At 73.0% G+C, this 88521-nt stretch carries 69 protein-coding genes and 5 tRNA genes; 56 read left to right on the top strand and 18 right to left on the bottom strand.

Annotated elements, in window-relative coordinates:
• Positions 1-269: 269 nt before the first annotated feature.
• The gene (helR, locus tag ACZ47G_RS13475) at positions 270-2429 is read left to right on the top strand and encodes an RNA polymerase recycling motor ATPase HelR (protein WP_465742027.1); all 2160 of its coding nucleotides are present in this window, start codon (positions 270-272) and stop codon (positions 2427-2429) included.
• A 172-nt stretch (positions 2430-2601) separates the two neighbouring features.
• On the opposite strand, the gene dapD is transcribed toward helR, so the two are convergent.
• Complete coding sequence (dapD, locus tag ACZ47G_RS13470; RefSeq protein WP_465742025.1) at positions 2602-3606, bottom strand: 2,3,4,5-tetrahydropyridine-2,6-dicarboxylate N-succinyltransferase; 1005 nt, start codon at positions 3604-3606, stop codon at positions 2602-2604.
• 141 nt (positions 3607-3747) lie between these two features.
• Between dapD and ACZ47G_RS13465 the strand changes: the two genes are divergently transcribed.
• The 3 genes from ACZ47G_RS13465 (at position 3748) to argF (ending at position 9317) form a co-directional block, all read left to right on the top strand.
• A complete protein-coding gene (locus tag ACZ47G_RS13465; RefSeq protein WP_465742023.1) occupies positions 3748-5466 on the top strand; it encodes a 3' terminal RNA ribose 2'-O-methyltransferase Hen1 in 1719 nt (572 codons plus the stop codon).
• Positions 5463-8081, top strand: coding sequence for a polynucleotide kinase-phosphatase (locus ACZ47G_RS13460; protein ID WP_465742021.1), 2619 nt, complete (start codon positions 5463-5465; stop codon positions 8079-8081). The genes ACZ47G_RS13465 and ACZ47G_RS13460 overlap by 4 nt, the downstream gene beginning before the upstream one ends.
• A gap of 234 nt (positions 8082-8315) precedes the next feature.
• On the top strand, positions 8316-9317 hold the full coding sequence (gene argF, locus ACZ47G_RS13455; RefSeq protein ID WP_465742019.1) for an ornithine carbamoyltransferase: 1002 nt from the start codon (positions 8316-8318) through the stop codon (positions 9315-9317).
• A 73-nt stretch (positions 9318-9390) separates the two neighbouring features.
• Here argF and ACZ47G_RS13450 read toward each other — a convergent pair whose 3' ends face one another.
• The 5 genes from ACZ47G_RS13450 to ACZ47G_RS13430 all read right to left on the bottom strand — a co-directional run bounded on the left by ACZ47G_RS13450 (position 9391) and on the right by ACZ47G_RS13430 (position 12584).
• Positions 9391-9924 carry a superoxide dismutase family protein gene (locus tag ACZ47G_RS13450; protein WP_465742017.1) on the bottom strand — a complete coding sequence of 178 codons (534 nt, stop codon included), beginning with the start codon at positions 9922-9924 and terminating at the stop codon, positions 9391-9393.
• Positions 9925-10052: 128 nt separating this feature from the next.
• Positions 10053-10454 carry a type II toxin-antitoxin system VapC family toxin gene (locus ACZ47G_RS13445; protein ID WP_380461370.1) on the bottom strand — a complete coding sequence of 134 codons (402 nt, stop codon included), beginning with the start codon at positions 10452-10454 and terminating at the stop codon, positions 10053-10055.
• 51 nt (positions 10455-10505) lie between these two features.
• Complete coding sequence (locus ACZ47G_RS13440; RefSeq protein WP_465742015.1) at positions 10506-11549, bottom strand: hypothetical protein; 1044 nt, start codon at positions 11547-11549, stop codon at positions 10506-10508.
• A gap of 24 nt (positions 11550-11573) precedes the next feature.
• Positions 11574-12092, bottom strand: coding sequence for a SigE family RNA polymerase sigma factor (locus ACZ47G_RS13435; RefSeq protein WP_465742013.1), 519 nt, complete (start codon positions 12090-12092; stop codon positions 11574-11576).
• A gap of 120 nt (positions 12093-12212) precedes the next feature.
• On the bottom strand, positions 12213-12584 hold the full coding sequence (locus ACZ47G_RS13430) for a hypothetical protein (protein WP_465742012.1): 372 nt from the start codon (positions 12582-12584) through the stop codon (positions 12213-12215).
• Positions 12585-12614: 30 nt separating this feature from the next.
• Between ACZ47G_RS13430 and ACZ47G_RS13425 the strand changes: the two genes are divergently transcribed.
• The 4 genes from ACZ47G_RS13425 (at position 12615) to ACZ47G_RS13410 (ending at position 18187) form a co-directional block, all read left to right on the top strand.
• Complete coding sequence (locus tag ACZ47G_RS13425; RefSeq protein ID WP_465742010.1) at positions 12615-13661, top strand: hypothetical protein; 1047 nt, start codon at positions 12615-12617, stop codon at positions 13659-13661.
• A complete protein-coding gene (locus ACZ47G_RS13420; RefSeq protein ID WP_465742008.1) occupies positions 13658-13816 on the top strand; it encodes a hypothetical protein in 159 nt (52 codons plus the stop codon). The genes ACZ47G_RS13425 and ACZ47G_RS13420 overlap by 4 nt, the downstream gene beginning before the upstream one ends.
• Positions 13817-14038: 222 nt before the next feature.
• A complete protein-coding gene (gene acnA, locus ACZ47G_RS13415; protein ID WP_465742006.1) occupies positions 14039-16699 on the top strand; it encodes an aconitate hydratase AcnA in 2661 nt (886 codons plus the stop codon).
• Between the two features lie 165 nt (positions 16700-16864).
• A complete protein-coding gene (locus ACZ47G_RS13410) occupies positions 16865-18187 on the top strand; it encodes a glycoside hydrolase family 18 protein (protein WP_465742004.1) in 1323 nt (440 codons plus the stop codon).
• Positions 18188-18290: 103 nt separating this feature from the next.
• On the opposite strand, the gene pepN is transcribed toward ACZ47G_RS13410, so the two are convergent.
• Positions 18291-20855, bottom strand: a complete 2565-nt coding sequence (gene pepN / locus ACZ47G_RS13405; protein ID WP_465742002.1) for an aminopeptidase N — start codon at positions 20853-20855, stop codon at positions 18291-18293.
• Between the two features lie 226 nt (positions 20856-21081).
• Here pepN and ACZ47G_RS13400 point away from each other — a divergent pair, with 226 nt between their 5' ends.
• Positions 21082-21714, top strand: coding sequence for a mycothiol-dependent nitroreductase Rv2466c family protein (locus ACZ47G_RS13400; protein ID WP_465742000.1), 633 nt, complete (start codon positions 21082-21084; stop codon positions 21712-21714).
• A 155-nt stretch (positions 21715-21869) separates the two neighbouring features.
• Here the strand turns inward: ACZ47G_RS13400 and ACZ47G_RS13395 are convergent, their stop codons facing one another.
• Entirely contained in the window at positions 21870-23285 is a 1416-nt protein-coding gene (locus ACZ47G_RS13395; RefSeq protein ID WP_465741998.1) for an amino acid permease, read from the bottom strand.
• Positions 23286-23551: 266 nt separating this feature from the next.
• Here ACZ47G_RS13395 and ACZ47G_RS13390 point away from each other — a divergent pair, with 266 nt between their 5' ends.
• The 4 genes from ACZ47G_RS13390 to ACZ47G_RS13375 all read left to right on the top strand — a co-directional run bounded on the left by ACZ47G_RS13390 (position 23552) and on the right by ACZ47G_RS13375 (position 26970).
• The gene (locus ACZ47G_RS13390; RefSeq protein WP_380461381.1) at positions 23552-24151 is read left to right on the top strand and encodes a biotin transporter BioY; all 600 of its coding nucleotides are present in this window, start codon (positions 23552-23554) and stop codon (positions 24149-24151) included.
• Between the two features lie 113 nt (positions 24152-24264).
• The gene (locus ACZ47G_RS13385) at positions 24265-24750 is read left to right on the top strand and encodes a ribose-5-phosphate isomerase (RefSeq protein WP_380461382.1); all 486 of its coding nucleotides are present in this window, start codon (positions 24265-24267) and stop codon (positions 24748-24750) included.
• Between the two features lie 320 nt (positions 24751-25070).
• On the top strand, positions 25071-26297 hold the full coding sequence (locus ACZ47G_RS13380) for a PP2C family protein-serine/threonine phosphatase (protein WP_380463675.1): 1227 nt from the start codon (positions 25071-25073) through the stop codon (positions 26295-26297).
• Between the two features lie 475 nt (positions 26298-26772).
• Positions 26773-26970 (top strand): hypothetical protein, encoded by a 198-nt coding sequence (locus ACZ47G_RS13375; protein WP_396537327.1) that lies wholly within the window; start codon positions 26773-26775, stop codon positions 26968-26970.
• A gap of 64 nt (positions 26971-27034) precedes the next feature.
• On the opposite strand, the gene ACZ47G_RS13370 is transcribed toward ACZ47G_RS13375, so the two are convergent.
• Positions 27035-27826 carry a DUF6348 family protein gene (locus ACZ47G_RS13370; RefSeq protein WP_465741995.1) on the bottom strand — a complete coding sequence of 264 codons (792 nt, stop codon included), beginning with the start codon at positions 27824-27826 and terminating at the stop codon, positions 27035-27037.
• A 189-nt stretch (positions 27827-28015) separates the two neighbouring features.
• Here ACZ47G_RS13370 and ACZ47G_RS13365 point away from each other — a divergent pair, with 189 nt between their 5' ends.
• The gene (locus ACZ47G_RS13365; protein ID WP_465741993.1) at positions 28016-28573 is read left to right on the top strand and encodes a DUF6197 family protein; all 558 of its coding nucleotides are present in this window, start codon (positions 28016-28018) and stop codon (positions 28571-28573) included.
• A 100-nt stretch (positions 28574-28673) separates the two neighbouring features.
• Here ACZ47G_RS13365 and ACZ47G_RS13360 read toward each other — a convergent pair.
• A tRNA-Gly gene (locus ACZ47G_RS13360) sits at positions 28674-28744 on the bottom strand.
• Positions 28745-28914: 170 nt separating this feature from the next.
• On the opposite strand from ACZ47G_RS13360, the gene ACZ47G_RS13355 reads away from it, so the two are divergent.
• The 5 genes from ACZ47G_RS13355 (at position 28915) to clpX (ending at position 33814) form a co-directional block, all read left to right on the top strand.
• Positions 28915-28988: transfer RNA gene (locus ACZ47G_RS13355), tRNA-Pro, on the top strand.
• Positions 28989-29282: 294 nt separating this feature from the next.
• On the top strand, positions 29283-30671 hold the full coding sequence (tig, locus tag ACZ47G_RS13350) for a trigger factor (RefSeq protein ID WP_380463681.1): 1389 nt from the start codon (positions 29283-29285) through the stop codon (positions 30669-30671).
• Between the two features lie 269 nt (positions 30672-30940).
• Positions 30941-31558: an ATP-dependent Clp protease proteolytic subunit gene (locus ACZ47G_RS13345; protein WP_046386806.1), complete on the top strand. Its 618-nt coding sequence runs from the start codon at positions 30941-30943 to the stop codon at positions 31556-31558.
• A 56-nt stretch (positions 31559-31614) separates the two neighbouring features.
• A complete protein-coding gene (locus ACZ47G_RS13340; protein ID WP_329931164.1) occupies positions 31615-32277 on the top strand; it encodes an ATP-dependent Clp protease proteolytic subunit in 663 nt (220 codons plus the stop codon).
• A 247-nt stretch (positions 32278-32524) separates the two neighbouring features.
• Positions 32525-33814: an ATP-dependent Clp protease ATP-binding subunit ClpX gene (clpX, locus tag ACZ47G_RS13335; RefSeq protein WP_063347569.1), complete on the top strand. Its 1290-nt coding sequence runs from the start codon at positions 32525-32527 to the stop codon at positions 33812-33814.
• Positions 33815-33898: 84 nt separating this feature from the next.
• Here clpX and ACZ47G_RS13330 read toward each other — a convergent pair whose 3' ends face one another.
• Entirely contained in the window at positions 33899-34681 is a 783-nt protein-coding gene (locus ACZ47G_RS13330) for a hypothetical protein (RefSeq protein WP_465741990.1), read from the bottom strand.
• A gap of 91 nt (positions 34682-34772) precedes the next feature.
• Positions 34773-35618: a hypothetical protein gene (locus tag ACZ47G_RS13325; protein ID WP_465741988.1), complete on the bottom strand. Its 846-nt coding sequence runs from the start codon at positions 35616-35618 to the stop codon at positions 34773-34775.
• Positions 35619-35809: 191 nt separating this feature from the next.
• Here ACZ47G_RS13325 and ACZ47G_RS13320 point away from each other — a divergent pair, with 191 nt between their 5' ends.
• Together ACZ47G_RS13320 and ACZ47G_RS13315 are read left to right on the top strand one after the other, a co-directional pair.
• The gene (locus ACZ47G_RS13320) at positions 35810-38449 is read left to right on the top strand and encodes a valine--tRNA ligase (protein WP_465741986.1); all 2640 of its coding nucleotides are present in this window, start codon (positions 35810-35812) and stop codon (positions 38447-38449) included.
• Positions 38450-38771: 322 nt separating this feature from the next.
• On the top strand, positions 38772-39296 hold the full coding sequence (locus ACZ47G_RS13315; protein WP_380461832.1) for a hypothetical protein: 525 nt from the start codon (positions 38772-38774) through the stop codon (positions 39294-39296).
• 51 nt (positions 39297-39347) lie between these two features.
• On the opposite strand, the gene wecB is transcribed toward ACZ47G_RS13315, so the two are convergent.
• A complete protein-coding gene (gene wecB, locus ACZ47G_RS13310) occupies positions 39348-40505 on the bottom strand; it encodes a non-hydrolyzing UDP-N-acetylglucosamine 2-epimerase (protein ID WP_465741983.1) in 1158 nt (385 codons plus the stop codon).
• Between the two features lie 66 nt (positions 40506-40571).
• Complete coding sequence (locus tag ACZ47G_RS13305) at positions 40572-42005, bottom strand: glycosyltransferase (RefSeq protein WP_465741981.1); 1434 nt, start codon at positions 42003-42005, stop codon at positions 40572-40574.
• A 232-nt stretch (positions 42006-42237) separates the two neighbouring features.
• Here ACZ47G_RS13305 and folC point away from each other — a divergent pair, with 232 nt between their 5' ends.
• The 8 genes from folC to rodA all read left to right on the top strand — a co-directional run bounded on the left by folC (position 42238) and on the right by rodA (position 51144).
• On the top strand, positions 42238-43629 hold the full coding sequence (folC, locus tag ACZ47G_RS13300) for a bifunctional tetrahydrofolate synthase/dihydrofolate synthase (protein ID WP_465741980.1): 1392 nt from the start codon (positions 42238-42240) through the stop codon (positions 43627-43629).
• 1 nt (position 43630) lies between these two features.
• Positions 43631-43975: a DUF4233 domain-containing protein gene (locus ACZ47G_RS13295; RefSeq protein WP_465741979.1), complete on the top strand. Its 345-nt coding sequence runs from the start codon at positions 43631-43633 to the stop codon at positions 43973-43975.
• An 89-nt stretch (positions 43976-44064) separates the two neighbouring features.
• The gene (gene ndk / locus ACZ47G_RS13290) at positions 44065-44478 is read left to right on the top strand and encodes a nucleoside-diphosphate kinase (RefSeq protein ID WP_380461834.1); all 414 of its coding nucleotides are present in this window, start codon (positions 44065-44067) and stop codon (positions 44476-44478) included.
• Positions 44479-44807: 329 nt separating this feature from the next.
• On the top strand, positions 44808-45833 hold the full coding sequence (locus ACZ47G_RS13285; protein WP_317621116.1) for a rod shape-determining protein: 1026 nt from the start codon (positions 44808-44810) through the stop codon (positions 45831-45833).
• 98 nt (positions 45834-45931) lie between these two features.
• On the top strand, positions 45932-46861 hold the full coding sequence (gene mreC, locus ACZ47G_RS13280; RefSeq protein WP_465741977.1) for a rod shape-determining protein MreC: 930 nt from the start codon (positions 45932-45934) through the stop codon (positions 46859-46861).
• Positions 46862-46864: 3 nt separating this feature from the next.
• Positions 46865-47506, top strand: coding sequence for a rod shape-determining protein MreD (mreD, locus tag ACZ47G_RS13275; protein WP_465741975.1), 642 nt, complete (start codon positions 46865-46867; stop codon positions 47504-47506).
• Between the two features lie 63 nt (positions 47507-47569).
• Positions 47570-49948, top strand: coding sequence for a penicillin-binding protein 2 (gene mrdA / locus ACZ47G_RS13270; RefSeq protein ID WP_465741973.1), 2379 nt, complete (start codon positions 47570-47572; stop codon positions 49946-49948).
• Positions 49945-51144 carry a rod shape-determining protein RodA gene (gene rodA / locus ACZ47G_RS13265; protein ID WP_380461838.1) on the top strand — a complete coding sequence of 400 codons (1200 nt, stop codon included), beginning with the start codon at positions 49945-49947 and terminating at the stop codon, positions 51142-51144. Before mrdA ends, rodA begins: the two co-directional genes overlap by 4 nt.
• 143 nt (positions 51145-51287) lie before the next feature.
• On the opposite strand, the gene ACZ47G_RS13260 is transcribed toward rodA, so the two are convergent.
• Positions 51288-52595 carry a M14 family zinc carboxypeptidase gene (locus ACZ47G_RS13260; RefSeq protein WP_465741971.1) on the bottom strand — a complete coding sequence of 436 codons (1308 nt, stop codon included), beginning with the start codon at positions 52593-52595 and terminating at the stop codon, positions 51288-51290.
• Between the two features lie 449 nt (positions 52596-53044).
• On the opposite strand from ACZ47G_RS13260, the gene ACZ47G_RS13255 reads away from it, so the two are divergent.
• The 6 genes from ACZ47G_RS13255 (at position 53045) to obgE (ending at position 62363) form a co-directional block, all read left to right on the top strand.
• Complete coding sequence (locus tag ACZ47G_RS13255; protein WP_465741969.1) at positions 53045-54973, top strand: TIGR03960 family B12-binding radical SAM protein; 1929 nt, start codon at positions 53045-53047, stop codon at positions 54971-54973.
• 221 nt (positions 54974-55194) lie between these two features.
• Positions 55195-55956 carry a TIGR03936 family radical SAM-associated protein gene (locus tag ACZ47G_RS13250; protein WP_465741967.1) on the top strand — a complete coding sequence of 254 codons (762 nt, stop codon included), beginning with the start codon at positions 55195-55197 and terminating at the stop codon, positions 55954-55956.
• Positions 55957-56391: 435 nt separating this feature from the next.
• Positions 56392-59946 carry an Rne/Rng family ribonuclease gene (locus ACZ47G_RS13245; RefSeq protein ID WP_465741965.1) on the top strand — a complete coding sequence of 1185 codons (3555 nt, stop codon included), beginning with the start codon at positions 56392-56394 and terminating at the stop codon, positions 59944-59946.
• A 231-nt stretch (positions 59947-60177) separates the two neighbouring features.
• Positions 60178-60495, top strand: coding sequence for a 50S ribosomal protein L21 (gene rplU / locus ACZ47G_RS13240; RefSeq protein ID WP_188307842.1), 318 nt, complete (start codon positions 60178-60180; stop codon positions 60493-60495).
• 14 nt (positions 60496-60509) lie between these two features.
• Positions 60510-60767, top strand: a complete 258-nt coding sequence (gene rpmA, locus ACZ47G_RS13235; RefSeq protein ID WP_030233756.1) for a 50S ribosomal protein L27 — start codon at positions 60510-60512, stop codon at positions 60765-60767.
• A 120-nt stretch (positions 60768-60887) separates the two neighbouring features.
• A complete protein-coding gene (gene obgE / locus ACZ47G_RS13230; RefSeq protein WP_380461843.1) occupies positions 60888-62363 on the top strand; it encodes a GTPase ObgE in 1476 nt (491 codons plus the stop codon).
• Positions 62364-62443: 80 nt separating this feature from the next.
• Here the strand turns inward: obgE and ACZ47G_RS13225 are convergent, their stop codons facing one another.
• A complete protein-coding gene (locus tag ACZ47G_RS13225; RefSeq protein ID WP_465741962.1) occupies positions 62444-63208 on the bottom strand; it encodes a hypothetical protein in 765 nt (254 codons plus the stop codon).
• A gap of 312 nt (positions 63209-63520) precedes the next feature.
• On the opposite strand from ACZ47G_RS13225, the gene proB reads away from it, so the two are divergent.
• From proB to ACZ47G_RS13200, 5 genes are all read left to right on the top strand, one after another.
• Positions 63521-64657, top strand: coding sequence for a glutamate 5-kinase (proB, locus tag ACZ47G_RS13220; RefSeq protein ID WP_380462045.1), 1137 nt, complete (start codon positions 63521-63523; stop codon positions 64655-64657).
• A gap of 163 nt (positions 64658-64820) precedes the next feature.
• On the top strand, positions 64821-65345 hold the full coding sequence (locus ACZ47G_RS13215; protein ID WP_465741960.1) for a hypothetical protein: 525 nt from the start codon (positions 64821-64823) through the stop codon (positions 65343-65345).
• Positions 65346-65419: 74 nt separating this feature from the next.
• Positions 65420-66703 (top strand): glutamate-5-semialdehyde dehydrogenase, encoded by a 1284-nt coding sequence (locus ACZ47G_RS13210; protein ID WP_465741958.1) that lies wholly within the window; start codon positions 65420-65422, stop codon positions 66701-66703.
• Positions 66704-66874: 171 nt separating this feature from the next.
• Positions 66875-67456 (top strand): SCO2584 family spore wall biosynthesis protein, encoded by a 582-nt coding sequence (locus ACZ47G_RS13205; RefSeq protein ID WP_380523435.1) that lies wholly within the window; start codon positions 66875-66877, stop codon positions 67454-67456.
• 98 nt (positions 67457-67554) lie between these two features.
• On the top strand, positions 67555-68616 hold the full coding sequence (locus ACZ47G_RS13200; protein WP_465741955.1) for an SCO2583 family membrane protein: 1062 nt from the start codon (positions 67555-67557) through the stop codon (positions 68614-68616).
• 191 nt (positions 68617-68807) lie between these two features.
• Here ACZ47G_RS13200 and ACZ47G_RS13195 read toward each other — a convergent pair whose 3' ends face one another.
• Positions 68808-69893 (bottom strand): M48 family metallopeptidase, encoded by a 1086-nt coding sequence (locus ACZ47G_RS13195; protein ID WP_465741953.1) that lies wholly within the window; start codon positions 69891-69893, stop codon positions 68808-68810.
• 299 nt (positions 69894-70192) lie between these two features.
• On the opposite strand from ACZ47G_RS13195, the gene ACZ47G_RS13190 reads away from it, so the two are divergent.
• From ACZ47G_RS13190 to ACZ47G_RS13155, 8 genes are all read left to right on the top strand, one after another.
• Positions 70193-70339: a hypothetical protein gene (locus tag ACZ47G_RS13190; RefSeq protein WP_157846575.1), complete on the top strand. Its 147-nt coding sequence runs from the start codon at positions 70193-70195 to the stop codon at positions 70337-70339.
• 153 nt (positions 70340-70492) lie between these two features.
• On the top strand, positions 70493-70648 hold the full coding sequence (locus tag ACZ47G_RS13185) for a hypothetical protein (protein ID WP_380462037.1): 156 nt from the start codon (positions 70493-70495) through the stop codon (positions 70646-70648).
• Between the two features lie 124 nt (positions 70649-70772).
• Positions 70773-71408: a nicotinate-nucleotide adenylyltransferase gene (gene nadD / locus ACZ47G_RS13180; protein ID WP_465741950.1), complete on the top strand. Its 636-nt coding sequence runs from the start codon at positions 70773-70775 to the stop codon at positions 71406-71408.
• A 13-nt stretch (positions 71409-71421) separates the two neighbouring features.
• Complete coding sequence (locus tag ACZ47G_RS13175) at positions 71422-73332, top strand: LCP family protein (RefSeq protein WP_465741948.1); 1911 nt, start codon at positions 71422-71424, stop codon at positions 73330-73332.
• 137 nt (positions 73333-73469) lie between these two features.
• On the top strand, positions 73470-73928 hold the full coding sequence (rsfS, locus tag ACZ47G_RS13170) for a ribosome silencing factor (RefSeq protein WP_188306799.1): 459 nt from the start codon (positions 73470-73472) through the stop codon (positions 73926-73928).
• Positions 73925-74572, top strand: a complete 648-nt coding sequence (locus ACZ47G_RS13165; RefSeq protein ID WP_380462046.1) for a histidine phosphatase family protein — start codon at positions 73925-73927, stop codon at positions 74570-74572. Before rsfS ends, ACZ47G_RS13165 begins: the two co-directional genes overlap by 4 nt.
• Before the next feature lie 169 nt (positions 74573-74741).
• A tRNA-Ala gene (locus ACZ47G_RS13160) sits at positions 74742-74814 on the top strand.
• 56 nt (positions 74815-74870) lie between these two features.
• Positions 74871-74943 (top strand) — tRNA-Ala (locus tag ACZ47G_RS13155).
• A 120-nt stretch (positions 74944-75063) separates the two neighbouring features.
• Here the strand turns inward: ACZ47G_RS13155 and ACZ47G_RS13150 are convergent.
• Entirely contained in the window at positions 75064-75963 is a 900-nt protein-coding gene (locus tag ACZ47G_RS13150) for a helix-turn-helix transcriptional regulator (protein WP_465741946.1), read from the bottom strand.
• Positions 75964-76066: 103 nt separating this feature from the next.
• Here ACZ47G_RS13150 and ACZ47G_RS13145 point away from each other — a divergent pair, with 103 nt between their 5' ends.
• The 8 genes from ACZ47G_RS13145 to ACZ47G_RS13110 all read left to right on the top strand — a co-directional run bounded on the left by ACZ47G_RS13145 (position 76067) and on the right by ACZ47G_RS13110 (position 88303).
• Complete coding sequence (locus ACZ47G_RS13145) at positions 76067-77506, top strand: MFS transporter (RefSeq protein ID WP_465741944.1); 1440 nt, start codon at positions 76067-76069, stop codon at positions 77504-77506.
• A 222-nt stretch (positions 77507-77728) separates the two neighbouring features.
• Positions 77729-77801 (top strand) — tRNA-Ala (locus ACZ47G_RS13140).
• A gap of 98 nt (positions 77802-77899) precedes the next feature.
• On the top strand, positions 77900-79195 hold the full coding sequence (locus ACZ47G_RS13135; protein ID WP_465741943.1) for a hypothetical protein: 1296 nt from the start codon (positions 77900-77902) through the stop codon (positions 79193-79195).
• A 415-nt stretch (positions 79196-79610) separates the two neighbouring features.
• Complete coding sequence (gene leuS / locus ACZ47G_RS13130) at positions 79611-82505, top strand: leucine--tRNA ligase (RefSeq protein WP_465741941.1); 2895 nt, start codon at positions 79611-79613, stop codon at positions 82503-82505.
• 300 nt (positions 82506-82805) lie between these two features.
• Positions 82806-83579 carry a hypothetical protein gene (locus ACZ47G_RS13125; protein ID WP_465741939.1) on the top strand — a complete coding sequence of 258 codons (774 nt, stop codon included), beginning with the start codon at positions 82806-82808 and terminating at the stop codon, positions 83577-83579.
• A 126-nt stretch (positions 83580-83705) separates the two neighbouring features.
• Positions 83706-84551, top strand: a complete 846-nt coding sequence (locus tag ACZ47G_RS13120; protein WP_465741937.1) for a DegV family protein — start codon at positions 83706-83708, stop codon at positions 84549-84551.
• A gap of 201 nt (positions 84552-84752) precedes the next feature.
• Positions 84753-85658, top strand: a complete 906-nt coding sequence (locus tag ACZ47G_RS13115) for a helix-hairpin-helix domain-containing protein (protein ID WP_465741935.1) — start codon at positions 84753-84755, stop codon at positions 85656-85658.
• Positions 85659-85705: 47 nt separating this feature from the next.
• Positions 85706-88303 carry a ComEC/Rec2 family competence protein gene (locus ACZ47G_RS13110; protein WP_465741933.1) on the top strand — a complete coding sequence of 866 codons (2598 nt, stop codon included), beginning with the start codon at positions 85706-85708 and terminating at the stop codon, positions 88301-88303.
• Positions 88304-88521: the final 218 nt, after the last annotated feature.

Raw genomic sequence — 88521 nt, 5'->3', positions numbered from 1 at the left:
CTTCCCCCCCCTTCACCCCCCCCTTCTTGCTCCTCCCTCTTCTCTGTTGTTTTCTTTCCCCCCCCCCCCCCCCCTTCTTTCCCCCCCCCCCCCCCCCCCCCCCCCCCCCCCGGGGCCCCAACGAGCAGAGCGAAGGCCCAGAGGGAGGGGGAGGGCGGAAGGGGGAGGAACCCACCCCTTGCCACTCTCAACGTATAACGCACCGGGGGCCTTGCGGCAAGGCCCCCATGGTGGCGCACAATCGCAGGCCTCAGATCGGAGCTGATGCCATGACCCCCCTGACCACCAGCGCTTTCGACCTCCCCGAGCGGCTGTCCGCCAAGGCCGACCCCGCGCTCGTCGCGGCCGACGAGCGGCACTTCGCGGCGATCGCGGAGAGCCTGGAGCGGGCGATCGCCGAACTCTCCGAGCAGCTCGACACCGTGCGCCGCGCCCCGGGCGGGGCCGGGCAGGCGGCGATGGACCGGGACATCGAGGTGCACCGGCTGAGCGGTCGGCTGCGCGCCCTGCGCCGTTACGGCCTGGACCTCTGCCTCGGGCGGATCGTGACCGCGGAGGACGGCGAGCCGCTGTACGTGGGCCGGCTCGGGCTGACCGACAGCGAGGGCCGGCGGCTGCTGGTCGACTGGCGTTCGCCCGCCGCCGAGCCGTTCTTCGCGGCGACCCACGGTGATCCGATGGGCCTGGCGAGCCGCCGTCGCTACCGCTGGACCCGCGGCCGGATCACCGACTACTGGGACGAGGTGTTCACCGCCGAGGGCCTGGCCGGGCACGCCGCGCTGGACGACCAGTCGGCGTTCATCGCCAGCCTGGGCGGCAACCGCTCGGCCCGGATGCGGGACGTGCTCGCCACCATCCAGGCCGACCAGGACGCGATCATCCGGGCCGGCTCGCGCGGTGCCCTGGTGGTCGACGGCGGTCCCGGCACCGGCAAGACCGTGGTCGCCCTGCACCGCTCCGCCTACCTGCTGTACTCCGATCCCCGGCTCGGCCACCGGCGCGGCGGTGTGCTGTTCGTGGGCCCGCACCAGCCGTACCTGAACTACGTCGCCGACGTTCTGCCCAGCCTCGGCGAGGAGGGGGTGCGCACCTGCACCCTGCGGGACTTGGTGCCCGAGGGTGCGGCGGCGGTGGAGGAGGCCGATCCGGAGGTGGCGCGGCTGAAGTCCTCGGTGGAGCTGGTGCGGGCGATCGAGAAGGCCGTCCGGTTCTACGAGGAGCCGCCGACCGAGGGGTTGCTGGTCAGCACCCCCTGGGCGGACCTCTGGGTGAGCGCCGGGGACTGGTCCGAGGCCTTCGACGCGCCGGACCCGGGCACCCCGCACAACGAGGCGCGCGAGCAGATCTGGGACGAGCTGGCCGCGATCCTGCTGGACAAGCTGGAGCAGGGCGAGGAGGAGGTCCCGCTCGAGCTGTTCCGGCGCTCGCTGCGGCAGGACCGCGAGCTGGTCGAGGCGCTGAACCGGGCCTGGCCGCTGCTGGAGCCGACCGACCTGGTCGGCGACCTCTGGTCGGTGCCCGCCTACCTGCGGATGTGCGCGCCGCACCTGGCCCCGGAGGAGGTCCGCACGCTCCAGCGCAAGCACGCCCCGCAGGCCTGGACGGTCTCCGACCTGCCGCTGCTGGACGCGGCCCGGCAGCGGCTGGGGGACCGCGGGGCGACGCTGCGCCGTCAGCGCCACCGGGCGTCGGTGGCCGCCGAGCGAGAGCGGATGGCGGAGGTGATCGGCGACCTGATCCAGGCCGACGACGACGGCGAGGGCGTGGTGACGATGCTGCGCGGCCGTGACCTCCAGGACACCCTGGTCGACGAGGACGCGCTGGACGGCGCCGACGCGGAGCCGCTGGCCGGCCCGTTCGCCCACATCGTGGTGGACGAGGCCCAGGAACTGACCGACGCGCAGTGGCAGATGCTGCTGCTGCGCTGTCCGTCCCGGAGCTTCACCATCGTCGGGGACCGCGCCCAGGCCAGGCACGGCTTCGCGGAGTCGTGGCAGGAGCGGCTCGACCGGGCCGGCTTCGACCGCACCGCCATGGCCTCGCTGAGCATCAACTACCGCACGCCGGAGGAGGTGATGGCGGAGGCCGAGCCGGCCATCCGGGCGGCGCTGCCGGACGCCAACGTGCCGACCTCGGTGCGCAGCAGCGGCATTCCGGTCCGGCACGGTTCGGTGGCGGAGCTGGCGTCGGTCGTGGACGGCTGGCTCGCCGAGCACGACGAGGGCGTCGCCTGCGTCATCGGCGATCCGGGCTTCCGGGAGCGGCCGCGGGTCCGTTCACTGACCCCGGAGCTGGCCAAGGGCCTGGAGTTCGACCTGGTCGTGCTGGTCGATCCGGAGGCGTTCGGCGAGGGCGTGGAGGGGGCGGTCGACCGCTATGTGGCGATGACCAGGGCGACCCGGCAGCTCGTCGTCCTGCGGAGCCGCTGAGGCACCGCCTGCCGACGGACGGGGGTCCGGCGCATGTGTGCGCCGGACCCCGTCGTCCCTGTGGCCCCTGTCGTCCTTGCGGTCTCGACCGGCTTCAACCGGCTTCGACCGGCTTCGACCGGCTTCAACCGGCCTCAGCTGGCCGCCAGGCCCAAGGGCCTTGGCCCGTACGTCAGTTGTGGGCGTGCAGGTCCGCGTTCAGGCCGCCCCAGGAGCCGGAGCGGGCGATGACCTCGACCGCGCCGGTCTGCGAGTTGCGGCGGAACAGCAGGTTGTCCTGGCCGGACAGCTCGACGGCCTTGGCCACGCTGCCGGCCGGGGTGGTGACCCGGGTGCCGGCGGTGACGTACAGGCCGGCCTCGACGACGCAGTCGTTGCCGAGCGAGATGCCGATGCCGGCGTTGGCGCCGAGCAGGCAGCGCTCGCCGACCGAGACGACCTGCTTGCCGCCGCCGGAGAGGGTGCCCATGATCGAGGCGCCGCCGCCGATGTCGCTGTGGTCGCCGACGACGACGCCCGCGCTGATCCGGCCCTCGACCATCGAGGTGCCGAGGGTGCCGGCGTTGAAGTTGACGAAGCCCTCGTGCATCACGGTGGTGCCGGCCGCGAGGTGAGCGCCGAGCCGGACGCGGTCGGCGTGGGCGATGCGCACGCCGGTCGGGGCGACGTAGTCGGTCATCCGCGGGAACTTGTCGATCCCGTAGACGGCCAGCTGGCCGCCCTGGGCGCGGACGGCGAGGCGGGCCTGCTCGACCTTGTCCACCGGGACGGGGCCGATGCTGGTCCACGCGACGTTGGCGAGCAGTCCGAAGATGCCGTCCAGGTTCTGGCCGTGCGGCTGGACCAGGCGGTGGCTGAGCAGGTGCAGGCGCAGGTACAGGTCGTGGGTGTCGAGCGGCTTCTCGTCCAGCGAGGCGATGGTGGTGCGCACGGCGACCACCTCGACGCCGCGGCGGGCGTCGGCGCGCCGGGCGTCGGCCGCGCCGGCGCCGAGCTCGGCCTCGGCCTGCTCGGCGGTCAGGCGCACGGTGCCGGCCGGGCCGGGCTCGGTGGCCAGCGCGGGGGCGGGGTACCAGGTGTCGAGGACGGTGCCGTCGGCGGCGATGGTGGCCAGACCGGCGGCCACGGCGCCGTTCGCCGGGGAGGTGGATTCGAGCGAGGTGGATTCAGCAGTCACACGGTGCACGTTAACCAATGCGGGGCCCCGCTGCCGAACACGCCCAGGGTCCGGACGCGGCGGACGGACCCGCGGGCCGGCCGCCCAGCGGGCCGGAAATTGCGGTGCTCGGACGCCTCTCGCTGGGCGATACTCGGCCGGGTGTTCATGTCGATTTCCACTACCGGCAGCGCCGAGAGCCCGGCGACGGATCTCGGGTTCCTGCTGCACAAGCACCCCGGCAAGGTCCAGCGGTTCACGACATCCCACGGCGAGGCTCACGTCTTCTACCCCGCGGCGGGGGACGAGGTCTGCACGGCGGCGCTGCTGCTGGACATCGACCCGATCGCCCTGGTCCGCAAGGGCCGGGGCAGCGGCCGGGGGCGGGGCGGTTCGCCCGACTTCGCGCTCTCGCAGTACGTCAACGACCGTCCGTACGCCGCGTCCTCGCTGCTCGCGGTGGCGCTGCGGACGGTGTTCCGGTCCGCGATGAAGGGCGACTGCCCGGCCCGCCCGGAACTGCCGGGGCTGCTCCGCCCGTTGCGGATCAAGCTGCCGGCGGTGCCCGCGAACGGTGCGGGCGAGGGTGGCGGCCCGGCCATGGTGGCCCGACTGTTCGAGCCGCTGGGCTGGCGGGTGGAGGCGTCGGCGGTCCCGCTGGACGAGGCGTTCCCGGAGTGGGGCGAGTCCCGTTACGTGCGGGTGGTGCTCGCCTCCGAGACGGTGCGGCTGGCCGACGCGCTGCAGCAGCTGTACGTCCTGCTGCCGGTGCTGGACGGTGCGAAGCACTACTGGGTGGCCCCGGACGAGGTGGACAAGCTGCTCGCCGCCGGTGAGGGCTGGCTGGCGGCCCACCCCGAGCGCGCCCTGATCGTCCGGCGCTACCTGTCCCGCCGCTGGTCGCTGACCCGGGCCGCGATGGAGCGTCTGGAGCTGGCCCGGCTGGCGGAGGCGGACGACCGCGAGGTGGAGGAGATCGACAACGCGGTCGACGACCGGCCGGACGAGGAGACCGTCGACACCGCCGAGCACACCGAGCCCCGCCCGCCGTCCCTCGCCGAGCAGCGCCGCGCCGCGATCCTCACCGCCCTGCGTGACACCGGCGCGGCCCGGGTCGCCGACCTCGGCTGCGGCCAGGGCGAGTTGATCGGCGAGCTGCTGAAGGACGCCCGGTTCACCGGCATCCTCGGCGTGGACGTGTCGGCACGGGCGCTCCAGGCGGCGAACCGCAAGCTGCGCCTGGAGCGGTTGCCCGAGCGGCAGGCGGCCCGGGTGACGCTGGCGCAGGGTGCGCTGACGTACACCGATGCCCGGCTGAAGGGCTACGACGCGGCGGTGCTGTGCGAGGTGATCGAGCACCTGGACCTGCCGCGGCTGCCCGCGCTGGAGTACGCGGTGTTCGGCGCGGCCCGGCCGAAGGCGGTGGTGGTCACCACACCCAACGTCGAGTACAACGTCCGCTGGGAGACCCTGCCGGCGGGCCGTGCCCGGCACGCCGACCACCGTTTCGAGTGGTCCCGCGCCGAGTTCGGCGCCTGGGCGGAGAAGGTCGCGGCGGGGTACGGCTACACGGTGGAGCTGCGCCCGGTCGGGCCGGAGGACCCGGAGGTCGGCCCGCCGACCCAGCTCGCCCTGTTCCGCATCGACCCCGGCACCAACCCCGACCCCGGCACCAACCCCGACCCCGGCACCAACCCCGGCACCAATCCCGACCCCGGCACCAACCCCGACCCCGGCACCAACCCCGACCCCGGCACCAACCCCGGCACCAATCCCGACCCCGGCACCAATCCCGACCCCGGCGCCACCACCGACCCCGGCACCACCACCGACACGACGCCCGAGACCACCACCACACCCGAGGGAGGCGCGACCCGATGACCGACGACGCGACCCGCGACCCCGCCCCGGCCCAGCCCGGGAGCCCGCCCGCCCCCCGCCGCCTCCCGGTCACCGACGTCTCCCTGGTCGTCCTGATCGGCACCAGCGGCGCGGGCAAGTCCACCTTCGCCCGCCGCCACTTCCTGCCCACCCAGGTGGTCTCCTCCGACTTCTGCCGCGGCTTGGTGGCCGACGACGAGAACGACCAGTCGGCGTCCGCCGAGGCCTTCGACCTCCTGCACTACATCGTCGGCAAGCGCCTCGCGGCCGGCCGCCTCACCGTGGTGGACGCCACCAACGTCCAGCCGGAGGCCCGCCGCCAGTTGGTGGCGATCGCCCGTGCCCACGACGTGCTGCCGATCGCGATCGTGCTGGACGTCCCGCCGGGCGTGTGCGCCGAGCGCAACCGCTCCCGCCCGGACCGCCAGCTGCCCGCCCACGTCGTGCCGCGCCAGCACCGCGAACTGCGCCGGTCGCTCAAGGGCCTGGAGCGCGAGGGCTTCCGCAAGGTGCACGTGCTGCGCGGCGAGGCGGAGGTGGCGGCGGCCGGGATCGAGCTGGAGAGGCGCTACAACGACCTGCGCCACCTCGCCGGCCCGTTCGACATCGTCGGTGACATCCACGGCTGCCGTTCCGAGCTGGAGACGCTGCTGACCCGGCTCGGCTACTCCCTCACCCGGGACGCCGAGGGCCGCCCGGTGGACGCCGTCCACCCCGCGGGCCGTACCGCCGTGTTCGTCGGCGACCTGGTCGACCGCGGCCCGGACACCCCGGGCGTGCTGCGCCTGGTGATGGGCATGGTGGCGGCCGGCCACGCGATCTGCGTGCCGGGCAACCACGAGAACAAGCTCGGCCGGGCGATGGACGGCAAGAAGGTCACCGTCTCGCACGGCCTCCAGGAGTCGCTGGACCAACTGGGCGGGGAGTCCGAGGAGTTCAGGGCCGAGGTGCGCGCCTTCATGCGCGGCCTGGTCAGCCACTACCTGCTGGACGGCGGGGCCCTGGTGGTCTGCCACGCCGGCCTGCCGGAGCGGTACCACGGCCGCAACTCCGGCCGGGTGCGCTCGCACGCGCTCTACGGGGAGACCACCGGCGAGACCGACGAGTACGGTCTGCCGGTGCGCTACCCGTGGGCGGAGGAGTACCGCGGCCGGGCGCTGGTGGTCTACGGCCACACGCCGGTGCCGAGCGCGAGCTTCGTCAACAACACCATCTGCGTGGACACCGGCTGCGTGTTCGGCGGCAGCTTGACCGCGCTGCGCTACCCGGAGCGCGAGCTGGTGAGCGTCGAGGCGGAGCGGGAGTGGTACGCCCCGGCGCGTCCGCTGATCACCGCCGCGCCGGGGGCCCGCGAGGGCCGTCCGCTGGACCTCGCGGACGTGGCCGGGCGCCGGACGGTGGAGACCGGTCTGCTCGGGCGGGTCACCGTCCGGGAGGAGAACGCGACGGCCGCGCTGGAGGTGATGAGCCGCTTCGCGCTGGACCCACGGCTGCTCGCCTACCTGCCGCCGACGATGGCGCCGAGCCCGACGTCCCGCCGGGAGGGGTATCTGGAGCATCCGGAGGAGGCCTTCTTCGCCTACCGCGCGGACGGCGTGCGGCACCTGGTGTGCGAGGAGAAGCACATGGGCTCGCGCGCGGTGCTGCTGGTGGCCCGGGACGGCACCGCGTTGGAGCGGCGCTTCGGGCTCGCGGGCCCGGGCGCGATCTGGACCCGGACCGGACGGGCCTTCCTGGACGACGAGGAGCTGACCGCCGCGGTGCTCGGCAGGGTCCGGTCCGCAGCCGAACGGGCGGGCCTGTTCGAGGAGTTGGGTACCGACTGGCTGCTGCTGGACGCCGAGTTCATGCCGTGGTCGCTGAAGGCGGTGGAGCTGCTGCGCCGCCAGTACGCCGCGGTCGGCGCGGCGGCCGGCGCCGCCCTGCCGGAGGTGCTGTCCGCACTGGAGCAGGCGGCCGCGCGCGGGCTGGAGCTCGGGGAGCTGACCTCCCGCCAGCGCCGCCGCGTCGCCGACGCGCGGGCGTTCACCGAGGCGTACCGGCGCTACTGCTGGCCGACGGAGGGGCTGTCGGGCATCCGGCTCGCGCCGTTCCAGCTGCTGGCCGCCGAGGGGGCGAACCTCGCGGTGCGCCCGCACGACGAGCACCTGGCCCGGATCGACCGCCTGGTGGAGGCCGACGACCCGGCGGCCCCCGTGCTGCACCGCACCGGCCGGGTCCTGGTGGACGTCGAGGACGAGGCCTCGTTGGCCGCCGCGACCGCCTGGTGGGAGGACCTGACGGCGGCGGGCGGCGAGGGCATGGTGGTCAAGCCGCTGGCCTCGGTGGTGCGGACGGCGCGCGGCGAGGGCCGTCCGGGCGGCCTGGTGCAGCCGGGGGTGAAGGTCCGCGGCCGGGAGTACCTGCGGATCGTCTACGGTCCGGACTACACCGAGCACCTGGAGCGGCTGCGGATGCGTTCGCTGGGCCACAAGCGTTCGCTGGCGCTGCGCGAGTACGCGCTGGGCTTGGAAGCGCTGGACCGGCTGGCGGCGGGGGAGCCGCTGTGGCGGGTGCACGAGCCGGTGTTCGCGGTGCTCGCGCTGGAGTCGGAGCCGGTCGACCCGCGCCTGTGACCGCCCGGCCCGCTTCGGCGGGCACGCGTCGCCAACGCCGCCGGGCACGGGTGCCGAGCGTCGCCGGGCACGGGTGACGAACGCCGCCGGGCACGGGTGATGAAGGGGGAGTCCCGCTCGGGGCTCCCCCTTCGTCATCACTATTCTGTATAGAAATTCCGGGCGTCGTATACACTTGCCGCTTTCCGGCAAGTACCGCACGTACCACCAGTACCGTCACCCCAGGAGCCCGGCATGGCCTTCAACCTCCGGAACAGGCACTTCCTCAAGGAGCTCGACTTCACGCCCCAGGAGTTCCGCTTCCTGGTGGACCTCGCGGCCGGGCTCAAGGCGGCCAAGTACGCGGGCACCGAGCAGCCCCGGCTGCGCGGCAAGAACATCGCGCTGATCTTCGAGAAGACCTCCACCCGGACCCGCTGCGCCTTCGAGGTCGCCGCCCACGACCAGGGCGCCCTCACCACCTACCTGGACCCGTCCGGCTCGCAGATCGGCCACAAGGAGTCGGTCAAGGACACCGCCCGGGTGCTCGGCCGGATGTTCGACGGCATCGAGTACCGCGGCCACGGCCAGGAGATCGTCGAGGAGCTGGCCGAGTACGCCGGCGTCCCGGTCTGGAACGGCCTGACCGACGAGTGGCACCCCACCCAGATGCTGGCGGACGTGCTCACGATGACCGAGCACACCACCAAGCCGCTGACCGACGTCGCCCTCGCCTACCTCGGCGACGCCCGCTCCAACATGGGCAACTCGCTGCTGGTCACCGGCGCGCTGCTCGGCATGGACATCCGGATCGTCGCCCCGCGGGCCCTCTGGCCGGCCGAGGAGGTGCGGAAGGCGGCGCAGGCGCTGGCCGAGAGCACCGGCGCCCGGATCACCCTCACTGAGGACGTGGCCCAGGGCGTGGCCGGCGCCGACTTCCTCTACACCGACGTCTGGGTCTCGATGGGCGAGCCCAAGGAGGTGTGGGCCGAGCGGATCGCGCTGCTCAAGCCGTACCAGGTGTCCATGGACACCGTCCGGGCCACCGGCAACCCGGACGTGAAGTTCCTGCACTGCCTGCCGGCCTTCCACGACCTCGGCACGGTGGTCGGACGGCAGATGCACGAGGCGACCGGCATGACCGAACTGGAGTGCACCGACGATCTGTTCGAGTCGGCGCACTCCATCGTGTTCGACCAGGCGGAGAACCGGCTGCACACCATCAAGGCGGTCCTGGTCGCCACCCTCGGTTCCTGACGCGGGCCACCGCGCCGCCTCCCGACGCGGACCACCGCGCCGCCTCCCGAGGACGACCGGACGACCGGACGGGCTACCGCGCCAGCTTGACGCAGCCCACCCGGTCGCCCGCCGCGTGCGGACCGGCCGGGGTGCCCGCGTGCAGCACCAGCGAGCGGGCCTCGCCGGGCCGCGGCTGCCAGTCGACGACGGCCGTGGCGGTGCCCCGGCCCTGCCCGTCGGTGCGCAGCACCAGCCGCAGTTCGTTGCGGTCGTTGGCGTAGGCCGGGTCGGTGGACGGCTGCACCGGGTCGACCACGTCCTGGTAGTGCGGCCCGGAGGCGGCCGGGTCGGCCCCGCAGTCGCCGGTGTGCAGGTGCGCCGGGAACTCGTGGTCGGGGGCGAGCCCGGCCACCGTCATGGTGAGCACCGTCCGCCCGGGCTCCGAGCGGTCGGTGACGATCCGGGCGTGCGAGCCGTACGGCACCAGGTCGTCGGCGTAGCTGATCGCGGTCGGCGGGACGAAGGCCGTCGCCGGGTCGAAGGCGGCCTCCTGCACGGAGACCGGCGAGGCGGCGGGGACGAGCAGGGCCAGCGGCAGCAGGGCGGCGGCGAACGGAGCGGGCATCGGTGCGGGCCTTCCACGGGCGGGGCGACGGTCACCCTGCTCAACGCCGCCGGCCGCCGGTGGACACTCAGACCGACCGGCACATGGTGGGCGGCGTCGTGCCGCCGCCCACCATGTGCCGGTCGGTCTCAGTCGCGCGGGATCCCGCGGATCTCGCAGCGCGGCCCGCTGGCCCGCATCAGCCGCAGGTCGCCGGTGACCAGCGGCGCCCCGTAGCGCTCGGCGACGGCGACGTACGCGGCGTCGTCCGGGGTCAGGTTGTCCTTGAGTTCCCAGATCCGGCCGAGCAGCGGTGCCACCTCGACCTTGCGGAAGGTCACCGCGGCCAGTTCGACGGTGAGTTCGGCGACCCGCTGGGCGGTCAGCTCCTTGGCCAGGTGGAGGCCGCGCAGCGACTGCATCACCTCGATCACCAGGTGCTCGGGCGCCGTCCAGTCGTCGTCGGCGGCGAGTTCGGCCCGGGCGCGGTCCCCGCGCGGGCCCCGGTCGGCGAGCGCCAGTACCAGCGCGGACGCGTCCACCACGATCATCGTCGGCCCCCTCTGCCCGTCACCACAGCGGCCACCGTACCCGGCCGGTCCTCACCTGGTGGAGCCGGGCTGCGGGGCGGCCAGGGTGGCTGGGGCGGCCGGGGTGGCCGTGGCGGACGGGGTGTTGCCCGGTGAGTCGTCGTGGAACGGCCGGATCGTCCGCTCGGCCTGTTCCGCCTCCTCGGGGGTGATCCACTCCTTCAGCTCGGGGGACATCGCGGCGGCCTTCAGCTGGTCGAGGCTGAGCGGCAGCCCGTCCCGGACCACCTGGACCTTGGCGTAGCCGGCGACCGGAGCCGTGTTGATGGCGCTGACCGTCACCCTGGCCTGGTCGGGGCGCAGCAGGCTGGCCTCGCGGGAGAGGACGTCTCCCACCGTCCGTTCGGTGAGCAGCAGTCGGCTGCCGTCCGGGAGGTCGGTGTCGGAGCAGTAGTGGTACTGGCCGCCCCGGTTGATCACGGCGCAGCCCATCAGGTCGTCCAGGTTGGGGTGGGCGGTGCGCCGGATGAGGTTGCCGAGGCCTCCCTCGATCATGATCCGGACGTCGGCCGGGCCGGCGCCGTCGTCGTACAGCGTGGTGGCCATGACCAGGGCGCTTCCGGGGTCCGCGGCGTTGGACTTGATCAGCGAGGAGTGGCCGGCGTAGCCCGAGGTCCGTCCGCCGGGGGGCAGTGCCCGGGTCAGGGCGGCCAGCGCGGCGCGGCCGGTCAGGACCACCTTGCCGGTGTGGGGGCCGCTGCCCGGCAGGGGCTTCTCGGTGGTCTCGTCCGAGTACTGGAGCGGCTGGGGGAAGCGCCCGCTCGGGGACGGTGCGGTGGGGGAGGCGGTCGGGCCCTGGGAAGCGGGGGAGGAGGCGGTGGCCGCCGCGGCCGCGGCCGGGGTGCCGTGGTCCGTCCGTAGTGCGACGGTGCCGCCGACGGCGAGTGCGGCCACCGTGGTGACGGCGCCGGCGATGGTCAGCCGGCGTCGGCGGCGGATCGAGCGGCCCTGCCGGGCACCGGCGGCGATCAGCGGGCCGAGGTCGGGGCCGAGGCCGCTGACCGCCCGTTCGAAGGCGTCGGACAGCTTTCCGCCGTCCGCGTCCGGTTCGTTCATGGTCGGGTTCCTTTCCGACTGGGGTCAGACGAGCTGTTCGGCGGCCTGCGGCCCGAGCACCGCGCGCAGCCGCTTGAGGGCGCGCAGCGACTGGGCGCGCACCGCGCCCGCGCTGACGCCCAGTTCGGCCGCGCTCTCCTCGACGCTGCGGTCCTCCCAGTAGCGCAGGACGAGCACCGCGCGGTCCCGGGGCGGCAGTTCGGCGAGCGCGTTGAGCAGGGTGATCCGCAGGGCCGGGTCGTCGCCGGGTGCGATGCCTTCGGGCAGGTCGCCGAGGGCGGGTCGTTCGCCGTTGCGGCGCAGCCGCCGGTGGGAGAGGTAGCTGCGCACCAGGGTGCTGCGGGCGTAGGCGTCCTGGTTGTCGGCCCGGCGGACCTTGGGCCAGGAGGCGTAGAGCTTGGCGAGCGTCACCTGGGTGAGGTCCTCGGCGAGGTGCCAGTCGCCGCACAGCAGCAGCGCGGTGCGGAAGAGCCGTTGCCCCCGGCTGTGCGCGAAGCCCTCGAACTCCGCCCTCTCCTCGGCCCGTCGGTTCTTCCCGATCACCGCTGTCCCCTCGTGCCCCGTGTGCCGGGCGTCCTCGCCCCTGTGCGGGCGTTCCCGCCCCCTGTGCCCGACTGGACGCGTGAGCCCGGCGTCCGCGTTACGGCGTCGCCGGTACGGGTTTCACCTTCCGAGCAACGGTCCGAGCAGCGTCCCGGCGAGCAGTCCGGCCAGGAGTGAGGTGGCGTTGGCGGTGCCGGAGGCGATCCAGGGCAGCGGGTCGCGCGGGCGCAGTCCGGCGGCCGGGCACAGCAGCAGTGCCTCGACGGCGCAGACCGCGGCCTCGCTGAGCGCGAAGCAGCTCCAGTACGCTGCGGCGGGCCCGTCGGTCCAGTGCCGGAGGGTCCACCAGAGCAGCGGGTGCGTCACCAGGTTGACGAGCACGCCGGCCGTGACGGCCCGGCCGGGGCGCACGTGTCCGATCCGGACGAGTGCGGCGGTGTAGACGGGTGTCTCGGTCAGCAGGGTGAGGGCGAGGGCCACCGGGTAGCGCACGGCGGGGATCGTGCCACGGGGAGGGGGAGCATGGCGAGCGCGGGGATCCGGGCTGGTGCCGGGGCGGGGCCGTGGCCGGCGCCCGGTCCGGGGGTCCGGCTGGGCGGGGTGCCGTTCGCGGGGTTCGCGTTGTCGGCGGTGCTGGCTCTGGTGCTGGCGCTGCGCGCGCCGACCGGTCTGGCGGTGCTGGGCCTGGCGGCCTTCGGGCTGCTGCACAACGTGCTGGAGCTGCGTTACGTGGCGGGGCGGTTCGCCGCGGTGCTGGCCGGTCCGCTGCTGCGGCTGCTGCTGGCGCTGGTGACCGGGATCGTGGTGTGCCGGCTGCTGCCGGCGTCGCGGTGGTCCCAGTCGGCGGAGATCCTGCTGGCGTACGGCCTGCTGGCGGCGGCCTGCTGGTACGGGCTGCGCGGCCGGCCGTGGCCGCTGGCGGCGGCCGGGGTGGGGCTGGTGGGTGCGGGTGCGGCGTCGCTGGCGTTCCCGGCGTACCACTTCGTGGTGCTGGCGCACCTGCACAACGTGGTGCCGCTGCTGTTCCTGGTGGAGTGGTCGCGCAGGCTGGCCCGGGGGCGCGCGGCGTTCCTGGTGCTCCAGTCCGTCTGGGTGCTGCTGGTGCCGGGACTGCTGTTGAGCGGGCTGCTGGACGGGTCGCTGTCCCAGCGCCCCGGGGGCTGGACGGACCGGCTGGCGGCGGTCTACACCCCGCCGGGCTGGCTGACGCCGCAGGTGGGGCTGCGCTTCCTGGCGGTGTTCGCGTTCCTGCAGACGATGCACTACGTGGTCTGGGTGTGGTTCCTGCCGCGGTACGCGCCGGAGGCGGCGGAGCGCTTCGAGGCCCGGGTGCCGGGTCTGCGGGGCGGGCGGGCCTGGGCGCTGGGGGCGGGTGCGGGGGCGCTGCTGGCCCTGTTGTTCGCCGTGGATTACGCCCAGGGCCGCTCGGTGTACGCGGCGCTGGCCAGTTACCACGCGTATCTGGAGTTCCCGGTGCTGCTGACGCTGGTGCTCGGTCTGGGCGCGGAGCGCGGCCCGGCGCCGGGGCCGGAGCAGGTGCGGAGCGGACGAAAGGAGGTGAAGGTATGAGGACGACGGCCCTGCTGGCCGACATCGCCCCGGCGCCGACCGGCGGTTCGGCCGGTGAGCTCGTGGTGGTGCTGTTGCTGGCCGCGGCGATCGTGGCGGGAGCGGTCTGGCTGATCCGGCTGGAGCGCAAGCGTCGCGGTCCGGACGGCCGCTGACCTGCGTCGCCGCCCGCCGGGGCATGCCTGCGGTGGTGCTGGCGGCCGCATGCACTATGGTTTATCTCGACATCGAGATAACTGCCCCTTACGATATATCTCGACATCAAGATACTTGCCGAGAGGCCTCGCCGGTGATGCGGCAAGGCAAGCCTAAGTAAGGCTGACCTTACCACCGCGTGGCTGCCGGATATAGCACGAAGCACCCAGAAGGAGTCAGTCGTGTCCGCGAACAGCTTCGACGCCCGCAGCTCGCTGCAGGTGGGCGACGAGTCGTACGAGATCTTCAAGCTCTCCGCCGTCGAGGGTTCCGAGCGGCTGCCCTACAGCCTCAAGGTGCTGCTGGAGAACCTGCTCCGCACGGAGGACGGCGCCAACATCACCGCCGACCACATCCGCGCCCTCGGCAACTGGGACGAGAACGCCCAGCCGAGCCAGGAGATCCAGTTCACGCCCGCGCGCGTGATCATGCAGGACTTCACCGGCGTGCCCTGCGTGGTCGACCTGGCCACCATGCGCGAGGCCGTCAAGGAGCTGGGCGGCGACCCGGCCAAGATCAACCCGCTGGCCCCGGCCGAGCTGGTCATCGACCACTCGGTCATCGCCGACAAGTTCGGCACCAAGGACGCGTTCACCCAGAACGTCGAGATCGAGTACGGCCGCAACAAGGAGCGCTACCAGTTCCTGCGCTGGGGCCAGACCGCCTTCGACGAGTTCAAGGTCGTCCCGCCGGGCACCGGCATCGTCCACCAGGTGAACATCGAGCACCTGGCCCGCACCGTCATGGTCCGGGGCGGCCAGGCCTACCCCGACACCTGCGTCGGCACCGACTCGCACACCACCATGGTCAACGGCCTGGGCGTGCTGGGCTGGGGCGTCGGCGGCATCGAGGCCGAGGCCGCGATGCTCGGCCAGCCGGTCTCCATGCTGATCCCGCGCGTCGTCGGCTTCAAGCTGACCGGCGAGCTGCCGGCCGGCACCACCGCCACCGACCTGGTGCTCACCATCACCGAGATGCTGCGCAAGCACGGTGTGGTCGGCAAGTTCGTCGAGTTCTACGGCGACGGCATCGGCTCCATCCCGCTGGCCAACCGCGCCACCATCGGCAACATGTCGCCGGAGTTCGGTTCGACCTGCGCGATCTTCCCGATCGACGCCGAGACCATCAACTACCTGCGTCTGACCGGCCGCGACGAGCAGCAGCTCGCCCTGGTCGAGGCCTACGCCAAGGAGCAGGGCCTCTGGCACGACCCGTCGGTCGAGCCGGTCTACTCCGAGTACCTGGAGCTGGACGTCTCCACCGTCGTCCCGTCGATCTCCGGCCCGAAGCGCCCGCAGGACCGCGTGATCCTGGCCGAGGCCGCCGAGCGGTTCGCCGAGGCGCTGCCGGCCTACTCCGCCGAGGCCTCGAAGCCGACCGCCGTCACCGCCCCCGACGGCTCGACCTACGAGATCGACAACGGCGCGGTCGTGATCGCCTCGATCACCTCCTGCACCAACACCTCCAACCCCTCCGTCATGCTGGGCGCCGCCCTGCTGGCGAAGAAGGCCGTGGAGAAGGGCCTGCACGTCAAGCCCTGGGTCAAGACCACCCTGGCGCCCGGCTCCAAGGTCGTCATGGACTACTACGAGAAGGCCGGCCTGCTCCCGTACATGGAGAAGCTGGGCTTCAACCTGGTCGGCTACGGCTGCGTCACCTGCATCGGCAACTCGGGCCCGCTGCCCGAGGAGGTCTCGGCCGCCGTCAACGAGTCCGACCTCGCGGTCGTCTCGGTGCTCTCCGGCAACCGCAACTTCGAGGGCCGGATCAACCCGGACGTCAAGATGAACTACCTGGCCTCCCCGCCGCTGGTGGTCGCCTACGCCCTCGCCGGCAACATGAACATCGACATCACCAGGGACGCCCTGGGCCAGGACGCCGACGGCAACGACGTCTTCCTCGCCGACATCTGGCCGACCGAGCAGGAGGTCGCCGACACCGTCGCCGGCTCCATCGACGAGGCGATGTTCGACAAGGGCTACCAGGACGTCTTCGCCGGTGACCACCGCTGGCAGTCGCTCCCGGTCCCGACCGGCAACACCTTCGAGTGGGACACCGAGTCCACCTACGTCCGCAAGCCCCCGTACTTCGAGGGCATGGCCAAGACCCCGAGCCCGGTGACCGACATCGCCGGCGCCCGCGTCCTGGCCAAGCTGGGCGACTCGGTCACCACCGACCACATCTCCCCGGCCGGCAACATCAAGCCGGGCACCCCGGCGGCGCAGTACCTGACCGCCAACGGCGTCGAGAAGCGTGACTTCAACTCCTACGGCTCGCGCCGTGGCAACCACGAGGTCATGATCCGCGGCACCTTCGCCAACATCCGCCTGCGCAACCAGATCGCGCCGGGCACCGAGGGCGGCTACACCCGCGACTTCACCCAGGCCGACGCCCCGGTGTCGTTCATCTACGACGCCTCGCAGAACTACCAGGCCGCCGGCGTCCCGCTGGTCGTCCTGGCGGGCAAGGAGTACGGCTCCGGCTCGTCCCGCGACTGGGCCGCCAAGGGCACCGCGCTGCTCGGCGTCAAGGCCGTCATCGCCGAGTCCTACGAGCGCATCCACCGCTCGAACCTGATCGGCATGGGCGTCCTGCCGCTGCAGTTCCCGGAGGGCGAGAACGCCGAGTCCCTCGGCCTGACCGGCGAGGAGACCTTCTCCTTCACCGGCGTGACCGAGCTCAACGAGGGCCGCACCCCCAAGACCGTCAAGGTCAAGGCCGTTGGCCCGAACGGGACCAGCATCGAGTTCGACGCGGTCGTCCGCATCGACACCCCCGGTGAGGCGGACTACTACCGCAACGGCGGCATCCTGCAGTACGTGCTGCGCTCGCTGATCGGCTGAGTCCCAGCGCCCTGAGAGGGGCCCGGACCGCACTGCGCGGTCCGGGCCCCTTTTGCATGCCGCGCCGGACCCGGACGTCCCCTTGTGCGCACCCGGGCCCATGGACTAAACCTCTGTGCCATCTGGTCCAGACCATTTGACGCCGCTTCAGAGAACAGGTCCGGTATGCCCACTCGCACCTCAGCCCTGCTCGCCGCCGCCACCGCCGCCGCGCTGCTCGCGGCCCCCGCCACCGCCCACGCCGCCGACGGCCGGCCCGGGCACGGGCCCCAGCTGAAGGGCCAACGGGTCGGCTACTTCACCCAGTGGGGCGCCGACAGCTCCGCCAAGCGGGTCCAGGACTCCGGCCAGGCCGCCAAGCTCACCGTGGTCGACTACGCCTTCGGCAACGTCTCCGCCGACGGCACCTGCTTCGCGAGCGACGACGCCGGCCAGGGCGACGCCCGCGACGACTACCAGCGCCCCTTCTCCGCCGCCGAGTCCGTCGACGGCGTGGCCGACACCCCGGACCAGCGGCTCAAGGGCCACTTCAACCAGCTGCGCAAGCTCAAGGCGAAGAACCCGCAGCTGCGCACCGTCATCTCGCTGGGCGGCTGGAGCTGGTCCAAGTACTTCTCGGACGCGGCCGCCACCGACGCCTCCCGCAAGAAGTTCGTCTCCTCCTGCCTCGACCTCTACCTCAAGGGCGACCTGCCGGTCCTGGCCGACTCCCCGGAGGGCGGCGCGGGCGCGGCCGCCGGCGTCTTCGACGGCATCGACATCGACTGGGAGTACCCGGGCGGCGGCGGGGACGCCGGCAACGTGGTCCGCCCCGAGGACGGGCACAACTACACCCTGCTGATGCGGGAGTTCCGCACCCAGCTGGACCGGCTGAGCGCGGCCGAGGGCAAGAACGGGCGGCACTACCTGCTCACCGCCGCCGTCGCCGCCAACGAGACCGTCGCCGACCGGCTCGAACTGCCCCAGCTGAGCCGGTCGGTGGACTGGCTCAACCTGATGGCCTACGACCTGCACGGCCCCTGGGAGGGCAAGGGCCCGGCGAACCACCAGGCCAACCTCTACTCCGACCCGGCCGACCCGGACCCGCGCCGCCGCAGCGCGGACAGCGCCGTCACCCACTACCAGGAGCGCGGCCTGCCCTCCGAGCAGCTCGTCCTCGGCGCCCCGCTCTACGGCCACGGCTGGACCGGCGTCGCCCCCGGGACGCGCGGCGGCCTCTACCGGAGCGCCACCGCCGCCGCGCCCGACCACTCCTACCAGGAGCTCAACGCGCTGCCCGGAAAGGTGTACCTGGACCGCGACCACGGCGCGTCCTGGAAGTACGACGGCACCGCCTTCTACAGCTACGACACCGCCGAGGTGCTCACCCAGAAGGCCCGCTACGCCCGCCGGAACGACCTGGCCGGGGTGATGGTCTGGTCGCTGGACGGCGACGACGCCCGGGGCAGTGCGATCGCCGCCCTGGACCGGGGCCTGCGCCGGGACTGAACCCCGCCCCCGCTCCCGGCCCCCGCTCCCGGCCCCCGCTCCCGGCCCCCGGGAACGCGCGAGGGCCCGCCGACACGCGGTCGGCGGGCCCTTCACGGAGGTGTCAGACCCGGTCGCAGGCCTGCGCCCGCAGCGCCCGGGCCAGGTCGTCCCGGCGCTCCAGCACCAGCCGGCGCAGCGCCGGCGCGGCCTGCGGGTGGCCGTCCAGCCAGGCGTCCGCCTCGGCCAGGGTGTGCCCGTCGGTCTGGGCGATCGGGAAGAACCCGCCGACGATCCGCATCGCGATCTCGATGGTCCGCTCGGCCCAGACCTTCTCCAGCAGCTTGAAGTACGGCGCCGCGTAGAGGGCGGTCAGATCGCGCTGGGCGGGGATGGCGAAGCCCGCGCTGTTGGCCTCGACCAGGGCGCTCGGCAGCTCGTCCGAGTCGATCACGGCCGACCAGGCGGCGGCCTTGGCCTCCGGGGTCGGCCGGGCGGCCAGGCACTGGGTGTACTGGTGCTTGCCGCCCGCGGTGTTGTCGGCGGCCAGCTCCCCGGCCAGTTCCTCGTCGCCGGCCTGTCCGGCGGCGGCCAGCGCCAGCCAGAGCGACCAGCGCAGCTCCTGGTCGACCTCCAGGCCGTCGATCCGGGCGCTGCCGGCCAGCAGGCCGCGGACCAGCCCGAGGTGCTCGGCGCCGCCCGCGGTCTGGGCCAGGAAGCGGGCCCAGGCGAGCTGGTGGTCGCTGCCGGGGACGGCGTCGCGCAGCTCGCGCAGGGCGCCGTCGGCGAGCTGCCGGGCGCCCTCGGCGCGCCACTCGGGGGCGGCGTACAGGTCGACGGCGGTCCTGGACTGGGCGTGCAGCGACTGCAGCACGCCGATGTTGCCCTCCTGGCCGGCGAAGCGCAGCACCAGGGCGACGTAGTCGCGGGCCGGCATCAGGCCGTCCCGGGTGAGGTTCCAGACCGCGGACCAGGCGAGCGCCCGGGCCAGCTCGTCGCGGATCTCGCCGAGGCCGGTGCGCAGGGTCTCCAGCGAGGCGTCGTCGAAGCGGATCTTGCAGTAGGTCAGGTCCTCGTCGTTGAGCAGCACCAGGGCCGGGCGCGGGCGGCCGACGGCCCCGGCGACGACGGTGCGGGCGCCGGTGACGTCCAGCTCGATCCGCTCGGTGCGCACCAGGGCGCCGTCGGCGTCCCGGTCGTACAGGCCGACCGCGATCCGGTGCGGGCGCAGTACCTCGCCGTCCTGGAGCACGGCCAGTTCGGTGATCCGGCCCTCGGCGTCGGTGGTGACCTGCGGGGTGAGCGCGTTGACCCCGGCGGTCTGCAGCCAGGCGGCGGCCCAGCTCTTCAGGTCGCGCCCGCTGGTCTCCTCCAGCACGCCCAGCAGGTCGCCCAGTTCGGTGTTGCCGAAGGCGTGCCGCTGGAAGTAGCGGCGGGCGCCCTGGAAGAAGGCCTCCGAACCGACGTACGCCACCAGCTGCTTGAGGACGGAGGCGCCCTTGGCGTAGGTGATCCCGTCGAAGTTGAGCTTGGCGTCCTCGAGGTCGCGGATGTCGGCGGTGATCGGGTGGGTGGTGGGGAACTGGTCCTGCCGGTAGGCCCAGGCCTTGCGCTGGTTGGCGAAGGTGACCCAGGCGGAGGAGTACCGGGTGCGGGCGCCGATCAGCGCGTAGGAGCCCATGAAGTCGGCGAAGGACTCCTTCAGCCACAGGTCGTCCCACCAGCGCGGGGTGACCAGGTCGCCGAACCACATGTGCGCCATCTCGTGCAGCACGACGTTCGCGCGGGCCTCGTAGGCGGCGTCGGTGACCTTCGAGCGGAAGACGAACTCCTCCTTGAAGGTCACGCAGCCCGGGTTCTCCATCGCGCCGATGTTGTACTCGGGGACGAAGGCCTGGTCGTACTTGCCGAAGGGGTACGGGAAGTCGAACTCCTCGTGGAAGAAGTCGAGTCCGAGCTTGGTGACGCCGAGGATCTCCTCCGCGTCGAAGTGCGGGGCGAGCGACTTGCGGCACAGCGCGGAGAGCGGGATCTCCAGGGTGGTGCCGTCGGCGAGTTCGTGGCTGTAGCGGTCGGTGACGACGTGGTACGGGCCGGCCACCACGGCGGTGAGGTAGGTGGAGATCGGCTGGGTCGGCGCGAACTCCCAGGTGCGGGCGCCGTCCTCCTCGGTCACGCCGCTGTGCACGGCGTTGGAGCGCACGTCCCAGGCCGCCGGGGCGGTCACCGTGAAGGTGAACGGGGCCTTCAGGTCGGGCTGTTCGAAGTTCGCGAACACCCGGCGGGCGTCGGCCGGCTCGTAGTGGGTGTAGAGGTAGGTCTCGCCGTCGGCCGGGTCGACGAAGCGGTGCAGGCCCTCGCCGGTGCGGCTGTAGGCGCAGTCCGCCTCGACGGTGAGGACGTTCTCGGCGGCCAGTCCGTCGACGTGCACCCGGGCGCCGTCGTAGGCGGTGGCCGGGTCCAGGGCGCGGCCGTTGAGGGTGATCGAGCGGACGGCCGGGGCGAGCAGGTCGAGGAAGGTGCCGGCGCCGGGCCGGGAGCAGCGGAAGGCGACGGTGGTGGTGGAGCGGAAGGTCGCGGCCGTCGGGTCGGGGGCCGAGGTCAGGTCGAGCCGGACCCGGTAGTCGTCGACGGCCAGGACGCCGGCTCGCTGCTGCGCTTCCTCGCGGCTCAGGTTCTTGCCCGGCACGGCGGTACTCCTTTGTCCGGCTCGCACGGTGGTGCGTGTGTGAGGGGTGCGGTTCCGTGTGCGGTGTGCGCCGCGCACGCAGGGGGCATCCTTTCACGCCGGTCCCGGCCGGTACCATTGCACAGGCCGCCGCGTCCGGGCCGGAATCAGCGGCCTCCGGCGGGTGTTGGGACCGGGTGGGGCGATGCCCCGCTGCCTCGGAACACCTCACGAAGGACGAGACCCAGTGACGACTGCCGCTGAGCGCAAGACCGCCGATTTCTGGTTCGACCCGGCCTGCCCGTGGGCGTGGATGACGTCCCGCTGGCTGATCGAGGTCCAGCAGCTGCGCCCGGTCGACGTGAACTGGCACGTGATGAGCCTGGCGGTGCTCAACGAGCACCGCGACCTGCCGCAGAACTACCGCGAGCTGCTGGACAACGCCTGGGGCGCGGTGCGGGTGTGCATCGCGGCCGCCCAGCAGCACGGCGAGGAGGTGCTGGGCCGGCTGTACACCGAGCTGGGCCTGCGCTTCCACAACCAGGGCCTGCCGCAGAACCGGGAGACCATCGAGGCCGCCCTGGTGGCCGCGGGCCTGCCGGCCGGCCTGGCGGACGCGGCGGACACCGACGCGTACGACGAGGCCCTGCGCGCCTCCCACAAGGAGGGCATCACCCTGGTCGGCGAGGACGTCGGCACCCCGGTGATCGCGGTCGAGGGCGTGGACGGCGAGCGGGTCGCCTTCTTCGGCCCGGTGGTCACCCCGGCCCCGAAGGGCGAGGCCGCGGCCCGGCTGTGGGACGGCACCCTGCTGGTGGCCTCCACCCCGGGCTTCTACGAGATCAAGCGCACCCGTACGGCGGGCCCGTCCTTCGAGTAACGGCCCGCGGCGCACCCACGCACGGGGAAGGGCCCGGTACCGAGGTACCGGGCCCTTCCCCATGCCGTTCGTTGCTGTGCTGTGCCGCGCTGTGCCGTGCTGTGCCTAGGCCGTTGCCGTGCCTAAGCCGTTGCTCTGCCCAGCCGTTGCCGTGCCTAGCGGCTGGCGGCCGCTTCCCGGCGCTGCTTGAGCAGTCCGGCCCCGATCAGCAGTGCGACCAGCACCCCGGCCGCGTACAGCTGCTGGCGGTTGCCCTCGGTGGTGGTCATCAGGGCGAGGATGCCGGCCACGGCGGCCATCGCGACCCAGGTCAGGTAGGGGTAGCCCCACATCTTCACGGTGAGCAGCTCGGGCGCCTCGCGCTCCAGCCGGCGGCGCATCCGCAGCTGGACGATGCAGATGAACAGCCAGACCACCAGGATCGCGACGCCGGTGGTGTTCATCAGCCAGGTGAACACGGTCTCCGGCCAGAACTTGGCGGCCAGCACGGCGCCGAAGCCGAACAGGCAGGAGGCCAGCACGGCCCGGCGCGGTACCCCGCCGGAGACCTTGGCCAGCGCCTTGGGGCCCTGGCCGCGGCCGACCAGCGAGTACGCCATCCGGGAGGCGCCGTAGATGTTGGCGTTCATCGCGGACAGCAGCGCGATCAGCACCACCGCCTCCATGATCGTCCCGGCCGCGGGCACCCCGAGGTGGCGCAGCACCGTGACGTACGGGCCGTCGGCGACGACCGCCGGGTCCTTCCAGGAGACCAGGGTGACGACCAGGGCCATCGAGCCGATGTAGAAGATTGCGATCCGCCACACCGCCGTGCGCACCGCGTTGGCGACGTTCTTCTTGGGGTCGTCGGACTCGGCGGCCGCGATGGTCACGGTCTCCAGGCCGCCGTAGGCGAAGACCGAGGCGAGCAGGCCGACGATCAGTCCGCTGACGCCGGTGGGCAGGAAGCCGCCCTGGCCGGTGAGGTTGGCGGCGCCGGGGGCGCCGGGGCCGATCACTCCGGCGATGCCGAGCCCGCCGAGGACCAGGAAGGCGATGATCGCGGCGACCTTGATGGTGGCGAACCAGAACTCGAACTCGCCGAAGTTCTTCACCGCGGTCAGGTTGCTGACGCAGAAGAAGACCATGAACAGGGCGACCCAGACCCAGGAGGAGACCCCGGGTATCCAGCCGTTGACGATCTTCCCGGCCGCGGTGGCCTCGGCGGCGACGCCGCAGCAGAGCATCACCCAGTACATCCAGCCGGCCGTGATCCCGGCCCAGGGGCCGATCTCCTTCTCGGCGTGCACCGAGAAGGAACCGGAGGCCGGACGGGCGGCGGACATCTCGCCGAGCATCCGCATGATCAGCATGACCAGCAGGCCGGACAGGGTGAAGGCGAGGATGATCGCCGGTCCGGCGGCCGCGATGCCGGCGCCGGAGCCCACGAACAGGCCCGCGCCGATGACGCCGCCGAGGGCGATCATCGACAGATGGCGCTGCTTCAGCCCGTGGCTGAGCTGCTGGCCACCGGATGGCGGGGGAGCGGCGTCGGTGGTCCCGGGCGCCGAGGGCGCGGGGGTGGGGGCCATAGGGGTGATTCCAGACTGTGCGGAATGCGGCATGAGCTGTCCAATATCCGGGGACCCCGCTGTCCATGCCAAGGAAGTCCGCCGCAGGCCCACCATGCGGACCGGGTGGTGACGGTACGTGGCGGTAGATTGACGGACCGTCCCGCTGGGGCGGTTCCGACAACACCGGAGGGCGGGGCTTTGTCCGAAACCGTGGCGGTGACGCAGTGGATCACCGCGTAGGTTCACAGGTGTTCACTCACCTGGACCTTCACGGAGGAGTCCCGATGGCCACTGCCACCACCCCGATAGCGCGCCGCGCCGTCCTCGCCGACCTGCTGCCCACCGCCTCCACCCGCCTCGGCGCCCAGGTCCGCGACCTGGCCCTGGTGGTCGGCGGCGCCGCGCTGACCGGCGTGGCCGCCCAGCTGTCGGTGAACGTCCCCGGCTCGCCGGTGCCGGTCACCGGCCAGACCTTCGCCGCCCTGCTGGTCGGCACCGCGCTCGGCGCCCGGCGGGGCGTCGCCTCGCTCGCGCTCTACCTGCTGGCCGGCATGGCGGGCCTGCCCTGGTTCGCCGAGGGCACCTCGGGCTGGGCCATGCCCTCGTTCGGCTACGTGCTCGGCTTCGTCCTCGCCGCCGCCCTGACCGGCGCGCTGGCCCGCCGCGGCGCCGACCGCACCCCGCTGAACACGGCCGCCACCATGGTCCTGGGCAGCCTCGCCATCTACGCCGTCGGCGTGCCGTACCTGGCCCTGAGCCTGCACGTGTCGCTGGCCCGCGCCGCCGAGCTGGGCCTCTACCCGTACCTGGTCGGCGACGCCCTCAAGGCCGCCTTCGCGGCCGGCGCCCTGCCGCTCGCCTGGAAGCTGCTCGGCCGCCGCTAAGACCGACCGGCACATGGTGGGCGGCGCGACGCCGCTCACCACTTGCCGGTCGGTCCAAGCCCCCGGCCCCCCGTTGTCGGGCCCGGGCGCCCGCGCATGCCACACTCATGGGCATGCGCGTGTACCTGGGCTCCGACCATGCCGGATACGAACTGAAGAACCACCTGGTGGAGTGGCTGAAGGGGGCCGGCCACGAGCCGGTCGACTGCGGGCCGCACATCTACGACGCCGAGGACGACTACCCGCCGTTCTGCCTGCGCGCCGCCGAGCGCACCGCCGCCGACCAGGACGCCCTGGGCATCGTGATCGGCGGCTCGGGCAACGGCGAGGCGATCGCCGCCAACAAGGTCAAGGGCGTCCGTGCGGCGCTGGCGTGGAGCGTGCAGACCGCCGAGCTCGGCCGTCAGCACAACAACGCCAACGTGATCTCCATCGGCGGCCGGATGCACACCGCCGAGGAGGCCACCGAGTTCGTCGAGGTCTTCCTCAAGACCCCGTACAGCGGCGAGGCCCGGCACACCCGCCGGATCGAGATGCTGAGCGAGTACGAGACCACCGGCGAGCTCCCGCCGATCCCGGCCCACCACCCGCAGGGCTGATCACCCCCCACCCGCCACCGACGGCCGGCCGCACCCTCCGTGCGGTCGGCCGTCGCCGTCCGCGCCCCCGGCCGCACGCCCCCGTCACGGGGCCGCGCGCCTGTGGGATCGGCCACAGGCCCCCGGCCCGGCCGCGCTCCCGTACGCGGGGCGCACGCGCCGCCCGCGGGCTCCGTACGCCCAACCGGCACACGCCTCCTGACGGCACGCCCGCCACCGGCCCGATCGTCCGAAACCCGCTGAGCGGCCCGCGCGCCGCCGGCGCCGCCCGCCCCCGGGCCGTCGACGCCGAGCCGCACCCGTGGATAGGGTCGGACCCCATGGCTGGCAGACCGCCGGGCGCACCGCCCCAGACGACTGCGACGAGGCCCGGCGCCGCCCAGGCGTCCGAGCCCGTGACGGCCCGGCTGCGCAAGAGGCTCCGCCGGGTCCGCCGAAGGCTGCGCACGGCCGGTGTCGACTACTTCCGCGGCGGCGCCGCCGACTGGCCGGTGCTCTGCGCGCTGGCCCTGCTCGTCCCGCTGATGATCCTGCTCAACATCTGGATCCCGGACTGGGCCCCGCCCACCGCCCTGGTCCTGCCGATCCTGGCCGGCGCCCTGCTGCTGCGCCCCGGCAGCCTGGTGGTGCTGTACGCGCTGGCCGCCCTCGGGCTGTCCGCCGAGTCCGTGATCCACACCGGCCAGCGGGTCGCCAGCGAGAACCCGGAGGCCTACGTCTACGGCGTGACCCCGGGCGCGGCCCTGGTGGTCGGCGCCGCCGGGGTGGGCGGCCTGCTGCTGGCCCAGTTCCGGGCCCGGGTCGGCGTCCCCTGGTGGGGCGGCTCCACCATGCTGTTCGACCTGCGCGAGCGGCTGCGGGTGCAGAGCCGGGTGCCCGAGCTGCCGGCCGGCTGGCACGCGGACATGGCGCTGCGCCCGGCCGGCGGCCAGTCCTTCTCCGGCGACTTCGTGGTGGCCGCCCGCACCGGCCCCGGCCAGCGGCTGCTGGAGGTGGTCCTCGCGGACGTCTCCGGCAAGGGCATGGACGCGGGCTCCCGGGCGCTGCTGCTGTCCGGCGCCTTCGGCGGCCTGGTCGGCTCGCTGCCCGCGCACGACTTCCTGCCCGCGGCCAACGGCTACCTGCTGCGCCAGTCCTGGGAGGAGGGCTTCGCCACCGCCGTCCACCTGGTGCTGGACCTGGACAGCGGCGAGTACGAACTGCTCTCGGCCGGGCACCTGCCCGGGATGCAGCGGCTGGCCGGCGAGGGGCGCTGGGAGGTCAAGGAGGCCGAGGGCCCGCTGCTCGGGATCTACGACGGCGCCAAGTTCGACGGCGTGCGCGGCCGGCTCAACCGCGGCGACGTGCTGATGCTGTGCACCGACGGCATGGTCGAGGCGCCCGGCCGGGACCTCGCCGAGGGCATGGACCGGCTGATGGGGGAGGCCGACCGGCTGGTCCCCGGCGGCGCCCCGGGCAGTGGCGCGGGCGCGGCGGGCTCGCTGATCGAGACGGTGGCCCGGGACATCAACGACGACCGCGCCGTGCTGCTGCTCTGGCGGGACTGAGGACCGCCGCCGGTCGGCACATGCCTCCGGCACTCCTGTCAAGCCGGGCAGCTGATCTTCGGCCATATCGGACCCCCCGTCGGCTGACCGGACCTGCCGCTTCCGCTCCCCGCTCCCGGGCGTTTCCCGGCCGCTCAGCACCGCCCCGCCGACGATTCGTCAGAACGGCTCGGCTATCGTCCCGGTCGGCGGAAACTCGTCTCGCATCGCAGGATGTCGGCGCTGGGCTGACTGTCAGACCTTTACGCAATCGGCACGGTCGACCACACTGAGTCCGGGCGGGACTGTTCAGGATTCGGGGGATGGGGGGCGACACGTGCGGCACGACAGACAGCGGTCCGGCGCGGGCCCCCTCACCGGCGGTGCGCCGGACGGTCCGCGATTTCGCCTCGGGACCGTCGGACAGGCCGGGGTCCGGCTTCACAGGTGCCGCCGGGCGGCGGCGCCACGCTATGAAACGAGGAAGTGAGTCCGGGTGGCACTCTCCGTCTCCGCGCTGGTCCTGTTCGCGATCCTGTGCGTCATCTTCATCCGGAACAAGCAGCTGAAGATCCCGCACGCGATCGTCGCCGCCCTGTTCGGTTTCATGCTGCACGAGACCACGATGGCGACCTCCATCAACTCCCTGCTGGCCAACCTGGCGCACAGCATCTCCAGCATCACCGGCGGCTGACCGGCCGGGCCGACGGGCGCCTCCTCGCGCCCTTCGGTTCGGGAGGCGAGCCGGCGAGTCGCCGCTACCGCCCGGCCCGCCGGGCTTCCCGCCAGCGGGCGAACAGACCCCGGGGGCGCGCCGCCGCCGGGGCCGGGGCATGCACCGGCGCGGGTGCCGCGACACCCGTCGGCGCGGCCGTGACCGGTGCTGCCCGTTCCGCCGTCAGCAGCACGAACAGCCGCGCCCAGCACAGCCGTTCGCCGCGCGGCCAGTCCAGCGCGCGGAGCGCCGCGGAGGCCGCCTCCGACACCTCGCCGCCCACCCGGACCTCGGCGACGTCGTCGCCCGCCTTCCCGCCCAGGAAGAGCTTCACCCCGACCGGGCCCGGCCCGGCCAGCTCCTGACGCAGCGCCGGCGCCAGCGCCGACAGCACCCGGTGCTCGGCGAGCCAGGCCGCCAGGTGTTCGTTGCCGAAGCCGAACACCGCGGCCGGCCCCTGCACCGCCCGCCAGCCCGGGAGTTCGGGCAGGTCCGGACGGTCGGCGTGGATCCCCCGGCCGTCCGCCAGCTCGACCAGCACCGAGGCGGTGGTGGTCGCCCACATCTTCACCGCGTTCGCGAGCTTCTCCTCCTCGGTCTTGCCGAGGCCGGCCGCGCAGTCCCACACCACCGGTGCGTCCGCCCGGCCCAGCTGCAGCACGAAGCCGAGGTCCACGTGCCCGGCGCCGTCGTCCCCGGGGTGCTCGCGCACCGCCACGGCCGTGGTGCCGGGGCCGCGCACCACCTCGCCGTCCGGATGGAACTCCTGGCCCAGCCGCGCCATCTCCAGGACCACACAGCGCTGTATGACGGCCAGTCGCTCCTGCGGACGCACCGGGACTCCTCCACCTAGGGAGCGCGGCGCGTCGGGTCGCGCTCGAACTGCGCTCGAACGCCGCCGAGGCTATCGGCCCGACCGCCGTGCGGGAAACCGTGCGGACGCCCCGGTCCTGCGGTCGCGGAATTGTCCTGAATGCCCCACTTTGGGGAGCGACCCTGAAGGCCGCCCGCCCGGAGACGCCGCATGCCCCGCACCGACCTGACCCCACCGCCGCGCCCGCTCCTGCTCCCCGGGCTGCCGGCCGGCCCGGACGGCTCCGGCCTGGTCGCCGAGATCGAGGCCTACCTCGCCTCGCTGCCCGCGCCCGCGCGCACCCCCGGGCCGTACGTCTGCCGGTACGGCAGCACCCTGCGCCCCTGGCAGGCCGGCCACCCCGAGCCCCGGGCCACCCTGCTCGACCGGGCGCTGCGCCGCCCGGCGCGGCCAGTCCCGGTCACCGCCGCCGACCACCTGCGGCTGGCCTCGCGCTACATCGGCGCCCACGGCTGGCTGCAGGGCGCGATGTGGGACGGCGCCGGCCGGGTCTGCCTGCTCGGGGCCCAGGCCGCCGTCCTGGCGTACGGCTACGGCACCCCGGCGACCGTGCGCACCGGCCGGGTCCAGCTGATGGAGGTGCTGCACGCCACGGGCCGCCCGGCGCGCTCCCCGGACGAGTTCAACGACCGCCCCACCACCCGGGAGGGCGACGTCCACCAGCTGCTCGACCGGGCCGCCGCCCGGGCCGCCCGGCTGGGCCTCTGAAGTGCCGGGCCGCTGAACAACCGGGCCTCTGAAGCGCCGCACCGGGCCCCGGAACGCCGACGGCCCCGGTGCGCTGGGCGCACCGGGGCCGGACCGGAAGAGCGGGTGACGAGAATCGAACTCGCGTGACTAGTTTGGAAGACTAGGGCTCTACCATTGAGCTACACCCGCGCGAACCCGCCGACCGTTGCCGGCCGGAAGTTCGGGAGACAGCGTACCTGGTCCGGTCCCTCCCGTGCACACCGCATTCCCCGCGCACCCCCTTCCGCCGTGCTCCCGTCGTGCCCCGAATAACTCGACGAGCCGTACAGGCCCGGCGTGTACGCTTCCTCTCGGCACCACGGGGTGTGGCGCAGTTTGGTAGCGCGTCCGCTTTGGGAGCGGAAGGCCGTCGGTTCGAATCCGGTCACCCCGACAGTGCGGCAGGGTCTCGCCCACCGGGGCGGGGCCCTGTTCTGTTGGGCGGTACGGTGACGTCTGGCGTCCGCCTTTCGTGGTACCGGTAGGATGGGGCGCTGGCGGTAGTCCCTGTGGCGTCAACCCAGGTCAACCGCACGAGGGCGAGGAGTCAAGCTCACCGTCCACCCACACGGGAGATGCAGCTCCAACCGCCCATCGCCCGTCTCGTCCGACCCACCCGTACCGGCTCCGGCCGGGCGTGCGGGCCGGGCGGAGACAACCTGACCGCAAGCCCCTAGGAGACCTAACCGTGAAGAGCGCCGTCGAGACTCTGAACCCGACCCGGGTTCGACTCACCGTCGAGGTGCCCTTCGAGGAGCTCAAGCCCAGCCTCGACGCGGCGTACAAGAAGATCAACCAGCAGGTCACGGTTCCGGGCTTCCGCAAGGGCAAGATCCCGGCTCGCGTCATCGACCAGCGTTTCGGCCGCGGTGCCGTGCTGGAGGAGGCCGTCAACGACGCCCTGCCGCGCTTCTACACGCAGGCCGTCGACGAGGGCAAGATCGAGGTCCTCGGCCAGCCCGACATCACCAACATCGAGGGTGTCGAGAAGATCGCCGACGGCGGTGACCTGAAGTTCACCGCCGAGGTGGACATCCGTCCGGAGATCACCCTGCCGGAGTTCTCCTCCATCGAGGTGACCGTCGACCCGATCGCCGTCTCCGACGAGGACATCGAGAAGTCGCTGGAGCAGCTGCGCGAGCGCTTCTCGTCGGTCAAGGACGTCGAGCGCGCCGCCGCCGAGGGCGACATCGTGGTCGTCGACCTGATCGCCAAGGTCGACGGCGAGGTGCCGGAGGACGGCACCGCCAGCGGTGTCAGCTACGAGATCGGCTCGGGCCGCCTCATCGACGGCATCGACGAGGCCGTGCTCGGCCTGTCGGCCGGCGAGGAGAAGACCTTCGAGACCGAGCTCAAGGGCGGCACCCAGGCCGGCCAGACCTCCGAGGTCACCGTCACCGTCACGGCCGTCCAGGAGAAGGAGCTGCCGGAGCTGGACGACGAGTTCGCCCAGCTGGCCAGCGAGTTCGACACCCTGGAGGACCTGCGTGCCGACTCCCGCAAGCGCCTGGAGCGCATGAAGGAGTACGACCAGGCCACCCAGGCCCAGGAGAAGGTCCTCGACGCCCTGCTCGCGCTGGTTGAGATCGAGTACCCCGAGAAGCTCCTGAAGGACGAGATCGAGACCCGCAAGCACAACCTCGAGCACCACCAGCTCGAGCCGATGGGTCTGAACATCGAGACCTACCTGGAGACCCAGGGCAAGACCCGCGAGGAGTGGGAGGCGGAGATCGAGGAGCAGGCGAAGAAGGGCATCAAGACCCAGTTCGTCCTGGACCAGATCGTCGCCAACGAGGAGCTGGGGGTCAACCAGGAGGAGCTCACCGAGCACCTCATCCGTCGTGCCGCCGGCTCGGGCCTCACCCCGGACCAGTTCGCCCAGCAGGTCGTCCAGGGCGGCCAGGTTCCGCTGCTGGTCGGCGAGGTCGCCCGCGGCAAGGCGCTGGCCACCGTGGTCGAGGCCGCCAAGGTCGTCGACACCGAGGGCAACGAGATCAACTTCGACGACGAGGACGAGACGGCCGAGACCGTCGAGGCCGCCGCCGACGAGAAGGCCGAGGAGAGCACCGAGGCCTGAGTGCCCCGGTAGCCCCCTGAGGCGCTGCAGCGGGCCCGGACGCCGTACGGTGTCCGGGCCCGCTGTCGTCCCACCGCGGCCCCGCGCGACCCTGCGCTCACAGCGAACAGTTCTGCGTGAGGGATTCTGCGGCCGGGCCTGCGCGTTAGGGTCCTTGGACAGCAACAATCACAACGTGATACCCGGAAGCTGTGCGACACCGTGACGGCCGTCGATCGACCGTCCAAATCGACTGAGCAGGTGGCTAAGTGACGTTCCCGCAGATGCAGATGCCTGGCCCGATGGCGCCGCACGCCGCCGCTGGTGACGTGCTCGGGGGCCTTGGCGACCAGGTCTACAACCGACTGCTCAACGAGCGGATCATCTTCCTCGGCCAGCAGGTCGACGACGACATCGCCAACAAGATCACCGCGCAGCTGCTGCTGCTGGCCGCGGACCCCGAGAAGGACATCTTCCTCTACATCAACTCCCCGGGCGGCTCGATCTCGGCGGGCATGGCGATCTACGACACCATGCAGTACATCAAGAACGACGTCGTCACCATCGCGATGGGCATGGCCGCCTCGATGGGCCAGTTCCTGCTGACCGCCGGCGCCAAGGGCAAGCGCTTCTCGCTGCCGAACGCCAACATCCTGATGCACCAGCCCTCCGCGGGCCTCGGCGGCTCCGCCACCGACATCCGCATCCAGGCCGAGCAGCTGCTCCGCACCAAGAAGCGGATGTCCGAGCTGATCGCCTTCCACAGCGGCCAGTCCTTCGAGCAGATCACCCGGGACTCCGACCGCGACCGCTGGTTCACCCCGGAGGAGGCCCTGGAGTACGGCCTCATCGACGCGATCATGCACAGCGCCGCGGACGTCCCCGGCGGCGGCGGCACGGGCGCCTGAGCCTCGGCCCGGCCCACGAGACCACAGCCACAACGCCCCGGAGGACTAGAACCCACATGAACATCCCCAGCCTGTCGGCCGCCCAGGCCCGCGTCGAGGACATGCGCGCCGAGGGCCGCTACATCGTCCCGCGGTTCGTCGAGCGCACCACGCAGGGCATCCGCGAGTACGACCCGTACGCCAAGCTGTTCGAGGAGCGCATCATCTTCCTCGGCTCGCAGGTCGACGACGTCTCGGCGAACGACATCATGGCGCAGCTGCTGTGCCTGGAGTCGATGGACCCGGACCGCGAGATCCAGATGTACATCAACTCGCCCGGCGGCTCGTTCACCGCCCTGACGGCCATCTACGACACCATGCAGTACGTCAAGCCGGACATCACCACGGTCTGCATGGGCCAGGCGGCCTCCGCCGCGGCCGTGCTGCTCGCCGCCGGCACCCCCGGCAAGCGGATGGCGCTGCCGAACGCCCGCATCCTGATCCACCAGCCGTACACCGAGACCGGCCGCGGCCAGGTGTCCGACCTGGAGATCCAGGCCAAGGAGATCTTCCGGATGCGCGAGCAGCTGGAGCAGATGCTCTCCAAGCACTCCAACAAGTCGGTGGAGCAGGTGCGCGAGGACATCGAGCGCGACAAGATCCTGACCGCCGAGGAGGCCGCCGAGTACGGCCTGGTCGACCAGATCATCTCCACCCGCAAGACCTCGCTGACCTCCTGAGGACGGCACCGTCGGGGCGGGGCGCGCACCCGGTTGCGCGCCCCGCCCCGGCCCGTCGGCGGGCGCTGTCACGGCATCTGTTCGGTATCAATTCGCCCAGGGCGTAGGGCAGACCCGGCGAAGAGGACGGAATCACGGGCCCGGCAGAGTACCGTCGGATAGCGAGACCGAGCGCCGTCGGCGCGGACGGTCCACAGCACCAGGCCCCGGAACCCCTGCGGGGCCCCTGGCGAAGGGGAAGCACCTCGTGGCACGCATCGGAGACGGTGGCGACCTGCTCAAGTGCTCGTTCTGCGGCAAGTCGCAGAAGCAGGTGAAGAAGCTGATCGCCGGCCCAGGCGTGTACATCTGCGACGAGTGCATCGACCTGTGCAACGAGATCATCGAGGAGGAACTCGCCGAGACCTCCGAGGTCCGTTTCGAGGAGCTCCCGAAGCCGCGCGAGATCTACGAGTTCCTGGACCAGTACGTGGTCGGCCAGGACCTCGCCAAGAAGGCGCTGTCGGTCGCGGTCTACAACCACTACAAGCGGGTCCAGGCGGGCGAGGCCGGTCGTAGTGGCGGCAACGGCCGCGAGGACGCGATCGAGCTGGCCAAGTCGAACATCCTGCTGCTGGGCCCCACCGGCTCCGGCAAGACCCTGCTGGCGCAGACCCTGGCCCGGATGCTGAACGTCCCCTTCGCGATCGCGGACGCCACCGCGCTGACCGAGGCCGGCTACGTCGGCGAGGACGTCGAGAACATCCTGCTCAAGCTGATCCAGGCGGCCGACTACGACGTCAAGAAGGCCGAGACCGGGATCATCTACATCGACGAGATCGACAAGGTCGCGCGCAAGAGCGAGAACCCGTCGATCACCCGCGACGTCTCCGGCGAGGGCGTGCAGCAGGCGCTGCTGAAGATCCTGGAGGGCACCACCGCCTCGGTGCCGCCGCAGGGCGGGCGCAAGCACCCGCACCAGGAGTTCATCCAGATCGACACCACCAACGTGCTGTTCATCGTCGGTGGCGCGTTCGCCGGCCTGGAGCGGATCATCGAGGGCCGCGCGGGTGCCAAGGGCATCGGCTTCGGCGCCAACATCCGCTCCAAGCGCGAGTCGGACGCCAGCGACCACTTCCGCCAGGTGATGCCCGAGGACCTGGTGAAGTTCGGCATGATCCCCGAGTTCATCGGCCGGCTGCCGGTGATCACCAGCGTGCACAACCTCGACCGCGAGGCGCTGCTGCAGATCCTCACCGAGCCGAAGAACGCGCTGGTGAAGCAGTACCGCAAGCTGTTCGAACTGGACGGCGTGGAGCTGGAGTTCTCCCGGGACGCGCTGGAGGCGATCGCCGACCAGGCGATCCTGCGCGGCACCGGCGCGCGTGGTCTGCGGGCCATCATGGAGGAGGTGCTGATGTCCGTGATGTACGAGGTCCCCTCGCGTCAGGACGTCGCCCGCGTGGTGGTCACCGGGGACGTCGTCTCCAAGCACGCCATCCCGACCCTCGTGCCGCGCGACATGATCAAGCGCGAGCGCCGCGAGAAGAGCGCCTGACCCGACGGCCGTACCGGACGTACGGAAGGGGCCCCGCACCGGATCGGTGCGGGGCCCCTTCCGTGTCCGTGGGGCCGGGTGGGGCTACTTGGCCACCTCGGCGACCGCGCGCAGGTCGCGGGCGTCGGAGGCGAGCTTGTCCAGGTCGGGCTGGCTGCTGCCGTCGTCGCCGGGCATCCGCATCACGATGACCAGGCTGCTGTTGTCGGCCCAGGCGCACAGGCCGACCTTGCTGTCGCTCTCGGTCATCACGCCGCACTCCATGGTGCCGCCCTTGGGGCCCGCGTCCACCGCGTGGCGGTCGGTGACCGTGGCGCCGCCCTTGCCGCCGACCCCGTTGAAGGCCTGGTCCAGCTCCTGCTTGGGCAGCAGGACCTTGCCGTAGGCCCCCGCGACGAGTATCTGCGGCTCCGACTGGGCGTTCTGGTACATGCCGGCCACGCCGGTCGGCTTCCAGTTGCCGTCACCCTGACCGAGGCTGTCGGTCATCGCCTTCTCCATGGCGGAGGTGACCTCGCTGTCGTCGTTGCGGCTGAGGTCCTGGAAGGTGGCCGGCAGGACGATCTTCTGGGTGCCCGCGTTGCTGGTCGCGTTCCAGACGAAGTAGGCCAGCGTGCCGCCGCCCAGCAGGATCACGGCGGCGACGGTCCCGAGCACGATCCACAGCGTCCGGCGCGACTTGTGCGGCGGCGGCACCGGCGCGTACCCGCCGTAGCCCGGGTAGCCCCCGGCCTCCGGGCCGCCGGCCGCGGGGTAGCCGGGCGGCGGGGCCTGCGGGGGGACACCGCCGTAGCCGGGGGCGGCCGGCGGCGGCGTCGCCGGGTACCCGGGCTGTGACGGGGGCCCGTACGGGTTCTGATCGGACATGCGAGGCCCTTTCTGGGACGTCACGCGTGGATGCCGCCGGATGCTCCGGCGGTCTGGTGGTGCTGCAGGAGGCCCCGGGCGTGTGCCCGGACTACTTGGCGACCTTCATGGCGTCGCGGATGGCCCGGGTCTTCTCCGCCGCCTGGTCCGGGGTGACGCCCTGGGTGCTGTCGCCGCCGGTGGTGCTCAGGCTGAGGTGGGTGAAGGTGACCCGGCCGAAGGTGGACTTGTCGGCCCACACGCAGACCGTCGGGCCGGGCTTGCCGGCGATGACGCTGGCCACACCGCAGCTGAGCTTGCCCGAGGAGGCGTGGCTGTCCTTCGCGGGGTAGTCGGTCATCGGCGTGGTCCAGGTGAGGCCGCCGCTGTCCTTCTTGCTGTCCGAGATGATCTGGTCCGGGTCGTTGATGGACCCGTAGATGCCGATGACCGACAGCGAGTCCATGTTCTTGACGTCGGTGCCCTTGCTGTAGCTGGCCACCAGCGCGTGCAGGTCCTTGCCGAGCTTGGCGACGTCGGGCTTGCTCATGTCGGCGGCCTCCTCCTTCGCCGACTTCTGGACGTAGCCGTCCAGCAGCGTCTGCGGGGCGGAGAGCTTGTACTGACCGCCCGCGTCGCTGCCGCCGAGGAACTTCCACGCGGCGAAACCACCGCCGCCGAGCACCAGGGCGCCGATGACCAGGCCGATCACCAGCCCGCCCTTGCCCTTCTGCGGCGTGGTCGGGTAGCCGGGCTGGCCGTACGGGCCCTGCGGCGGCACGCCGTACTGGGGCTGCGGGGTGCCGTAGGGCTGCTGCTGGGGCGGGTAGCCGTACTGGGGCTGCGGCGCGCCGTACGGCTGCTGCGGCGGGGGTCCGCCGTAGGGCGGCTGGCCCCCGTAGGGCTGTCCCTGCGGATACGACTGACCCTGCGGATACTGCTGTCCCTGGCCGTACATCTGTCCCTCGTGCTCCCCCGCCGCACCTGCGGCCGATCTGCGTTTGGCTGGCTCCGTACACGTCCGGTCACCCGGACGAGTGCCCGGGCACGCTACCGCACACCGCCCATCGCGGGAGCGTTCGGACGGGCCGAGTCCGCGGACCGAAAGCGGTTCGTGACCAGCGCCCCCGGTTACGTAAACTGTGCGTCGTGACCGACACGACGAACCAGCGCCCCGTGAGCACCTTTGCCGGGGACGATGCGGCAACCCTCCCGACGACCTACACCCCCGCGGACGTAGAGGGCGAGCTGTACGAGCGCTGGGTGGAGCGTGGGTACTTCACCGCGGACGCGAAGAGCGACAAGCCCGCGTACACGATCGTCATCCCCCCGCCGAACGTCACCGGCGTCCTGCACCTGGGCCACGCCTTCCAGCACACGCTGATGGACGCGCTGACCCGCCGCAAGCGCATGCAGGGCTTCGAGACGCTCTGGCTGCCCGGCATGGACCACGCCGGCATCGCGACCCAGAACAAGGTCGAGCAGCAGCTCGCCGAGGCCGGCCTCTCCCGCCACGACCTGGGCCGTGAGGCCTTCGTCGAGAAGGTCTGGGAGTGGAAGAAGAGCTACGGCGGCCGCATCCTCGGCCAGATGCGCCGGCTCGGCGACGGCGTGGACTGGTCGCGCGAGCGCTTCACCATGGACGAGGGCCTGTCCCAGTCCGTCCAGACCATCTTCAAGCGGCTGTTCGACGACGGCCTGATCTACCGCGCCGAGCGCATCATCAACTGGTGCCCGCGCTGCCTCACCGCGCTGTCCGACATCGAGGTGGAGCACGAGGAGACCCCGGGCGAGCTGGTCTCGATCCGCTACGGCGACGGCGAGGACTCGATCGTCGTGGCCACCACCCGGGCCGAGACGATGCTGGGCGACACCGCCGTGGCCGTCCACCCGGAGGACGAGCGGTACAAGCACCTGGTCGGCCGGACCATCAAGCTGCCGCTGACCGACCGGGAGATCCCGGTCGTGGCGGACGAGCACGTCGACCCGGAGTTCGGCACCGGCGCCGTCAAGGTGACGCCCGCGCACGACCCCAACGACTTCGCCATCGGCCAGCGCCACGGCCTGCCGAACCTGACCGTGATGGACGAGCGCGGCACGATCACCGTGCACGGCCCCTTCCTCGGCCTGGACCGGATGGAGGCCCGCTCGGCCGTCGTCGGCGCGCTGCGCGAGCAGGGCCGGATCGTCGCCGAGAAGCGCCCGTACATGCACGCCGTCGGCCACTGTTCGCGCTGCCACACGGTGGTCGAACCGCGGCTGTCGCTGCAGTGGTGGGTCAAGGTCGAGCCGCTGGCCAAGGCCGCCGGCGACGCCGTCCGCGACGGCAAGGTGGAGATCCACCCGAAGGAGCTGGAGCGCCGCTACTTCGACTGGGTCGACAACATGTACGACTGGTGCATCTCGCGCCAGCTCTGGTGGGGCCACCGGATCCCGGTCTGGTACGGCCCCGAGGGCGAGGTCGTCTGCGTCGGACCGGACGAGCAGCCGCCGACCGGCGAGGGCTGGGTCCAGGACCCGGACGTCCTGGACACCTGGTTCTCCTCCGGCCTGTGGCCGTTCTCCACGCTCGGCTGGCCGGAGAAGACCGCCGACCTGGAGAAGTTCTATCCGACCGACGTCCTGGTCACGGGCCACGACATCATCTTCTTCTGGGTCGCCCGGATGATGATGTTCGGCCTGTACGCGATGGACGGCGAGGCGCCGTTCAAGACCGTCGCGCTGACCGGCCTGGTGCGCGACGAATTCGGCAAGAAGATGTCGAAGTCCTCCGGCACCGCCGTGGACCCGCTGGACTGGATGGACGCCTACGGCGCCGACGCCGTCCGCTTCACCCTGGCCGGCGGCGCCAACCCGGGCGCCGACGTGCCGATCGGCGAGGACTGGGTCAAGGGCTCGCGCAACTTCTGCAACAAGATCTGGAACGCCACCCGCTTCGCGCTGATGAACGGCGCCACCGTCGAGGGCCCGCTGCCCGCGCCGGAGGAGCTGACCGCGGTCGACCGCTGGATCCTGTCGCGGCTGAACGAGACCGTGGCCAAGGTGGACGCGCTGTACGACGACTACGAGTTCGCCAAGGTCTCGGACACGCTGTACCACTTCGCCTGGGACGAGGTCTTCGACTGGTACGTCGAACTCTCCAAGACCACCCTGGCCAAGGGCGGCCCGCAGGCCGACGCCTCGCGCCGGGTGCTGGGCGAGGTGCTGGACGTCACCCTGCGGCTGCTGCACCCGATCGTCCCGTTCGTCACCGAGGCGCTCTGGACGGCGCTCACGGGCGGCGAGTCGCTGGTCGTGATCGAGTGGCCGAAGGACAGCGGCTACCGCGACGCGGCAGCCGAGTCGGAGATCGCCACGCTGCAGCAGGTGGTCACCGAGGTCCGCCGGTTCCGTTCGGACCAGGGCCTGCAGCCCGCGCAGCGCGTCCCGGCCCGGCTGGAGCTGGCCGGCACCGTGCTGGCCGTCCACGAGGACGCCATCCGCTCGCTGCTGCGGTTGACCCTCCCGGACGACGGCTTCGCGGCCACCGCCTCGCTGCCGGTGGCCGGTGCCACCGTCGCGCTGGACCTCTCCGGCACCATCGACGTCGCGGCGGAGCGCAAGCGCCTCGCCAAGGACCTCGCGGCCGCCGAGAAGGAGAAGGCCCAGACCACCGCCAAGCTCGGCAACGAGGCCTTCCTGGCCAAGGCGCCGGACGAGGTGGTCGCCAAGATCCGGGGCCGCCAGGAGGCCGCCGAGGCCGACATCGCCCGGATCACCGCCCAGCTCGCGGCGCTGCCGCAGGGCTGAGCCCGGATCGCCCCCCGAGGGGCCGCACCCGCGACGCGCGGAGTGCGGCCCCTCGGCGTTTTCCGGCCCGCCGGTTCCTTCGACCTCTTCGGCTCCTTCGGCTAATACGGCAGCCGCTACGCCTAATAGAGCAGCAACATTGCTCCCTTCCGGCGAATATTCATCCTGGACCGGGTGAGGTCCTATTCCGAGCGAATTGATTCCGGTCTTGCCCGCGCGCGTTCGCGGAAGTTTCCAGGTCGGATGTGTACGGTGTGCACGGAGTTTCCGAAGGAGTTTTCTGCTGAGCGTTCCTGCTGAGCGACGGACGGGAGGGCATGGCGTGGTGGTGACCGAGGAGTTGGCCCAGGAACTGCCTGCCGAGGCGGTCGAGGAGGCCAAGGCCAGGGCGGCGACGCTGCTGCTCGCCTTCCGGCACGGGAACCAGCTCGCGTTCGACCACGAGCTGGACCTGCTGCTCGCGGAGAACGCCGAGCGGGAGGTGACCACCCTGCTCGCCTGGATCGCCGCCGAGGCCGTCCGCAAGGCCTACGCCGCCGAGGTCGGTGACCGGGTGCTGCGGGCGATGGCCCGGCGGGCCCCGGAGGACACCGCCGCGGTCGAGGTGGACGAGGAGACCGCTAACGCGGCCCAGCTGATCGAGGCGGTCGCGGACGGCCGGGTGGCCGAGGTCCGCGGCCTGGTCGCCGCGACGGCGGACACCACCTACCTGCTCGGCGGTCTGCTGCAGGGCATGGCGATGATGCTGCCGCTGCTGCCCGAGGGCGAACTGGCCGAGATCACCGCCGAGTTGCGCCGGCGGCACGGTGGCGCCGTGCACGTCCCGGAGGCCCGGGCCGGGGTCTGACGCCTCCGCCCCCGGTCCCGGTGGACCGGTGACGGCACGGCGCGCAGGAGTCTAGGCGGCCGTCGCGAGGGCGCTGCCGCCGACGGTCCAGGCGTTCGCGTCGGCCAGTGCGGCGGTCAGCGCGGCGATCCGGGCCGAGGCGCGGCCATCGCCGTACGGGCTCGGGGTGGCGGCGAGGCGGGCCAGCCGCTCGGGGGTGTCGGACAGCCAGGCGCGGGCCAGCTCGCCCAGCTCCTGGCCGGGCCGCACCAGCGCGGCGAAACCGGCCTCCACCGCCTCCGGGCGCTCGGTGGAGCGGCGCACCACCAGCAGTGGACGGCCGAGCACGGTGCACTCCTCCTGCACGCCGCCGGAGTCGGAGACCAGCAGCGCGGCGTGGCTCGCCAGGCCGAGGAAGTCGCCGTAGCCGACCGGCTCGGTGACGGCCAGCCGCGCCAGCAGGGTGTCCAGCCCGAAGCGCTCGACGGCGGCCCGGGTGCGCGGGTGCATCGGGAACAGCACCGGGGTGCCGGCCCGGGCGATCCGGTCCAGCTCGGCGAGCACGGCGCCGAGCGCCTCGGCGGTGTCGGTGTTCTCCGGGCGGTGCACGGTGGCCAGCACGTAGCCGTCCGGGCGCAGCCCGTGGGCGGCGAGCAGCGCGGCGCGGTCGCCCTCGTCCGGCAGCTGACGGCGGACCACCTCGACCACGGTGTTGCCGGTGAGCTCGATCCGGCCGCGGTCGAGCGACTCGGCGCGCAGGTTGGCGACGTTGTCCTCGGTGGCGGCGCAGAGCAGGTCGGAGACGTGGTCGACCATCACCCGGTTGTGCTCCTCGGGCATCGCCCGGTCGTAGCTGCGCAGCCCGGCCTCGACGTGCACCAGCGGGATCTCCCGGGCGTTGGCGGCCAGCGCGCCGGCGAGGGTGGCGTTGGTGTCGCCCTGGACCACGACGGCGGCGGGGCGGTCCTCGGCGAAGGCGGCGTCCAGCTGGCCGAGCGACTGGGCGATCTGGCCGGCCCGGGGGCGGCCGCCGACGCCGGTGAGCACCTCCGGCTCCGGCAGGTCGAGGTCGCGCAGGAAGCGGCCGGACATCGCCTCGTCCCAGTGCTGGCCGGTGTGCACCAGCCGGGTGGCGTCGCCGAGCTCGTGGATCAGCGGGGCGAGCTTGACCAGCTCGGGGCGGGTGCCGAGGACGACGGCGACGCTGTTCGGGGGCAGGCACATGCTCATGGGTGCTCCGGGGCGTGGGGATGACGTGGGGAGGCGGCGGCGTGGGGGCGGCTCGGTGGCCGGGGCTCAGGACTCGAGCGCGGTGGGGGCGCCGACGGCGACCTTCTCGGCGTTGCGCCGGGTCTTGGCCCAGCCGTTGCGGCCGAGCACCAGCCGTACGGCGGCCCGCAGGGCGACCACGAAGAGGTGGTAGGCGTAGAGCCAGACCAGGATTCCCCAGAGCAGCCCGGTGAGCCGGCTGCGGTCCGGGTGGACGAGCCTGCGGTAGGCGAGGCCCCAGCACACCATCGGCAGCGTGGCGAGTGCGAAGGCGAGCAGCATCCACGGGCCGAACCGGAGCTGGAACTCGGCGGTCCCGGCCGGGAAGAGCACCAGCCCGGCGGTGGTGATGGCCAGCGAGAGCGGGAACAGCATTACCAGCAGCACGCAGACCACCGGCTGCAGGAAGGTGTACAGCACCTCGGCCTTGCCGGCGGCCGTGTAGTGCGGTGAGCGCAGCACCCGGCCGGTGTAGCGCAGGCACTGCATGTTGCCCTGGGCCCAGCGGGTGCGCTGGGTGAGGAAGCGGCGCAGCGAGATCAGGCCCTCCTGGGAGACCTGGGCCTCGGTGACATGGGTGAGTCGCCAGCCGGCCAGCCGCAGGTCGAGGCCGGACTCGTAGTCCTCCAGCAGGGCGCGCTCGGGCCAGGGGCGGCCGGCCCGGCCCTCCTCGGCGGTGAGGGTGTCGAGGGCGGTCAGCCGGACGAACTGGCCGTTGCCGCCGAGGCCGACGCTGCCGGTGCGGCGGCGCAGCAGCTGCATGCCGGCGTTGTTGGCCTGGAACTCGACGTCCTGCATCCGGACCAGGGCGCGGGCGACGGCGTTGGCGGTGCGGCCGCGGCCGGGCAGCGGGCGCTCGTCGTCGGCGTTGCGCATCCGTACGCCGATCTGCACGGCGCCGGTGTCGGGGCGGCCGAGGGCCTTGGGGTTGCAGACCTGGCCGAGGGTGCCCGGGTCGAGCTGTCCGTCGGCGTCGACCACGCCGATCACCACCCGGGAGCGGTCGGTGGACTCGGGCAGCCGGGCGGAGATCTCGCGGTAGGCGGCGTTGAGCGCGGCGCCCTTGCCGATCCGGGCGTGCGGGCGGCGGCGCTGGACGAGGTGGATCCGCGGGTCGCGGGCGGCGGCGGCGAGGACGAGGTCGCGGGTGGCGTCCTCGCTGTCGTCGTCGATCACCCACAGGTGGGCCTCGGGGGCGACGGCCCGCAGGCCGGCCAGGGTCTGGGTGACCACGGCCTCCTCGTCGCGGCAGGGGACGACCAGGTGCCACTGGAAGGCGGCGGGGTCGCCGGGGGCGGCCGGCCGGTTGTGCTTGAAGGCGTGGCGGGAGCCGGCCCAGTACACGAGGAAGCGTCCGAAGACGAAGGCCATGTAGCCGACGAGCGCCAGGGAGATCAGTCCGGCGAACCAGACGACGGCGTCCTGGCGGAGCACGATCCAGTCGTGCAGGGCGTCGGGCATGGTGCAGTGCTCCTCGTGATCAAAGGCTGTCAGCTCCTGTTGGTTGCGAATCGATGCTTCATTGCCGTCCAAACTCGCTGAATCGATAGTAAAGGGAGAAAACTTCAGAATCAGGGCAAAGACGGGGCAAAGTGGCCGTTCTCACCCCGCCGCCCGCCGTGCCGCGATCACCGCCGGCGCCGTCGCCCTCGCCCTGTGAGGACGGGCCGCCACCGCTCCGTAGACTGTGGTCGTGAGCGACAAGGCCGACCCGAATCCGTACACCCTCCGCCCCGCCGACGGCAGCACCGGCGACGCCCTGCGCGACGTCGAAGTGGAACTCTCCAAGCGCTGGCCGGAGAACAAGCTGGAGCCCTCGCTCGACCGGATCGAGGCGCTGATGGACATCCTGGGCCAGCCCCAGCGGTCCTTCCCGTCCATCCACATCACCGGCACCAACGGCAAGACCTCCACCGCCCGGATGATCGAGCAGCTGCTCAGCGCCTTCGAGCTGCGCACCGGCCGCTACACCAGCCCGCACGTGGAGTCCGTCACCGAGCGGATCACCCTGGACGGCGCCCCGATCAGCCCGGAGCGGTTCGTCGAGGTCTACCGCGACATCGAGCCCTACGTGCAGATGGTCGATGCGGCGCAGCCCGTCCCGATGTCCTTCTTCGAGGTGCTGACCGGCATGGCCTACGCGGCCTTCGCCGACACCCCGGTGGACGTCGCGGTGGTCGAGGTCGGCATGGGCGGCTCCTGGGACGCCACCAACGTCATCGACTCCGTGGTGTCGGTGATCACCCCGATCGGACTGGACCACACCGACAAGCTCGGCGAGACCACCGGCGAGATCGCGGTCGAGAAGTCCGGGATCATCAAGTCCGGCGCCGTCGCCGTGGTCGCCCAGCAGCAGCTGGACGCCGCCCAGGTCATCCTGCGCCGGGCCGTCGAGGTGGACGCCACGGTCGCCCGCGAGGGCATGGAGTTCGGCGTGATCCGCCGTGAGCTCGCCGTCGGCGGCCAGCTGGTGACGCTGCGCGGGCTCGGCGGCGAGGAGTACGAGGACGTCTTCATCCCGCTGCACGGCGAGCACCAGGCGCACAACGCGGCGCTGGCGCTGGCCGCGGTCGAGGCCTTCTTCGGCGTCGGCGGCGCCCGCGGCGGACAGCTGGACGTGGACAAGATCCGCCAGGCCTTCTCCGGCGTCTCCTCGCCGGGCCGCCTGGAGGTCGTCCGCCGCAGCCCCACGATCGTCCTGGACGCCGCGCACAATCCGCACGGCGCCCGGGCCACCGTCGCCGCGCTCTCCGAGTCCTTCGGCTTCACCCGCCTGGTCGGCGTGATCGGGACCTCGGGCGACAAGGACGTGGCCGGCGTGCTGGAGGCCTTCGAGCCGATCCTGGCCGAGGTCGTCATCACCCAGAACTCCACCCACCGCGCGATGGACGTGGACGAGCTCGCGGCCCTCGCCGTCGAGGTCTTCGGCGACGACCGGGTGCAGGTCGAGCCCCGGCTCGACGACGCCATCGCCGCGGCCGTCACCCTGGCCGAGGAGGAGGGCGACCTCGGCGGCGCCGGGGTGCTGGTCACCGGTTCGGTCATCACGGTGGGCGAGGCCCGCCTGCTGCTCGGGAGGAAGTGACATGAGGACGCTCTGCTCCTCGACGCTGATCGGCGAGGCGCTGCTGATCATGTTCGCGGCGCTGGTCGCGATGCAGCTGTCCAGCGTCTCGACGGCCACCGTGTGGATCGTCAGCGGGATCGCGATGGCGCTGTGCATCGCGCTCTGCGGCATGATCAACCGCACCGGCGCGGTGCAGATCGGCTGGGCACTGCAGATCGGCCTGATCGCCAGCGGCTTCGTGCTGCCGACCATGTTCGGCCTCGGCGTGGTCTTCGCCGGCCTGTGGTGGTGCTCGGTGCACTACGGCCGCAAGGTCGACGAGTTCAAGGCCGCCCGCGCGGCCGCCGAGGCCCAGGCCGCCTGACGCTCGGGCGGGGGTAACCGACCGGTCGTTCACGCAAGGTAACCTCTGCCCCATACCGCATGCCGTACCAAATCCCCAGGAGACGCACCGTGTCCCAGCGCACTCTCGTCCTGCTCAAGCCCGACGCCGTCCGCCGCGGCCTGGCTGGCGAGATCATCAGCCGCATCGAGCGCAAGGCCGGCTGGCGGCTGGCCGCGGTCGAGCTGCGCACCTTCGACCGGGAGACCCTGGAGACGCACTACGCCGAGCACGTCGGCCGCCCGTTCTACGAGCCGCTGCTGGAGTTCATGACCTCCGGCCCGTCGATCGCGATGATCGTCGAGGGCGAGGAGGTCGTGAAGGGCATCCGGATGCTGGCCGGCGCCACCAACCCGCTGGAGGCCGGCTCCGGCACCATCCGCGGCGACTACGCGACCATCACCCGCGAGAACCTGATCCACGCCTCCGACTCCCCGGAGTCCGCCGAGCGCGAGATCAAGATCTTCTTCCCCGCGAACGCCTGATCCCGCAGCCGGATCGTCAGGGCGACGCACCCGGCAGGACGTTCGTACCGCCCCGGTCGGGACCATTGGCCCGGCCGGGGCATTCTTATCGTGAAATAGGGAACTGGGGACGCCGACACGGCGTCCCAATGCTCGGAGAAGCGAACACGCTCCGGACAATGGACGGTATGCCCCGCGTCGATGTCCGTACCGAGCGGCGTGACTACGATGGACGCGACTCAAGGGCCCGGTACGGCAGCTCAGCTGGTCTCCGCCCAAGCGTGGGCGCGCATCCGTCCACCCCAAGAACTCCGAGCCCGGGAAGGCACCCACACCCCATGGCGAGCAACCTGTCGTTCATCGGCCGAGACTTGGCGATCGACCTCGGAACAGCCAACACGCTGGTGTACGTCAGGGGCAAGGGGATCGTCCTCAACGAGCCGTCCGTCGTCGCGGTCAACACCAACACCGGCGGCATCCTCGCGGTCGGCGCCGAGGCCAAGAAGATGATCGGCCGCACGCCGGGCAACATCGTCGCCATCCGCCCGCTCAAGGACGGCGTGATCGCCGACTTCGAGATCACCGAGCGGATGCTGCGCTACTTCATCCTGAAGATCCACCGCCGCCGCTACCTCGCCCGCCCGCGCGTCGTGGTCTGCGTGCCCTCCGGCATCACCGGCGTCGAGCGCCGCGCCGTGATCGAGGCCTCCTCGCAGGCGGGCGCCCGCCAGGTGCACATCATCGAGGAGCCGATGGCCGCCGCGATCGGCGCCGGCCTGCCCGTCCACGAGGCCACCGGCAACATGGTCGTCGACATCGGCGGCGGCACCACCGAGGTCGCCGTCATCTCCCTCGGCGGCATCGTCACCGCCCAGTCCATCCGGGTGGCCGGCGACGAGCTGGACAACGCGATCGTCCAGCACATCAAGAAGGAGTACTCCCTCCTCCTCGGCGAGCGCAGCGCCGAGCAGATCAAGATGAGCATCGGCAGCGCCTTCGGCATGGAGGGCGAGAAGGACGAGCACGCCGAGATCCGCGGCCGCGACCTGGTCAGCGGTCTGCCCAAGACCGTGGTCATCTCCGCCGCCGAGGTCCGCGCCGCCATCGACGAGCCGGTCAACTCGATCATCGACGCGGTCAAGACCACCCTCGACCAGTGCCCGCCCGAGCTGGCCGGCGACGTCATGGACCGCGGCATCGTGCTCACCGGCGGCGGCGCCCTGCTGCGCGGCCTGGACGAGCGGCTGCGCCGTGAGACCGGCATGCCGATCCACATCGCCGAGAACCCGCTCGACTCCGTCGCGCTCGGCTCCGGCAAGTGCGTCGAGGAGTTCGAGGCGCTCCAGCAGGTACTGGACGCCTCACCGCGCCGTTAGCACCACGACGACACATTCCGACACTCAACTGAACGGGCGGCCGCCCGGGCCCCACAGCCCCGGGCGGCCGCCAGGTACGAAGGGGCAGTACCAGCACCGTGAGGGACACACGAGAGAGTCGGCTGCTGCTCATCCTGCTGGTGGCCGTCGCCTTCGCGCTGATCACCGTGGACATCAAGGGCGGTGAGGACTCCCCGCTCGGACCGGCCCGGCACGCGGCCGCCAGCGCCCTGGGCCCGGTCGAACGCGGCGCCGCCACCGTGGTGGACCCGGTCGCCAACACCGTCCGCGCCTTCCGCGACGCCGCCACCGACAACGGCCGCACCGACCAACTCGCCCGCGAGAACACCGAGCTGCGGCAGAAGCTCGCCTCCTCCGACATGGCCACCGGGCGCACCAAGCAGCTGGACGACCTGCTGCGCACCGCCGGCGCCGGCGGCTACACCGTCAAGGCCGCCCAGGTCATCGCGATCGGCCCGGCCCAGGGCTTCTCCTGGACCATCACCATCGACGCCGGCAGCGACGACGGCCTCACCCGCGACATGACGGTCATCAACGGCCAGGGCCTGGTCGGCCGGATCACCACCGTCGCCCCGACCACCGCCACCGTGCTGCTCGCCTCCGACCCCGGCTTCTCGGCCGGCACCCGGCTGGAGGGCAGCGGCGAGATCGGCTTCGCCTCCGGCGGTGGCGACAGCCCGATGAAGGTCTCCCTGCTCAACGGCAAGGCCCAGGTCAAGGCCGGCGACCGGCTGGTCACCTTCGGCTCGCAGAGCGGCCGCCCCTTCGTGCCCGGCGTCCCGGTCGGCAAGGTCACCGAGGTCCAGGCCAACGCCGGCCAGCTGACCAAGACCGTCCTGGTCGAGCCGTTCGTCCAGTTCACCCGGCTGGACCTGGTCGGCGTGGTCGTCGTGCCGCCGCGCACCGACCCGCGCGACGCCGTGCTGCCGCCCGCCCCCACCCCGGGGCAGAGCCAGGCCCCGGCCGCGTCCGCCGCCCCGCCCGCCAAGCCCACTGGGGGGAACTGAGCCATGCGCCTCGCCCGCATCCCCGTCTCCGCCGTCCTGATCCTGTTCGGCCTGATCCTCCAGGTCAGCGTGTTCGGACGGCTCCAGCTGCCGGGAGCCACCCCGGACATACTGCTGCTCGTCGTGGTCGGCCTGGCCATGGTCTACGGTCCGACCGGCGGCTGCCTGGTCGGCTTCTCGGCCGGCCTGCTGGCCGACCTCGCGCCGCCCTCCGACCACGCGATCGGCCGCTACGCGCTGGTGCTCTGCCTGATGGGCTACGCCGCCGGGCTGCTGCGCCCCGAGCACGGCCGCCAGCGCTCCGTCTCCAGCGCGCTGCTGGTCGTCGGCGCCGCGGCGATCGCCTCCACCCTGCTGTACGCCCTGGTCGGCGCCCTGGTCGGCGACACCGCGGCCCGGCACGTCGGCCTCGTCGGACTGGTGATCAGCGCGCTGCTGTACGACCTGCTGCTGGCGCCCTTCGTGGTGCCGCTGGTGATGCTGCTCGGCCGCCGCTTCGGCCGCGACCCGGTGACGGCCGCCAGCGACGACGACGAGGGCGGCCCCGGCCTGGGCTCGCTGGCCCGCTACCGCACCACGCGTGAGGTCTCGAGCGGGCCGTCCTACAAGAAGCGGCGCATGCCCGGCTTCGCCCGGCGCCCGTAACCGTCCGGTCCGGGCCCGCCCCCGGACCTCCTGACCCTCCCGCACCCCTGGAGCGCACGAGACGTGAGCAACATCCCCGAGACCGGCCGTACCCGTCGGGTGACGATCCGTCTGGTGGTGCTGCAGATCCTGGTGCTGTCGCTGCTCGCCACCCTCGGCGGACGGCTGTGGTACCTGCAGATCCGCAACGCCAAGGAGTACACCGCCAAGGCGACCGGCAACCACATCCGCGAGGTGGTCGATCCGGCCGTCCGCGGCGAGATCCTGGACGCCTCCGGGCGGATCCTGGCCGGCAACGAGACCCGGCTGGTGGTCTCCGTGAGCCGTACCTCGCTGCTCCAGCAGAAGGACGGCGGCAAGGGCGTCCTCGGCCGGCTGGCCGACGTGCTGGGCATGCCCGCCAAGGACGTGCAGGAGAAGGTCCGGCTCTGCGACGCCAAGACCCCGCAGCCCTGCTGGAACGGCTCTCCCTACCAGCCGATCCCGGTCACCAAGGAGGCGACCACCCAGCAGGCGATGCAGATAATGGAGCGCCGCGAGGACTTCCCCGGGGTCACCGCGCAGCCCACCGCCGTACGCCGCTACACCGGCGCCGAGGGCGCCAACATGGCCCAGGTGCTCGGCTACCTCTCGCCGGTCACCGACGACGAGGTCAGCAAGACCGCCGACAAGACCGGCCTGGACCGCTACCTGCCGGCCGACCAGATCGGCCGGGCCGGCCTGGAGTCGGTGTACGACCGCGACCTGCGCGGCACCGCCGGCATCACCAAGCTGGAGGTCGACAACCTCGGCCGGGTGATCGGCACCGCCGGCACCGTCGCCCCGCAGACCGGCAACAACCTGGTCACCAGCATCGACGCCCGGGTCCAGAAGGTCGTCGAGGACAACCTGGCGCAGGCCATGGCCGACGCCCGGAACACCTTCGACAAGGTCACCAACCGCAACTACGAGGCCGACTCCGGCGCCGCCGTCGTGATGGACGTGCACACCGGGCGGATCGTCGCCATGGCCAGCGCCCCGACCTACGACCCCAACCTGTGGGTGGGCGGCATCAGCGGCAAGGACTACCAGTCGCTGACCAGCAAGGACTCCAACTTCCCGCTGCTGAACCGGGCCATACAGGGTCAGTCCGCCCCCGGCTCGACCTTCAAGGTCGTCTCCACCACCGCCGCAGTGCAGGCCGGCTACTCGCTGGACGGCAACTACCCCTGCCCCAAGAGCCTGACCATCGGCGGCCGCGAGTTCAAGAACTTCGAGAGCGAGAACTTCGGCGCCATCTCCCTGGAGAAGGCGCTGGAGGTCTCCTGCGACACCGTCTTCTACGGCCTGGCGTACGACCAGTGGACCAAGGACGGCGGCATCAAGCCGAAGAAGGACCCGGGCGACTGGTTCTTCAAGACCGCCCACGAGTTCGGCCTCGGGGCCAAGACCGGCATCGACCTGCCGGCCGAGGTCCCCGGCCGGGTGCCGGACCGGCAGTGGAAGCAGTCCTTCTACGACAACAACAAGGACGCCTGGTGCGCGCAGGCGCAGAAGGGCGGCAACAGCTTCTCGGACCAGATCGCCCGGGAGAACTGCGTCGACGGCTACCAGATGCGCGCCGGTGACGCCGTCAACTTCGCGATCGGCCAGGGCGACACCCTCGTCACCCCGGTCCAGATGGCCAGGATCTACTCGGCCCTGGCCAACGGCGGCACCTTCTACCGGCCGACCATCGCCAAGGCCGTGATAAGCCCGAGCGGAGACCTCGTCCGCGAGATCGCCCCGCACGAGGACGCCAAGTTCCCCGGCGACCAGAAGCTGCTCAGCTACATCGACCAGGCCACCGCGGGCGTCATCACCAGCGGTACCGCCGCCTGGAAGTTCTCGGGGGCCGGCTGGCCGCAGAACAAGATCGAGCTGCACGCCAAGACCGGCACCGCCGAGGTCGAGGGCAAGCAGACCACCTCCTGGCTGACCACGTACAGCAAGGACTACGCCGTCGTCATGACGATAAGCCAGGGCGGCACCGGCTCCGGCGGCTCCGGCGACGCCGTGCGCCGGATCTACCAGGCGCTGTACGGCGTGGACGACAAGGGCAACATCGACAACAGCAAGGCGCTGCTGCCCGCGCCGCAGGGCGAGCTGCCGAAGTTCAACCCGGACGGCACCGCGATCATCAAGCCGGCCTCGTACGGCACCGGCGCGGTGCAGGGGCCGGCCGCCCCGGCGCAGGGCGCTCCGGTCGCGGCTCCGGCTCCGGCTCCGGTGCTGCTGGACACCGCCTCGGCCCCGCCGGGGGTGGCCGCACCGGCCGACTACGGCACGGCGGACTACGGCGCGGCCCACTACGACCCGGGGGCGACCTTCCTCGACCCGGCGCCGCCCGCCGACAGTCCGGCGTCGTACACCGCGACCGACACCGCCCTCGAACCGAACCGCCAGGGAAGGGGACGGGCATGACCTCCTACGGCTCGTACCGGCAGCTGAGGCTGACCCCACAGCGCAGCGGGGTCTCCAAGGCCCTGGCCAAGGACTCCCCGCTCTGGCGGCTGGACTGGATACTGCTGCTGGCCGGACTGGCCCTCTCGCTCGGCGGCTCGCTACTGGTGTGGTCGGCCACCCGCGGGCGCGACAACCTCACCCACGGGGACCCGCAGTACTTCCTCTACCGGCACCTGACGAACTTCGTGATCGGCCTGGTGCTGTGCGCCGTGGTGATAGCGATAGGAGCCCGGCGGGTCCGCACCCTGGTGCCCTTCGTCTACATCGGCGTGCTCCTGCTGCTGCTGGCGACGCTCAGTCCGATCGGCTCGACCGTCAACGGCGCCCACTCGTGGATCCAGCTCGGCGGCGGCTTCTCCGTCCAGCCGGCCGAGTTCGCGAAGGTCGCCATCCTGCTGGCGATGGCCGTCGTGCTGTCGGACCAGGTGGACGCCGGGGAGCGGGAGTTCCCCTCGCACCGGGCGGTGTTCCGGGGCCTGATCTGGGCCGCCCTGCCGATGGGCCTGGTCCTGCTGATGCCGGACGCCGGGTCGGTCATGGTGATGTCGGCGATCGTGCTGGGCATCCTGCTCGGCTCCGGCGCCGCCAACCGCTGGGTGCTCGGCATCCTCGCGCTCGGCGTCGGCGGAAGCATCGCGATCTGGAAGCTCGGGCTGCTGAGCCAGTACCAGATCGACCGCTTCGCCGCCTTCGCCAACCCCCAGCTCGACCCCAACGGCGTCGGCTACAACACCGCCCAGGCCCGGATCGCCATCGGCTCGGGCGGGCTGACCGGCAAGGGGCTGTTCCACGGGACGCAGACCATCGGCCAGTTCGTGCCGGAGCAGCAGACCGACTTCGTGTTCACCGTCGCCGGTGAGGAACTGGGCTTCGTCGGGGCGCTGGCGATCATCGCGCTGGTCGGCGTGATCCTCTGGCGGGCCTGCCGGATCGCCCGCCAGGCGACCGACCTGTACGGGACGATCGTGGCGGCCGGGATCATCGCCTGGTTCTCCTTCCAGGCCTTCGAGAACATCGGGATGTGCCTGGGGATCATGCCGGTCGCGGGCATCCCGCTGCCGTTCGTCTCGTACGGCGGCTCCTCGATGTTCGCGGTCTGGATAGGGATCGGGCTGCTCCAGGCGGTGCGCAGCCAGCGGCCGATAGCGGCCTGAGCGTTCGAGCGGCAGGACAGGACAGGACAGGACAGGACAGGGCAGGAAAGGGCCGGACAGGACAGGGCAGGACAGGAAAGGGCCGGTCCGGGGACTCCCGGGCCGGTCCTTCTGTCGTGCGGCACTGGGGGCTTGACGGAGCGTCAGGCAGGCTGAAGCAGGCAGTCGGCGGCGGTGAGGACCGCCCGGGTCTGGTGGGCGAGCTGCTCCTGGACCGGCACCCAGCGGGCGCCGAAGCGGTGGCGCAGCCGCTCCAGGCTGTCCGTGACCACGGCGCGGGCGCGCTCGCGGGCGGCCTCCGCCGCCGGGCCGCGGACGTCGGCGAGCAGCCGCAGCAGGATCGAGGCGACCCGCAGCGGCAGCCGGGCCGCGACCAGCCCGGTGGTGGTCGCCCGGGAGGCGCTCACCGGACCGGGGCACCACAGCTCCAGCCACTCGGCGGCCACCCGCGGCGCCACTGCCAGGTTGAACTCGACGGTGCGCACCAGCGGGCCGTACGCCTCCCGGGCCTGCGCCGGAACGCGGGCGAGCAGCGCGGTGAGCTGCTCGGTGCGGCGGGTGAGGTCGCGGGCGGCCTCGCCGACGGCCCGCGGCCCCGCCGGGTGGGTGCGGCCGTCGCCGACCGTGTCCACGGCCCACATCGGGACCTCCAGGACGGCGGTCACCGCGCCGTGCCGGGCCGCGTACGACCAGGTGGACAGCTCCGGCTCGTCCGGCAGCGCCCGGGAGGCACCGGCTCCGCCGGGCGCCGGCATCAGATAGGTGCCGGGGGCGGGGCTGGACCAGCCGATGGCGTCGTAGGAGTCCACGTCGAGCGGGATGCCGGCCCGCTCGGCGGAGCGGGCGAAGCGCTCGGCCAGACCGCGCACCGGGCCGGTCAGCTGGACGAAGGCGCCCCCGAAGTCCACCCCGTGCAGCGAGCACTGCAGGAAGGGGCGCAGCTCGTCGATCAGCCCGGTCAGCGCCAGGCTCTCCGGCATCGGCCGGCGGCCGGAACCCGGGGCGGGCAGCAGCTCGGGCTGCTCCTCGAAGGCGGGGCGGAAGAAGTGCTCGTAGTGGCGGCGCATGGTGAGCGGGCCGTCCAGCCAGCCGGCGTTGAGCGCGGCGCCGTCCGGGTCCAGGCACAGCAGCAGGTGCCAGGACAGGCCCGGCCGGGCGGGGCGCTCCAGCAGCACCTCGGCCAGCCGGACGGCGGCGGCGGTGCCGATCGGCTCGTTCGGGTGCGGGCCGCCGACCACCAGGGCGGCGCGCGGCCCGCGGTCCACCGAGAGCAGCAGCAGCGGGCGGCCGGCCCGGGAGCGGCCCACCTCGCGCAGCCGGCAGCGGTCGGGGTGGCGCAGGGCGAGCCGCCGGGCCGCGCACTCGGCCTGGGCCGGGGTGGGGTAGCGGGCCGGCCGGGCGTCGGGGGTCCGCAGGGTCAGGGGCCGGACCCGCCGACCGGTGTCGGTCATGGTTCTCCTTGCGACCGGTCGTACGGCCGCCGGGGCGCGGGCATGCCGCGCCGCCGGACGCGGCCTGCGGACCGGGGACGGGCTCTGCGGGGCCGGGGGAGGGGGCCGCGCGGGGACGGGGGAGGGCGTGCTGGGGTGAGCGGGCCGCCGGGGGGAGTCGGCGTTGGCCGAGCGTACGACCCAACTCCCGTCTCGGGAAGGGGTGCAGGGCCTTGAGCAGGGCCCTGTCAGTACCGCACGGGCCCTCCGGGCGTGTCAACGGCGGACGGCGCCGGGCGGCGGGCGCGCACCGCGCGTGCCGGGGCGGTCACCGGCGGGCGCGGATCGCGCCGGGGCGCACGGGCGGGGACCGGCCCGGACGGGCCGTTCCCCGGATTGGGCTACCCTTGAGGGTCACCCCTCCCGTGCCGGATCGCGGCACCGAATCACGTCGTAAGGGTTCCTAGTACATGACTGTCGAATCGGTCTTCCCACGCCTGGAGGCCCTCCTCCCGCACGTCCAGAAGCCGATCCAGTACGTCGGCGGCGAGCTCAACTCGACCGTCAAGGACTGGGACGCCTGCGACGTCCGTTGGGCGCTGATGTACCCCGACGCCTACGAGGTCGGGCTCCCCAACCAGGGCGTCATGATCCTCTACGAGGTGCTGAACGAGCGCGAGGGCGTGCTCGCCGAGCGCACCTACAGCGTCTGGCCGGACCTCGAGGCGCTGATGCGCGAGCAGGGCGTCCCGCAGTTCACGGTGGACGCCCACCGCCCGGTCAAGGCCTTCGACGTGTTCGGGCTGTCGTTCTCCACCGAGCTCGGCTACACCAACATGCTGACCGCGCTCGACCTGGCCGGCATCCCGCTGGAGGCCAAGGACCGCACCGACGAGGACCCGATCGTCCTGGCCGGCGGCCACGCGGCCTTCAACCCCGAGCCGATCGCGGACTTCCTCGACTGCGCGGTGATCGGCGACGGCGAGCAGGCCGTCCTCGACATCACCGAGATCATCCGCGCCTGGAAGGCCGAGGGCCGCCCGGGCGGGCGCGACGAACTGCTGCTGCGCCTGGCGCGCACCGGCGGGGTGTACGTGCCGAAGTTCTACGACGTGGAGTACCTGGCCGACGGCCGGATCGGCCGCGTCGTGCCGAACGCCCCGGGCGTGCCGTGGCGGGTGTCCAAGCACACCGTGATGGACCTCGACGAGTGGCCGTACCCCAAGCAGCCGCTCGTCCCGCTCGCGGAGACCGTCCACGAGCGGATGTCCGTGGAGATCTTCCGCGGCTGCACCCGCGGCTGCCGCTTCTGCCAGGCCGGCATGATCACGCGCCCCGTGCGGGAGCGAAGCATCACCGGCATCGGCGAGATGGTCGAGCGCGGGCTCAAGGCGACCGGCTTCGAGGAGGTCGGCCTGCTGTCGCTGTCCAGCGCCGACCACACCGAGATCGGCGACATCGCCAAGGGCCTGGCCGACCGCTACACCGAGGACAAGATCGGCCTGTCGCTGCCGTCCACCCGCGTCGACGCCTTCAACATCGACCTCGCCAACGAGCTGTCCCGCAACGGACGCCGCTCGGGCCTCACCTTCGCCCCCGAGGGCGGTAGCGAGCGCATGCGCAAGGTGATCAACAAGATGGTGTCGGAGGAGGACCTGATCCGCACCGTCGCCACCGCCTACGGCAACGGCTGGCGCCAGGTGAAGCTGTACTTCATGTGCGGCCTGCCCACCGAGACCGACGAGGACGTGCTCCAGATCGGCGAGATGGCGAAGAACGTCATCCAGAAGGGCCGCGAGGTCACCGGCCAGAACGACATCCGCTGCACCGTCTCCATCGGCGGGTTCGTGCCCAAGCCGCACACCCCGTTCCAGTGGGCCCCGCAGCTGTCCGCCGAGGCCACCGATGCCCGCCTCGCCAAGCTGCGCGACTCCATCCGCGGCGACCGCAAGTACGGCAAGAACATCGGCTACCGCTACCACGACGGCAAGCCCGGCATCGTCGAGGGCCTGCTCTCCCGCGGCGACCGCCGGATCGGCGCCGTCATCCGCGCCGTCTACGAGGACGGCGGCCGCTTCGACGGCTGGCGCGAGTACTTCTCGTACGACCGCTGGATGGCCTCCGCCGAGAAGGGCCTGGCCGGCACCGGCGTCGACGTCGACTGGTACACCACCCGCGAGCGCTCCTACGAGGAGGTGCTGCCCTGGGACCACCTGGACAGCGGCCTCGACAAGGACTGGCTGTGGGAGGACTGGCAGGACGCCCTGGAGGAGGTCGAGGTCGACGACTGCCGCTGGACGCCGTGCTTCGACTGCGGCGTGTGCCCGCAGATGGACACGGCCATCCAGATCGGCCCCACCGGCAAGAAGCTGCTGCCGTTGACGGTCGTCAACAAGTAGGCGGCGTACGTCCTTCGACCCCCGTCCGGAGTGTTCCGGGCGGGGGTCGGTCGTGGGCGGCTGACCAGGGGCGGAGCGAGGGGGGTGGCGGGGCGCGTACCCTTTGAGGTGACAGCGTCCGGACAGTGGCGGGTTTGCGCCGCGCCGGACGGGGAGAACTGACTAAGGACTGAGCGACCCTGGCACGCCGTACGCCCGACGGTCCGCCGCCCGCGCCGACGGTGCAGCGGATTCGTCTCCGCTACACCAAGCGCGGCCGGCTCCGCTTCACCAGCCACCGTGACTTCCAGCGCGCCTTCGAGCGCGCCCTGCGCCGGTCCGCCGTTCCGATGGCCTACTCGGCCGGCTTCACCCCGCACCCGAAGGTCTCCTACGCGAACGCCGCCCCGACCGGGGTCGCGAGCGAGGCGGAGTACCTGGAGATCGGGCTGGCCGCCGCGCGTGACCCGGAGGAGCTGCGGGCGCAGCTGGACGGCTCGCTGCCGCCCGGCCTGGACGTGATCGACGCGGTCGAGGTCCGGACGCCGAACTTCGTGGAGCGCCTGGAGGCCTCCGAGTGGCTGATGCGCCTGGACGGCGTGGAGCCGGACGAGGCGGTGCGGGCGGTCCGGAAGTTCCTCGCCGAGGAGAAGGTCGAGGTCGAGCGCCGGACCAAGAACGGCGTGCGGGTCTTCGACGCGCGCGGTGCGGTGGCGGCGCTCGAAGCCGTCGAGCCGCAGGTCGACGGTGGTGCGGACACGGCGGCCGGAATCGACCGCGATGTTCGGACCGGCCGTCCCTGTGCGATACTGCGCCTGGTAGTACGACACGCGACACCCGCCGTACGACCCGACGACGTATTGTCCGGTCTCCGTGCGACGGCCGACCTGGCGCCGCCGGTCCCCGCAGAGGTGACCAGGCTGGCGCAGGGGCCGCTCGACGAGGAGTCCGGCACGGTGACCGACCCGCTGGCGCTCGACCGCGCTGCGGCCCCGGCAGGCTGAGAAACGGCCGCCGGGCCGCACGCTACCGCGTCCGCCTAGTGGGCGGAGGCCGGGTCCAGTGCCTCACTGGATCCGACGGTCCTCCAGGGTTCCCGCGGCTCCCCAGGGGAGCGAGCGTCGTCGCAGCACAGGCCGGCCACTCGGGGCCCGTCGACCAGGACGGTCGATGGGCCCGGGACCCCGTCCGGGAGCCACCCGGGGTTGGGGGACGGCTCAGCTTGGGAAAACCACAGAAGACTGGTCAGACCAGAAGACTTTCGACACCCCGCGCCACGCGGGGCGCCGAGCGAGACTACGAGCCCCTGTGCGGCCTCGCGTCCGCGCGGCGGCACCGTCAAAGGGTCCGGCCCGAGCATCGTCGCGATGCCGGCCGCCCACTGGTGCCGCGCCGTGCCCGGATGCGGAGCCCGGGGGCCTGACGGGAGATCCACCCGCATGCTCGATAACACCGATCCGCAGCAGAACGCGGCCACGGAACAGAACGAAACCGCCGCGACCGGTGGTGAGGGCGCGTCCGCCGCGCCGCCGCGCCGTCGTCGCCGGGCGGTGTCCCGCCCGGCGGGCACCCCGCAGGGGGCGGCCACCGAGGCGGCCGAGACGGTCGTCCCGGTTGAGACGACGGTCACCCCGGCCGAGGCGCCTGCCGCCGAGGCGGCCCCGGCCGCCGAGAAGCCGGTCCGGGCCCGCCGGACCCGCAAGCGGGCCGAGGCTCCGGCCGGTGCTCCGGAGGAGACCGCGATCGTGGTCACCGCTCCGGAGGCCGAGGCGGCGGAGAGCAAGGCCGCGCAGACCAAGGCCACGCAGACCAAGGCCGAAGAGACCAAGGCCGAGGAGAAGGCGGAGAAGCCCGTTCGGGCCCGCCGTACCCGCAAGCGGGCCGAGGCGCCCGTCGAGGCGCCCGTCGAGACCGTCGCCGCCGAGGAGCCCGCGGTCGAGACCGCCGCCCCGGTCGCGGCCCCCGTCGCCGAGCCGGTGGCCGAGGAGGCCCCGGCCGCTCCGGCGCGCCGCCCCCGCCGCCGTCGCGTGGTCGAGGCCGCGCCGGTGGTCGAGGCCCCGGTCGAGGAGCCGGTGGCCGAGGAGCCCGCCGTCGAGGAGGAGCCCGTCGCGGAGGAGGCCGTCGAGGCCGCCGCCGAGGCTCCCGCCGCCGCGCCCGCGCCGGTCGCCGAGGCCGAGCCGCACCACCGGGTGCGCCGCCGTGCGGTCCGCCCGGCCACCGCGGTGTTCCAGGCCCCGGTCTTCCAGGAGCCCGCCCCCTACGTCGCGCCCGCCGCGCCGCAGCAGCCGGCCGCCGCCGCCGCGGCTCCGGCCCCGGTGCCGGTCGAGGCCCCGGCCGCCGCCGAGCGCTCGGAAGAGGACGAGTACGAGTACAGCGGCGTCGGCCGCCGTCGCCGGGTCCGCACCCGGGTCGAGCCGGGCCGCCGCAGGGCGGCCGCCGAGGCGCCGGCCAAGGCACCTGCCAAGGCTGCCCCCGCCAAGGCCGCCCCCGCGAAGGCCGCCGCCAAGGCCCCCGTGGTGGAGGCCCCGGTCGTCGAGACGCCCGCCGTGGAGGCCCCCGCCGCCGGTCCGGAGACCGAGGACGAGTGGGAGGACGGCCGTCCGTCGCGCCGTCGCCGTCGGGGCGGCCGCCGTCGTCGCCGTGGTGAGGCCGAGGAGTTCGAGGCCGCCGAGACCGAGCAGCCCGTCGCCGTCGTCGAGGAGCCGGCCCACCTCGCCGAGGAGGAGGACGAGGACGAGGACGACCTGGCCTCCGGCCTGTCCTCGTCCCGCCGTCGCCGCCGCCGTCGCCGCCGCAGCGGTGAGGCCGGCGCCGTCGAGACCGCCGAGACCACCGAGGACGGCGTCCGCACGGTGGTGAAGGTGCGCGAGCCGCGCCGCCGCTCCACCGAGCCGTCCTTCGACCCGGACGAGGTGCAGTCCATCAAGGGCTCGACCCGTCTGGAGGCGAAGAAGCAGCGCCGCCGCGAGGGTCGCGAGCTGGGCCGCCGCCGGGTGCCGATCATCACCGAGGCCGAGTTCCTGGCCCGCCGGGAGTCGGTCGAGCGCGTCATGGTGGTGCGCCAGAACGGCCAGCGCACCCAGATCGGTGTGCTCGAGGACGGCGTGCTGGTCGAGCACTACGTCAACAAGGAGCAGGCCACCTCGTACGTCGGCAACGTCTACCTGGGCAAGGTCCAGAACGTGCTGCCGTCGATGGAGGCCGCCTTCGTCGACATCGGCAAGGGCCGCAACGCGGTGCTGTACGCCGGTGAGGTCAACTTCGGCGCGCTGGGCCACGGCGGCCCGCGCCGGATCGAGTCGGTGCTGAAGTCCGGCCAGTCCGTGCTGGTGCAGGTCTCCAAGGACCCGATCGGCCACAAGGGCGCCCGCCTGACCAGCCAGATCTCGCTGCCCGGCCGCTACCTGGTGTACGTGCCCGAGGGCTCGATGACCGGCATCTCGCGCAAGCTGCCCGAGAACGAGCGCGCCCGGCTGAAGCAGATCCTGAAGAAGATCGTCCCGGACGACGCGGGCGTCATCGTGCGCACCGCCGCCGAGGGCGCCTCCGAGGAGGAGCTGACCCGCGACGTCCAGCGCCTCCAGCAGCAGTGGGAGGACATCCAGAAGAAGGCCGCGACCGGCAACGCCCCGGCGCTGCTGTACGGCGAGCCGGACATGACCGTCCGGGTCGTCCGCGACATCTTCAACGAGGACTTCACCAAGGTCATCGTCTCCGGCGACGAGGCGTGGACGACCATCCACGAGTACGTCTCCAACGTGGCCCCGGACCTCGCCGAGCGGCTCCAGCGGTGGACCTCCGAGGTGGACGTGTTCGCCACCTACCGGATCGACGAGCAGCTGATGAAGGCGCTGGACCGCAAGGTCTGGCTGCCCAGCGGCGGTTCGCTGGTGATCGACCGCACCGAGGCGATGGTCGTCGTCGACGTCAACACCGGGAAGTTCGTCGGCCAGGGCGGCAACCTGGAGGAGACGGTCACCCGGAACAACATCGAGGCGGCAGAGGAGATCGTGCGCCAGCTGCGGCTGCGCGACCTCGGCGGCATCATCGTGATCGACTTCATCGACATGGTCCTGGAGTCCAACCGCGACCTGGTGCTGCGTCGGCTGCTGGAGTGCCTGGGCCGGGACCGGACCAAGCACCAGGTGGCCGAGGTCACCTCGCTGGGCCTGGTCCAGATGACCCGCAAGCGGGTCGGCCAGGGCCTGCTGGAGTCCTTCTCCGAGGCCTGCGTGCACTGCAACGGCCGCGGTGTGATCGTCCACATGGAGCAGCCGAGCGCCCACGTCCACACCTCGGCGGCCACCGCCGTCGAGGTCGGCAGCGGCAAGCGCCGTCGCCGGGGCAAGGGCGGCGCGGGCCACGAGGAGCCGCAGGCCGTCGAGGCCGGGTCGACGGTGGCCGAGGCCTTCGCCGAGGCCGACGTGGAGCCGGCCGAGCCGGTGCGCGAGGAGATCGAGGGCCAGCTGGCCCTGGAGGTCCCGGGCGTCGAGGTGACGGAGGAGGCCCCGGCGGCCGAGACCGCCGTGGTCGAGGCGCCGGTGGCCGAGGCCCCCGCCGCCGCTCCGGCCGGCCGTCCGCGCCGCCGCGCGGTGCGCAAGGCGACGGCTCCGGCGGGTGCGCCGCAGGCCGCCGAGATCGTGGTGCTGCAGGCGAAGGCCGACGCGGCCCTGGAGGCGGCCCTGGCCGCCGCCGCTCCGGCCGTCGAGACCGCGGAGGCCGTCGTCGAGGTCGCCGCGGAGGCGGCGCCCGAGGCCGCCGCCGAGCCCGCCGTCGTGGAGGCCGCGGAGGCCCCCGCGGTGGAGGAGGAGTCCGCCGAGGAGGCCCCGGCCCCCAAGAAGCGGGCCGCCCGCAAGACCGCCGCGAAGAAGACCGCCGCCAAGAAGACCACCACGGCGGCCAAGAAGACCACCGCCCGCAAGACCGCGACCAAGCGGACGAGCGCGGCGGCCAAGAAGGCCGCGGCCGCCGAGGGTGATACGGCGGCCGAGTAGTGCCCGCGCCCGGGGCGGGAGTCCTTCCCGCCCCGGGCCGTACGGGCCGGTTTGCCCCCGGGGCGGCCGGTCCGTATTCTTGACCTTCGGCGTGTCTACGCCGCGCTCCCGAGCACATCACCTTCCCGAGAGCACCGCGCCCAGCGCGGGGCGAACGGGGAGAGGCTCCTGTGTCCGTACCCAGGCGGCTGGCGTCGGGAGTTCCGACCGAGTTGGGAAAGTAGGTACCGCATGTACGCGATCGTTCGCGCAGGCGGCCGCCAGCACAAGGTCGCCGTCGGCGACGTGCTGGAGATCGACCGTATCGAGGCCAAGCCGGGTGACTCGGTGGAGCTCTCGACCATCCTGGTCGTCGACGGTGAAGCCGTCACCTCCGACCCGTGGGTCCTGGCCGGCGTGAAGGCTCACGCCGAGGTGGTCGACCAGACCAAGGGCGACAAGATCGTCATCCTGCGCTACAAGAACAAGACCGGTTACCGCCGTCGTCAGGGTCACCGTCAGAAGCACACCGCGGTGCGCATCACCAGCATCGACTCGGTCAGCAAGTAAGGGGATAGCGGAAAATGGCACACAAGAAGGGCGCAAGCTCTACTCGTAACGGCCGTGACTCGAACGCCCAGCGCCTCGGCGTGAAGCGCTTCGGTGGCCAGGTCGTCTCCGCCGGCGAGATCATCGTCCGCCAGCGTGGCACCCACTTCCACCCGGGTGCCGGTGTCGGCCGTGGTGGCGACGACACCCTGTTCGCGCTGACCGCCGGTGCGGTGCAGTTCGGCAACCGTCGCGGCCGCAAGGTCGTCAACATCGTGGCCGTCGAGGCCTGAGTCCCCGCGGACTCTCGAGTCTCTCCAGACTCACACTGAAGGGTGGGCCGGAATGTTCCGGTCCACCCTTCGGCTTTACGCAGACAGCAAGCAGACAAATCCGCACTGGAGGCACACCTCATGACCACCTTCGTGGACCGCGTCGAACTCCACGTCGCCGCGGGTAACGGGGGCCACGGCTGCGCCTCCGTGCACCGGGAGAAGTTCAAGCCGCTCGGCGGGCCGGACGGCGGCAACGGCGGGGAGGGCGGCAGTGTCATCCTCACCGTGGACGCGCAGGTCACCACCCTGCTCGAGTACCACCACTCTCCCAAGCGCAAGGCCACCAACGGCAAGCCCGGCGCGGGCGGCCACCGGACCGGCGCCGACGGCGACGACCTCGTCCTGCTGGTGCCGGACGGCACCGTGGTGCTGGACCGCAAGGGCAACGTGCTCGCCGACCTGGTCGGCCACGGCACCAGCTTCGTCGCCGCCCAGGGCGGCCGCGGCGGCCTCGGCAACGCCGCGCTCGCCTCGGCCCGCCGCAAGGCCCCCGGCTTCGCGCTGCTCGGCGAGCCGGGCGACGCCCGCGACATCGTGATGGAGCTCAAGTCCGTCGCCGACGTGGCCCTGGTCGGCTACCCGAGCGCCGGCAAGTCCTCGCTGATCTCGGTGCTCTCCGCCGCCAAGCCGAAGATCGCGGACTACCCGTTCACCACCCTGATCCCCAACCTCGGCGTGGTCACCGCCGGCGACACCGTCTACACCATCGCCGACGTGCCCGGCCTGATCCCCGGCGCCAGCCAGGGCCGCGGCCTGGGCCTGGAGTTCCTGCGGCACGTCGAGCGCTGCTCGGTGCTGGTGCACGTGCTGGACTGCGCCACCCTGGAGCCCGGCCGCGACCCGCTGAGCGACCTGGAGACCATCGAGGCCGAGCTCGCCGAGTACGGCGGCCTGGAGGACCGGCCGCGCCTGGTCGCGCTCAACAAGGTCGACGTCCCGGACGGCCAGGACATCGCCGACCTGACCCGCGCCTCGCTGGAGGAGCGCGGCTTCCAGGTGTTCGAGGTCTCCGCCGCCTCCCGCAAGGGCCTGCGCGAGCTGAGCTTCGCGGTGGCGAAGATCGTCGCCGAGGCGCGCGCCGCCAAGCCGGTGGAGGAGTCCACCCGGATCGTGCTGCGGCCCACCGCCGTGGACGACGAGGGCTTCACCATCGAGGAGGAGGACGGCGCCTACCGCATCCGCGGCGTCAAGCCGGAGCGCTGGGTCCGCCAGACCGACTTCAGCAACGACGAGGCCGTCGGCTACCTCGCCGACCGGCTGGCCCGCCTCGGCATCGAGGACCGGCTGTGGAAGATCGGGGCGCACGAGGGCGACACCGTCATCATCGGCCCGGAGGAGAACGCCGTCGTCTTCGACTGGGAGCCGACCATGGCCGCCGGCGCCGAGATGCTCGGCCGCCGCGGTGAGGACCACCGGATGGAGACCCAGCGCCCGGCCGTCGACCGCCGGCGCGAGAAGCAGAAGGGCCGGGACGCGGCCGAGGCCGAGTTCCTCGCCTTCGAGGCGCTCTCCGGCGGCCGGCAGGCCGCCATCGAGGACGACGAGGACCAGTAGGGTCCGGTCGGTCTCCGGAAAGGCCCCCGCCACCTCGACCGGTGGCGGGGGCCTTTCCCGTGCTCAGGGGTGACGCGGCGTCACTTCGACCAGGAGGCCTGGAGCTTGAGCAGGTCGTTCAGGTCCGTGTAGCCGACCGCGACCGGGCTGGTGCCGGTGATCGAGATGATGTCGCAGCCCTTGGTCTCGGCGCCCTTGGCGACGCCCTGGAACTTCGCCCCGGTGCACTTGGGCAGCGGGTTGGTGGCGTTCAGGACGGGCAGGCCCTTGTTGCCGGCGGCGTCGAAGAGGACGAACTTCGAGTCCGGGGCGGTGAAGGACAGGCTGGCGTCGCCGAGGTTCTTGACGGTGTAGCTGACGTAGACCGGGGTGCGGCCGTCCAGGCCGGTGGTCGGGACCTTGGCGGCGGTGAGGTCCTGCAGCGAGCCGACCTCGATGCCGGTGACGGTGATCTGCAGCTTGGTGGAGACGTTGGAGGTCTTGTCGGCGAAGTCGACGGTGGCCGGCTGACCGACCTTCACCGCGGTGGCGGCCTGCGGGACCTTGCCGCCGGCCGCGCCACCGGCGCCGCCGCCCGCCGAACCGGCCGTACCGGCGCCACCGGTCGCGGCGCCGCCGGTGGCCGCACCGCCCGCGGTGGCACCGCCGGTGGCCGCGCCCGACGGGGCGGCGGTCGAACCGCCGGCCGCACCGCCGGTGGCCGCGCCGGTCTGGGCCGGAGCCGCTCCGGTGGCGCCGCCCTTGCCGGTCGGGGAGTCCGAGTTGTCCGGGCCGCACGCGGCGAGCGAGAGGGCGGTGGCCGCCGCCAGGGCGGCGACGGTCAGCTTCGTGGTGTGCGAACGCATGGTGTGCTTTTCTCCTGGCGCGCGACCGCGAACCCGTTGCCGGTCTGCCCAGCGCGGTGCCGCCCCCGTGTCACAGGAAGGTCGAAGACGAGTGGGCACAGCGGGCAGGAAGCCGTCCCCCGATCTGGCTTTTGGTCAGGGACCATACCAGCCATCCGGATGGGCGGCCGGGCTGTGGCGGGCCGGTGACCAGGGCGGGTCCAGCCGGTGAAACACCCTGGGGGTGACCTGCGCGGATCGCGTAGATTTCGGGCATGACGGCCGGGCAGGGCCCCGCCGCACCAGCACCACACCGGAAGGGCGTACAGCGAGATGAGCGAGGACTCACTGCGGGAGGAGGTGCTGACCGCACGGCGGATCGTGGTCAAGGTCGGCTCCTCCTCACTCACCACGGCGGCCGGCGGCCTGGACGCCGACCGGGTCGACGCCCTGGTGGACGCGCTCGCCAAGGTGCGCAGCCGTCCGGACGCGCCCGAGGTCGTCCTCGTCTCCTCCGGTGCCATCGCCGCCGGGCTCGCCCCGCTCGGCCTGGACAAGCGGCCAAAGGACCTGGCCCGTCAGCAGGCCGCCGCCAGTGTCGGCCAGGGACTGCTGGTCGCCCGGTACACCGCCTCCTTCGCCCGGTACGGCATCCGGGTCGGCCAGGTGCTGCTCACCGCCGAGGACGCCAGCCGGCGCGCCCACTACCGCAACGCCTACCGGACGCTGGACCAGCTGCTGGCGATGGGCGCGATGCCGGTCGTCAACGAGAACGACACCGTCGCCACCGCCGAAATCAAGTTCGGGGACAACGACCGGCTGGCCGCGCTGGTCGCCCACTTGGTCCGGGCCGACCTGCTGGTGCTGCTCTCCGACGTGGACGGCCTCTATGACGGCGACCCGTCCCGGCCCGGCACCAGCCGGATCGCCGAGGTGGGCGGCCCGCACGACCTCGACGGCATCCAGATCGGCAGCGCCGGCAAGGCGGGCGTCGGCACCGGCGGCATGGTCACCAAGGTCGAGGCGGCCCGGATCGCCACCGGCGCGGGCATCCCGGTGGTGCTCACCGCGGCCAGCCACGCCGCGGACGCGCTGGCCGGACGGCCCACCGGCACGCTCTTCCGGCGCACCGGCAGCCGCACCTCCGACCGGATGCTCTGGCTGGCCCATGCGAGCAGCCCGCGCGGCGCCCTGCACCTGGACGCGGGCGCGGTCGAGGCGGTCGTCTCCGGCGGTGCCTCGCTGCTGCCGGCCGGGGTGACCAAGGTCGACGGGGAGTTCGCCGCGGGTGATCCGGTGGACCTTCTTGCCGAAAACGGCCACATCGTGGCCCGCGGACTGGTCAACTTTGATGCGAGGGAGTTGCCCCGCCTGCTCGGCCGGTCCACCCGCGACCTGGCCCAGGAGTTCGGCGCCGGGTACGAGCGCGAGGTCGTCCACCGCGACGACCTGGTCGTTCTGCACGGCTGACCGGCCGTCCGGCCGGCACCGGCCGAGCGGCGCAGTGCGGTCGGCGGGCCGCTCCGAACCGGGAGCGGTCCGGCCGCGGGCGAGGAGGGGCGCAGCCGTACCGGTCGGCCGAGGGCCGGCGGGCCGGGGGGACGACACGAGATCGCCGAACAGGAGGCCGCCGGTGGAACGCAGGCGCGAGGCAGCGCTGACCGGAGGGACGGCGGGCCGGCGGCTGACCAGTATCGACGGCGGACGCGGGGACGCCCCCGCCGAGCCGGCCGGTCCGTCGCCGCAGAGGCCCGGCGGGGCGCGCAGGGTGCGGCCGCAGCGCGCCCAGGCCGCGGACCCGCCCAGCGTGCCGGAGCAGGCGCGGCTGTGGCACGTGGTGCTGAGCGTGGCCGGGCAGACCACCCCGTTGTCCTCGCTGCGGGCCTCACTGGAGCAGCTGGCGCACGACCACTCGTTCTTCCTGACCGCCCGCTACGCGGCCGACCACGCCGAGATCCGGTACTGGGAACAGGCCCGGGACCTGCACGACGCGGCGGCGATCGCGCTGCGCCTGTGGGGCGAGCACAAGGTGACCGCCAAGCTGCCGCCGTGGGAGATCGTCGGGCTGGAGGTGGTGGACCGGGCGACGTACCACAAGCGGGTCGCGGAGGGCTTCGGCACGCCGCCGCCGCACCTGGGCGGGGTGCACCCGTACTGACCGGCGGTCCGGCCGGTGTCTCACCGGGCGAAATGACGGTCGGGGGGCACGGGCCAGTCGCTACCCTTGGCGGCATGACCAGCGATCTCGCCACCGCCGACAGCCCCGTCCTCGCCGTAGCGCGCCGAGCCCGGGAGGCCGCCGCCGCGCTCGCCCCGCTGCCGCGCCGGGCCAAGGACGCCGCGCTGCTGGCGATCGCGGACGCGCTGGTCGCCCGCGGTGCCGAGATCGTCGCGGCCAACGCCGAGGACGTGGAGCGGGCCCGCGCGGCGGGGACGGCCGAGTCGGTGATCGACCGGCTGAGCCTGACCGACGAGCGGATCGCCGCGATCGCCTCCGACGTGCGGGACGTGGCCGGCCTGGCCGACCCGGTCGGCGAGGTGGTGCGCGGCTACACGCTGCCGAACGGCCTGGACGTGCGCCAGGTCCGGGTGCCGCTGGGCGTGGTCGGCATCATCTACGAGGCCCGGCCGAACGTCACCGTCGACGCGGCCGCGCTCTGCCTGAAGTCCGGCAACGCGGTGCTGCTGCGCGGCTCCGCCTCCGCCTACCGCTCCAACACCGCGCTGGTCGCCGTCCTGCGGGACGCCGTGGTCGCGGCCGGGCTGCCGGCCGACGTGATCCAGCTGGTGCCGGGGGAGAGCCGGGAGTCGGTGCAGGAGCTGATGCGCGCCCGCGGCCTGGTCGACGTGCTGATCCCGCGCGGCGGGGCCTCGCTGATCCGCACCGTGGTCGAGGGCTCGACCGTTCCGGTGATCGAGACCGGCACCGGCAACTGCCACGTGTACGTGGACGCGCGGACCGACCTGGCGATGGCCGTCGCGATCCTGCTGAACTCCAAGGCACAGCGGGTCAGCGTCTGCAACTCCGCCGAGACGCTGCTGGTGCACCAGGACGTCGCGGACGAGTTCCTGCCGCTCGCCCTGGCCGCCCTGGCGGAGGCCGGGGTGACGGTGCACGGCGACGAGGCGGTGCTCAAGGCGGCCGAGGGCACCGGCGCCACCGTGGTGCCGGCCACCGACGAGGACTGGGGCGCCGAGTACCTCTCGTACGACCTGGCCGCGGCCGTGGTGCCCTCGCTGGACGCCGCCGTCGCGCACATCCGCCGGTGGTCCTCCGGCCACACCGAGGCGATCGTCACCACCTCGCAGGCCGCCGCCCGCCGCTTCACCCAGCTGGTGGACTCGACCACGGTGGCCGTCAACGCCTCCACCCGGTTCACCGACGGCGGTGAGTTCGGCTTCGGCGCGGAGATCGGCATCTCCACCCAGAAGCTGCACGCCCGCGGCCCGATGGGCCTGCCGGAGCTGACCAGCACCAAGTACATCGTCACTGGTGACGGGCATGTCCGCGGTTAGGCCTGTCTCCTGGATTCGGTCGGATCGGGCCAGGATCCAGGTGACAGGCCTTGGGCGACGCAGACCGTGGGCGGGGGCGCGGACGCCCGCTGAGGGGTGGCCGTCACACGTGTGACGGACCAACTGCCGGGAGCCACAGACAAATCGCCCGGCCGGTAATACGCTGAATCCGTGGCTGAGGATGTGGGGGGCTTGCCGTACCCCGACGGCGCCGACCACGGTGGTGCGGACGACGAGTTCGCCACCGTGGTCTTCGATGAGGCCTTCGTCCGGTCCGCCGCCGTGCACGAGCCGACGGCCAAGGAGCGGCAGCTCGCCGCCGCCGAGGCCCGGTTCGAGCCGGACGCCGCGGGACCGGGCTGGAGCTATGACGTTCCGGTCGGGGACGGGCTGCCGTTGGAGCTGCGCCCGCACCCGAGCGGACTCGACGACGATCACCTCTACCCCGACCCGTGGTCGGGCCCGGGCCGGGCGGGCGGGCATCCGGGACGGCGCTGGGGACGGCGCTACGACCCGGTGCGGACCCGCGGCCGGTACGTGGCCCAGCAGCGCTGGCACCGGCCGGTGGCCTGGGTGCTCGCCGTGATCATGGGCGTGAGCCTGGTGGCGGTGGCGGTCGCGGCGATCTACCAGGGCGTGGGCGGCACCTCGGGCGCTCCCCGGCGCCCGGAGTCCGGCAACAGCAGCCCGGGGGCGGACCCGCGGTCCGCGCCCGCCGAGCCGCTACCGGTGGTCACCGCACCGGCCGGCTGACCGGGGGGCGTGCGCCCGGGGCGGCCGGTCACGGAGCGTTCCCGGCAATCTGCGCCGGGACCCTCGTGGCGGGCCCCGGGTGCGCCTACCCTGGTGCTATGGGTGACCCGCGCGAGCCTCCTGAGGGTACGCCCGAGGGCGGTTCCGGCAATGAGGACGAGTTCCGGTCCGTCGTCTTCGACGAGTCGTTCGTCCGCGCTGCCCGGATCCAGGAGCTCTCCGCCCGGGAACGGCTCGCGGGCTCCTTCGGCAAGGCCACCCGGGCCCGGGTGCGGCTGGGCCCGCTGGGCTCCGTGCCGCGCCAGGCGCTGGCCCTGCTGCTGCTGATCCTGCTGGCCTTCGGGGCCGCGGTGTACTTCGGAGTGAACTCGCCCAAAGGCATCCCGCTGCGGCCGGAGGGCAGTCAACTCACCGTCAGCCTGGTCGCGTTGAGCCCGGCTTCGACCGTACGGCCGGTCGCCGACCCGGCGCATCCGTTCGCCGCGCTGCCCCCCGGGTACGGGGACGGGACGGCCGGGCTGAACACCCCCGCCGGGGCCGCCACCGAGCACTTCAGCAAGGTCGAGGTGACCAAGGCGCTCGACACCGTGCAGCGCTACCTGGTCGCCTCCTCGCTGTCCCCCGCGGCGCTGGTCCAGGGCGTCACCACGGACGTGCGGGCCTACGTCACGCCCGGTGAGCAGGCCCAGTTCGACGCCTCCGCCGCCCAGCCGGTGGACGACCGGCACCACGCGGTGACCGGCTGGATCGTCCGCTTCGACCCGGCACAGGTCGCGCTCGCCTCCGACACCGTGAAGACGGTCGGCGCGATGCGGGTCGACGAGGCGGACGGCAGCACCCTGCAGATCACCACCGACCACACCTTCGTCTACGCGCTGAAGCCCGCCGGGGCCCCGGCCGGAGCGCCGGTCACCCTGGAGACCGTGCGGCGCGAGCTGACCTTCCAGTTCGACCGGGTCGACCTGGGGCAGGCGCAGCTGCGGCTGGTGGACGCGGTGCTGCAGGCCGGGCCGGAGCCGTGCGCCGCCTCGATGGCGGGCTTCCTGCAGCCGGTGCTGGCCACCGGCCAGGGCACCGCGGTGGCGCCGCCGACGCCGGTCGACCCGGGCAACCACGCGCGGCCGGCCTGGCAGGTGTGCGGGGTGCTGGCGGGGAGCTGAGCGGGTGGTCGGTGGTCGGTGGTCGGCGGTCGGCGGTCGGCGGTCGGTGGCCGGTGGCCGGTGGTCGGTGGCCAGCAGTCGGCAGTCGGTGGCCGGCGGTCGGCGGTCGGTAGCCGGCGGTCGGGAGCGGCGGACGGCCGGTGGCCCGGGTGGGTCACCGGCCGTCCGCGGCGCAGGGTGGGGGCGCCGGTTCAGCCCTCGGCGCGGTCCGAGGAGCCGCCCGCCTGGTCCCCCGGGGTGGAGCCGCCGCGGCTGCCGCTGCCGCCGGTGAAGGTGTCGCGCAGCTTGCCGCCGACCGTCGCGGCGCCGCCGGCCACGTCCCGCAGCAGGCCCATCAGCGGGTCCTTGCTCTCCTTCACCGAGGTCGAGTAGTGCTCGGCCGCGGCCTTCCACTGCTCGCCGACCGAGGCCTCCCGGTCGTCCGTGCGGCGCGGGTAGGCGCCGGCCAGGATCGAGCGGTACTCGTCGCTCTCCGCCCACTTCTTCAGCTGGGCGACCCGGACCACCGCGAACGGGTGGGTCTGCGGCAGCAGCTGGAGCAGCTTGAGCACGCCGTCGCGCAGGTCCCCGGCCTTCTCGTACTCCTCGGCCTGCTCCAGGAAGGCGTCGACGTTCATCTCGGCCAGGTTGTGCCCGCCGGCCAGCTTCATCAGGGCCCGCATGGACGCCTGGAGGTCCTGCCCGGCGAGCAGGCCGGCCCGGTCGCTGGACAGCTCGGCCTTGCGGAACCACTCCTTGAGCGCGGTGATGACCGCCGTGATCGCCAGGTTGCCGAGCGGCACCCAGGCGATCCGGGTGGCGATGTTGGTGAGGATCATCAGCATCGTCCGGTAGACGGCGTGGCCGGACATCGCGTGGCCGACCTCGTGGCCGATGACGGAGCGCAGCTCCTCCTCGTCCATCAGCTCGACCAGGCCGCTGGTGATCACGATGATCGGGGTGTCGATGCCGATGGTGAAGGCGTTGACCGACGGGTCCTGGGTGACGTAGAGGTCCGGGACCTGCTCCAGGTCGAGCACGTAGGCGGCGTCCCGCACCATGTCGTGCAGTTCGGGGAACTGGCGCTCGGAGGTCTTCACGGCGGTTGCCAGGAACATCAGTCGGATCGCGCGCTCGGAGACCAGTCCGGCGAGCTTCTTCAGGATGTCGTCGAAGCCGGACAGCTTGCGCAGGGCCACCAGCGCGGAGCGGTCCGCGGGGTGTTCCCAGGCCCGGGTGGAGATCTCGGGGAAGCGCCGGCGGCGGCGGCTCGGGGTCTTCGCGGTCGTGTCGGTCATGGTCTGCGTACCTCCTGGTCGACGGCGGCCCGGCGCAGCGCCCGGCCCCCCGCTGGTCTTCGCCTGCAACGACTCGTCTGCTCGACTGCTCGTCTGCAACGACTGCCTGTGCAACGTCCGCGGTTGCGTACTCGTCCCCGGGGTGCGGTCACGGGCGCGGGCACGGCCGCGGTCACGGGCGGGTCGGCGGGTCACGGGGGCCGGTGGGTGGCGCCGGTGTGAGGCGGGTTTACCCTGAATGCCCTGGAGAACCGGGACCGGATCCGGCCGCGGTACGAGCAGTTCGAGGAGCCCCTCAGATGTCCACCGAAGCGCTGGTCAGCCTGGCCGCCCCCATCTCCGACGAGGCCGGCCCGGGCCTGTTCCTGCGGATCATCGTGGTCGCGTCCTTCGTCGGGATCGGCCTGCTGGTCTGGATCATGGCCCGCGCCTTCCGGGGCCAGTAGACCCCGCTCCCGGCCGCACCCCCTCACGCCCGGTCAGCGGCGGTGGGCCGCCGAGCGGTTGCCGTGTAACCCCCCGTACGATGACGGGTGGGCCCTCACCGGCCCGGAACCACCCCCAGGTCCGTTCACCGAGCCGAGAAGGTCCCGCCGACCATGAGCACTGCTGCCGCACTCCCCGTTCTGAACCTCCTCGCCGAGGGCGAGGGGGGCAACCACGACAGCCTGAACCCGCTGCTGACGGGTGGCTCCGCGCTGTTCATCCTGGTGCTCCTGCTCTTCATCACGACCCGCTTCAACCGGGACCGCTGAGCCGGGTCCTGGGACCGCTCGGGGAGCGTCCGGCCAGAGGGCCGGCCGCTCCCTCACGCATCTGCGGACAACCCCCACACGGCCGTTCCCGCACCGCAACGGGCGTCGCGTAAGGTGTGGCGGCATGGGAGAGCAGGCCGGGATTCCCGGCGGACCGGAACCGGTGAAGAAGCGCCTCGGCGTGATGGGCGGCACCTTCGACCCGATCCACCACGGCCACCTGGTCGCCGCCAGTGAGGTGGCGAGCGCGTTCCACCTGGACGAGGTGATCTTCGTCCCGACCGGGGAACCCTGGCAGAAGAGCGACCGGCACGTCACGCCGGCCGAGGACCGCTACCTGATGACGGTCATCGCGACCGCCGAGAACCCGCAGTTCTCGGTGAGCCGGATCGACATCGACCGCGAGGGCCCGACGTACACCGTCGACACCCTGCGCGACCTGCACGCCCTCCACCCGGACGCGGACCTCTTCTTCATCACCGGCGCCGACGCGCTGGCCCAGATCCTGTCCTGGCACGACTCGGACGAACTCTTCTCGCTGGCCCACTTCATCGGATGCACCCGGCCGGGGCACACTCTGTCGGACGCCGGACTTCCGGTGGGCGGGGTCTCCCTGGTGGAGGTCCCGGCGCTGGCCATCTCCTCCACGGACTGCCGCAACCGGGTCGCCAAGGGCGAGCCGGTCTGGTACCTCGTCCCGGACGGCGTGGTCCGCTACATCGACAAGCGGGCGCTGTACGCGACGCCGCACGGGACCTGAGCCAGGAGCGGGCGTGACCGATCGCAGCGGTAACGGCAGCGGCAACGGCGGGCAGCAGCCGGAGGAGTGGTCCACCGGGCAGTACCAGCAGCCGTACCAGGAGCCGTATCAGGAGCAGGGGCAGGGCCACGGCCACGGCCACGGCCACGGGTACCAGCAGGGACAGCAGGGGCAGCAGGGGTACGGGCAGCAGTACGAGCAGTCGGCGTACGACCAGTACGGGCAGCCGGTGTACGGGCAGGGCACCTACGGCGGCGGGCAGCAGGCCCAGGGGTACCAGCAGCAGGGGTACGGGCGGACCGGGCAGTTCCCGCAGCAGCAGGGGTACGAGCAGCCGTACGAGCCGCAGACGTACGACCAGTACGGGCAGCCGGTGTACGCGCAGGACCCGTACGGCTACCAGCAGCAGGGGTACCAGGGGTACCAGCAGTCGTACCAGGCCGCGCCGGTCGCCCCGGTGATCGCCGAGCCGCAGCCGCAGTCGCAGCCCGAGCCGTCGGCCGGGCCCGCGGCGCCCGCGGCGCCCGCTGCGCCCGCTGCGCCCGCCGCGCCCGCCGTCGTGCCGCCGCCGCGCCGGCGCACGCCCAAGCCGGCCGAGGCGGCGGCCCCGGCCGAGCCGGCGGCGCCCTCGGAGCAGGTCGCCGGGGCCCGGCCGGGCAAGGCCCGGGCGCCCAAGGACAGTTACAGCACGGGCGAGTTCACCTTCGTCGACGAGGAGGCGGAGGAGTCCGAGGACGTCATCGACTGGCTGAAGTTCGCCGAGTCCCGCAGCGAGGTGCGCGCCGAGCGGCGCCGCAAGCTGAAGAACCGGCTGATCGGCCTGGGCGTGGTGCTGGCGCTCGCGGCCGGCGGTGTCGGCGGCTACCTGTGGTTCACCGGGGACAAGCCGACCGCGGCCGCCGCGGCCGGCGGGCGGCAGGTCAACGTCGTCCACCTGCGCGACCTGCAGGGCAAGGTGTCCAGCGCGCTGCTGGTCGACGACGCCTCCGGGCACAAGGGCACGGTGCTGCTGCTGCCCGACGTGCTGCGGCTGCCCGGCCCCGGCGACCCGCCGGTGACCACGGTCGGCCAGGCCATGGACGCGATCGGCGCCTCGGCCACCCGCGACGGCCTGTCCACCGTGCTCGGCGCCCCGGTGGCCGGCACCTGGCGGCTGGACACCCCGTACCTGGAACTGCTGGTCTCCCAGCTCGGCGGCGTCCGGGTGGACACCAACGCCGAGACCCACGAGGGCGGCAAGCCGGACGGCAAGCTGCTCTCCGCGGCGGGCAAGAACACCCTGCTCAGCGGCAAGGCCGCGGTCGCCTACGCCACCCTGCAGGGGCCCGGCGAGAACCGGGACGCCCAGCTGGCCCGGTTCGGGCAGGTGATGGACGCGGTGGTGCGCACCATGCCGACCGAGTTCAAGGACGCCAAGGACGACGTGCACCGGATGAACGCGGTGCTCGACCCCTCGCTGCCCGAGGACGCCCTGGCCGGGGTGCTCGCCCAGCTCGCCCAGCAGGCGAAGGACGGCCACTTCGGCACCACCGCGCTGACCGTCAAGCCGGACGGCACCCTGGACGAGGCGACCGCCGGCAAGCAGGTCAAGGACGTGCTCGGCGGCACCGTGAAGTCCGCGGCGGCCGGCGACGCCCCCGCCCGGGTCGCGCTGCAGGACGCCTCCGGCAACGACGCGGCGGGCGCCGCCGCGCAGGTCCAGATCGTCAACTCGGGCCTGACGTTCATCCCGGGCGGAGCCAAGACCGCACCGCAGGCCACCAGTGAGATCCGCTACACCGACGACGCCCGGCAGGCCGCCGCGAAGTCCCTGGCGAGCAGCCTGGGGCTGCCGGACACGGCGGTGAAGAAGGTCGGCGACGCCCAGAACGCGGACCTGGTGGTCGTCCTCGGCAAGGACTACCAGCCGCCGAAGAACCAGTAGGCGGCGGCGCCCCCGCTCGTGCCCGCCCCCGCGGCCCCGGAAATGCGTTCCGAGGCCGCGGGAGCGGCGTGAGATCCTGGAAGGCGACCCCGGCCACCGTGCCGGGGACTCCCAAGCCGCCGAGCCGGAAGATCACCGTGACCGTCACCGACCACAGCCAGCAGCTCATCACCGTCGCCGCACAGGCGGCGGCCGACAAGCTCGCGCACAACATCATCGCCTTCGACGTCAGCGAGGTGCTGTCGATCACCGACGCCTTCCTGATCGCCTCCGCGAACAACGACCGCCAGGTCCGCTCGATCGCCGAGGAGATCGAGGACCAGCTGCGCGAGCAGCTGGACATCAAGCCGGTGCGCCGCGAGGGCGAGCGCGACGGCCGCTGGATCCTGCTCGACTACCTGGACATCGTCGTGCACGTCCAGCACTCCGAGGAGCGCTCCTTCTACTCGCTGGACCGCCTCTGGAAGGACTGCCCCGAGCTGCCGCTGCCCGCCGACGCCATGGAGTCGCGCAACCGCCCCGACGCCGTCACCGACGACGCCGGCAACGCCGTCGCCCCGGCCGACGACTTCGGCAAGCCCGAGGACCTGCACTGAGCCGCGACGCGCGGGGCCCGCGCATCGTCTTCTGGCGGCACGGCCAGACCTCCTGGAACCTCGAATCGCGCTTCCAGGGCACCACGGACATCGAGCTGACCGGCCAGGGCGTCCTGCAGGCGCAGCGGGCGGCCCGGCTGCTCTCCGGCCTCCACCCCGACCTGCTGATCTCCTCGGACCTCAAGCGCGCCCGGCGCACCGCCGAGGAGCTGGCCAAGGTCACCGGGCTGGACGTCCAGCACCACGAGGGCCTGCGGGAGACGTACGCGGGCTCCTGGCAGGGGCTGACCAACGCCGAGATCCGTGAGCGCCACCCGGAGGAGTACGCGGCCTGGGCGGCCGGCGAGCCGGTGCGCCGCGGCGGCGGCGAGCTGTCCGTCGAGGTCGCCGAGCGCTCGGTGCCGGTGGTGCTGGAGGCCGTCGCCAAGCTGCCGGAGAACGGCACGCTGGTCGTGGTCAGCCACGGCGGCACCATCCGGACCATGCTCGGGCAGCTGCTGGGTCTGGAGCCGCCCCTCTGGGAGTGCTTCGGCGGGCTGTCCAACTGCTGCTGGTCGGTGCTCGGCCAGGGGGCGCGCGGCTGGCGGCTGCTGGAGCACAACGCGGGCACGCTCCCGCAGCCGGTCATCGGCGACGACACCTGATCCCCACCGGTCGGCACTGGGCGGCGGGGCTTCGGCGGGGGATTCACGGAGGCTTCACGGGGGCCCGGAGGGGGCGGATTTCGCAGTTCCGGGCCTGACCAGCTAGAGTCTTCCTCGTTCGCAGGGAAGGAACGCGGCCCGGAAGGGAAGCGGGAGATCCGGTGAGTGCGGGGCTATAGCTCAGTTGGTAGAGCGCTTGCATGGCATGCAAGAGGTCTGGGGTTCAATTCCCCATAGCTCCACTCCGCATCAGCGGTCGTGGAAATCGGAGTTCCGGAGCCAGGGTCGCCAGTGTCGCGGGGCTGTAGCTCAGTTGGTAGAGCGCTTGCATGGCATGCAAGAGGTCCGGGGTTCAATTCCCCGTAGCTCCACAGCAGTTCGAGAGGCCGCCACCCGGGAACGGGAGGCGGCCTCTCGGCCGTTCCGGGGCGGCTGATGGCGCGTGGCGTGCGGCTCACGGCGCGCAGGTGTACCGCCCGGCGGCAGGGGGCTCACGGCGCGCAGGTGTGCCGCCAGCCGCCCGGCGGCAGGGAGTCGAGCCGCTCGACCAGCTCCCGGTCGGCCGGGTCCTCCGGGACGTACACCACGATGTAGCACTCCGGCACGCCCGGCATCGTCAGATAGGTGGCGTTCAACCGCAGCACGCCCAGCTCGGGGTGGCGGAAGATCCGCAGCAGGGTCTTCGGCGGCGCCACCTCCTGGCGGGCCCACAGCTCCCGGAACAGCTCGCTGCGGGCCGACAACTGCCGTACGTGCTCCTCCCAGACCGGCTCGCCGACGTGCCTGCCGTACGCCGAGCGCAGCACCGCCACCATCCGCGGCAGGCTCTCCTCCGGGTTCTCGCACGGGTTGCAGCACTCCGGCGCCGTCAGCATGCACCAGAGGCTGTTGAAGAACACCCCGTGCGACGGACGGAGCCGCTCGGTGCCGAACAGCGAGCGGTACGGCCGGTTGAAACTCAGCACGTCGAAGCGGGTGTTGGAGACCGCCGCGGGCAGCGGGGCGAGCGAGTCCAGGATCACCTGGATCGCCGGGCTCAGCTCCGGCGGGGCCGGCTGGGCGAGCGCCGACGGCGCCATCCCGGCCAGCCGGAACAGGTGTTGGCGCTCGGTGCCGTCCAGCCGCAGCGCCCGGGCCACCGCCAGCAGCACCTGCTCGCTCGCGTTGATCGGCCGTCCCTGCTCCAGCCACGTGTACCAGGTGACCCCGACCCCGGCGAGCTGCGCGACCTCCTCGCGGCGCAGGCCCGGGGTGCGGCGCCGCAGCCCCGGCGGCAGGCCGACGTCCTCGGGGGTGACCCGTGCCCGGCAGGCCTTCAGGAAGCGGGCCAGCTCGGTCCGGCGGCGTTCGCGGCCGCCCGTCGCGACGGGGGGTTCGTCCAGCACGGTCATGGCGTCCATCGTGCCGCAGCGCGGACGGGCGATACAGGTGCTGCCGGTACCAGGATCGGCAGGCTCTAACCACTGGTACCGGGCCCGCCCCAGGCTGGTGGCCATGACGGATCTTCAGACCCGGCCCCGCGCGGCCGGACGCACCACCGGGGACCCGGCCGTACGGCCCGGACTGCTCCTCGCGCTCGTCCTGTGCGGGCAGTTCATGGCCGTGCTCGACTCCTCCATCGTCAACGTCGCGGTGCCCACCATCCGCACCGACCTGGGCGCCTCCGGCGCCGCCCTGCAACTCGTGATCGCCGGCTACGCCATCGCCTACGCGGTGCTGCTCATCACCGGCGCCCGGCTCGGCGCCCGGTACGGCTTCAGCCGGCTGTTCCAGCTGGGCCTGGCCGTCTTCACCGCCACCTCGCTGGCCTGCGGCCTCGCCCCGACCACCGGCTGGCTGATCGGCTTCCGGCTGCTCCAGGGCGCCGGCGCGGCACTGATGGTGCCGCAGGTGATGAGCCTGCTCCAGCGCACCTTCACCGGCACCGCCCGCACCCGGGCGATCGGCCTCTACTCGGCGGTGCTGGCCGTCGGCGTCGCGCTCGGGCAGGTGCTCGGCGGGGTGCTGGTCAGCGCCGACCTGTTCGGCACCGGATGGCGGCCGGTGTTCCTGGTCAATGTGCCGATCGGGCTGGTGCTGCTGGCGGCCGGCGCCCGGCTGCTGCCGCGGCTGCCCGGCGACCCCTCGCGCGGCTTCGACCTCCCCGGCCTGGTGGTGCTGGGCACGGCGCTCGGCCTGCTGGTGGTGCCGCTGGTGCTCGGCGACCAACTCGGCTGGCCGCTCTGGGGCTGGGCGATGCTCGCCGGCGGCGTGCTGGTGTTCGGCCTGTTCGTGGTGGTCGAGCGCGGGGTCGCTCGGCGCGGCGGGCACCCGCTGATCCCCGGACGGGTGCTGCGCGCCCCCGGGCTGCGGCCTGCGGCGGCCGGACTGTTCACGATCATGGCGGCCTACGCGGGCTTCATGTTCGCCTTCGCCCTGCACCAGCAGGCGGCCCTCGGGCACAGCGCGCTGCGGGCCGGGCTCTGCTCGGCACCCGTCGCGATCGGCTTCGGCCTGGCCAGTCTGCGCTGGCACCGGCTGCCGGGCCGGCTGCACCCGGTGCTGCCGGTGCTCGCCGCGGTGCTGCTCGGCGGCGGGTACCTGCTGCTGGGGGTGCTGCTCGGCGGCGGTGCCGGGAGCGGGGCGGTGGTGCTGGCGGAGACGGCCGCGCTCGGCCTGGCCGCCGGCTGCGCGTACGCGCCGCTGTTCGCCCGGGCGCTCGCGGGGGTGGCGCCCGAGGACGCGGCCGACGCCAGCGGGATGACGGTGACCGTCCTCCAGCTCGGGCAGGTGGTCGGGGTGGCGGTGCTCGGCTCGGTGTTCCTCGGGCAGGTGGACCTGCCGGCGCCCGCCGCCGACTCGGGGCACGCGCTGCTGGTCACGCTGGCGGCCAACGCGGTGCTGGTGCTCGTCGGCGCGGGCTTCGCGGAGCGCAGCCGGCGGGTGGTGCGCTGACCGCTCTCGCGGGGCGGGGTGCTCGTCGCGGTGACCGATCGACGGGGCCGGCCGCTTCGCGTCGCCGGAGGGCTGTGGCCGCTTCGCGAGCGATCGCCGCGCTACCCGCGGCTGCCTCGGGAAACGGATTTCAGGAGCACGCCCCGGACCGTGTAAAGTAGTCGATGTCGCCGAGGGAAACCGGACGGAAACGACGGGAAACCCGGTGACATCGCAGGTCGAGGGGCTGTAGCTCAGTTGGTAGAGCGCTTGCATGGCATGCAAGAGGTCCGGGGTTCAATTCCCCGTAGCTCCACAGTGGTCGAGAGCCGCCACCCGGTAACGGGGGGCGGCTCTTCGCCGTTGTGTGCATGCCACCGGCGGGCGGGGTGGAAAGACCGCTACCGTCGTGCCATGGCCGATCTGCAGCGAAGGCGGAACGAGGAGCTGGCCCGGATACTGCACCAGCTCGGCTGGAGTCCGGAACGGCTCGCCCGTGAGGTGAGCCTCGCCCTGCCGCCCGGACTGGCGATCAGCTCCACCGCCCCGTACAAGTGGCGCGACCGCGGCATGGTGCCGCGCAGCCCGCACGACCAGACGGTCTGCGAAGTGCTCAGCCGCACCCTCGGCATGGCCGTCACCTACGAGCAGCTCTGGGGCCGGATGGGCGGCCACCGCGGCGCCAAGATCCTCTCGCCCCGGCTGCTCACCGACCCGTGGACCGCCGACAACGCCCAGACCGCCCTGCGCGAGGCCGCCACCGACGCCGGACCGGTCCGCCTCACCGACCTGTTCCGCAGCGCCGACCTCGACCACGCCGCCGAACGGCTCTCCTCCCCGCCGCCACCCGTCGGCGGCGGCGAGGGCGCGCTGCGCGTGGACCCCACCCTGGCCGGCGAACTCGGCCTGTCCTACCGCAGCAAGCAGCGCCTCGAACGTTCCTGCGGCGGCGGCCTCGTCCTCGGCCCCACCAGGGCCGAACTCGCCATGCTGGCCAAGCTGTTGGAACTCGGCGCGTACGACGAACGGCTCGGTCGCGAGCTGTACGGCACCGCCAGCAGGCTCGCCCGGCTGGCCGGCTGGGCCGCGTACGACCTCGGCCACGACGCGGCCGCCCAACGGGCCTTCGTCGCCGCGCTGCGCGCCGCCCACGTCAGCGGCGACCCCCGGCTCGGGGTCGCCGGGCTCGGCGCGCTGGTCGTGATCGCCACCCAGGGCGGCGGCGGCCGCGGCTTGGACGCCGTCACCGCGCTGCGCACCGCCCTGGAGACCCACGGCCCCGCGCTCAGCCCCACCTCCCGGGCCCGCCAGCTCGGCCGGATCGCCCGCGCCTACGGCCGTCGCGGCGAGGCCGAACAGGTCGAGGAGTTCGCCGCCCGGGCCTTCGCCGAACTCGACGGTGTGCCCGGCGCGGAGGAGGCCCGGGCCGGCCTCGCCGGGATGGTGGGGGAGGGGCGGCTGGCGCTCGGCCGGCACCGGATGGCCAAGCCGCTGCTCGCCGAGGCCGTCGCCGGGCTCGGACCGGGGCGGGCCCGCGCCAAGGCGCTGCTGATGGTCCGTCTCGCCGACGCCCACCGGCAGCTCGGCGACCAGCGGGAGGCCGCCCGGACGGCCGGACTGGCGCGCTCGCTGGCGGCGGGGATGCAGTCGGAGCGGCTGGCCAGGGCGCTGCGGGACTTCGAGGCGGCGGGGCGGACCGCGGCGGGGTGAGGCTCCCGGGGCGTTCCTGAGCGTTCCTGAGCGTTCCTGGGGGGTCCTGAGCGTTCCTGGGTGGTCCTGGGTGGTCCTGGGCGTTCCGAGGCGTTCTGGAGTGCCTTCTGGAGTGCCGTTCTGGCGCCCCCGGGGCTCCGGGGCGTTCCGGGCACTCCGGGGTGCCGTGGGTGGGACGGCCCGGAGTGCCTTGACCTGCTTGCGGTACCCTGAGCCCATGCGAACCGTGCGCCTGCTCCTTAGCCGGCCGCGCTGACCAGGACCGGCCGCGCCCTCGGGCGGTGCCGGAGTCGGCGTGGCGTCCCCTCCTGCGAGGGGATTTTTTGTTTTCCGCCCCCGCCCGCTTCGTGGGACGGGTCCACGGTCGGCCGCGTCGCGCGGTTCGCCAACTGACACCGATGGAGCTTGAAGGACGATGAGCGAGACGACCCCTGCGTCCGGCGCGGCCGAGACCGCGACCGCGACCGAGCCGTTCCGGTACAGCGCCGCGCTGGCGGCGGAGATCGAGTCCCGCTGGCAGGACATCTGGGAGAAGGAGGGCACCTTCCACGCCCCCAACCCCACCGGTGAGCTCGCCGACCCGTCCGCCGGGGACGTCGCCGCGAAGCCGCACAGCTTCATCATGGACATGTTCCCGTACCCCTCGGGCGCGGGCCTGCACGTCGGCCACCCGCTGGGCTACATCGCCACCGACGTCTTCGCCCGCTACCAGCGGATGACCGGCCACAACGTGCTGCACACGCTGGGCTACGACGCCTTCGGCCTGCCCGCCGAGCAGTACGCCGTGCAGACCGGCACCCACCCGCGGGTCTCCACCGAGGCCAACATCGCCAACATGCGCCACCAGCTGCGCCGGCTGGGCCTGGGCCACGACCCGCGCCGCTCGATCTCCACGATCGACCCGGACTACTACCGCTGGACGCAGTGGATCTTCCTGCAGATCTTCAACTCCTGGTACGACCAGGAGGCGGGCAAGGCCCGTCCGATCGCCGAACTGGTCGCCGCGTTCGAGTCCGGCGCGCGCGAGGTGCCGGGCGGCCGCGCCTGGGCCGAGCTGTCCGCCGGCGAGCGCGACGAGGTGCTGGGCGAGTACCGCCTGGCGTACGCCAAGGAGGTGCCGGTCAACTGGTGCCCCGGCCTGGGCACCGTACTGGCCAACGAGGAGGTCACCGCGGACGGCCGCTCCGAGCGCGGCAACTTCCCGGTGTTCAAGTCCAACCTGCGGCAGTGGATGATGCGCATCACCGCGTACTCCGACCGCCTGATCGCCGACCTGGACCTGCTGGACTGGCCCGAGGCCATCAAGCTGCAGCAGCGCAACTGGATCGGCCGCTCCGAGGGTGCCCGGGTCGACTTCGCGGCCCCCGGCGACCGGAAGATCACCGTCTTCACCACCCGGCCCGACACCCTGTTCGGCGCCACCTACATGGTGCTGGCGCCCGAGCACGGCCTGGTCGACTCGATCGTCCCCGCCGCCTGGCCCGAGGGCGTCCCCGCCGAGTGGACCGGCGGCGCCGCCACCCCCGCCGAGGCCGTCGCCGCCTACCGCGCCACGGCCGCCGCCAAGTCGGATGTCGAGCGCCAGGTCGAGGCCAAGGTCAAGACCGGCGTCTTCACCGGCGCCTACGCCGTCAACCCGGTCAGCGGCGAGTCCGTCCCGGTGTTCATCGCCGACTACGTGCTGATGGGCTACGGCACCGGTGCCATCATGGCCGTCCCGGCCCACGACCACCGCGACTTCGCCTTCGCCCGCGCCTTCGCGCTGCCGATGCGCTGCGTCGTCGAGCCCACCGACGGGCGGGGATCCGACCCGGCCGAGTGGGACGACGCCTTCGACACCTACGACTCGGTCATCGTCAACTCGGCGCGCCCCGAAGGCGGTCCGTCCCTGGACGGGCTGAGCGTCGTGGACGCCAAGGCCCGGGTCACCGAGTGGCTGGCCGAGCGCGGCATCGGCGAGGGCACCGTCAACTACCGCCTGCGCGACTGGCTGTTCAGCCGTCAGCGGTACTGGGGCGAGCCCTTCCCGATCGTCTACGACGAGGACGGCGTGATGCACGCGCTGCCCGAGTCGATGCTGCCGGTCGAGGTCCCCGAGGTCGAGGACTACTCGCCGCGCACCTACGACGCCTACGACTCCGCCTCCTCGCCGGAGACCCCGCTGTCCCGCAACGAGGACTGGGTCAACGTCGAACTGGACCTGGGCGACGGCGTCAAGACGTACCGCCGCGAGACCAACACCATGCCCAACTGGGCCGGCTCCTGCTGGTACGACCTGCGCTACGTCGACCCGACGAACGCCGACGCCGTGGTCGACCCGGCCAACGAGCGCTACTGGCTGGGCCCCACCGAGGCCAAGCCGGCCGGCGGCGCCGACCTGTACGTCGGCGGCGCCGAGCACGCCGTGCTGCACCTGCTGTACGCCCGCTTCTGGCACAAGGTGCTGCACGACCTGGGCCACGTCTCCTCCGTCGAGCCGTTCCACAAGCTGTTCAACCAGGGCATGATCACCGCGGACGTCTACCGCGACGAGCGCGGCTTCCCGGTGCCCGCCGCCGAGATCGAGGAGCGCGACGGCAAGTACTTCTGGCAGGGCGAGCCGGTTAAGCGCGAGGCCGGCAAGATGGGCAAGTCCCTGAAGAACGCCGTCGCCCCGGACGAGATCGCCGACGAGTACGGCGCCGACACCCTGCGCCTGTACGAGATGTCGATGGGCCCGCTGGACGTCTCCCGCCCCTGGGACACCCGGGCCGTCGTCGGCTCGTACCGCTTCCTGCAGCGGCTGTGGCGCAACGTCGTCTCCGAGACCACCGGCGAGCTGGTCGTCACCGACGAGGCGCCGGACGACGCGACGCTGCGCGCCCTGCACAAGGCGATCGACGGCATCCGCGGCGACATGGCCGGGCTGCGCTTCAACACGGCCGTCGCCAAGGCGATCGAGCTGAACAACTTCCTGGTCAAGCGCGGCTCCACGCCGCGGGCCGTGGCCGAGCAGCTGGTGCTGATGGTCGCGCCGCTGGCCCCGCACATCGCCGAGGAGCTGTGGCGCCGCCTGGGCCACGGCGAGTCGCTGGCGCACGCCGACTACCCGGTCGCGGACCCGGCGTACGTGGTCGACGAGACGGTGACCTGCGTCGTCCAGATCAAGGGCAAGGTCAAGGCCCGGCTGGAGGTCGCGCCCGGCATCACCGACGCCGAGCTGGAGGCGCTGGCGCTGGCGGACCCGGCGGTCGTCGCGGCGATCGGGGACGCGGCGGTGCGCAAGGTGATCGCCCGGGCGCCGAAGCTGGTGAACATCGTGACCGGCTGAGGCCGGTTCGGGGTCGGTGGCTGATCGGGCGGGTGTCCTTCGGGGCGCCCGCCCGGTGCTTTGGGGCGGCGTGGCGGTGCACTGTGTGGGCGTGGCGGTGCTTCGGGCCGTCGTGGCGGATGGGCGGGGGCTCGGGCGGGCGGGGCCCTCGGGGAGATCCCCGATCTGTCCCTGATCTCCGCCCGTCGGACCCCTTCGCACTGCCCTCCGGCCCGGTGCCACGGCTACGGTGGAACCCACGGCATTGCGGCCCGCGTTGGGCCCGTTGGGGGCCGGAACGGTGGCGGAAGGTGGCGCGCGATGGACGTGTTCGGCGTGATGATCGGCTTGGTCCTGCTCTTCGGGATCGCGACGCTCGTCCTGGCCGTGGTCGGCACGGTGAAGGCGGCCAAGGCCGTCGCCGCGAAGGTCGAGAAGCACGAGGCCAACGCGCGGCGCGCCGTCGAGACCGCCACCCTCAAGGCGAAGACCTACACCAAGGTCGGCCCGCCCGCGCAGATCGCCACCGTCCGCCTCAAGCTGCGCACCGCGCTGGACGGCACCCGGCAGGTGCTGGAGGGCGGGCTGGCGGACGACAGCCAGCTCGGCGAGTCCCTCGCGCTGCTGACCCGGCTGGACGCGCACGCGGCCGAGCTGGACGGCGAACTGCGGGTGCTGGAGCGCGAGCCGGACACCGCCCGGATCGCGGCCAAGCTGCCGGAGCTGCGGGAACGGGCGGAGCGGATCACCCACGCGGCGGAGACCATGCGGTGGGCGGCTCAGGACCGGATGCACCGGTTCGCGGACGACGAGCTGAGCCGGCTGAGCCAGGAGTGCGAGAGCGAGGCGGGGGCGCTGCGGCACTGGGACTCGGGGGGTGCCGGTTCTGCCGGTTCTGCTGGTTCCTCCGGCACTTCCGGGGCTTCCGGAGTGGGTGCGTCGGGGAGCGGTGGGGCCGCTCGGGCGGGGCTGACGGACGGGAAGGGGCGGCCGAGCGCCGAGGACCTGCTCGGGCTGGCCGACCCGCTGGCTAAGCTGGCGCAGCGGCTGCGGAAGCCGTCGACGGGCACCTCGGCGGGGCCGTCGGCGGGCTGAGCCCGGTCCGCGTCCGGACCTGCCGGGCGGTGCGTATCCGGGCCTGCCGGGTGGTGCGCGTCCGGCCTGCGGGGGAGCGCGTGCGGGCGCTGTTCTCCCGGACGAACGGGGAGTAATCTCCGCCTCATGCCCTCCGACCTCGCACTTGTCACCGATTCCACGGCCTATCTGCCGCAGGACTCCCTCGACCGGTACGGGATCACGGTGGTTCCGCTGAGCGTCGCGGTCGGTGACTCGGTCCTCTGCGAGGGGGTCGAGATCTCCCCGAAGGACGTCGCCGAGGCGCTGCGCTCGAAACAGCGGGTGACCACCTCCCGGCCCAACCCGGAGACCTTCGCCGCCACCTACCGGGCGGCCGCCGAGGCCGGGGCGAAGGGGATCGTCTCGGTGCACATCTCCGGCGAGCTCTCCGGCACGGTCGAGGCCGCCCGGCTGGCGGCCGCCGAGGCGCCCGTACCGGTGCGGGTGGTGGACAGCCGGCTGGTCGGCATGGCCCTCGGCTACGGGGTGCTGGCGGCGGCCGAGGCCATCGCGGACGGCCGGGGACTGGCGGAGGCGGCCGAGGCCGCGACCCGGCGGGCGGCCGGGACCAGCGGCTTCTTCTACGTGGACACCCTGGAGCACCTGCGTCGGGGCGGGCGGATCGGGGCGGCGCGGGCACTGCTCGGGTCGGCGCTGGCGGTCAAGCCGCTGCTGCACCTGGACGGGGGGCGGATCGAGCCGCTGGAGAAGGTGCGGACGGCGTCGCGGGCGATCGCCCGGCTGGAGGAGATCGCGGTCGAGCGCTCGGGGGAGGGCGAGGTGGACATCACCGTGCACCATCTGGCGGCCGAGGAGCGGGCCGAGCCGCTCGCGGAGCGGCTGCGGGCGCGGGTGCCGGGGCTGCGGGAGCTGTACGTGGGCGAGGTGGGGGCGGTGATCGGTGCGCACGTCGGGCCGGGGCTGCTGGCGGTGGTGGTCGCGCCGCGCTGATGCGGGGCGGTGGGGTGGGGTGGTGGGGTGGGGTGGGGTGGGGTGGGGTGGGGTGGGGTGGGGTGGGGCATCGTGCGCCGGTCAACTTTAGGGTGGGGCAGTCACTCGTGTGAGTGACCGTTTTTATCCACAACCCCCGGGTTATCCACAGGGTTTCGGTAATTCCTGCACGCCCGCCGGAGGGCTCCTAGCGTCCTCGCCATGACGACCTTGGGCCTGGGCGCGGCGAAGCGCCAAGCGATCAACGAGACGGTGCGGCTGCGGATGGCGGCGCTGCTGCCGACGGACGACGAGCCGGTGGGTGCCGATCGGGCCGCTGCCGTGCCGCCGTCACCCGCTCCGGCGCCTCCCGTAGTGGCGGGGGAGCCGGCGGCGCTGCCTCCGGGAGCGGCGGTCCTTCCCGATCCGCCGGGGGCCGGGGCGCGCCTGCGGTTCGCCTCGGTGCTGGCGCTCGACCGGCGGGCGGTGGCCGGGCTGACGATCCTGCTGCTCTTCGCGGTGGGTTACGCCGTGCAGCACTTCTGGCTGGCCAGGCCGGAGGCCGTGGCCGTACCGGCGCTGGCCGCGGCCTCGGTGCCGCCGGAGCCGGGCCCGGCTCCGGCCGACGGCCCGCCCGGCAGCGGGGCCGGTCCGCCGGCGGCTGCCGCGGGCCCGGGGGCCGAGGCCGCCGTGGTCATCGACATCGGCGGCCGGGTCCACGTGCCGGGCCTGCACACCCTGCCCGGCGGATCACGGGTGGCCGACGCCCTGCGGGCGGCCGGCGGCCCACTGCCGGAGACGGACACCCGGGGCCTCAACCTGGCCCGCGTCCTGACGGATGGTGAGCAGATTCTGGTCGGCGAGCAGGTGCCGGCCCCCGTGCCCGTCCCGGTCCCCGCCGGCCCGGGCGGAACGTCCGGCGCCGGTACGCCCCGATCACCCGTCAGCCTCAACCGCGCCACCCTCGAACAGCTCGACTCCCTTCCCGGCGTCGGCCCGACCCTCGCCCAGCGCATCCTCGCCTACCGCACCTCGCACGGCTCGTTCCGCTCGATCGACCAGCTCCGGCAGGTCAGCGGGATCGGCACCCGAACATTCGCGGAACTCCGTCCGCTGCTCACCCTCTGACGCCTGTTCCCTCTTCCGCCGCGCCGCCCCCGAAGGGAGGTACCGCCTTGTCCGCCACCACCGCTTCGCTCCCGCGCCCCCGTTCCTCGGGTCCCGACTTCCGGCTGCTGCTGCCCGCCGTCTCGGCCTGGCTGGTCACGGCGGTACTCCTGCCCCTCGGGCCGGGAGCCGAGCCGGCGCTCTTCGCGCTGGCCGGCGGCGCCGTGCTCGCGGCCGCCCTGCTGCTGGCCCGGCCGGGCCCGCCGCGTCGGCGCGGTGCCGCGGTGGCGCTGGCGGCCGTGCTGCTCTCCGGCGCGGCGGCCGCGATCGCGACCCCGCTGCACACCGCCGACCTGCACCGGGGGCCCCTGCCGGAACTCGCCCGCGCGGCCGAGCAGGCGCCCCCGCGCTCCCCGGGCGAGCCCGCCCCGGCGGTGGAGGTGGAGCTGACCGTCGAGGGCGACCCGAAGGTCCACACCTCCCGGGGCGGTACCACCGGCGGACAGACCCTGCTCACCGTCGAGGCCGTGGCCGACCGTGCCACCGTCCTCCCGGACGGGCGGCCCACCCGTACCCACACCCCGGTGACCGTCATGGTCCGCGGTCCGGAGACCGAGCCCTGGCTGCGGCTGCTGCCGTCCGAGCGGCTGGCCGTCGAGGCCGAAGTGCGCCCGGCGGGGGAGGGCCACGACACCGAGTCCGCAGCACTGCTGGTCGCCCACGGCCCGCTCCGGCAGCTCGCGCCGCCGAGCCTGCCGCAGCGGATCGCCGGGCGGCTGCGCGAGGGACTGCGCACGGCCAGCGACGGGCTTCCGCCGGACGCGCGCGGACTGCTCCCGGGGCTGGTCGTCGGCGACACCTCGCGGCTGCCCGACGACCTGGTGGACGCCTTCCGGGCCACCGACCTGGTGCACCTGGTGGCGGTCAGCGGGGCCAACCTGGCAATCGTCCTCGGTGTACTGCTGGGCGCACCCGGCCAGGCCGGCACCGCGGAACGGCGTGGACTGGCCGCGCTGCTGGGGCTGTCGCTGCGCACCAGCGCGCTGCTCGGCACGGGACTGGTGCTGGCCTTCGTGACCGTCTGCCGACCCGAGCCCAGTGTGCTGAGGGCAGCCGGGACGGGACTGATCGGCATGCTGGCCCTGGCCACCGGCCGCCCCCGCCAGGCCGTACCCGCGCTCGCCGGGGCCGTACTGGTCCTCGTCCTGCTGGACCCGTTCCTGGCCCGCTCCTACGGCTTCCTGCTCTCGGTGCTCGCCACCGCCGGGCTGCTGGTGCTCGGTCCGCCCTGGGCCGAGTCCCTGCGGGCCCGGCGCTGGCCACACCACCTGGCGGGTGCGCTGGCGGCCACGGCGGCGGCGCAGGCGCTGTGCGCGCCGGTGACGGTGGTGCTGTCCGGGCACATCAGCCTGGTCGCGGTCCCGTGCAACCTGCTGGCCGAACTGGCGGTGGCCCCGGCGACACTGCTCGGCTTCGGGGTGCTCGCCCTGCAGCCGCTCTTCCCGTCCCTGGCCCGGCTGCTGGCCGAGCCGGCCGGGGTGCCGGCCAGTTGGCTGGCCTTCGTCGGACGGCGCGGGGCCGAGCTGCCCGGCGGCCAACTGTCCTGGCCCGGCGGCTGGTTCGGGGTGGTCACGGTCGCCCTGGTGACCCTGGCCGCCTGCTGGGCGGCGCCGCTGCTGCTGCCCCGGCGGACGGAACCCGGCCGGCCGGTGCGTGTCCGGCGGTGCTGGGCCCGGGCCGTGGTGACGGGTGTGCTGCTGGTGGTGCTGCTCGCCGTGCTGCTGCGCCCGCCGCAGCTGGCCCGGATCGCCACGGGCTGGCCGCCGCCGGGGTGGCGGCTGGCGATGTGTGACGTCGGCCAGGGAGACATGTTGGCCCTTGCCACCGGTGTTCCGGACAGTGCGGTGGTGGTCGACACCGGGCCGGATCCGGACGCCGCCGATCGGTGCCTGCGCGAGCTCGGTGTCACCAGGGTGCCGCTCCTGCTGCTGACCCACTTCCATGCGGACCATGTCGAGGGCGTGCCAGGAGTGCTGCGGGGGCGCCAGGTTGGCGCGGTCGAGGGCACGGTGCTGGACGATCCGCCGGGCGAGGCGGCCAGGGTGACGGCCTGGGCGACCGGGGCCGCCGTTCCGCTGCTGCGGGCGGGCCGTGGTGAGCGGCGCTCGGTCGGTCCGGGGCTGGCCTGGGACGTGGTGTGGCCCGTTCCCGGGGCGGTCGTTGACGCGCCAGGTGCGAACAACGCGAGTGTGGCGCTGGTGGTGTCGCTGGCCGGCGGTCTGCGGATGGCGTTGCTCGGTGATCTCGAACCGCCTGCCCAGGCTGCCTTGTTGGGGCATTTGGGCCGGGTCGACGTCCTGAAGGTGGCGCACCACGGCTCGGCGCATCAGGACTGGGACCTGACCGGTGCCCTGAGGCCCCGGCTCGCCCTGATCTCCTGCGGCGAGGGCAACGCGTACGGGCATCCGTCACCCCGTACGGTCGACCGCCTGCGCGCGCTGGGTGCCACCGTCCTGCGTACCGACCGGGCGGGGGACATCGCCGTGACGGGTGACTCCCCGTCCACCCTCGCCGTTGCCGTCCACCCCCAGCCCGCCCACGCGACCCGCTCGGGGCACTCCTCCTCCGGGAGCTCCACTCGCAAGTCCCGCGCCCCGCCCTCGTGACCCCCGCTCTCCTCTTCCCTCCACGAGGTGGGGTGGGCAGGGGGTAGGGGTGGGGGAGGTGGAGGTGGAGGGAGGGTGGGAGGGGGCGGGGGCGGGGGCCCCGGGGAAAGTGATTGCGGCGCGCTCCGGGCCGGCCCAGAGCGCGCCGCAAAAAGGTTTCCCTTCCCCACCACGTGGAGAAACGTTTCCCACCCCCCCTCTCGTTTTAAGAACATGGG

This window comes from Kitasatospora sp. NPDC030952 (assembly GCF_055571335.1).
The sequence above is the reverse complement of the archived record's forward strand: the minus strand, read 5'-3'. Positions and strand labels throughout refer to the sequence as shown.

What these genes read in the sequence shown, in the direction of transcription:
- helR (WP_465742027.1), top strand. Translation starts at nt 270, where the DNA reads ATGACCCCCCTGACCACCAGCGCTTTCGACCTCCCCGAGCGGCTGTCC.
- ACZ47G_RS13460 (WP_465742021.1), top strand. Translation starts at nt 5,463, where the DNA reads ATGACCGACGACGCGACCCGCGACCCCGCCCCGGCCCAGCCCGGGAGC.
- argF (WP_465742019.1), top strand. Translation starts at nt 8,316, where the DNA reads ATGGCCTTCAACCTCCGGAACAGGCACTTCCTCAAGGAGCTCGACTTC.
- ACZ47G_RS13450 (WP_465742017.1), bottom strand. Translation starts at nt 9,924, where the DNA reads ATGCCCGCTCCGTTCGCCGCCGCCCTGCTGCCGCTGGCCCTGCTCGTC.
- ACZ47G_RS13445 (WP_380461370.1), bottom strand. Translation starts at nt 10,454, where the DNA reads ATGATCGTGGTGGACGCGTCCGCGCTGGTACTGGCGCTCGCCGACCGG.
- ACZ47G_RS13440 (WP_465742015.1), bottom strand. Translation starts at nt 11,549, where the DNA reads ATGAACGAACCGGACGCGGACGGCGGAAAGCTGTCCGACGCCTTCGAA.
- ACZ47G_RS13425 (WP_465742010.1), top strand. Translation starts at nt 12,615, where the DNA reads ATGGCGAGCGCGGGGATCCGGGCTGGTGCCGGGGCGGGGCCGTGGCCG.
- ACZ47G_RS13420 (WP_465742008.1), top strand. Translation starts at nt 13,658, where the DNA reads ATGAGGACGACGGCCCTGCTGGCCGACATCGCCCCGGCGCCGACCGGC.
- ACZ47G_RS13410 (WP_465742004.1), top strand. Translation starts at nt 16,865, where the DNA reads ATGCCCACTCGCACCTCAGCCCTGCTCGCCGCCGCCACCGCCGCCGCG.
- ACZ47G_RS13395 (WP_465741998.1), bottom strand. Translation starts at nt 23,285, where the DNA reads ATGGCCCCCACCCCCGCGCCCTCGGCGCCCGGGACCACCGACGCCGCT.
- ACZ47G_RS13390 (WP_380461381.1), top strand. Translation starts at nt 23,552, where the DNA reads ATGGCCACTGCCACCACCCCGATAGCGCGCCGCGCCGTCCTCGCCGAC.
- ACZ47G_RS13385 (WP_380461382.1), top strand. Translation starts at nt 24,265, where the DNA reads ATGCGCGTGTACCTGGGCTCCGACCATGCCGGATACGAACTGAAGAAC.
- ACZ47G_RS13380 (WP_380463675.1), top strand. Translation starts at nt 25,071, where the DNA reads ATGGCTGGCAGACCGCCGGGCGCACCGCCCCAGACGACTGCGACGAGG.
- ACZ47G_RS13365 (WP_465741993.1), top strand. Translation starts at nt 28,016, where the DNA reads ATGCCCCGCACCGACCTGACCCCACCGCCGCGCCCGCTCCTGCTCCCC.
- ACZ47G_RS13345 (WP_046386806.1), top strand. Translation starts at nt 30,941, where the DNA reads ATGCCTGGCCCGATGGCGCCGCACGCCGCCGCTGGTGACGTGCTCGGG.
- ACZ47G_RS13340 (WP_329931164.1), top strand. Translation starts at nt 31,615, where the DNA reads ATGAACATCCCCAGCCTGTCGGCCGCCCAGGCCCGCGTCGAGGACATG.
- ACZ47G_RS13330 (WP_465741990.1), bottom strand. Translation starts at nt 34,681, where the DNA reads ATGTCCGATCAGAACCCGTACGGGCCCCCGTCACAGCCCGGGTACCCG.
- ACZ47G_RS13325 (WP_465741988.1), bottom strand. Translation starts at nt 35,618, where the DNA reads ATGTACGGCCAGGGACAGCAGTATCCGCAGGGTCAGTCGTATCCGCAG.
- wecB (WP_465741983.1), bottom strand. Translation starts at nt 40,505, where the DNA reads ATGAGCATGTGCCTGCCCCCGAACAGCGTCGCCGTCGTCCTCGGCACC.
- ACZ47G_RS13305 (WP_465741981.1), bottom strand. Translation starts at nt 42,005, where the DNA reads ATGCCCGACGCCCTGCACGACTGGATCGTGCTCCGCCAGGACGCCGTC.
- ACZ47G_RS13295 (WP_465741979.1), top strand. Translation starts at nt 43,631, where the DNA reads ATGAGGACGCTCTGCTCCTCGACGCTGATCGGCGAGGCGCTGCTGATC.
- mreD (WP_465741975.1), top strand. Translation starts at nt 46,865, where the DNA reads ATGCGCCTCGCCCGCATCCCCGTCTCCGCCGTCCTGATCCTGTTCGGC.
- rodA (WP_380461838.1), top strand. Translation starts at nt 49,945, where the DNA reads ATGACCTCCTACGGCTCGTACCGGCAGCTGAGGCTGACCCCACAGCGC.
- ACZ47G_RS13260 (WP_465741971.1), bottom strand. Translation starts at nt 52,595, where the DNA reads ATGACCGACACCGGTCGGCGGGTCCGGCCCCTGACCCTGCGGACCCCC.
- ACZ47G_RS13255 (WP_465741969.1), top strand. Translation starts at nt 53,045, where the DNA reads ATGACTGTCGAATCGGTCTTCCCACGCCTGGAGGCCCTCCTCCCGCAC.
- ACZ47G_RS13245 (WP_465741965.1), top strand. Translation starts at nt 56,392, where the DNA reads ATGCTCGATAACACCGATCCGCAGCAGAACGCGGCCACGGAACAGAAC.
- rplU (WP_188307842.1), top strand. Translation starts at nt 60,178, where the DNA reads ATGTACGCGATCGTTCGCGCAGGCGGCCGCCAGCACAAGGTCGCCGTC.
- rpmA (WP_030233756.1), top strand. Translation starts at nt 60,510, where the DNA reads ATGGCACACAAGAAGGGCGCAAGCTCTACTCGTAACGGCCGTGACTCG.
- obgE (WP_380461843.1), top strand. Translation starts at nt 60,888, where the DNA reads ATGACCACCTTCGTGGACCGCGTCGAACTCCACGTCGCCGCGGGTAAC.
- ACZ47G_RS13225 (WP_465741962.1), bottom strand. Translation starts at nt 63,208, where the DNA reads ATGCGTTCGCACACCACGAAGCTGACCGTCGCCGCCCTGGCGGCGGCC.
- proB (WP_380462045.1), top strand. Translation starts at nt 63,521, where the DNA reads ATGAGCGAGGACTCACTGCGGGAGGAGGTGCTGACCGCACGGCGGATC.
- ACZ47G_RS13210 (WP_465741958.1), top strand. Translation starts at nt 65,420, where the DNA reads ATGACCAGCGATCTCGCCACCGCCGACAGCCCCGTCCTCGCCGTAGCG.
- ACZ47G_RS13200 (WP_465741955.1), top strand. Translation starts at nt 67,555, where the DNA reads ATGGGTGACCCGCGCGAGCCTCCTGAGGGTACGCCCGAGGGCGGTTCC.
- ACZ47G_RS13195 (WP_465741953.1), bottom strand. Translation starts at nt 69,893, where the DNA reads ATGACCGACACGACCGCGAAGACCCCGAGCCGCCGCCGCCGGCGCTTC.
- ACZ47G_RS13190 (WP_157846575.1), top strand. Translation starts at nt 70,193, where the DNA reads ATGTCCACCGAAGCGCTGGTCAGCCTGGCCGCCCCCATCTCCGACGAG.
- ACZ47G_RS13185 (WP_380462037.1), top strand. Translation starts at nt 70,493, where the DNA reads ATGAGCACTGCTGCCGCACTCCCCGTTCTGAACCTCCTCGCCGAGGGC.
- nadD (WP_465741950.1), top strand. Translation starts at nt 70,773, where the DNA reads ATGGGAGAGCAGGCCGGGATTCCCGGCGGACCGGAACCGGTGAAGAAG.
- ACZ47G_RS13150 (WP_465741946.1), bottom strand. Translation starts at nt 75,963, where the DNA reads ATGACCGTGCTGGACGAACCCCCCGTCGCGACGGGCGGCCGCGAACGC.
- ACZ47G_RS13145 (WP_465741944.1), top strand. Translation starts at nt 76,067, where the DNA reads ATGACGGATCTTCAGACCCGGCCCCGCGCGGCCGGACGCACCACCGGG.
- ACZ47G_RS13135 (WP_465741943.1), top strand. Translation starts at nt 77,900, where the DNA reads ATGGCCGATCTGCAGCGAAGGCGGAACGAGGAGCTGGCCCGGATACTG.
- leuS (WP_465741941.1), top strand. Translation starts at nt 79,611, where the DNA reads ATGAGCGAGACGACCCCTGCGTCCGGCGCGGCCGAGACCGCGACCGCG.
- ACZ47G_RS13125 (WP_465741939.1), top strand. Translation starts at nt 82,806, where the DNA reads ATGGACGTGTTCGGCGTGATGATCGGCTTGGTCCTGCTCTTCGGGATC.
- ACZ47G_RS13120 (WP_465741937.1), top strand. Translation starts at nt 83,706, where the DNA reads ATGCCCTCCGACCTCGCACTTGTCACCGATTCCACGGCCTATCTGCCG.
- ACZ47G_RS13115 (WP_465741935.1), top strand. Translation starts at nt 84,753, where the DNA reads ATGACGACCTTGGGCCTGGGCGCGGCGAAGCGCCAAGCGATCAACGAG.